Origin of the sequence: Cognatishimia coralii, assembly GCF_037478305.1 — a bacterium.
In the GTDB taxonomy this organism is placed as follows: Bacteria; Pseudomonadota; Alphaproteobacteria; order Rhodobacterales; family Rhodobacteraceae; genus Cognatishimia; species Cognatishimia coralii.
In genome coordinates this window covers 169,708-285,050 of record NZ_JBBGAZ010000003.1, presented here as the reverse complement: position 1 = coordinate 285,050, position 115,343 = coordinate 169,708, and the positions used below count along the sequence as shown (strand labels likewise).

Here is a 115,343-nt window from a genome sequence, read left to right as displayed (position 1 = left end):
GGTGAGACCTCGACTGACAGCTTTACCTACACCGTGGATGATGGCAACGGCGGCACTTCGACCGAGACGGCAACCATCACCATCACAGGTATTAACGACGCGCCAGCAGCAGCGGCTATCAACGCTGGAACAGTGGACGAGGACGGCGGATCTCAGACGATTGATCTATTGGCGAGTGCGACGGACATCGACGGAGACAACCTGTCTGTGTCTGGCATTAGCGTTGTGGACGACATGGGCGTTGCTCTGAGCTTCACTGACAATGGCGACGGCACGATCTCGATTGATCCGATCCAATATGGCGAGGATCTGGGGCAGGGCGAAAGCCGCGTTGTCACAATCAGCTATGACATTGACGATGGCACAACCACGGTCAGCAATACTGCGACGATGACCGTGACCGGCGTCACCGACAATATCGCGCCAACGGCACAGGATACGGCAGTTGCACCAGAGGGTGCGGGCTTTGTCTTTGATGAAAACCCAGTTGTGACGTCGCAACAAGTGTCCACAACAGATCAATATCAGAGTGGATCTTATCAATACGACGCAAACAGTGACTATAATCCATCGGTCATTGCCTTTGGCGACGGGGGGTACGCAGTTGCCTGGCGTGAAATTGACGCCGAATACTCAGGCACAACCAGAACATCGCAAACCGACCAGATTGCCGTACAGATTTACGGCGCAGATGATCAGCCTGTTGGTGCAAAGATGCTGTTTGGAGAAATTGATACCACTTACAGCGGCGACACGGACGTAGACCGAGCCTTTGAGTACAATCCCCGTATGGTCAGCATGTCTGACGGTGGCTTTGCCATGACGTGGGAGGGTGACTACCGGTCCTATACTGGAACGTCACAGACTCAATATGAACGCGATATCTACGTTCAGATCTTTGACGCGAGCGGCGCACCGACCAGCTCTGATCCGATCAAAGTGTCTCAGACCGTGCCGGCTGCAAATGGCAGCACTACGGCTTACGACGCCTTCCAAGATTATCAGCCTGAGATCGCAGCGCTTGCCGACGGTGGCATCGCGGTATCCTGGCGCGGTAACCATTATGATGTCAGTGGCACGACACTCGACAGCCGCTCTTATGAGCAAAACGTTTATGTCCGTGCATTTGACAATGATGGCACGGCGCGCGGCGCAGAAGTCTCTTTGGGGAGCATCGACAGGTCTTACAGCCAGGATAATATCGACCGCCACACGGACTATATCCCAAAAATTGCAGCGTCAGAAGATGGCAGCTTTGCGGTGGTCTGGCAGGGGCAGTACAATAATTACTCCGGCACGACATATGTTGGTTTTTCCAATGACATCTTCCTGCAGCGGTTTGACGCGGACGGTGTTGCGCAGGGCAACTCTGTGCAAGTGTCGCAAACGGAGTCCTACCAAAGCAATGGTCGTACGAATGACGCCTATCGCGACAACACACCGGAAATCGCAGCTCTGGAAAATGGCGGCTACGTTGTCACCTGGAGTGGACGGCACGAGGAATACAATGGCTCGACTTTCGTTTCTTCTGCAGAAAATATCTGGGCGAGAGTCTATGATGCGGATGGTCAACCGGTCACCGGAGAACTGTCCATCGGCGAGGTCGACACCTCTTACAGTCCAGATGATCGCGACCGGGCTTATGACTATAATCCAAAGGTCGCCGGGACCGCGGATGGTGGGTTTGTTGTCACGTGGTATGGAAATTACTTTGCGTATAGCGGAACAACTGCGATTGAATACACCCGCGACATCTATGTGCAAAAGTTTGACGAGAACGGGGACGCTGTCGCGGCCGCACAAAAGATCAGCGAAACAGGCGAGCGCACCACCGGCAGCTACCAGCTCTATGATAGCATCGGGGACAGCGACCCTCAGATCACTGATCTTCTGGGCGGTGGCTTTGTGGTCACATGGTATTCCAATCAGCAAACCTACAACGGGTCCACGTTTGTCGAAAGCCAGCAGGTCGTTCAGGCCCAACGTTTCGACGAAGAAGGCAATGCAGTTGGCGATTTGATTACGCTGGGCAATGTGGTCCAAGACGCGAGTGGCTATGACAGGTCTCAAGACAGTCAGGCGCGCGTCACGGCTTTGAATGACGGTGGGTTTGCCATCACTTGGTACAACTACACGAACTACTACACCTCTTCCGGAAGCTACACGGGCAATAGCACTGACGTGTACGTGGCAGCGGTTCACGCAAGCGGCGGTGGCACAGAGCTGACTGATCCGGTCGAGGTCGACGTCGCCAATCTGATTGATGATGCTGATATTCCCGATGGCGACCAGTTGACGGTCACGGTGGCGACCGGGTCCAACGGCTCGACTGCGACGGTGAATGGCACGGTGATTTCCCTGCTTCCAAACGCGGCCTATTATGCGGCGCTGGGCAAGGATGAGACCGAGGACGAGACCTTCACCTATACGGTCACGGATCTGGCCGGAGCTCAGGCGACAGCGACCATCACGCTGACGGTCACCGGTAACAACGACAAACCCGAAGCCAATGCCATTTCTGGTGCTGCGGACGAAGACGGCCCTGCGACAACGTTGACAGCAGACTTCACGGACGTCGACACCAACGACACCCATACCTATTCGGTGAATACTGCCGATACTCTGGGCGTTGTGACCAACAATGGCGATGGCACCTTCGACTATGATCCGAACGGCGCATTCGAGGCTCTGGCCGTTGGTGAGACCACAACCGATACCTTCAAATACACGGTGCGGGATGCTGCCGGTAAATCATCGACGGCAACGGCCACAGTGACGATCACGGGCGAAAACGATGCGCCGACGGCACAGGCGGCCGCGATATCGAACGGGTATGTCTATGCCGAAGTTCCGGAAACCAACCAGCAACAGGTGTCGGTCACTGATCCATACACCAGCGGATCGCGCACCTATGATGCGAACTACGATAGAGAGCAGCAGGTCGTTGCCTTTGGTGACGGAGGCTATGCGGTCGCATGGAGGCAACAGGACGGAACCTATTCTGGAAGCACGCAGGTGTCGCGAGAAGACCAGATCGCGGTTCAGATCTATGATGCGGAGCACAATCCGGTCGGAGGTATCCAAACCTTTGGCGAGGTCGACCAAAGCAATATCTACGACGACTTAGATCGCTCTTATGATTATCGCCCAATGCTGACAGAAATGCCGGACGGCGGGTTTGCGATGGTTTGGTACGGGGATTACCGGTCCTACACGGGCACAACCACAACACGCTATGAACGTGATATCTTTGTGCAAGTGTTTGATGCCACTGGTGATCCAACAAGCACGGATCCAATTCAGGTCAGCCAAACCGTCCACGCGACAAATGGCTCGATCACGCAGTTTGATGCCTTCCAGGATTACAATCCAACCATCGGAGGCCTTGCTGACGGCGGCGTGGCGATCACCTGGCAATCGCAGGAATATGCCTTGAGCGGCACGTCAGTCATCACCACGTCACGTGACCAGCAGATCAAAGTTCAAACCTTTGACGCAGATGGCACCGCACGCGGCAGTGCGGTGGAGCTTGGAAGCGATGATCGGTCGTATAGCGGCGACAATGTTGACCGTCACTTCGAGTATGAACCTCGTATCGCGACCTCGGACGACGGCGGTTTTGCGGTGGTCTGGCACGGCAGTTATTCTAACTACAGTGGCACAACTTACGTGGGCCAATCCCAAGACGTCTTTATCCAGTTGTTCAACGCTGACGGAACTGTTCAAGGCGCGACCCAGCAAGTAACTCAGACCGTGAACTATACCTCTGGCAGTTCCACGCGAGACGCGCATCGTGACTATAATCCAGAAGTCACAGCACTTTCGGATGGTGGCTATGCCGTTGTCTGGTACGGTGAGCACAGCACCTACAGCGGGTCCACAAGAACCTCTTCAGAAAACAATGTCTACGTGCGAGTCTATGATGGCAATGGGCAAGCCGTGAACCAAGCGGTTTCGCTTGGATCGGTGGACACGTCTTATTCGACTGACACCTATGATCGCCACTATGATCAGGCGCCTAATATCACGGCGACTGAGGACGGAGGCTTTGTTGTTGTATGGCAGGGCGATTACTACGACTACAGCGGCACGACGCAGACCGGCTATGACTCCGATATCTGGGTGCAGCGCTTTGATGCGGATGGCGCACAAGTTGGCGCGAGTGAGAAGCTGAGTCAGACCGTTTACCGAACAAGCGGGTCGTCAGAATATGACGAGTTCCGCGATTACAATCCGGTTGTCACAAACCTCGAAGGAGGGGGCTATGTCGTCGTTTGGCAAAGCAACCAACGGACTTACAGTGGGTCTACCTTTGTCAGCAGCGAGCAGCTCATCCAGGCGCAGCTGTTTAACGCAGAGGGTGAACGTGTTGGCGATGTGATCGACTTTGGGACCGTTGATCAAGACAGCTCTGGCAATGACCGCTCGTCGGAGTCTTCACCCGAGGTTGCGGCGCTGTCAGGCGGTGGTTTCGCAATCACCTGGTATAACAACACCCAGAACTACAGCAGTTCGGGATCATATCTTGGGAACTCCACAGATGTGATGGTTGGTGCTGTTCAGCCGATTGGAAATGGCACGTTGGCTGACGGCGTTGTTGTTGATGTGGCCGACAAGATCGACGATGTAGACCTGCCAGGTGGCGACACCCTGACGGTCACTGTCGACGCGGTTGGGTCCAATGGATCCACGGCGACGGTCAATGGTACAGAGATCACCATTTCTCCGAACCTGACGCTTTACGCGCCGCTGGCCAAAGGCGAAACGGCTGAAGAGACCTTTACCTACACCGTGACAGATGCCTCCGGAGCGCAAGCCTCCGCGACGCTCACTTTCACCGCACGCGGCGAAAACGATGCGCCGGTTGTTGAGAGCGTGACCTACAGCGCGCTCGACAGTGGTACCATCGCATTCTCGGATGTGGACAATGGCGACACCCATACGGTCGCTGCCACGGATGCGACGATCACGGGGGATGCTTCTGCGCTGGCGGGTATCGATGTCTTTGACTTCATCTCATTTGATGCTGTCGATCAGGCCGGAGACACAGTGGACTGGACCATCAATGTTCCAAGCGCTGCGCAGTCTGCCGTTGCGGCCGCATTGGCTGACGGAGAAACTCTGACAATTGACTATACGGTTGGGGTCTCTGACGAAGAGGAAGACCTAGCTCAGACAACCGTATCCATAACTTTGGATGGGGACGGGTTCCTTATTTAAACCTGCTCGGTTTGGGTAGGAGCGTATGAAGAAACGGCGGCTTCGAAGTCTATTCGGCGCCGCCGTTTGCTAAATCAAAATCAGATGAATGATGGATCAGAGTATCGCCAAAGATGTGGAACAAATCCTCGGCGGATCGCGTTGAGCCAAAGGTTGCCGCGTGGGCTTCAAGCCTTGCAAGGTTCATCCTCTGCAAACCTTTGTCCGTCGCCAGGAATTGGGAATAGATGGCTGAGTAGGGAACAAAAGTGGCCAGCATTGGCGTAAACTTGTAACTCATTTGGCCTCAAAACCTATCAGAAAATTCGATCTAATTTCCTGCGGGCACATTCTTTGTCTCTGCACAGATGCTGTGCACGGGCACTCGTGCTTCGAGCTTGCGTTAAAGCGGGATGCATTTCACTCTGTGAAGGACACTTGTTGAAATCGACCAAGAGGCATCGCGTGGGAAACCGAACCGAAGACATATCCACTCAAGAGGATCAAACCGATGCCAAGTCGCGGCGTGCGAGTGGAGAGTTTGTTCGTGGGGTGAGTGGATTTCGCCACGCCATCGGTGATCCCGAATTTCCGCCCGAACCCGGGCGATATCACCTCTTCGTGGCGCTCAATTGCCCGTGGTGTCATCGGGTTACGTTGACACGAGGTGTGTTGGGTCTTGCTGAAGCGATCACAATGGACGTCGCCTTCCCAAACCGAACCACCGAGGACGATCCGGTGGGGCCAAACCTTTGGGAGTTTTCACCCGGCCGGAAAGCGACTTTGACAGGCAGTGAGTTGGCTGAATGCACGCTTGATACAGGAACAGGTCAAACCTATCGGCTGGCGAAGCAGATTTATCAGGCGGAAGGGTCTGACGAGCAATCGGTGCCCATTCTCTATGACAAAGTCACGCATAGGATCGTGAATAACGAGAGTGCCGAAATTATTCGAATGCTGGATGAACACGCGCTGGCGCTGGGCAGTACGCACTCGTTTGACCAGTTCCCGAACTTGCGTCCAGAAGGGGTGATCGCAGAAATCGATGCGCTGAATGAGAATATCTATGTTGCGATCAACAACGGCGCCTATAAAGCAGGGTTTTCCTCGGATCAGTCGGTATATACGCAGGCGTATGTTTCGTATTTTGAAACGCTCTCAAAGCTTGATGAGATATTGTCGGATGGGCGAAGTTTTCTCACCGGCGAGGCCTTCACCGAAGCGGACTTGCGTTTGTTCCCAACTCTCTATCGGCATGACCCGGTTTACTACCTGCGCATGAAACTGAACGGAGCACGGATACTGGATTACCCAAATTTGTGGCGTTGGCTGTGCCGTGTTTATGCTCTTCCAGGTGTCGCCGAAAGCGGGTCTTTGTTGCATTGCCGTCAAGGCTATTTCGGGCGCTCCTGGAACGGGGTTGTGCCTTTGGGACCGTTTCACCCGATGCCCTATCCCGAAGCCTATGAACATCCAGAATTGGCGGCCAAATAGCGGGTTTTACACCTCAATCGCCCAAGTTTGCGGTTAACGTTCTTTAACTAAATAGTAGTTAAAAGCGGTATATCACCACCGGTTGAGTGTTGTATGATGTAGCGTAGAGTTAACCAGTGTCATGTTTGGACAAACAGAGGTGACAAGCGCAAAACGCTGAAGCGGGCGCGCAAAAGGGATCGGGCAGGATCTCGCCAGTGACGGCGGCCTCTTAACGGGTAAGCAGGGCAAAAGCCCCAAGCGCATGAGGGTCCGATGGCGAACTATATCGTAACCGAGGCAAACTGGAACGATCCGAATTTCTGGCAGACAATAACCTCGTCGGGATCAGGGGACACGCTTGATTTCAGCGCGCTGCCTGACAGCTACTCTGTCAATATTTATGCGAGCCATGGCTACCTCTCGATATCCGATGGCACCTCATCTTATTTCGTCGGCGAGGATAGCACAGGCGCCGGCGTGAATGTGCGTCTCGACCCTGCAGTGGATTTGTCGGGTTTTGGCAGCATCACGGCCCATGGCGGATCGAGCTCTGCCTTCGGAGATTCTGCCAACGAAAATTTCATTCTTGGAGATGGCAACGATACATCAGCTGGTGGTGATGGCGCGGACACTATTGACGGCGGCGGCGGCGACGACCGCATCGAGGGGCAAGGCGGCGATGACAGTATCATAGGCGGCCTCGGCAATGACTCTCTCTTTGGTCAAGCCGGAGCCGATACGATCGATGCGGGCGAGGGCAACGACTATGTCGAATCTGGCTCGGACAACGACTCCGTTATCGGCGGTGCGGGGGCAGACACCATTTGGGCGTCATCGGGCGACGACACGATCCAGGGTGGCGAGGGCGCTGACGTTATCTATGGCGAAGGTGGCTCTGACTCTGTGGATGGCGGCGGCGGCGACGATAGGATCGCAACCCATGAAGGCATGGACACGGTCGACGGCGGCCTCGGGGATGATTGGATCGATGCGGGCAGCGACGCGGATCGCGTTTACGGCGGCCTTGGCAACGATACGATTTCCGCGGGCGGAGGGGACGATTTTGTCGAAGGTAACGAAGGGGCTGACAGCATTTCCGCAGGCAGCGGTCACGACACCGTTTATGGCGGCGCGGACAACGACACCGTCGATGGATCCAGCGGCAATGATCTGATCTTTGGCGAGGGTGGCCATGACTCGCTCTTGGGCGGCGACGGAAACGACGAGCTTTACGGAAACGACGGCAACGACGTGCTGGACGGCGGCATCGGCAGCGATACGCTGCGTGGTGGCGCGGGTGACGACACGGTGTTGGGCGGTGAGGGCGACGACTTCCTCGCGGGCAACAGCGGCGCGGATTATCTGGATGGTGGGGCCGGAGCAGACACGATCTGGGGCGGCGGAACGGCTGACACGATCCTTGGCGGCGACGGCGCAGATCAGATCTATGCGCAAGACGGAGCGGACAGCATCGTTTCCGGTGCCGACAATGATCGCGTCGAGGCTGGCTCAGGCAACGATACAGTCACGGCAGGCACGGGTGATGACACAGTTTTTGGCGGCGCGGGCGAGGACTCGATCACCGGGGATGACGGCGCGGACCGCATATTCGCCGGGGATGACAACGACACCGTTGATGCCGGCGATGGAGACGACGCTGTTTATGCCGAAGCCGGAGACGACGTCGTCTTTGGCGGGGTTGGTGCGGACACGATCTTTGGTCAGGACGGGGCAGACACGGTTGACGGAGGCCTCGGGGATGATCGCATCCTTGGTGGCGCCGGAGCGGATTCCCTGAGTGGCGGCGATGGCGCGGACACCGTCTTTGGCGAACTTGGCGACGATATTGTGTCTGGCGGTCTCGGCAACGATCTCGTGGATGGCAACGGCGGAAATGACACCGTTTTGGGTGGCGAGGGTGACGACACTCTGTATGGGGCCTTCGGCGATGACCTTCTTGAGGGCGGCACAGGTGCCGACTGGATGGAGGGCAGCGAGGGCTTTGACACGCTGATTGGCGGCGATGGGAATGATACGCTGGAGGGGCGTCAGGACGACGACTTGCTTCAGGGTGGCGCAGGCGATGACAGCTTTGTTCTGACCGACACCAACTATGATGGCATCGATACGATCGACATTGGCGATGATACAATCGTCGGGGGAACCGGCATTGATGTGATCGATGCCTCTGGTGTCCAAAACAATGGTGTCGATGTGACGTTTACCGGCGACGGTGCGGGCACTCTGACGGATGGAATTGATACGGTCGACTTCTCTGAAATCGAAGGGCTGACCCTTACTGACAATGCGGACACCATTGATGCATCTGCCGCGTCGAGCGGGCTGGCACTCGAAGCGGGGGCGGGCGACGACAGCATCACTGGCGGATCAGGCAGCGACACCATCACGACGGGCACAGGATCGGATGTGATCGATATGAACCCCGCTGCTGGGGCCGATGTCATTACCGACTTTACGCTAGACGACGGCAGCGGCGCGCCATTTGACGTCTTTGACGTTCAGGACCTCGAAGACGCAGACGGCAACCAGATCAGCACCAAGGACGTATCCGTCTCGGACGACGGAAACGGCAACGCGCTTTTAACGTTCCCAGATGGCTCCTCGGTTGTCTTGCAGGGTGTCACGCCAGAGCAAATGGACAAGAGCGGCCTGATGGCAGCTGGAATTCCCTGCTTTGTGGCGGGGACCATGATCGAGACGAGCGAAGGACCGAAGGCCGTCGAATTGCTGCGCATCGGCGATCTGGTGCGCACAATGGACAACGGTTTTCAGCCTGTGCGCTGGGTGGGCTTGAGGCATATTCTGACCGAAGAACTAGAACTCGCGCCAGAGCTGAAGCCGATCCTGATCCCCGCAGGCGCTTTAGGCAACGAGGCCGATCTTCGCGTGTCGCCACAGCATGGGGTGAAAGTCTCGGATCAACTGGTCAGAGCCAAGCATCTCGTTGAAGAGGCCGGGCCAGAGTTTGCTTTTGTCGAGGATGATGTAGTTTCCGTGACTTACGCACATTTCCTGTGTGATCGACATGAAATTGTCTTTGCCGAGGGCATTGCGACGGAAACCATGTATCCAGGAGCAGGCGCGATTGCGGCAATCGGGGCAGAGGCGGTCTCGGAAATCGTGGCGGTTTTCCCAGAATTGGAGCCGTATTTTTCGGGTGCATCCAATCTCGGCGAAGTTTTTGGTGAGCGAGTTCGACCTTTGGCAAAGCGCAGCACTTTGCGTGGCAAAACCGCCGATGAAACTTTGCGTCAGTGTCTGGGTTTGACGGCCTGATAGAAACGGCTCTTAGCTACTAATCGCACGTGCGGCCTGTTTTAGCGATGTCACGGAACGGGACACGAGCGAGTCATTGAATCGGCTCAACATGCCGAAGACGCTGACGGTCATTGCAAGCTTGCCATCGTGACCAAAAACAGGAACGGCAACTGCCCCTAGGTCGGGTTCATTGTCACCTTGGTTTTGCGCGAACCCTTGGGATTTGATCTTAGCCAGCTCGTCGTCGAGGTCGCTTGACGTGCCTTTCAGCCAATGGGCGCGATCCGCTTTCGACATATGCGTCAGCCACAAGCGCCCGTGCGCGGTCACATCTATTGGCAGGACTGTCCCGATATCTGTTTTGACCGAAATTGGCTGATCAGAGACTGCAACGGCGATGCAGGTCGGCCCCCGGCGCCCCAAACGGCAGACCATGACGGATTCGCGAATCTCTCGCGCGACCTCGTTGATAATGGGCTGCACTTTGGTCGAGATCGGGTTGACCGATTCTGCCAGTCGGCCCAGTTCTTCGATGGTTCCGCCAAGTGCGAAATAGCCGCGCCGATAGCTGACCAGGACGCCAATCGACTCCAGCGTCAGCAAAAACCGATGCGCCGTCGCGACATTTGTTCCAAGCTCAGAGGCCACTGAATTTGCAGTGATTTCGGGCCGGTCTTTGGAAAACAGTCCCAGGATGGAAAAGGCCTTCAGGACCGATCCGTTTAATGGCGTGCTCATCTCTGTGACCCTCTCTCTTTGGCTTCATACAACGGGCTTCAAAGTTTGTCCCGACAATCATCGCTTGACGAAAGCACAAAAACTCAATTAATGATATATCAATCTCACAAAATGAGATTAGGAGGAAAAATGACCAAAGTTCTTAATGTGGATCACCTGATTGACGGTGAATCGGTTGCGTCTGAGTCGGGATCGACTTTCGAGCGCAGGTCTCCGGTGACCGGAGAGGTCGTGACCATCGCGGCTGCGGGGAAAGCTGGCGATGTCGATCGCGCGGTTATGGCCGCGGATGCCGCGTTTGAGACTTGGTCAGTGACTGGTCCAAATACGCGCCGGTCGATTTTGAACGCCTGCGCGGATGCGCTTGAGGCACGCTCGAGTGATATTGCGGCCCTTGGCGCTGCAGAGACGGGCGGCACTGCGGGCTGGATTGGATTCAACGTCATGCTGGCCTCCCGCATTATGCGCGAAGCCGCTGCGATGACGACCCAGATCAAAGGCGAGATTATTCCGTCGGACAAACCGGGCTGCCTCTCGATGGCGATCCGTGAACCGATTGGTGTGCTTGTGGGCATGGCCCCTTGGAATGCGCCGGTTATTCTGGGTGTGCGTTGTTTCGCCATGGCGATTGCCTGCGGCAATACAGTCGTGATGAAAGCGTCCGAGAAATGCCCGGGCCTGCATCGTTTGATCGGCGATGCAATGGTGGAAGGGGGGCTGCCCAAGGGTGTGCTCAATATCATCTCTCACGCAGCAGAAGACGGTCCAGAGGTCGTGAACGCTCTGATCGATCATCCGCTGACACGTCGGATCAACTTTACGGGCTCTACCCGCGTGGGTCAGATCATTGCGGAACGTGCGGCGAAACATCTGAAGCCTTGCCTGCTGGAACTGGGTGGCAAAGCGCCGCTGATTGTTCTGGACGATGCCGACATTGGCGGCGCTGTGAACGCGGCCAACTTTGGGGCCTTCATGAACCAGGGTCAGATCTGCATGTCGACCGAGAAAGTCGTTCTGGTACCTGAAATCGCCGAGGAATTTGTTGCCGCTTTCAAAGCGAAAGCAGAGAGCATGGTTGTGGGTGACCCGACTGAACAAGTCCACATTGCTTCGGTCGTCGATATCGATACCATTCATCATGTGAAGTCATTGATTGAAGATGCAGTTTCCAAAGGCGCAACCGTTGTTACCGGTGGAGTGCCAGAGAGCGGCTCGATCATGGCGCCAACCATCGTGGACGGTGTGACACCCGAGATGGATATCTACGCGGCAGAGAGCTTTGGTCCAGTGACCACGGTTATCCGCGCGAAAGACACCCAAGACGCAATCCGGATTGCCAATGACACAGAATACGGCCTGACCGCGGCAGTGCATGGCCGCAACACCCGTCGTGCCTTTAACATTGCCCGTCAGCTGAAAACCGGGATCGCGCATGTGAACGGCCCGACTGTTGCGGATGAAGCGCAGATGCCATTCGGTGGCGTGAAGGCGTCTGGCTATGGCCGCTTTGGTGGTACCGCAGGGATCGATGCCTTCACCGAGTTGCGCTGGATCACAATCGAAGACGCTGATCAACACTACCCAATTTGAGGTCCATTATGGCGAAGGACATGACAAAAGAGACAGTCACCGCAGGTGGCGCGATCTTCGGCAAGATGAAGGCCTTGGGGATTGAGTATGTGTTTACCAACTCCGGCACCGACTTCCCGCCGATCATCGAGGGTCTGATCGAAGCCAACCAAAAAGGCATCGATCTGCCGACCCCGATCACTGTCCCGCATGAGATGGTGGCCGTCGGTATGGCGCATGGCTACTACCAGATCTCTGGCAAAATCCAGGCCGTGATGCTGCACACCAATGTGGGTCTGTCCAACGGCGCAACCGGCGTGATCAATGCGTCCTGCGATCATATTCCGATGCTGTTGATGTCTGGCCGCACGCCCGTGATGGAGAAAGACCGCTTTGGCGCACGCACTGTGCCGATCGGCTGGGGTCAGGAAATGTATGACCAGACCGCGCTAGTGCGGGAAGTCGCGAAGTGGGAATATGAACTGAAGTTCCCAGAGCAAATCTCTGACCTCTTTGACCGCGGTTGGGCGATCTCGAATTCGACGCCCAAAGGCCCGATCTATATGAGTCTCCCGCGTGAGGTGCTGTGTGAGCAGACGCCACCGGATGGGCTGGATCAGCCGTCTATCATGGCCCCTGTGATCGCAGCACCGGATCGCGCGTCTCTGGCGCGTGCCGCTGAACTGCTGGCAGGCGCGAAAAATCCGCTGATCATCAGTCAGCGCGGCGCTGGCACCCAAGAAGGGTTCGACGCCCTCAGCGACTTTGTCACCGACTGGGCGCTGCCGTTGAACCACTATTGGGCGAACCAGATCTCTATTCCACTGGACCACCCGATGCAGACCGGCTGGGCGCCCGAAGCGCTATTGGCTGAGGCAGATGTGGTGCTGGTGATCAACAGCCTCGCACCTTGGTTCCCTGACAAGGTCACCCTGCGCGATGATGTCAAAGTGATCCAAATGGGACCGGATCCTTTGTTCACAGGTACGCCTGTGCGCAACTTCAAGGCGGACGTTACCGTCGTAGGTGAAACCGCCGATACGATCTTTGCCTTGGCCGAGGCGATGAAAGACCTGCCGCGCGACGAAGCCGCATTGGATGAACGTCGCAAGAAAATCGCGGCGATCAGCAAAGCGCGTCAGGGCATGGTTTTTGAAGAGGCACGCAAGGGCGAGCGCGGCCCGATGACCAAAGAATGGGTCAGCCTATGTCTGGGTCAGGCCATCCGCGCCTCTGGCAAAAAGGCGAGTGTCTATCACGAGCTCGGCTGCCCGCTGGAGCCTCTGAACCTGAACCAACACCAAGGCTATTTCCAGGAGCCGCATTCTGGGGGGCTGGGCTGGGGTGTACCGGCCGCAATTGGTGCGCAGCTGGCGGATCGGGACCGTCTGGTTTTTGCCACCGTGGGTGACGGCAGCTACATGTTCGCCAATCCTACAGTGTGTCACCAAGTGCTTGAGGCACTTGAGCTGCCCTTGATCATTCTGGTGCTGAATAATGAGGAATGGGGTGCGGTGCGTCACTCTGTTCAAGTGCTCTACAAAGGCGGTCTTGCGGCGAAATCCAACGAGGTTCCGCTGACGTCGCTCAAGCCAAGCCCTGACTTTACCCAAACCGCAAGCGCCAGCCGCGCTTACACCGAAACAGTCACCACCGGCTCTGAGTTGCCGGCGGCTCTGGAACGGGCCATCAAAGTCGCCACCGAGGAAAAGCGACAGGTCCTGTTCAACATCGCAATCGAACCCACTGCGGTTCACTAGCTTAGACTTTGAGTGGAGGAGTTAATCCAATGTCTATTTTCATGAAAACCCTCGCAGGTGCAGCAGCCCTTGCGACTTTTGCAGTCACTGCACAGGCAGATGAGTTGAAGCTGGCGCACTTCGCGTCGCCAAAGTATCACCTGCATAATGAGATGTTCCTGCCACTGGCCGAGCAGATTTCTGCAGCGACCGGCGGCGAGACAACCATCCGCGTCTATCCGGGCGGCGAATTGGGCGCTGGTCCAGTTAAGCAGTACGACCGCGCCATCGACGGTGTTGCGGACATCGTATACGCGCTGCCTGGCTACACTGCGTCCCAGTTCAAACAAACTCTGATGGCTGAACTCCCTGGCATGGTCACCGGTTTTGACACCCCAACCCAAGCGGTTTGGGAAAACATCGACATGCTGGACAAAGAATTCCGCCGCACCAAGCTGCTGGGTCTTTGGAACTCTCAAGAAGCAGCTCTGCTGATGGCAGAAAAGCCAGTGAACTCCTTGTCTGATCTGGCAGGTCTGAAAATCCGCGTTCCGTCCAAGAACACCGGTCGTGTGATTGAAGCATGGGGTGCAACCCCGGTCTCCATGCCAATCACGCAGGTTTACACTTCTATGGAAACCGGCGTGATCGACGGCGTTCTGGTGGACACTTCTGTTCTGCACAGCTTCAAGCTGGGTGAAGTTACTAAATATGTGACCACCGGCATGAATGCGACCAACTCTATGTTCATGCTCGTGATGAACCGCGACAGCTGGAACGATCTGGACGCGGACACCCAAGCGAAACTCGAGGGCATGACCGGCGCAGCAATGTCTGAAGGTGGCCGTGTCACCATGGACAACGCCGCGACCAAAGCTCTGGCAGCTTGGAAAGACGCTGGTGGCGAAGTGATCACCCTTTCTGCAGATGCCGCAGCGGAATTCAACTCAGCCTCCTCCGTACTAGCCGGTGAAGTGACCGCAGAACTGGAAGCAGACGGCATCAACGCAGCCGCCTGGTCCGCAGCTCTGAAGAAGTAAGACATATGTCGGCTTCCGAACAACTCGGCGCTCAAGGGGGAACCCTTGAGCGCGTTTTCCGCTTCGCGGCCCTGCTTGGCGGCATCGTGCTCTTTGCGATCATGATCCTTGTCTCGGTGGCCGTGTTCTTTCGCTATGTTCTCAACCAGCCGATCTTGGGCAACCAGGAGCTGGTCGAGATTGGAATGGCCGTCGTTGTTATGCTGGCCATCCCCTATACGTCCCTCAAAGGGCAACACATTCGGGTTGATATCTTCGACAATATGCTCGGCGACGCAGGCCGTTTCTTTTGTGATCTCGTGTCGCGCAGCATCGGTGTCTTTGTTCTTTACCTCCTGGTGCAAAAAGCCTGGGACAAGGCCCTAGATGCCTATGAGTACGAAGACGTCACCAATATGATCGAGATCCCGGTCTGGATTGCCTACGGCGCGATCACGGCGGGCATGGGGCTGTTTGCCTGTGTCTTGGTCCTTAAGATCATTTCTCAAATTCGCCATGGAGTTCGTGGATATGAGTGAGACTTTAATTGGCGTCCTCGGCATTGCGGCCCTTTTTGTCGGGCTGTTGATCCGCCTTCCGGTCGGCATGGCGCTTTTGGCCATCGGTATGGGCGGGATCTGGGTCATGGACGGCTCGCGTGCAGCGATCGCGACCATGTCCTCAGAAACCTATTCTTCCGTAACCTCCTACGGCCTGTCGGTCATTCCACTGTTCGTTCTGATGGGCAATGTGGCTGGGGCTGCAGGCTATTCGCAGCGCCTTTATGAGGCCGCACACGCTTGGGTCGGACGCTTCCGCGGCGGGCTCGCGTCCTCGACCGTCATGGGCTGCGCAGCTTTTGCGGCGGTCAGTGGCTCTTCCGTTGCGACGGCTGTGACCATCGGCAAGGTGGCTCTGCCAGAAATGAAGCGGTTCAACTATTCTGACGGTCTGGCAACTGGCTCTGTGGCCGCAGGTGGTACGTTGGGGATCCTGATCCCGCCGTCCACGGGCTTTGTGCTTTATGCGATCCTGACAGAGGAAAGTATCGGCAAGCTCTTCATCGCGGGCATCGTCCCGGGTCTGCTGTTGTCGGCGCTTTTTGTTCTGGTGATCATCGGCATCACGCTCTTTAAGCCAGATGAAGGCCCCGCGGGTCCGATCACATCAATGGCCGAAAAGCTGGGCGCATCTGTCAGCGCGCTGCCGCTGATCTCGGTGATCCTGGTGTCTATCGGCGGCATCTATCTTGGTGTCTTTACGCCTGTAGAAGCCGCGGGCGTGGGGGCCTTCATGGTGACTGTGCTGGCCTTGGTCACGGGCAAGCTGAAATTCGGGCACTTCCCCGACATTCTGATCGAGACCGTGACGATGACGGCGATGCTCTATTTGATCATCATCGGCGCGCATGTCTTTGGCCCGTTCTTGGCGCTGACCCATATCCCTGAAACGCTGGCCAATGGGCTTGAGTCTTTGGGTCTGGGCAAATACGGCACGCTGCTGCTGATCCTGATCGCCTATATCATCCTTGGTATGTTCTTTGATGGTCTGGCGATGTTGGTTGTGACGCTTCCGGTGGTCTTCCCGATCATCACGGGCTTGGGTTTTGACCCAATCTGGTTTGGCGTGATCGCAGTGATCGTGATCGAGATGGGTCTCATCACACCGCCTGTTGGCATCAACGTCTTTGTGGTGAAAGGCGTCGCCGCAGACGTTCCGATGTCCACGATTTTCCGCGGGGTTTTCCCGTTCTGGTTGGCCATGGCTGCTTGCTTGCTGCTGTTGGTGCTCTTTCCTCAGATTGCTCTCTTCCTTCCCGAGCAAATGAAATAGACCCAACGGCATTTTGTCGTTGCCAACGCTAAAGGGCCGCTCTGCAACGAGCGGCCCTTTTTCTGTCAGTATTTATGAACTCGAGGCGGGCCTAAGTGGTTCGTCGTTCAGGAAATTTAGAAGGTTCGCCATTCCGGGCGACAAGGTGATGACATCCGCGACGGTTGTTGGATCCAACGTCTGAAAAAACGCTTCTTGCGCGTTTTGGAGCGCCACGGACAGCCCGCAAGACGGAGACAAGCGGCACGAGCCGCCATCCGCGCCCAGACATTCCACCATGGGCTTGTCTTCTTCGAGCTGGCGCAACAGGGCCCCAAGGCTGATCTGGGAGGGCTCTTTGGACAGGCGCAAACCGCCGCCACGCCCGCGCAAGGATTCGGCATAGCCTTCGGACACAAGCCAGCCAGTGACCTTAGCCATGTGGTTATACTTTGCGTCATGGATCTCGGCGATCTGACGCGTGGACATCAAACGATCCGGGGAGGCGGCGAGGTGAACGATCACCCGAAGCGCGTAATCTGAAAACTTTGAAAGCTGCATGAGCTAAACCTAGGTCAAATTAATCCGCATTCCAAGTGCAAATTTAAATTGACATTAAAAATACCAATTATATGAAAGAGGCCTGCTCACACTTATGAAAGAGGGGGCCATGCAAGCCACTATTTTACTAATCACGCTGCTGGTGATGATGGGGACTTTAGCCATTATCTTGCGTGCTGTTCTCGCCGTCGATGGGCCAGCGCCATCGCCAAATGTTAATCAAACCCGCGTCAAATTCCTTTGGGGCATGGTCATTGTGGGGGTGGTGGTCTCGATCGCGTCCTTGCGTGAATGGCCACACTCTGCGCCCGGCGCAGACGCAATGGTCGTCAATATTACCTCGGGCCAATGGTGGTGGGACACCGACACCACAGAAATCCCATTGGGCCAGCAAGTCGAGTTCCGCGTCACCTCTGAGGACGTGAACCACGGCCTCGGCATCTACAACGATGAAATGCGCCTCTTGGTGCAGGTTCAGGCGATGCCGAATTACACCAACTCGATTGTCTACACGTTCGATGAGCCGGGCACCTATCAGATCCTCTGCATGGAGTTCTGCGGCATCGCGCACCACGACATGACCTATGAATTTGACGTAGTGGAGGCCAGCTCATGAGCGATGCAGTGACTGAACCTGTAGCGCGTCCAGAAAGCGAAGGGGTCATCAAGCTGACCATGCTTTTGGGCGGTGTCGTGTTCCTTTTGATGATGATCTTTGGTCTGATCATGCGCGCGGCGCAGGGCGATCTGATCTATCTGGATCCGACGATCTTTTACCAACTCCTGACGGCTCATGGGGCCGGCATGGTCGGATCGGCGGCCCTCTCGGGCGCTGCGATCCTGTGGTATTTCACCGCGCGCCACGTGCCTTTACGCACTGGCATCTATATCGCCTTCTTGGGTCTGTTCCTTTTGGGCGTTGTTCTGATCCTCGGGTCGATCTTTATCGGAGGATATGGCGGCGCCTGGACCTTCCTTTACCCGCTGCCCGCCTTGTCTGGTGGCGCATGGGAAGCAGGTGCGGCCGTGGCCTTTATCCTGGGCTATCTCTTTATCGGCGTGGGTTTCCTGCTCTACTACCTAGAGCTCGGCATCCAGATCATCACCCGTTACGGAGGCCTCTTGCGCGGCCTTGGCTGGACCTACCTCTTTGGCGGCTCGGATGAGGACGTGCCTCCTCCGACCATCATCGCGGCTTCGTCTGTTCTGGTGTTCAACACCATCGGCATCGTCTTTGGCGCGGCGGTGATTGCGGCAAGCATCATCAACCTCTTGTTCCCAGGTTTTGAGGTCGATCCGCTGATTGCAAAGAACGCGATCTATTTCTTTGGTCACGTCTTTATCAACGCCACCATTTATATGGCTGTCACGGCGGTTTACGAGCTGCTGCCCGACTACACAGGCCGCAAATGGAAGACCACACGTCTGTTCGTAGGCGCTTGGTTCGCGGTCGTTGTCTTTGTGCAGGCGGTTTATTTCCACCACACGCTGCAAGACGTGAATATGCCGGCCTGGACGATGGCTGTTGGCCAGATCATCTCGTATTCTTCCGGTGTGCCTTTGATGGGCGTCACGGTCTTCTCGCTGGCGGTCTATATCAAGGGCTCTGGCCTGAAATGGGACCTTCCGATTGCGCTCTTAGTGCTGGGTACCGTGGGCTGGGGCATCGGCGTTATTCCGGCGATCATCGACGGCATGGTGGCGGTCAATAAGATCCTTCACAACACCATGTGGGTGCCGGGTCACTTCCACACCTATCTGTTGCTGGGTGAGGTCGCGATGGCCTTTGGCTTTGCCGCTTGGCTGGTCAAAGACAAGACCAAAGAGGCGATGTCTGGTCTCGATAAGCTCTTGCTGCGCGCCTACATCGGCGGCGGTGCAGGTTTTGTCCTGATGTTCCTCTGGTCTGGTGCAGCCTCGATCCCACGTCGCTGGGCGGTGCACTATGAGTACTGGCAACTGCAAAGCCAGCTCGCGAGCCTCTTTGCGCTGGTCGTTGTTCTGGCAACCCTCGGGCTGGTGATCAGCTATGCCCGCGGCCTCTTGCGGCGCAACTGATGCGGAGCGTCCTATATACTCTCGGTGCAGCCCTTCTGGGCTGCGCCTCGCTCTGGCAGGCGACCGACGGGTTGCGCGCTTTCACGGCCGAAGGCGCGCGGCGTGTGTCTGTTGCGCGAGACCCGCGCCCTGTGCCTGCGGTGCCCGTGCAAACCATGCAGGGCGATTGGGTCACCATCGCTGAAAACGGTCCGGCCCTTGTCGAATTTATCTACACCACCTGTCCGACCCTTTGTCAGATCTCGGGCGGAGACTTTGCCGAACTGCGCGACCAACTGGTCGGCGCGGGTTTGGACATACCCATGTATTCCCTGAGCTTCGATCCCGAGAATGACGATCTTGAGGCTCTGCTAAACTATGCCGACCTTCATTCCGCCACCGGAGACCCGTGGACCGCAGCGCGTCCGCGCGCAGAGGACCTGAAGGTGCTGTTGCGCACCTTTGATGTCACCGTCATCCCCGACAATTGGGGCGGCTATGAGCACAATGTTGCGGTGCTCTATGTCAACGCCGAGGGCAAATTCGCGGGCGCTTTTGACACCCGCGCCTTTGATCAAATCCAATCCGTAGTCGAAAGTGGCGCGTCATGATGCGCTGGGGTTTATCAGGGGCCGCTTTTGCCTTGGCCTGTGGTGCGCAGTTTTGGGTGGCGGCGGATCCGGTCATTCACATGCTGGTGCAAATTCCTTTGCTTGCGATTTGTGGTTGGCTTTTGCCTCTGGCGCGGTGGGAGCTGCCGAAAGAGGTCGTCAGAGCCGTGCTGATCCTAGCGCTGGTTGTCGGCGCGATCTGGATGCTGCCGCGCTCGCTGGATGCAGCCCTGATCACATGGCAAGGCCATATCGCGAAATTCGCGACGATCCCGCTTTTGTTCGGCCTACCTCTCGCGCTGGTCTGGAGACATCTTGGATCGCTCCTCAAGGGTTTCCTAAAGTGCCAATCGGTGTCGATGCTCCTGTTTTTGGGGTTCCTCTATACGCACGCGCCGGTGCGCCTCTGTAATTCATATCTTGTCGACGATCAGGTCCGCCTCGGACATGGCTTTGCGCTTGTTGCGTTCGCCCTTGTGATCCTTTGGCTCATCCCAGTCTTCGCAAGCCCGTCACACCGCGAAACGAAAGGTAAGTTTCATGAGTTTTCTCACATCCGTCACTAATTTCGCCAATACGGCCGTTGCAAAGCGAGACCATTTGGCGAGCGACCCACTGGGCTTTTTTGTCCTTGCTATTATGGCGGGGGCCTATGTTGGCCTTGGCATTCTGTTGATTTTTTCGGTCGGGCAGGGCGTGGATCCCGGTATTCGCCCCGTCGTCATGGGCGCGAGTTTTGGCATCGCGCTGATCCTTGTGATCTTTGCGGGATCCGAGCTTTATACCGGTCATACGATGTATATGACCATGGGGCTGATGACGGGGCGCACCGGCGTGTCTGACCTCTTGCGCTGCTGGCTGACATCTTGGGGCGGCAATCTCGTAGGGGCTGCGTTCCTCGCCATCCTATTTGTCTATGGCGGCGGAGGCATCGTGCTGGGCGCTGAAGACAGCCTGTTGCACAAGGTGGCGGCCAAAAAGATGAATGGCGACGGGATGCATCTGTTCCTGAACGGCATCCTCTGCAACTGGCTGGTGTGCCTCGCGATCTGGACGGGATCTCGCGTGCAAAACGAAATGGCGCGGGTCGCGATCATCTGGTTCTGCCTCTATGCCTTTATCGCGGCGGGCTTTGAGCATTCAGTGGCCAACATGACCGTCTTTTCTGTATCGCTCTTGTCAGAGCACTCCGACAAAATCTCGCTTATGGGCGCGCTGCGTAATCTGGCCTATGTGTCGGCGGGCAATGCCGTGGCAGGTGCTGGGATCATGGGGCTCGGCTATTGGGTCGCCGCAGGACGACCCAAGGGCGAAGCCGCTTAAGTCAAATGGCTTGCGCCCGTTCATCGCGAGGCGCAAGCAACCGAGACCCTGCCGCGAGCAGCAGGAAGAACTTCGCAATCTCTGCGACAACAAAGATCAAATGCAGGTGGCTTTCCTCGGGGGTGCCGCCTGCGACCATCAGATCTGACCGCGCCTGCAACGCTGGCTGCCAGATCCCTTGCTGAACCGCCAGTAGGACAAGCGCCACAAACAGGGTCCAACTCGGCCGTTGTCGCGCGACGATGAGGGCCAAAACCAAACCCACTGCAATTGCGATCTCGGCAATCCCCAACCAGGCGAACTGCGCGCGTCCAACCTGCAAAAGCTCGACAGTCGTCAGGCTTTGCACCTGAAACTTCGCAGGGGCCGTAATGATATTGCCACCCAGAGAAACCCCAGCCCACAAAATCGTCAGGGCAGGAGTGAGGGTCGAGGAACGGAGCATTCTAGAGCCTTTCTTTTGTGTGAAATACTCCTATGCGACAAAATATGCATTGTAAATACTGATTATGGGGCGTAGACCAAAGAGGTAACAGCAAAGGAGTGATTCATGCTTCGTTTTCCACTTATCGCCGCCGCTGCTCTGGCGGTCGGAACTATGGCGCAGGCAGAGGGCGATGCGGCCCTTGGTGAGAAGGTTTTTAAGAAATGCGCGGCCTGCCACAGCGCTGATCCAGAAAAGCGCAAGCCCGGTCCGCATCTGCAGGCTATCTCTGGTCGTGCGGCGGGGGCGGTTGAAGGGTTCCGCTATTCGTCAGCCATGGCTGACTCGGGCCTCGTTTGGGACGACGAGACGCTTCGCGCGTTTCTGGCAAACCCCAAGGGCGTGGTAAAACGCACCAAAATGTCCTTCCCGGGTCTGAAGAAAGATGAGGACTTGGACAACATCGTCGCCTATCTGAAGGGGCTCTAAATTGGGCATTCAAAAATTCCCCATCACCGAAGAACAAATCGACACTTTGGTCGCGGAATTTTATGCGCGCGTGCGCAGGGATCCGGACATTGGGCCGGTCTTCCTGCGTGCCATCGGCACAGACGGTGAAATCTGGCGCCATCACGAGGCGAAAATTGCGTCTTTTTGGCGCAATGCAATGGGGATAGATCGCAGTTTCTCGGGCAATCCTATGCTTAAGCATCTGGCCAACAACGATATTTTGCCAGAGCAGTTTCCGATCTGGCTTGGCATCTTTGAACAGGCCGCGCACGACGTTTTACCTGAGTCAACAGCTCTAAGCATTGTCGCCCTTGCAAACCGCATTGGCGAAAGCCTGCAATTCGGCCTGGTGCAATTCAGAAAACCTCAGGACGGTCCGCCTTCTTTAACTCCGGCGGTGTGACCCAGGGTCTAATTCAAAAATACAATGGTGGTGTCATGGAACTGACCGAACATCTTAGAAAACCGGCACGTCACATAGACGAGCCGTCCGGCATCGTCGTGTTGCGCTGGCTTGAGGCTGGCTGGGCCGATTTTCGAGCGCATTTTGCGCGCTCGATCCTGACTGGGCTTGCGCTTGCCGTCATTGGCTGGGGCATCGCCTTGGGCCTTGGTGCGATCGGGCAGGGGTGGATGATCCTGCCGGTGATTGCAGGGGCGATGATGCTGGGGCCAATGGCGACGGTGGGCCTTTATCGTGTCAGCCGCCGTCGCGCGGGACTTGGCTGCGGGGGTATCGCTGCGCCAGGTCAGATCTTTCTGGTGAGCGTCGTGATGATGGTGCTGGCTCTGGCCTGGATCCGGTCAGCGACCTTGCTGTTCGCCGTCTTTTTCGGCCTGCGACCCTTTGCAGGCTTCGCCGAGACCCTCATGACCATGTTCACAACGCCTGCTGGCATTGGCCTGTTCCTGGTGGGATCTGCCGTCGGAGGCCTCTTCGCAGCGTTGGGCTTCGCCGTCGCCGCCTTTTCCTTTCCAATGCTCGTGCATCGCGACATCGACGGCTTCTCGGCCATGGCGCTGAGTTTCAACGCCTCGACCCAGAATTTCCGCCTCTCTGTGATGTGGGGCGCTTTGGTGACCGCCTTGATTGGCATCAGCCTCGCCACCGGCCTCATCGCTTTGATCCCGATCTTCCCTCTCTTGGGCTATGCCACCTGGCACGCCTATGCAGACCTCTTTGAAAGCTGATCTCATGACTGACTTCCCTCAGACCCTGACCAAATATTCTGAATCCCCTGAGTTCACTCAAGACACGATCCCCGAGGCCCTGCGCCGTGATCACAACACCAAAGCCGGCGTTTGGGGCAAGATCATCGTGGCCGAAGGAGAGCTTCTGTACATGCGCGAGGACTTGCCTGCGCTGGTCGTCACCGCGACCAAGCCTGCCACGATTTACCCGGCAGAGCCGCATTCCGTGGCACCACGCGGCAATGTGCGATTCAAAGTTGAATTCTATCGCGACGACGCGGACGGGAGCCTGCAATGACACGTATCGTCGAACAATATTTCCTGCTGGCTGCAACCTTCATCATCCTGGCGCTGGGCGTCTCGATCTTGGGGTTTGGCCGTGAGGGTGCCTATATTTTCCATGGCTGGCTGATTGCTTTGGCCGCGGGCTGGGCGCTGATGTGGCAGTTGAACAAGGTCACGGATCCCGAGCCAGAGATCCCCTTGGAATACAAAGATGACGTCATCAAATGGGGCGTTCTGGCCTGTTTCGCATGGGGCGTGATTGGCTTCACGGTCGGCGATATCCTTGCTTGGCAGCTGGCCATTCCAAGCCTCAACGGCGATATGTCCTGGTCCAACTTCGGCCGCATCCGTCCGATACACACGACTGCAGTGATCTTTGGCTTTGGCGGCAACGCGCTGATTGCGACGTCCTTCTATGTGGTGCAACGTACCTCACGCGCACGGCTCGCCAGTGAGACCCTGCCGTGGCTGGTTTTCGGAGGCTACAACCTCTTTGTTTTGCTCGCGGTCACTGGCTATCCCTTTGGCATCACCCAATCCAAAGAATATGCCGAGCCTGAATGGTATGCCGACCTCGTGCTGCTCTTTGCCTGGGTGGCTTACCTCTACCTCTATCTGAAGACGCTGGCCCGCCGTGCAGAGCCGCATATCTATGTGGCGAACTGGTACTACCTCGGCTTTATCGTCGTCATTGCGATGCTGCATGTGGTGAACAACCTCGCCGTGCCTGTGTCTATCGACGTGCCGAAATCCTACCCGCTTTTCGCGGGCGTTCAGGACGCGATGACCCAATGGTGGTACGGCCACAACGCGGTTGGTTTCCTTCTGACTGCAGGCTTTCTGGGTATGATGTATTACTTCCTGCCCAAGGCCGCAGGACGTCCGATCTATAGCTATCGCATGTCCATTCTGGGCTTCTGGGGGATCACCTTCCTTTACCTCTGGGCGGGCTCTCACCACCTACATTACACGGCGCTGCCTGATTGAGTGCAGTATCTTGGCATGACCATGTCGATCATCCTCTTGGTGCCAAGTTGGGGATCCGTGTTCAACGGTCTGCTGACGTTGAATGGCGCGTGGGACAAAGTCCGCACGGATCCGGCGATCCGCTTCATGATGGTGGCGATGCTGTTTTACGGTCTGGCGACCTTTGAAGGCTCTTTCCTCGCGATCCGCCCTGTGAACACGCTCAGCCACTATACCGACTGGACTGTCGGCCACGTGCATGCGGGCGCGCTCGGCTGGGTGGCCTTCATCACCTTTGGCGCGATGTACAAGATGGTGCCTTGGATCTGGAAACGCGACGGCGTCTATTCCCTGCGCCTTGAGGCCTGGCATTTCTGGCTCGCTCTGGGCGGCACGCTGATCTACGTCGCGGCGATGTGGAACAGCGGCATCACGCAATCGCTGATGTGGCAGACCTATGAGCCATCCGGCGCCTTCACCTATGCCTTTATCGACACTGTCGAGGCGATGATCCCCTACTACTGGATGCGTGCGATCGGCGGCTTCCTCTACCTCTTGGGTGCGCTCATCGGCTCTTACAATATCTACATGACCGTGCGCGGTGCCCGCCTGCCTGACGAAGGCGCGGACGCCAAACCACTGGCCGTTGCGGCGGAGTAACTTTGATGGAACACGCAAAACTAGAACGCAACGGGATCGCCTTTGCTCTCGCCATTCTTGGGGTGGCCTCGCTGGGGGGACTCTTTGAAATCGCGCCTTTGTTCACGATTGAGAACACAGTCGAAGAGGTCGAGGGCATGCGCCCCTATACGCCACTCGAATTGGCAGGACGGGACATCTATGTGCGCGAGGGCTGCTATGCCTGCCACAGCCAGATGATCCGGACCCTGCGCTCGGATGTGGACCGTTATGGGCATTTCAGTCTGGCGGCGGAGTCGATGTATGACCACCCGCATCAGTGGGGGTCTAAACGTACCGGGCCGGATCTGGCGCGGGTCGGGAATAAATATTCCGACACATGGCATGTGGCCCATCTGGAAGCGCCGCGCGAAGTTGTCGAAGGCTCTGTGATGCCGGGCTATCCGTTCCTCTCGGACACCCGACTGAACACCAAGTATCTCTCGGGCAGCCTGGCCGCTCTGGCCGCAGCAGGCGTGCCATATACGGACGAGCAAATCGAATGGGCAGCACGGGATGCGGAACGTCAGGCCGACCCGGAAGCGGAATATGAGTTCGAACTCTATGACCTCTATGGCGAAAACCTCGCCGTGCGCGATTTTGACGGCAATCCCGATGAGGTCACAGAGATGGACGCCATCGTCGCCTACCTCCAGATGCTCGGCACTTTGGTGGATTTTGACAGCATTGACCAAGAGGAGATCGCGCGATGAGCTCTGAAATCCACGACACGGTGCTGGTCTTTTCCAAGACCTGGGGCGCTGTTTACCTCTTTGTTGTGTTCATTCTGGCGGCCCTTTGGACCTATTGGCCGTCCCGACGCAAAATGTACGACCACGCGGCGCAAAGCCCCCTTGGCGACGAGGATATCCGCCAATGAAACCTGAATTTGATGAAGTCAGCGGTCAGGAAACAACTGGCCATGAATGGAACGGTATCAAAGAACTGAACACGCCGATGCCATGGGCGTTTCGGATCTGGCTCTGGGCCTCGATTACGGTGGCGGCCCTTTTGTGGGTGCTGTACCCGTCGTTTCCTTCGACCAGTGATTACCTGAAAGGCACAATCGGCTATTCCTCGCGCGAGGCCGTGAACGTAGCCGTTGCCGAAGGCGAGGCCAAGCGCGCCGAGGCCTACGCCGTGTTCACCGAAACCGATCTGGACACTTTGGCCGAAGACCCAACCCTGCAGGCCAAATTCGAAGACGATATCGCCGTGCTTTACCGCGACAACTGCGCGGTCTGCCATGGGCGTGACCTTGAAGGGCAAACCAACTTCCCGAACCTGGTGGACGACCACTGGCTTTGGTCCGGCTGGCCTGAAGAGATCGAATATACGCTGCAGGTGGGCATTAACTCGAGCCACGAAGACACGCGTTTCGCCGAGATGCCGGCCTTTGGTCGTGACGACATGCTGCCGGATGAAGAGATCAGCGACATCGTTGAATATGTGCTTAGCATCTCGGGCCAAGAGCATGACGACGAGGCCGCGTTGCGCGGGGACGAGCTGTTTCTGGACAATTGCTCGGGCTGTCACGCCGAAGGCGGGGTCGGGGGCTTTGAAACCGGCGCGCCGAGCCTTGTGGACGATCAATGGATCTATGGCGGCAGCCGCGATCAGATCGCCGAGACACTGGAGAACGGCCGCGCGGGTGTGATGCCTGCCTGGTCCGGTCGCCTCAGCGAAACCGAGATCCGTCAGCTGACGCTCTACCTTATCTGGCAAGGACGGGAGCATGGCGACAGCTGAGCGAGAACGCAAAAGCGCAAGGTTCTACTGGATCCTGATCGCGGGGCTGCTTGTGGGCTACATCGCGATCAAATCCCACCATATTGCGCTGGCGATTGAGGTCTATCAGGGCCAACCCCTGACCGAGGACACATCGGGGGCTGCGAAATGAGCACCGCAAGCGAAACCTTTGCCTTGCCCGACGTGCGCTGCGCGGGCTGTGTTTTGAAAATCGAACGCAGCCTCGCGGGTCTCCCCGGCGTCGAACTGGCACGGGGCAATGCCACCCAGAAACGCATGCGTGTGGTTTGGGATGAGGCGGTGCAATCGTTGGACTCGGTGCGCGCGGCCATTCTGGGTCTGGGCTATCAGGCAGAACAGATCGCGGTTGAGGCTCCGGTTGATACCGGGCCCGCCCTCTTGCCGCGTCTTGGCGTGGCGGCGGTGGGCATGATGAATATCATGGCCTTTTCCATGTCCGTCTGGTTTGGTGCTGCGACCGATATGGGGCCAAGTACGATGCAATATATGCATTGGCTTTCGGCTGCGATTGCGGTGCCTGTGGCGCTTTATTCCGGCTCGATATTCCATGGCCCCGCGCTGCGTGCGTTGCGCCAAGGGCATATGACGATGGACACGCCGATCTCGTTGGCGATCCTCGCGACGCTCATAGCGTCGCTGGTCGAAACCGTCCGAGGCGCAGAGCATGTCTATTTCGATGCTGTGATCGCGCTGATATTTTTCTTGCTGATTGGTCGAGTTTTAGAGCGCCTGATGCATGAAAAATCCGGCGACGCCGCCGCAAACCTGCGCGGTCTGATGGACGTGCGCGCGACGCGTCTGGAACATGACGGCACGCAGACCGTTCTGGCCGCCTCCGAGCTTATTGTGGGCGACATGGTGCTCGTAAAATCCGGAGAGCGCTTGCCCGCCGACGGCACGCTCTTGTCGGACCTCGTGCATGTCGATGAAAGCGTTCTGACTGGTGAGACCAAGCCGCGAGCGGCCGCGAAGGGCGCGGGGTTGGCGGCCGGAGCGATTGTTCTGGATGGGCCTGTTGAGGTCCGCGTCACTCATGTCGGAGAGGCGTCGGAAATTGGCCAACTGGCACAAATGGCCGAAGAGGTTACCGCCCACAAAGGCCGCCTGCAACGGATGTCTGACCACTTCGCGCGCGGCTATATTCCGTTGGTTCTGGGCGGAGGATCCTTGGGCTTTCTCATGTGGTTCTTTGCCTTTGGCGCGAGCTTTGCGGACTCTCTCATGATCGCCGTCGCGGTCTTGATTGTGACCTGCCCTTGTGCGGCGGGGCTCGCAACGCCTGCGGTCACATCGCGTGCCATGAACCTTGCGCTGAAGGCGGGGATCGTTGTGAAATCTGGGGCCGCTTTGGAGCAGCTCGGCGACATTGATCAGGTCTTTATCGACAAGACCGGGACAGCGTCCTTGCCACAACTGACCCCTGCGGCCTCGCTCAGCGTTGAGGTCCTCGGAGCGGCTCGGGCGCTTGCTGCTGCCAGCGCCCATCCGCTGGCGCGCGCCCTTGATGATGGCTCTGTGGCTGCGGTGAGCAATGCCAAGGAAGTTGCCGGGCAAGGCATCGAAGGCCCTGACGGCGCGCGGCTGGGGAGTGCTGCTTTTGTAGGTAAGCCAAAGGACACAAGCGCCTCACTATTTTACCGCGATGAAAATGGCGTGGTTACTCCGATCACCTTCGAAGAACATGCGCGCGCGGGTCTGTCCGAGTTCTTAAGCAGTGTGAAAGATGTCGCCCGCCCTGTCACGCTGTTGTCCGGTGACAGCGCAACGGCAGTTGAACGCTTTGCCAAAAGCGCGGGCATTGCAGATTGGCTCGGACGTCAAACTCCTGCTGACAAACTCAACATCCTCAAGGCCGCGCAGGCCGAAGGCAACAGCGTCATGATGATCGGCGATGGGATCAACGATACTGTCGCGCTCAGCGCCGCCGATGTCTCGGTCAGCTTCGCCGAAGCCACGCAGATCGCGCAGACCTCTGCTGATATCGTGCTCACCCAACCGGATCTGCGGCGCGTGTCTCAGGCGATGGCCTTGTCGCGTCGTGCGCGCCGTCTGATCCACCAAAATTTGACGTTCTCGACCCTCTACAATGTTTTGACCGTGCCACTTGCTCTAGCTGGTCTTTTGTCCCCGGCCTTGGCGGCCCTGCTGATGTCGGCCTCATCCATCGTCGTCATGGCGAATGGATATCGATTGCGAGGTGTAAAATGAATGCAATTATCTTCTTGATCCCGATCTCTCTGATGCTTGCGGGTGTTGCGCTGATCGCCTTTCTCTGGACGCTCCGTACGCGTCAGTACGGAGACCCCGAGGGCGACAGCCACCGCATCCTCTTGGCCGAAGACGCGCCGCTGACCATCAAACCCGTGCCGCGGTAGGGAATGCCGAAATCTTGTGATGGAACCGCCGCTTTCCGATTGGGGTAGCGGCGGTTTTCTATTTTGGGTTGTGGACAGCGAGTCCAGCCTTGGATAGACATGAGGAAAGACCTTTAAGTAACGATTTGTTTGTTAAGGAATATTACCGCGTGTTTGATCAGACGCAGACCGCCAGTGATCGGGCTCCGAAGATCACCGTTGTCACAACGATGAAGGACGAAGGTCCTTATATTCTGGACTGGATCGCACATTACCGCAGCCTTGGCGTCACGGATTTTGTGGTCTTCACTAATGATTGCTCTGACCCGACCGATCATATTCTTCGCTGTTTGAACCGGCTTGGCTGCGTGCACCATCGCTTTAATCGCGTGATGCGGCGGGGGCCGCACAAGAGTGCTCTGATGTGGGCGCAATATGAACCCGCCGTGCGCGAGGCCGATTGGGTGATGGTCATCGATGTGGACGAATATCTACAGATCGACGTCGGGGATGGGACACTACCGGGTTTGATCAGCATGTACCCCGAGGTCGATGCGATTTCCTTTGTCTGGCGCGTCTTTGGCAATGCGGGTGTTCAAGAGATCACCGATACCCCTGTGCCGCTCCAGTTCACAAAGGCCATTGCCTATGAGGGCGCGGCCACCGAGAACCGGTTCTTCAAAACGCTGCATCGCAATTCACCAAAATTCGCCCGACTTGGCGTGCATCGCCCGTTTCTGGCCGATGGCCCGAAGGGCATCAATTGGATCCTGCCCGATGGTACGTCTTTGACCGAAGAAGAGATCGAAAAGGCGCTCTTTGCTGTGGGGAACTATGGCTACGCGGGCGCGCAACTGAACCACTATGCGCTGCGGTCTTTGGATGGTTTCTTGGTCAAAAAGCTGCGGGGCAGGGCCAACCACCACACGAAAACCATCGAGGACGGCTATTGGCGGCGCTTTGATCATAGCGTCGAGGAGGGTCTTTCCTTGGCCGAAAACTTCGATGCCGCGATGCAGATCCGAGAACGGTTCCTACGGATCGAGGATATCCGCAAATGGCATGAAGAGGCGCTTGAGTGGCATCGGAAGCGAGCGCGGCAGGCGCGGAGGGATCCGGATATCCTCGCGATGCTCGATAAGTTGCAACAAGAACAGACCGCATAGAAAAACCCCGCCGGAACTGGCGGGGTTTTGCTTTGTTGTAAGGCGCTATTAGACGGTGCCGCCGAGGCTGCCCTCTAGCGCGACCATTTCCTGACCGCCGGCCATCATGTCCTGCAGCTCTTCCGGCGTGACCTCTCCGCGCTTCGCAGTCCCCAGTGTCTTGCCGCGGTTCAGCACCGTAAAGCGATCCCCAACGGCCAGCGCATGGCGCACGTTGTGGGTGATAAAGACCACGCCGATCCCTTGTTTGCGCACCTTGTCGATGGTGGCCAGAACATTGGCCGTTTGACGTACACCAAGGGCCGAGGTCGGCTCGTCCAGGATCAGGATCTTCGCGCCGAAATGCACCGCGCGGGCAATCGCTACGGTCTGACGTTCACCGCCCGACAGAGTGCCGACCGCCTGATCCGGGCCACGTAGGTTGATGCCCATCTTGCGCATCTCTTCCATGGTCACGCGGTTGGCGTATTCATGGTCAAAGAACTTCATCGGCCCGAACTTTTTGATCGGTTCATTGCCCATGAAAAAGTTCCGGCTAACCGACATCAGAGGGATCATCGCCAGATGCTGGTGCACCGTCGCGATACCCGCTGAAATCGCGTCCCGCGGATCGTTGAAATGCATTGGCGCACCCTCAAAGGTGATCTCGCCTTTGGTGGGCTGATGCACGCCGGACATGGTTTTGATGAAGGTCGATTTGCCAGCGCCGTTGTCGCCAAGCAAACAGTGACATTCACCGGGAAAGACATTCACAGAGACGCCCGCAAGCGCGATGACCGAGCCGAAGTGCTTCTCGATATTGGTCATCTCGATGATAGGTTTCACGTCAGACATATCAGCGCTCCCCCGTGATGATGCGGCGGATGTAGGTGTTCAGGATCACCGCGCCCAAGAGGATCACGCCGAGGAACACTCGGAACAGAGAGCTTTCGACGCCTGCAAAGAACAGACCCTGCTGCACGACGCCAAAAATCAAAGCCCCAAGGGCAGCGCCGATCACAGAGCCATAGCCGCCCGTCAAAAGCGCGCCGCCGATGACCACGGCGATGATGGCCTCAAATTCCTTGAGCAGACCACGGTCAGCACCTGCAGAGCCGAACTCCATCACCTGGCAGGTCGCAAAGACCGTCGCGCAGAAGGCAGAGAACATGAACATCGAGATCTTGACGCGGTTCACCGGCACACCAGAGTTCCGTGACGCCTCAGCGTCGCCACCAGATGCAAAGATCCAGTTGCCGAATTGGGTGCGGGTCAGCAGGATATGACCGACGATGACGAGGCCGATGGCCCAAACGATCAACATTGGGATGCCGTCCACAACCGGCTGTCCCGCACGTGTGCCACGCTCAAAGGTGGCAATGATGCCCATATCGCCAAACCACTGGAACAATCCCGTCAGGATCTTGCCCCCAAAGACCGCGCCCAGCCAGTCGCCTTCGGCTGCGTCTTTGATACCGCCAATGATAGTTTTGCGCTCGATGACTTGCGGCAAAAAGATGGTGAAGCCACGCAGGATAAAGAGGAAGGCCAATGTCACGATAAAGCTCGGCAGACCTGTGCGCACAACGATAAAGCCGTTCAACCAGCCGATCGCCATTGCCATAATGAAGGTCACGATGATGGCCATCCAAATCGGCCAGGCGAGGGTCACGCCAAAGATCGCGATCATCATGCCGGAAAAACCGATCATAGAACCAACCGAAAGGTCGAACTCTCCGGCGATCATCAAGAGGCAGGCGCCCACGGCGATGATCATGAATTGGGCGGAAACGACGCTCCAGTTCATCACGCCTTGCGCGTTGAACATGCCGCTGTCGCTGGCGAAGATAAAGAAGAGGACAAAGACGATGATGGTGCCACAGATGCCGCCCAATTCGGGTCGGATCAGGGCCTGGCGCATACGAGATTGCTGCTTGATGCGCTCATCAACGCCCGAGGTATTTGCGTCGGACATGGAAGGCTCCACGAGTTACTGATGTAGGGGATTGTACAAAAAATAAGGGCGGCAGAAACCGCCGCCCTTGGTTTTAGGGGTCTTAGCGGAATTCACCGGCATACTTTTCAACCAGGGTCAGGCCGTCCGCGGTGACGAAGCCAGGACCAGAGTTGATGTTGTTGCCTGGCAGAACGCCGTAGCGGTGGTAGTTGGTCAGAACAACAACCGGCAGGTAAGCCTGCAGGAATGGCTGCTGGTCGATACCCCAGTTGATGACGCCCGCTTTCAGGCCTTTGACGATCTCTTCGCCAAGGTCAAAGGTGCCGAAATAAATGTCACCCGCCATGCCGTTTTCGTCCAGAGCCAACAGAGTTGGGTCTGCAGAGGTTGGGCCGAGGGTCAGAACAGCGTCAGTGTCTGGGTTTGCGTTCAGGTAGGCCAGAACACGGTTTTTGATTTCTGCAGGGTCTTGACCGGAGTCAATCATCTGGCTGCCCAGCTCAATGCCCAGACCATCTGCGAAACCTTGGCAACGCTCAGTCGAGGACGGCGAGCTGATGTAGTGGTTCACACAGAGGAAGCTGCCCACACCGTCGCCTTTGGCGCGGATACCGGCTGCGAGGCCTGCGTCATATTCTGGCTGACCGACATACATCAGGGCACCAACTTCGCGTGCCTGCTCTGGTGTACCAGAGTTCATGATGATCACGTCGATGCCGCTGTCCACAGCCGCTTTGATCGGACCGGACAGAACGTCATAGTCAGACAGGGTAGTGATGATGCCGTTCGGGCCGCTCGCTGCTGCCTGCTCGATGATACGCGCCATGTCCGCAAGGTCACCGGTTGGTGGGTTGCGATACTCGACTTCGACGCCCATTTGGTCGCCCGCCAGCGCGATGCCGTTCTTGATTGTGTTCCACCAGCTGTCGCTGTCAGGGGCGTGGCTGACCAGAATATATTTCTCGCCATCTGCAGCCGCAGAAGTTGCGGCCATCAGAGGTGCAGCAACGACTGCTGCAGCCAAGACCAGTTTCTTGGTGAATGATGTCATGTGATCCTCCCAGATTTCACACTCGTAAATTTTACGAGCAATTTTCACATTGCTCCGACTCAACTTAACCACATTCGCTCCGTTTTTGCAACCGGTTGCAAAAAGCTAATTTTGGTATTTACTGCTGCAGCCAATGTAAAAAAGGTTTAGAAGGTCCTAAAAGAAGTCCAAGGAAGTCGAAAATGCCCGTCACATTGAAAGAGGTTGCAGAGCGCGCGGGGGTGTCGCGGTCTGCGGTGTCTCGGACGTTTACCGATGGGGCGTCGGTTTCTGAAAAGATGCGGAGCAAGGTCGAAAAGGCTGCGCGCGAGCTTGGGTATAGTCCGAATGCTTTGGCCTCGTCGCTGACCACGGGACGGACGAAATTGATTGGTCTGGTGTCCAATAACTTCCACAACCCGATCTTTCTGGAGGTCTTTGATCTTTTCACCCGTGGCTTGCAGGAGCGTGGCTTGCGGCCTTTGCTTGTCAATCTGACCGAAGAGCGTGATCCCGAGAATTCGGTGCGTATGTTGCGGCAATATTCCGTTGATGGCGTGGTCGTGGCCTCCTCGACTCTGCCGCCAGAATTCGCCTTGGCCTTTCGAGATGCCGGCGTGCCGGTGGTACATTCTTTTGGGCGTGCATCCTCGTCACCCAAGGTGCATGTGGTTGGCATCGACAACGTCGAGACGGGTCGCATGGCGGCGCGTGCGCTGATGGCGCGGGGGTATAAACATGTTGCCTTCTTGGGTGGTCCACGGGATGCGACCTCGACCCAAGACCGTCATAAAGGATTTGTCGAAGAAATGGCTCTGCACCCTGATGTGCGGCTGACGGAAAGCTTCGCCAAGGCCTATTCCCACGAGGCCGGGCGCAAAGAAATGCTGCGTTTATTGGACGACCAGCCTGCAGAAGGGTATTTCTGTGGCGATGACGTTCTGTCCATTGGCGTTCTCTCAGCGATCAAAGATAAGGGCCTGTCCTGTCCAGACGACATCGGCATCATAGGCCTCAATGATATGGAAATGTCGCGCTGGGAAAACATTGATCTGACCACGATCCACCAACCGATCAAACAGATCGTGAATTCCTCGATCGAGCTGATGGTTGCCATGTTGGATGAGCCGGATCGCTATCCCGAGGCCCGGATCTTTCCATGTTCGGTGGTGGAACGGGGAACCCTGCCAGAGCTCCCCGCATAAGATCTATCGGAAAATAGACGGCCGCGCATCAAGCCACGCGCCACCTGCTTTGGCGGACTCTACGGCTGTGTGAACAGCGGCCATCGAGCGTACGCCATCGGCTGCTCCAGGCAGCCCGTCCCGTGTCTCGCCTTTGATCGCATCCGCCAAATCGCAATAGATATTGGCAACTGCCAGAGGGAAACCTTCTGGGTGTGCAATTGCCACGCGGCTCAGGCGCTGGGCGTCTTCATAAAGGCCACCTTCGCCTTTCTCGATGATCTGCGTGCGGCCACCAACGGGCGTGTAGATCAGTTGGTTCGGCTGTTCCGAGGCCCATCTCAAGCCACCGGTTTCCCCAAAGACCTGAATGTCGAATCCATGCTGACGTCCAATCGCCACAGAAGACGTCCAAAGCCGCCCAACTGTGCCGCCTTGCATGCGGAAATTCACCATCGCGTCGTCTTCCAGCTCTCGACTTGGGATGGTCGAGGCGAAATCAGCGGAAAGCGTTTCCACCTCGTCATCGCTAATGAAGCTCGCCATATGCAAAGCGTGGATGCCGCAATCTGCGAATTGGCCTGACACGCCCGCCATCGCCGGATCATAACGCCATCGGACCCGCGGGTTGTCCGCGTCGGTGGCGTCGCCATGGTGACCGTGGCTGAAGTTTGTCACCACAAGGCGCACCTTTCCGATCTCTCCCGCACGGACCATGGCGCGGGCTTGGCGCACCATCGGGTAGGCCGAGTAGCAGTAATTGACTGCGCAGATTTTCCCCGATTTTTCAGCGACTTTGACGATTTCCTCGCCTTCTTCGACGGTCATGGTCATCGGCTTTTCGCAAAGCACGTTAAAGCCTGCTTCAAGGAATGACTTAGTGATTTCAAAATGCGTTGCATTCGGCGTCGCCACGGTTACCAGATCAATCCGGTCGTCGCGATTTTTCTCGCCCGCCAGCATTTCCGTCCAATCGCCATATGCGCGATCCGCCGCGATCCCAAGACGTTGGGCATACTCACGCCCCACGTCAGGACGGTGATCCAACGCGCCCGCTGTGAACTCAAAATGCCCGTCCGCAAGCGCGCCGAGGCGGTGCGCTGGTCCAATCTGGCTGCCTTCGCCGCCACCGATCATACCCCATTTCAGCTTTGTCATTTCTCGGGCCTTTCTTAGTTAAACCCAATGGATTCAAGATACTCGCGGTTCGCGCGCGCGTCATCAATCGGCGAGACATCCAGCGTCGGGTCGCAATCCTGCTCGACCGTGCACCAGCCCTCAAAGCCTGCGTCCAAAAGGATCTGACGGACGGTTGGGAAATCCACATCTCCGTCGCCGAGATTGCAGAAAATGCCCTGACCGCAGGCGTCATAAAAGCCCGTGCGATTGGCGATCACATCGGCTTTTACCTTGGGGTCAATGTCTTTGAAGTGCATGTAAGAGATACGATCCACATAACGCTTCATAAACGCAACGGGATCAAAGCCCGCGTAAGAATGGTGGCCCGTGTCAAAGCAGATCTTAAGGATCTTTTCGTCGACCTCATTCAGAAGACGTTCCAGTTCTGGTTCGAAATCCATGAACCCTGCCGCATGGGCGTGAATGCCGACGGTCAGTCCGTATTCCTCGGCTCCAATCCGCGCGGTCTCGGCGATGCGGTCGCGATAGGCGGTCCATTCGGCCTTATCCATCTGCTCGGCCTCACTGGCGCGGCCCGCGGTCGGCGCCCGACGCTCGGAAATCGAGTCAATCAGTACCAGATGTTGCGCGCCATGGGCTTTCAAAGCCTTCGCCGTGCGGTGGGTCGCGTCCAGCACATCGTCCCACATGGCCGGGTCGTGATAGGCGCGGAACACAACGCCGCCGATCAATTCCAGATCATGTTCGGCCAAGGCGTCAGCCAGTATCGCAGGGTCCTCGGGCATATAGCCAACAGGGCCAAGTTCGATGCCTTTATAGCCTGCATCCGCGCAGTCTTTCAGCACCGACCGCCATGCAGGGTTGCGCGGATCATCCGCAAATTCGACGCCCCAGGAGCAGGGGGCATTGCCAATTCTGATTGTCATTGGTCTTGGTCTCCGAAACTTAGAAGTCGTTGATATTTTGCCATGTTTCCGTGTCCGCCGAGGCCAAAGTCGCGGCAATTACACGGTTCACGTCATGTCCGTCTTTAAAGGTGGGCCAGATGGCCTCGCCTGTCTCAATCGCGCGCAGGAAATCGCGCGCTTCGATGATGATCTGGTCCTGATAGCCCGTGCCATGGCCCGGACCTTGGCAGAAGGGCAGGTAGTCTGGATGTGCAGGCCCCGTTAGGATCTTGCGGAACCCGCGTTGGGATTCGTGGTCCGTAATTTTATAAAGCCACAGGGCGTTTTGATCCTCTTGATCAAAACGGATCGCGCCTGCGGTGCCTGTGATTTCATAGGCATAGCCCATCTTGCGCCCCGTCGCGATGCGACTGAAATACATGGCGCCCATCGCGCCGTTTTCAAAGCGACACATCAACTGGGCGTGATCGTCGTTGTCGACCTCTCCGCCAGGCCGTTCCTTGTGAACGGTTTCATAAGTGCCCATGACGCGGGCAATCGGACCCATCAGAGCCAGTGCCGCATTCACCATATGCGGCGCGAGATCTCCGAGCGTGCCGTTCGCCATGCCAGAGGTGCGCCAACTCGCGGGCGTGCGCGGGTCGGCATAGAAGTCTTCGGTATGTTCACCGCGAAACCAGGTGATGTCACCGATTTCGCCATCCGCGATCAGCTGGCGCGCATATTGGCTGGCAGGGGTGCGGATATAATTAAAGCCAACCATATTTGGAACGCCTGAGGCCTCTGCAGCCGCAACCATCGCCGCGCTGTCTTCCATCGAAGCCCCCAGAGGTTTTTCACATAGAACAGGTTTTCCCAAAGCAAAAGCCGCCTCGGCAATGCGCCGGTGCGTTTCCTGAGGAGAGGCGATCACGATGGCCCCGACACGTGGATCCTCGACCAGAGTGCGCCAGTCATCCGTGGCGCGCGCAAAGCCGTACGCCACGCGATAGCGTTCCGCAGAATCAGGCGAGGAGGCGCAGACCATCTCGAGTCGCGGACGCAGCTTGGTGTTGAACACAGCGCCAACCGAGGCCATCGCCACAGCATGCGCCTTGCCCATATAGCCACCACCAATGATGCCAATGCCGATTTCCAAGTCTGTTCTCCTCCCCGTTTGAAATTCAATTTGCAACCGGTTGCAAAATTAGTATCCTGAGAATCAACGACTCGCAAGCTGCATTCGACATCGCGTCGAATTTTCCCAGGGAGGGGACAGGCAGACATGACTAAGACGAACGATACTGTTCGGTTGACGACCGCTCAGGCGATCATCCGGTGGTTATCCAATCAATACATCGAGATAGATGGTGAAGAGCTGCGCCTGTGCGGAGGTGGCTTTGGGATCTTTGGCCACGGCAATGTGACCTGTCTGGGCGAGGCCCTGAACGGTGTGAAGGAAGAACTGCCGCTTTATCGCGGGCAGAACGAACAAAGCATGGGATTCGCGGCTGCAGGCTATGCAAAGACATGGCTGCGGCAGCGTTTCATGTTCTGTACGGCCTCTGCGGGGCCGGGCACTGCGAACCTTTTGACGTCGGCTGCTTTGGCGCATGCAAACCGTCTGCCAATGCTTTTGCTCTGCGGCGATACTTTCCTGACGCGTCTGCCCGATCCGGTGTTGCAGCAGCTTGAAAACTATAATGACCCGACCTTTGGTGTTAATGATGCCTTCAAACCGGTGACCCGTTTCTGGGACCGCATCACCCACCCTGCGCAGGTCATTCAGTCCCTTCCATCTGCGATTGCGACCATGCTTGACCCGGCCGATTGCGGTCCTGCCTTCCTTGGGCTGCCGCAGGACGTGCAAGGGTGGACCTATGACTACCCGACCGTGTTCTTTGAAAAGAAGGTGCATCGCATTCGCCGTCAGGCGCCTGATACGGCAGAGATCGCCGACGCCGTTGCCTGTCTGTCACAAGCCAAGCGCCCAATGATCATCGCAGGCGGCGGGGTGCAATACTCGCGCGCCGTTACAGAGCTAACGGCTTTTGCCGAGAAGCATCAGATCCCTGTTGTAGAAACCATCGCCGGTCGCGCCAACCTCTTGGCAACGCATCCTTTGAATATCGGTCCGATTGGCGTGACCGGCTCGGACTCCGCGAATGCGATTGCCGAAAAAGCGGATGTGATCTTGGCGGTCGGAACGCGGCTTCAGGATTTTACAACTGGCTCATGGACCGCCTTTGCCAAAGACGCGCAATTCGTGTCTTTGAACGCGGCGCGTCACGATGCGGCCAAACATATGTCTTTGACCGTTGTCGGGGATGCGAAGTTGGGCTTAACCGCCCTCAGCGACGCTTTGGACTACACTGCACCCTCTGATTGGGTCGCTTTGGCGCAGGATGAACGCAAGTCTTGGGACGCCTATGTGGCCGATAACGTCTCTTTCGGCAATCGCCCCAATTCATACGCCCAAGCCATCGGGGTCGTGAATGATCTCGTTGATCCGCGCGACCGCGTCGTCGCTGCTGCCGGAGGCCTGCCCGCCGAAGTCACCGCCAACTGGCGCACGCTTGATATCGGAACAGTGGACGTCGAATTCGGCTTCTCCTGCATGGGCTACGAAATCGCGGGGGCCTGGGGCGCTCGGATTGCTCAGGCGCAGCGAGAACCTGAACGGGACACCATCACCTTCTGTGGCGACGGGTCCTATATGTTGATGAACTCGGACATTTATTCGTCTGTCCTGTCGAACAAAAAGATGATCGTTCTTGTGCTCGACAACGGAGGTTTCGCCGTCATCAACAAATTGCAAAACAACACTGGCAACGAGAGCTTCAACAACCTCTTGGCCGACTGCCCGACGATCTCTGAGCCCTTCGCGGTGGACTTCACCGCCCACGCCGCGTCCATGGGCGCGACGTCCGAACGTGTCGCAAACCCCGCGGAATTGGCCGAAGCGTTCAAGCGCGCGCAAGCGAGCGATAAGACCTATGTGATTGTCATGGATGTGGACCCTTACGAGGGCTGGACCACCGAAGGCCACACATGGTGGGAAGTCGGCACGCCTCATATCACCGAGGACGAGAATGTGCGCGCAGCCCATCTGGATTGGGAATCCACTCGCGAAAAACAACGGCGGGGCGTGTGATGGTTCTGGACGGGATCGCAAAACGCAACTTTCTGGTGGTTGGCCGGGTCGGCATGGACCTCTGGCCCGATCCACCAGGTACGCGCACCAAAGACGCGACGGATTTGAAGGTCGGCATGGGCGGAAGCTCTGCCAATATTGCAGCGGGTTTGGTCAAATTCGGCTGCAAGGCCGCTTTGGTCACCTGCGTGTCTGACGATGCGGTGGGTTGGTACTGTGAGGGGCAGTTGGATCACTATGGGATCGACCGCAGCCATGTTAAACGGATCAAAGGCGAGGAACGGACCTCGCTCGCGGTCTATGAAACGCGGATCGAAGAGCATCAGAGCGTGATCTACCGCAACAACGCCGCTGATTTTCGCATGTCCATCGAGGATGTCGAAGCCGTGGATTATTCTCAGTATGGCGCGCTGATCACCGCCGGCACGGTCTTTGCGGCCGAGCCCTCGCGGTCCGCCGCCTTCCGTGCCTTTGAACTGGCGAAAGAGGCCGGTCTTCCAATCATTTTCGACGTGGATTATCGCCCATATTCCTGGCCGTCTCCAGAGGTCGCCGAAGAGGTTCTCTCACGTGCAGGCAATCTGTCTGACGTCATCGTCGCCAATGACGAAGAGTTCGGCTTTATGGCAGGCGGCATCGAAAAAGGCCTCGCCAAGGCCCGGTCTCTGGCTGAAAGCTCGGCAACCATCGTGGTCTATAAAAAAGGCCCTCATGGAGCGGTGACATTTGCCGAGGACCAAGAGCTGATTACAGGAATATTCCCTGTCGACGCCGTCAAACCGACTGGCGCAGGCGACAGTTTCATGGCGGGCTTCCTCGCCTCACTTTCCGAAGGCCGTCCCATGAAAGACGCCGTTTTGCGCGGCTCGGCCTGTGCGTCCATCGTTGTGTCGCAGCCTGGCTGCGCGCCTGCGATGCCCAATGGCGACCAGCTTGACGCCTTCCTCAAATCCCATCCCGGCCCCACGACGTGCTGAAAGGACGAACCCATGCATATCGCCCCATATGATAACGAAAACAAACCGATCGTGGATGTCGAAGACGGCTTTGTACCGCTGAATTATTTCAACATCGTCAAGCTCAAGAAGGGCGAGACCTTTGAATACGCCACTCCGGGCTACGAGACCTGTGTTGTGCCCGGCACTGGCACGGTTGATGTGGATGTCGACGGCGCAAAATATCCCGCGCTGGGCAACCGTACGGTCGATGTCTGGGACGGAGAACCTGAGGGCGTCTATGTCCCCGTTGGCGCAAAGGTGCGGATCACCTGCGTGACGGAGGAGACCGAAACCTTCATCGCGGGCGCGAAATACGACAAGGTTCTGGAACCCTTTGACGTGCGCGCCGCAGATCTCGATGTGGTGCAATATGGTTCTGACGACACCAAAACACACCGCAAGATCAAACATATCCTTGGGGCCAATCATCACGACAAGGTGGGCCGCCTCTTGGTGAGCGAACTTTACACTGTGGGTGAGGGCGGCTGGTCTGGGTTTCCTCCTCATAAACACGATACAGACCGGCTGCCTGACGAAACCCGTCATGACGAAACCTATAACTATCGGTTCAAGCCAAACTACGGCACAGGCGTTCAGATCATCCAGCAAGAGGGCGACGCCATGGGTGACGCGCATCACATCGTGGATGGCTCCACGATTTGTCTGCGTTCGGGCTATCACCCCTGCGTAGCGATGCCGGGCTATCAGATGTATTACTTCACCATTCTGGGCGGCCTCAGCCAACGCAGCCTGAAGCAGTATTTCCAGCCGCAGCACGCGGAACAGCTGCACACGATCCCGGGCATTATGGATATGGTGGCCAAGTTCAAATGACGCTCGCAACATTATCAGAAGTGCTTCAGCCCGCGCTGAAGCAGGGATACGCTGTGGCTGGTCTTGTGACACTCGGTTGGGAAGAAATGCGCGCCTATGTTGCGGCGGCAGAGGCCGAAGAGGTCTCGGTGATCTTGCAGGCAGGGCCAAGTTGTCGCGCGCACACGCCTTTGCCGGTGCTGGGCAAAATGTTCCGGCAACTGGCCGAGAATGCCTCGGTTCCGGTCGTGGCGCATTTGGACCATGGCTACACATTTGAGGAATGCAAAGAGGCCTTGGACAGCGGGTTTACCTCACTGATGTTTGACGGCTCTCGCAAGCCCTTGGCGCAGAATATCGAAGAGACGGCTCGGATTGCCGAAATGGCCCATGCGGCGGGGATCTCCTGTGAGGGCGAGATCGGGTTCGTTGGCTACTCCGGCGGCGAAAATTCAGCGGGGACGGATCCAGAGGAGGCCGCAAAGTTTGCGCGGGAGTCGGGCGTTGACGCAATGGCGATCTCTGTTGGCAATGTGCATCTGCAACAGGACAAAGAGGGTGGATTGGACGAGCCTCGCATCCGCGCGATTGAGGCTGTGACTGAGGTGCCATTGGTTATCCATGGCGGCTCTGGCGTGCCGGTTGCGCAACGCACCGCTTTGGCGCGCGGCTCGAAAATCTGTAAGTTCAATATCGGAACAGAGCTGCGCATGGCGTTTGGTCACGCCCTGAGGGACTCGGTCAACAAGGATGAAAACAGGTTTGACCGCGTCCAGATCCTGCAGGAAACGCATGATCCTGTGTTTGACGCCACACGTCGCGTCCTTCGCGCATTCAAAGGGGCAGAATGATGCTGAATATTGGTCTTTTGGGATGTGGCCGCATCGGTCAGGTCCACGCGAAATCCGTGGCCCATATTGAGGGCGTTCGGGTCTCGGCAGTTGCTGATGCTTTCGCCGCCCCCGCCGAGGCTTTGGCCGCGCAAACAGGGGCTCAGGTGCTAGACTCAATGGCCCTGATCGAAAGCGCGGATTTGGATGCGGTTGTGATCGGCACCCCGACAGATACGCACTACGATCTAATCCATGCCGCCGCCGCTAACGGCAAAGCGATCTTTTGCGAGAAGCCGGTCGACATGTCCGCGGATCGCATTCGCGAATGTATGACAGCCGTCGATAAGGCGGGCGTCCCGTTCCTCACGGCCTTCAACCGCCGCTTTGACCCGAATTTCGCCAACGTCCAATCTCGCATCGCAAGTGGCGAAATCGGAGACGTCGAGATCGTCACGATCCTGTCCCGCGACCCGTCTCCGCCCCCCGTGAGCTACATCAAAAGTTCGGGCGGGCTGTTTCGCGACATGATGATCCACGATCTGGATATGGCGCGCTTCCTGTTGGGCGAAGAGCCGGTGTCGGTCTATGCGGTCGGCGCGTCTCTGGTGGATCCCGAAATTGGCAAAGCAGGAGACGTGGACACAGCCGCCGTCACCCTGACGACTGCCAGCGGCAAAATCTGTCAGATCAGCAATTCCCGTCGCGCAAGCTATGGCTATGACCAGCGCATCGAGGTGCATGGATCGGCCGGCATGTTGCGCGCTGAGAATATGCTGGAAAACACCGTAGAGGTCGCGACCGCGAATGGGTTCCGTGCGGCCCCTGCGCAGCATTTCTTCCTTGAGCGCTACGCCGAGGCCTATCGCCGCGAGATGGCGCATTTTGTAGATGCGGTGCGCGACGGAACGCCTATCAGCCCAACTATTGAGGATGGCTTGCGCGCGCAGGTCTTGGCAGATGCTGCTGCAGAGTCTCTGGAGGCAAAACAACCGGTCTCTCTCTCCTAAGTCCGGCACAGGTAAACACCTACAAGGGCGTAGTTCCCCCTACGCCCTTTTGCATGTGAAAATTCTTCTTGGCACGAATCCTTTTCACGCCTAAACGGCGCCATCCGGTGGACAGCCGGTAATCGTCTGTTAGCTTACGCCTTTTGGGGGATCAGTGATTGAACACGCCGAAGACCGCGCCACATAGTGTTTATGGGATCGATAAATGGGGCAAAGACCTCATCGTCGTGACGGACAAAGGTGAAGTCGGCCTCAAGAACCCTCTCAATCCCAAAGCGCCTGCGGTCAGCCTTCCTGACATCCTTTCCGACCTCGAAGACCGCGGCATCCAGTCGCCCATGGTCCTGCGTGTTTCGTCCTATTTGGAAAGCGAAATCAAACACATAAACGAGTGTTTTGCGGAGGCGATCACACGGGTCGGTTATAGTGGTGTCTATCGCGGCGTCTTTCCGATCAAAGTGAACCAACAGGCGCAGGTCGTCGACCGCATCGTTCAATTCGGCAAGCCTTATAACTATGGCCTCGAAGCAGGCTCCAAGCCGGAACTTGTGATCGCCTTGGCCCATCGCCTCGCTTGGGACGCGCTGATCGTCTGCAACGGCGTCAAAGACCCAGAGTTCATCAGCCTCGCCATCCTGTCACGCAAGATCGGCTTTAACACCGTGATCGTGCTGGAAAGCCCCAAAGAGGTCGACACGGTCATCGAGGTCTACAAAGAACTCGGTGTCGAGCCGCTCTTGGGCGTGCGTGTGAAGCTGACCAACCAGATCACCGGCAAATGGGAAGAAAGCTCGGGCGACCGCTCGACCTTTGGTATGAACACAGACCAATTGGTCTCGGTCATCGACAAGCTGCGTGATGCGGGGCTTTTGCATTGCCTCAAGCTGCAGCACAGCCATCTGGGCAGCCAGGTGCCAGATGTGAACGACGTACGCCGCGCGGTATCCGAGGCCTGCCGCTACTATACGGAACTCACGCGCGAAGGCGTGCCTCTGACCCACCTCGATCTGGGCGGCGGTCTGGGCGTGGACTACACCGGCGAGAAATCGGCCACCGAGAACTCGATCAACTACACGATGCGCGAATATTGCACCAATGTGGTTGAGACGGTGAAATACGCCATGGACGCAGCCGAGATCGACCATCCGACGCTGGTGACCGAAAGTGGACGCGCAGTCGTCGCGACCTCGTCGATGCTCTTGTTCAACGTGCTTGAGGCGACGCTCTACGACGCGCCAACCGCGCCCAAACCAGAGCCAGACGATCACCACCTGATCACCGACCTGCTTGCCATCAGCGAATATGTCACTGCAGATCGCCTGCAAGAATGCTGGAACGACGCGAGCTTTTACCGCAACGAGATGCGCGCGCTCTTCCACCGAGGTTATGTATCTTTACGCGAAATGGCGCGGGCGGAGCGGATCTATTTGCACATCATGGCGCGCATCAAACACCACGCGGCCTTTGATGATATCTCTGTGCCAGAAGACCAGATGATCCGCCTGAGCGACATCTATCACTGCAACTTCTCGCTGTTCCAATCGCTGCCGGATGTCTGGGCGATTGACCAGTTGCACCCGATGCTGCCTTTGCAGATGCTCGACCAGGCGCCGGATCGCTATGCGGTTTTGTCTGACATCACCTGCGACAGCGACGGCAAGATCGACAAGTTCATCCTCGAAGACGGCGTCGCCCGCGCGCTGCCAGTCCATACGCTGCCCGAAGACAAACCCTACTATATGGGTGTTTTCTTCGTCGGCGCGTATCAGGAAACGCTCGGCGATTTGCACAACCTGTTTGGCGACACCAATGTGGTGACGATTGAGCTGCGCGAGGACGGCGGCTTTGACCTCTTGCACGAACAAGAGGGCGACACGATTTCCGAAGTCATGTCCTATGTGGAATTCGACCCACAAGACTGCGTCGCCGAATTCCGCAAAATGGTGGACGAAGCGATTTCGTCCGGCGCGCTGAAATCCAAAGAACGCAAAATCCTGATGAGCGCTTACCGCGACAGCATCAACGGCTATACTTATTACGAATGACCTCAAACGCAGGAGTAGGGATCATGGGCAAAACACTGGTTGTCGGGGCAGGGGGCGTTTCCCACGCTGCCGTGCATAAGATGGCGATGAACAGCGATATCTTTACCGAGATCACGCTGGCGAGCCGGACGAAATCCAAATGCGATGCGATTGCCGCCTCGGTCAAGGAACGCACTGGCGTCACGATCAAAACCGCAGCGCTGGATGCCATGGATGTCGCGGCAACCGTGGCCTTGATCAAAGAAACAGGTGCCGAAATCCTCGTGAACCTCGCGCTGCCCTACCAGGACCTCGTCCTGATGGACGCCTGCCTTGAAGCAGGTTGCCACTATCTGGACACGGCAAACTACGAACCCGAAGACGTCGCCAAGTTCGAATACCACTGGCAATGGGCCTATCAGGACAAATTCAAAGAGGCGGGTCTGACCGCGATCCTCGGCTCTGGCTTTGATCCGGGCGTGACGTCTGTATTTGCCACTTGGCTCAAGAAACACAAGCTCGACACCATCCGCCAGATCGACATTCTGGACGCCAATGGCGGCGACAACGGCCAGGCTTTTGCCACCAACTTCAACCCGGAAATCAACCTGCGCGAAGTGCTCGCGGAAGTGCGCCACTGGGAAGGTGGAGACTGGCAAACCAGCGAGGCCATGTCCACAAAGGTCGAGTTCGACTTCCCGGGGATTGGCAACAAAAACATGTACTTGATGTATCATGAGGAACTGGAGTCGCTTTCCACCCACTTCCCCGAAATCGAACGCGCGCGGTTCTGGATGACCTTCGGCGATGCCTACATCATGCACGCCAAAGTGCTGCAGAACGTCGGCATGACCCGTATCGATCCGGTGGTGCATGACGGTCATGAAATCATCCCGATCCAGTTCCTGAAAACGCTCTTGCCCGATCCCGGCGATCTGGGCGCGCTGACCAAAGGCAAAGCCTGCATTGGCGATATCGCGACAGGTCAAGCCAAAGACGGCTCGGGCGAGAAGACCTTCTACATCTACAACATCTGCGACCACGAAGAATGCTACGCCGAAGTCGGCTCGCAAGCGGTCAGCTACACCACCGGCGTGCCTGCCATGATCGGCGCTGCACAGCTCCTCAAAGGCAACTGGAAAGAGCCAGGTGTCTGGAATATGGAGCAACTCGATCCAGATGACTTCATGGACATGCTCAATACCCACGGCCTGCCATGGCAGGTCCACGAACTCGACGGCCCGGTCGACTTCTAAAAACCTCCAAGCCTCCAGCCTCCATTTTCTCTTGCCAGAAATATCCCGGGGGTCTTGGGGGCTGGCCCCCAGCGAAGCCAGAAACGAGGCCCAAATGCCCGAGATGATGACCACCCAAGCCGGCGATCCGGGCGCGTTTCGCGACTTTGACCTTAGCCGCGTGCCGAGCCCCTGTTTCGTGGTGGACGAGGCCGCGATTGAAGCCAATCTCAAGGTCCTGCGCCACGTGGCAGATGCCTCGGGCGCAAAGGTGCTCGCCGCGCTCAAAGCCTTTTCAATGTTCTCGACCGCACCCTTGGTCAGCAAATACCTCGACGGCACCTGTGCGTCAGGCATCTATGAGGCGCGCTTGGGCCGTGAAGAATACGGCGGCGAGGTCGCGACATTCTGTGCAGGCTACAAGGACAGCGATATCGACGAGATCATTGCGCTGTCGGACCATGTGATCTTCAACTCTCCTGGCCAAAAAGACCGCTTTCTCGCGAAGTGCCACGCGGCAGGCGTTCAGGTTGGCCTCCGCATCAATCCTGAATACTCGGTCGGAGAGGTCGCCAAATACGACCCAGCCGCCCCTTGCTCGCGTCTGGGCACGCCCATCAGTCAATTGACGCCGGAGGTGCTCGAAGGCGTCGACGGGCTGCATATGCATGTGCTCTGCGAACAGGGCGTCGATCCTCTGCTGCATGTCTGGTCGTCCGTGGAATTCAAGCTGATCCCGTATTTTAAACAATTGAAATGGATCAACTTCGGCGGCGGGCATCATATCACCCGCGCGGACTACAATCACGACGTCTTGATCCATCTCCTGAAAGACATCCGTCAGAAATACGAAGTCGACGTGATGATCGAGCCCGGAGAGGCCGTGGCCTTGGATGCAGGCATCTTGGTGGGCGAAATCCTTGATACGTTCACCAACGGCATGGACATCGCCATCACGGATATTTCGGCCACCTGCCACATGCCCGACGTGATCGAAGCCCCCTATCGCCCCGCCATGCTAGGAGAGGTCGAAGACGGAAGTACCTATCGTCTAGGCGGGCCCTCTTGCCTCGCGGGCGATGTCATCGGCGACTATACATGGCCGGCTCAGGTAAAGATTGGCCAGCGGTTCGCGTTTCTGGATCAGGCGCATTATTCGATGGTGAAAACCAATACATTCAACGGCGTGCCTCTGCCTGCGATTGCACTGTGGAACAGCACCACCGATGATCTTCGTATGATACGCGAGTTTTCCTATTCTGACTTCAAGGGCCGTCTCTGATGAGCGTATTTCTCGACAGCGAACTGACACCTGATGAGCGCAACGAAGACGCACGTTTCCATGTCATTCCAGTCCCGCTTGAACGGACGGTTTCCTACGGATCTGGCACCGCCAAAGGCCCCGCAGCCATCATCGAGGCGTCAAACGAGCTCGAGCGCATTACCAACGGTCGCGAGCCCTGCGCCGCCGGTATTTTCACGCAGGAACCGCTGGACTGTACAGGCGATTTGCCAGATGTGATGGAGCGCCTCGCCGCACGCACCGCGCGCGTCGTGGCCGAAGGACGTATTCCCGTGACATTGGGCGGCGAACACTCGCTGAGCTTCGGCGCTGTGATGGGCGTGGCACGCGCGCTGGGCCAGCCGGTTGGGGTGGTGCAGATCGACGCCCATGCTGATTTGCGGGTGGCGTATCAGGGCAACAAACACTCCCATGCTTCTGTCATGCACCTCTTGAGCGAAGAGGGCATTTGTCTCGCGCAATTCGGGGTCCGCGCGCTGTGTCAGCAGGAAATGGACAGCCGCGACGCTAATGGTGTCTTTTACAAAGATGCCGAGGAGTTGGTCGTTGGCAATCTCTTTGAGGTCGATCTGCCAGATGATTTTCCTAAGCTGGTCTATGTCAGCTTTGACGTTGATGGGCTGGATCCTAGCTTGATGCCCGCGACCGGGACGCCAGTGCCCGGAGGGCTTGGGTATTATCAATCGCTTAGGTTGGTAGAGCATGCCCTCAAGGGGCGTAGATGTGTTGGGCTAGATGTCGTGGAACTGGCCCCGGATGGCAATGCCGCTTGGGATTTCACCGCCGCGCAAATTGTCTATCGGTTGATGGCAGCCTGTATAGCGGCTTAGGGGCTCTGCCCCTCGGCCACAGGCCTTCACCCCGGAGTATTTCGCGCAAGATGAATGACGTCGCCGTTTTGCGTTTTTGTGGTGAGGGAGGATGGTGCCGCAGGGGAGGATTGAACTCCCGACCTCACCCTTACCAAGGGTGCGCTCTACCACTGAGCTACTGCGGCCTAAGCCATGGTGCATCTGCTGTCAGAGTGTCACCGTGGCGCGGTGATTAGACTCAAATTCTAACCCGCGCAAGGGCATCTAGCATGTTTTTTTCACCTCATGTATTGAAAGCGCATGGACAATAAGAAAACCTCATCTGGCAAGGCTGCTAAGGCACAAACGCGCGAGGACCGCCTAAAGGCCGCGCTTAAGGCAAATATGGGCCGTCGCAAGGCGCAGGCCAAAGCGCGTTCGGCCAGTATGGATGAAGCAAAAACAGCAGAAAATAACGAGGGGTAGGGTAGATGGATTCAATACTAGTGACCGGTGGTGGCCCATTGTCGGGAGAAATTCCTATCGCAGGGGCCAAGAACACCTGCCTTAAACTTATGTGTGCGTCGATTCTGTCCGAAGAACCACTGACCCTGACCAATGTCCCGCGCCTGTCTGATGTGGCGACGCTTTCGGCCTTGCTAGAAAGCCTTGGTGTTGAGATCGGGCGGTTGGATTCTGGTGGGACTTTGGCTTTGTCCGCCTCCAAACTGACCTCACATATGGCGCATTATGATATGGTGCGGAAGCTGCGTGCGTCGTTCAACGTGCTCGGGCCTCTGATTGGCCGGACCGGAGAGGCGGTGGTCTCACTGCCCGGCGGCTGTGCCATTGGGGCGCGGGCGGTTGATTTCCACCTGACCGGCCTGGAAAAGCTTGGCGCAAAGGTAGAGTTGAAAGACGGCTACGTTCATGCGGTAGGGGATCTGAAAGGCGCTGAGGTTGAGTTTCCTTTCCCTTCCGTTGGAGCCACTGAAAACATCATGTGCGCCGCCGTTCTGGCCAAGGGCACGACCGTCATCAAGAATGCAGCGCGCGAGCCGGATACCAAAGCGCTGGCGGATTGTCTGATTGCCATGGGCGCAGACATCGAGGGGGCTGGCACGGACACCATGGTTGTGCGGGGCGTAGACGGTTTGCATGGCACGACCCATCGTGTGATCACCGACCGAATTGAGTTGGGCACATATATGACTGCTCCGGGTATTGCGGGTGGCGAAGTGGAATGCATTGGCGGGCGTCGTGAGCTGCTGTCGGCATTCTGCGACAAGATGGAAGAAGCAGGCCTTGAGATCACCGAGACAGACCGGGGTTTGAAGGTGCGCCATCCGGGCGGGCGTCTGAAAGCTGTCAATGTGGCCACCGCGCCGTTCCCGGGTTTCCCGACGGATTTGCAAGCGCAATTCATGGCGATGATGTGCTTTGCCGAGGGCACGTCGGTGCTGGAAGAAACCATCTTTGAAAACCGCTTTATGCACGCACCGGAATTGATCCGGATGGGGGCCAATATCGAGGTCTCTGGTGGTACGGCCACGGTGCACGGAGTTGAGAAAATGAAAGGCGCACCGGTGATGGCAACAGATCTGCGCGCCTCGGTCTCTTTGATCCTTGCGGGGCTTGTGGCCGAAGGTCAGACGACTGTGAACCGTGTTTATCATCTGGACCGCGGGTACGAAAACCTCGTGCAAAAGCTCTCGGCAGTTGGTGCGAAAGTGGAGCGGGTAGAGGGCGTATGAGCGAAGACGCACGGTTTGAAGACGGGCGCGAGGTGCCTCTGAACCTTGGGGCTTTGGATGGCGAAGACCTCAAGGTGCTGTCCGCCTTGACGCAGGATGCGGTTTTCCCCGTAACCGAGATGACATGGCGCGCCAAAGAGCGCCGCTTTGCGATTTTGCTCAATCGGTTCCGCTGGGAAGACGCCGAAAACGCGCGCACGCGTGGGAGAGATGTCGAGCGGGTGCAAAGCCTCCTTGTTATCGAGAATGTTACCAAAGTCGCAAGTCAGGGCGTTGATCGTTCAGACACCGATGTGATTCTGGCGCTTTTGTCGATTGAAACCGATGACGCAACTGAAGAGCTCACTCTGACCTTGGCGGGTGACGGTGCCATTCGACTCTCTGTGGACGCGCTGGAAGTGTCCTTGAAAGATGTGACACGCCCTTACCTCGCCCCTTCAAAAAAGACGCCGGATCACGGGACGTGAAGTGCCGCGGGTTGGCTGATCCTGCGCCAAATTCACGCCTATAGCCGCGCGTGACTTGAGCCTTGCGCGCACTGCCGCTAAGAGCAGCGCAAAGGAGAGCCCGATGCCTCAGTTTCTGAACGCGCAAGATGCAGATTTCGAAAGCCGTTTTACCGCCCTTCTGAGCGCAAAGCGCGAGGATAGCCCTGACGTTGACGCGGTCGTCGCGGGGATTATCGCCGATGTTCAGACGCGCGGAGACGCCGCCGTCATCGAGCTGACCTCGAAATTCGATCGTTTGGATCTGACGCCGGAAACGCTTCGGTTTTCTGAGGAAGAGATCGATGCTCTTTGCGCGCAAGTAACACCTGACGAACGCGCGGCCCTGGAATTGGCGGCTGCACGCATTCGGGCCTATCACGCGCGTCAAATGCCTCAGGATGAAAGCTGGACGGACGATAGCGGCGCTACTTTGGGCTGGCGCTGGACTGCGGTTTCGGCGGCGGGTCTTTATGTGCCGGGGGGATTGGCGAGCTATCCGTCCTCGGTTCTGATGAATGCGATCCCGGCGAAAGTGGCGGGCGTGGGCCGTCTTGCGATTGTTGTGCCGACACCGGACGGAGAAGCGAACCCTCTTGTGCTGCTGGCTGCACGACTCGCGGGCGTAGATGAGGTTTACCGTATCGGCGGTGCGCAGGCTGTGGCAGCTTTGGCTTATGGTACGGACACCATCGCGCCGGTGGACAAAATCACAGGGCCGGGCAATGCTTTTGTGGCCGCAGCCAAGCGCCGTGTGTTTGGCAAAGTCGGGATCGATATGATTGCGGGCCCGTCGGAAATTCTTGTGATTGCAGATAAAGACAACAATCCCGATTGGATCGCGCTGGATTTGCTTAGTCAGGCAGAGCATGACGAAAGCGCGCAATCTATCCTGATCACGGATGATGCAGCCTTTGGTCGGGCGGTGTCTAATGCGGTGGAGGCGCGTCTTGAAACGCTTGAACGGCGCGCGATTGCAGGCGCAAGTTGGCGTGACTTTGGGGCCGTGATCACCGTGCCGGATTTAGACACAGCCGCAAAATTGTCGGATCGGATTGCGCCCGAGCACCTAGAGCTTTGTGTCGCCGACCCGGATACCTTGTCCGAAAAGATCACCCATGCGGGTGCGATTTTCCTTGGGCAATTCACGCCAGAAGCCATCGGAGACTATGTCGGTGGGCCAAATCACGTGCTGCCGACTGCGAGGTCGGCGCGGTTTAGTTCCGGCTTGTCGGTGATGGATTTCCTCAAGCGCACCACCCTGTCCAAGATGACACCAGAGGGCTTGCGCGCCATTGGGCCCGCCGCGGAAACCCTTGCGCAGAGCGAAAGTCTGGAGGCACATGGCCTGTCTGTAACAGCCCGCTTGGATGCGTTGAACAAGTAAACGGATATTGTTTGCCAAGAGGACGTCGGGCCCTTTGCTTTGCCTCGCTCCCTCAAGCTCAACGACGTGCGTTCCAGAGCATCCCCTGTTTACCCATTAGATCCGGCTGAAACCGATCTTGGCAAAGGTCCTCTTGGCACGGCCATCGGCGTCCCCGCCTGTACCGCTCTATGGTTATGCCTGTGAGCCCCTAACAAAGGGTTAATGAAACGCATAAAATTGTACGGCCTAGTAGTGGGCGGTATAGCCGCCGTCGACCGCAATGATCTGGCCGGTCAGATAGGATGCTGCGGGCGAGGCCAGCATCAGAACCACAGGTGCGAGTTCCTCGGGCTCTCCCCAGCGCCCTAGTGCACTTGCCGCCTTTAATTTTTCCGCGAGTGCCGGATCGGTGCTTGCAGCGGCATTTGGCGCGGTCTTGAAAAAACCCGGCGCGACCGCATTGACGTTGATGCCATGGGGGCCGAGCTCTGCAGCCAGTGCCTTGGTCATGCCGTTGATGCCGCCTTTGGCCGTCGTATAAAGCGCGTCACCTGATTGAGCGATGAGACCCGCAATTGACGATATGTTAACGATACGGCCATAGCCTTTGGCCCGCATCTGTTTGGCCGCAGCTTGTGCCAGTTGAAACGGCGTCACCAGATCCACGTCAAGCAGCCGTTGGATATCGTCTTTCGTAAATTGGTCCAGCGTGCGGCGATCACGAAGTCCGACGTTGTTGATCAGAATGTCCAGCCCGCCCTCGGCGACCATCTGCGCCATGAACGCATCGCGCGCTGTTTCATCGGCAACGTCGAATACAGCGGGACACGCGTTCTCTCCAATCTCTGCAACAGCTTCGGCAACGGAACCTGCATTTCGGCCATTGACCCAAACCTCGGCGCCCGATTTCGCCAAAAGGGATGCGATCGAAAAGCCAAGCCCCGAGCTGCTGCCTGTCACCAGTGCCCGTTGCCCATTCAGAGAAAATACGTCCAAATCTGCCATGTCGTTGCCGTTCCCTACGTAACACGGGTGATCTTGCCCGAAAAACTACCTGCGCCGCAATGCAGCATTGCTTGAGCTCTCGCGTCAAGCTATGCCTGTTGCGAGAAAAAGAGTAGATATCCGCTATGAGCCGTATCAGCCGTATTGAAATCGACGATCGCAACTTGCCTCCGCCCACGCCGGAAATCGAACAAGAGCGCCGTGTCGCCATGTTTGATCTGATCGAAGACAACACCTTTGCCTTGCCAAGCCGCGATGACCGCACCGTGCCCGACGGCCCCTATGCGGTCGAGTTGGCCATTCGCGACAAACGTCTGGTTTTTGACATCGAAACCGAAGGAGGCGACAAAGCCGCCGAGTTCCATCTGTCGCTGTCGCCGTTCCGTCAGGTGGTCAAGGACTATTGGCAGATCTGCGAAAGCTATTTTGATGCTGTGAAAAACATGCCGCCCAGCCAGATCGAAACCATCGATATGGCGCGCCGCGGCATCCACAACGAAGGGGCCCGGATCTTGGCCGAGCGTTTGGAGAACAAGGCGGATGTTGATAATGACACGGCCCGCCGCCTGTTTACCTTGATTTGCGTGTTGCACTTCGGCGGCTAGGGCATGACGCAAGAGCTCCCTCAATCGGTTCTGTTTTGCTGCGACCACAATGCGGTCCGCTCGCCGATGGCTGAGGGAATTATGAAGCAGCTGTTTGGCATGGAAACCTATGTGCAATCGGCGGGCTTGAAGAATGATCTTGAGATCGACGGTTTTGCGATCACGGTCTGCCGTGAAATTGATGTCGAACTTGCGCGTCATCAATCCCGGTCATTCGAAGAGATGGAGCAATTTGGCGACCAGCTCTCAAGCTTTGACATGATCATCGCTCTAAGCCCCGCAAGCTATGCGCGTGCTAAAGAGCTAACCAAGCTGTTTCATTTGGATGTTCTGTTCTGGGACACCAGCGACCCGACCTCGACCGGGGAAACGCGGGAAAGCAAACTGGACGCCTATCGCAAGACCCGCGACGAAATCATTGCGCAGCTCAAAGCGCAATGGGGCAGTGCCTGAACCACTGCTTGATCGGAGGGCTGATGCTGACCACTCGTGTGCTTGATCGCGCTGAATTCGATGCGGCTTTGGAGGAAATTGCGCAGCTTCGGATCACGGTTTTTCGCGACTGGCCTTATCTGTATGACGGCTCTCTAGCCTATGAGCGAGACTACCTTAGTGTGTATCGCGACAGTGCGAAGTCTGTTGTGGTGGGTGCTTTCGATGGGTCGCGTTTGGTAGGCGTGTCGACCGGAACGCCTATGCAAGATCATTCCGATGATTTTGGCGCGGCGTTCGAAGGTCAGTATATTGCCCTGGAACACATGTTTTACTGTGCTGAGTCCGTCCTTTTGCCACAATATCGCGGACATGGGCTGGGGCATAAGTTCTTTGACCATCGCGAAGCACACGCGCGGTCTTTAGGGTTCAAAACCATCTGCTTTTGCGCAGTGCAACGCCCCGAGAATCATCCACTTCGCCCGAAAGGCTATCGTCCGCTTGATGCGTTTTGGCGTGGTCGGGGGTATCGACCTATGGATGACGTGCAGGCGTCATTCAATTGGAAGGACGTTGATCAGTTGCAAGAAACTGAGAAGCGGCTGCAATTTTGGGTGCGCTCCCTTTAGGGTTGTGTCGAGTTACCCTTGGCTTGAATATTTTAACAATTGAATTAACGTCACGTTTTGGAAGGTCATGTTTTCTGGTCTTTCGAATTGCTGAAGTTCACATTCAAATAGTAGTATGTAAAGAGTACGCCTAAGGCCTCTTTCCGGGAAAGATCCTGAGATACGCGGCTAAAAGGCTTTAATCGGGGATGAACTATGACTGTGACTGTTGTCGCACTTGTGAGTGTTAATGAAGACGAACCCTTCGCTTTGGGAGAGTATTTCCGGATCACCGGCCCATTGCTGGAACGTGCGGGTGCTGAAATCGTCAAACGCTTTACGGTGAATGAGGTTGTGGTGGGCCATCGGCCTGCCAAGACCGTGATGATTGTGAAATATCCTGACCGCGCTGCGGTCGAAAGCGTGTTTGGCAGCCCGGAATACCAAAGCGTCAAAAAGATCAGAGATCAGGCGTTTTCTGAGTATCACGTTTCGATTGCTTCGGATGAGGATAGCGAAGCCGAAGAAGTCGCGGCCATCGACACAGCTTAAAGCATTTTGCGAGGCCTTGAGTTTACGGATGACCCAATCGCTTGCGCCAACTAGTCTTAGCGCAACGGGTTAAGGAATAAGACGTGACAAAAATCGCAACGGCGGCCTATCCAATCGATTGGCTCGAGAGGTGGTCTCAGTTTGAAGAAAAGCTGAGCAGTTGGGTCTATGAGGCCACTGGTGCTGGCAGTCGGTTGCTGGTCTTTCCGGAATATGGTGCCATGGAGCTGGCGTCTTTGGCGGGTAAAGAGGTGGCCGCTGACTTGCAGGGATCCTTGCGGGCGGTAGCAGAGCGTATCGACGATGTGGATCAATTGCACGCAAGGTTAGCGCAAGAAACTGGCAGCTATATTCTGGCAGCGTCCGCGCCTGTCTTGGGACAGGGCGCTCGCCCTGTAAACCAAAGCAGGTTCTTTGCTCCAAGTGGCGCGATGGTTGCTCAAGACAAGCAGATCATGACGCGCTTTGAACGCGAAGACTGGGGCATTCAATCAGGCGATCCGTTGCAAGTGATCGAGACGGATTTCGGCACTATCGGGATCCTGATCTGCTATGACAGCGAGTTTCCCTTGCTTGGGCGCGCCTTGTCTGAGTGTGATGTGATCTTGGTGCCGTCTTGCACGGATGCCCTCTCGGGATATTGGCGTGTGCGTATAGGCGCGATGTCCCGCGCGCTTGAGCAGCAATGCGTGACGGTGATGGCCTCAACTGTGGGCGATGCTGCCTGGACACCCTCTGTAGATGCCAACGTTGGGGCAGGGGGCGTTTTTTGCCCGCCCGACAAGGGTTTGCCGGACACAGGCGTGATCGCAGAAGGCCAATTGAACCAGCCCGGTTGGACCTATGCCGAGGTCGACCTTGCCCAGATCGCCGAGGTGCGTCGGGATGGGCGCGTTCTGAATCGCAAGCACTGGCAAGAGCAGATTCCGCGCGACAGCATGGCGATTACTCGGCAATTGCGCTAGATTCCCCTTGTAAACATGTAAATTTGCGCCCATTTAGGGGCCGCCCACGCATGGTGGGTGTTTATCAATGGAGAGACCATGGCCAAGGAAGAATTGCTCGAATTTCCCGGTGTCGTAAAGGAACTCCTGCCAAATGCGACGTTTCGGGTCGAGCTGGAAAACGGCCATGAGATCATCGCACATACGGCAGGCAAAATGCGCAAGAACCGCATCCGTGTTCTTGCGGGCGACAAAGTTCAGGTGGAAATGACCCCCTATGATCTGACCAAGGGCCGGATCAACTATCGCTTTAAATAAGCCAAACTTGCTGGAGTCCGTGGTATGCGTTTGATCCTCGGATCCGGCAGCCCGCGCCGCCGTGAATTGCTGGCGCAGATCGGGGTGACGCCGGACGACATTCGGCCGCCCGATATTGATGAAACGCCTTTTAAGGGCGAGCTTCCCAAACCCTATTGCAGTCGGATTGCGCGCGAGAAAGCGCTTGCCACAGAGGCGGGCGACGGTGACATCGTGCTTTGTGCGGATACAACAGTCGCGTTGGGGCGTCGCATTCTGGGCAAACCCGAGGATGCAGGCCAAGCTGCGGAATTTCTGATCTCGCTTGGCGGGCGTCGCCATAGGATCATCACCTCTGTTGTGGTGCGTAAGGGCTCGGATGTCTGGCAGCGCGATGTTGTGAGCGAGGCCAAAATGAAGCGCCTCTCCGACGATGAGCTCAACGCCTATCTCGCCTCAGGCGACTGGCAGGGCAAAGCCGGAGGCTATGCGATTCAGGGTCCAGCAGGGGCTTTCATTCCATGGATTTCCGGATCCTTTACCGGCATCGTCGGTCTGCCTTTGGCCGAAACCGCAGCGCTTTTGCAGGCGGCGGGTTACCCACTTTATAAGGACACGCCATGAAGGGCCGTCAGATCATCCTTGACCACCTCGACGGGCGCGAAGCCGCCGCCCTCATGGTCAATGGCAAGCTGCATGATTTCCTGATCGACGGAGACGCCCCGCGCCCCGGTACGATCTATCGAGCGGTGGCCGACCGCCCCGTGAAAGGGCAGGGCGGAATGTTCTTGAAAACGCCCGATGGCAATGTCTTCCTGCGTCAGGTCAAAGGCCTCTCGCAAGGCCAGAGCCTGCTTGTGCAGGTCACAGGTTATGCCGAGGACGGCAAAGCCATTCCGGTGACCCAAAAGCTCTTGTTCAAAAGTCGCTATGCGATTGTCACGCCTGGGGCTCCGGGGGTGAATGTCAGCCGTTCTATTCGCGACGATGACCTACGTGACACGCTCAAGGGCATCGCCCATAGCGTGCTGGAGGATGACGCCCAAGGCCTGATCCTGCGTTCCAGTTGCACCGAGGAAGAGAGCGACGCGATCGCTGAGGATATCGCCGAAATGCAAGTCATGGCGCGCAATGTTCTGGCCGATGCCGAAGGCCCTGCCGAAAAGCTCACAGACGGCGACGGCCCACATGTCACCGCGTGGCGGGAATGGACCGAACCCGCAGATGTCGTGACTGAAGAGGGGTCCTTTGATGCTCTGGGTGTGCTCGACGCACTCGAAGATCTGCAATCCCCGCGCGTCCCTCTCGGCAATGGCGCTTTCATGTTTGTGGAACCGACCCGCGCCCTTGTGGCCGTCGACGTCAACACCGGCACCGATACGTCGCCTGCGGCGACCCTCAGGGCCAATATTGCCGCTGCCAAAGACCTTCCACGCCAACTCCGCCTGCGCGGGTTAGGCGGCCAGATCACACTCGACCTCGCCCCTATGCCCAAAAAGGACCGTCGCGCCTTTGAAACCTCGCTCCGTGCGGCTTTCAAAGCCGATCAGATCGAAACCATTCTCGCTGGCTGGACACCTTTGGGGCATTTCGAACTGCAACGCAAACGCGAACGCCTCCCGCTTGCGGAGTTGCTCGCATGACTTGCCCAATCTGCCAAAAGCCCACGGAAAAACCCTATCGCCCCTTTTGCTCCAAGCGCTGTGCGGACATCGACTTGGCCAAATGGCTGAATGAAGACTATGCCGTGCCAGCCCGCGAGGAGGACCCGTTTTCCGAAGATGCCGAGGCACAATCTAACCCCTCAGATCGCTTGCACTAATTTTTTTAAATTAGCCTCTGGACAGCCCCCGCCCCCTGTCATAGAACGCCGAAACCCGAACAGAGATGTTCACCCGTGCCCGGGTAGCTCAGGGGTAGAGCAGTGGATTGAAAATCCTCGTGTCGGTGGTTCGATTCCGCCCCCGGGCACCATTTCCAAATAAACGAAAGTCATTGATCGACACCCAAGTGGTATGCCGCATGCACCAAAGCAATGGCGGCCCAAAGCTAGGGTCGAATTAAGCTTAGCAAATGTCTTTGGCCGATCCTACCGCATGCGGTGAACATGCACAGCACAGGCTGCGTGGCGCACAACTTTTGCTGCTGTAGAACCCATGAGGAAATCACTCACGCCCGGTTTGTGGGATCCGATCACGATACAATCAAACTGCCCGCTATCGGCATACTCGATGATCGAACGATAGGCGTGGCCGTTTATGACTTCTGCCTTCACGCCCTCCAGATCCTGTGTTTTTTGTTTCAACAACTTCTCAGCGGCATCGAGACCATATTCAATTGCGTCCTCGCGCAAATAGGTGCTGACGGTGCCGCGCGGGATTTCATAGACATGAAGGGCCGTAATTTCACCGCCCTCCGACAACAACGCTTGAGCGGCTCCCAAAGTTTGTGGGGAAATGCCGTGGTCCAGTGCCAAAGGTACGAGTATCTTTTTATACATCCGTTGCCCTTTCTATTTGATGAACGAAAACTCCGCTGGCTTAGCCCTCAGCGCTAAGATCAAAGTTCTCGGTTGGGAAGTATTTCGCCAGTCGCACGTCTGCGGCCAAGGCATGGCCCTCCATGCCTTCCAGCCGTGAAATTCTCGCTGTGGCTTGGGCGACTTGCTTGGCACCTTCGCGGGTAGCGCGTTGCCAGGTGACGATCTTCATGAATTTGTGCACGCTTAGGCCACCCGTATAGCTGGCCGCACCTGAAGTTGGCAGCACGTGGTTCGTGCCAGCCGCTTTGTCACCGTAGGATACGGTGGTTTCTTCGCCCAAGAACAAAGACCCATAGCAGCTCAGCCGCTCTAGCCACCAATCCAGGTCCGCGGCCTGCACGGTGAGGTGCTCTGGCGCATAATCGTCAGAGGTGGCGGCCATTTCTTCGCGGTCGTCACACACGATGACTTCTGCGTAGTCGCGCCACGCAGCTTCAGCGTTTTCGCGGTTTAGTTCTGGCAGTTTGGCAATCAGGTCAGGCACCCGGGCCAAGACGTCTTCGGCCAGGGGCTGATGGTCGGTGACCAGCCAAACCGGAGAGTTATAGCCATGCTCTGCCTGACTGACCAAATCGGTCGCGACGATATGAGGGTCTGCGTCTTTGTCCGCAAGAATAAGGCTGTCCGTAGGCCCTGCGATCATGTCGATGCCAACGCGACCATAGAGTGTGCGTTTGGCCTCTGCTACAAACTGATTGCCGGGCCCGACGATGATATTGGCTGTGGGCTGTCCAAAGAGACCGAAGGCCATAGAGGCCACGCCCTGAACGCCTCCGATAGCCATGATTTTATCCGCGCCACAGACATGGGCAGCATAGACAATCGCGGGATAGAGTCCGACACCGGGTTGAGGGGCAGAACATACGGTAATGTGCTCGCAGCCCGCCACTTTGGCTGTGGTCACAGTCATGATGGCACTGGCGATGTGACGATAGCGACCTGCAGGCACGTAACAGCCTGCCGCTGCCACTGGAATCGCCTTTTGACCAGCTATGAAGCCTGGGTTCACCTCGTACTCTACGTCAGACACCGTGCCCTTTTGCACTTCGGCAAAACGGCGGATGTTGTCGCGGGCAAAGAGGATATCTTCTTTCAGCTTCTCAGGCACAAGCGCACTTGCGGCCTCGATTTCCTCGGGCGTCAGCTGCACATTGCCATCGTATTTGTCGAACTTCTTTGCGTACTCCAGCGCAGCTTCTTCGCCGCGTTCTTCGATGTCCGCAAGGATGCCTGCAACGATGGCCGTCGTCTCGCCTGCGTCAGAACGCGAGGTCAGAGCGGCCTTTTTCAGATAGTTTCGTGCCATAGGCCCGTCCTTTTCTTGGCGAAAGCTTAGGCTTCCCGTTTGTTGTGAATAATAGAGGCGTAAAAGGCCAAGCCGATCAGGCCGATGCCGACGCCTCCGGTGATGAGTTCATGCACATGGGTCAGCGATTGCAGGAACATCACAATCGACAGTGCAAAGATGGAATAGAAGGCGCCGTGCTCGAGATACCGGAACTCGGCCAGCGTGCCGCGTTCCACCAGCATGATGGTCATAGAGCGAACATACATCGCGCCAATGCCCAGACCGATGGCGATCAAGAGGATATTGGCGGTCAGAGCAAAGGCCCCGATGACCCCGTCAAACGAGAAGCTTGCGTCCAAGACCTCGAGATAAAGGAAAGCGCCCAGCCCGCCTTTGGCCCCGATCTCTGCGGTCTTGCCCGCGATATTGTCGAGGTAGGTGCCCAGACCGTCGACCAGAGTAAACACCAACAGGCCCATGACCGCAGAGGTCAGGAAGGGCGCAATTTTATAGTCCGGCAGGTATTGCGCGATGACCAGAACGATCACCAAAACCAAGGCGATCTCAAACCCTCTGATCGAGCCCCATTTGCGCAGTTGGCGTTCGACGCTTTTGACCCAATCCACCGACTTGTCTTCATCAATGAAGAACTTGAGCGCCACCATCATCAGGAAGGTGCCGCCAAAGGCAGAGATCGGCCCATGGGCTTTGCCAATGATCCGCGAATATTCATCCGGATCCGCGAGCGCGAGGTGCATAGCCGCAAAAGGATTGATCCAGGCAAAGATTGCGACAATTGCCAGCGGAAAGACGATCCGCATACCAAAGACCGCAATCAAAATCCCCCAGGTCAGAAACCGTCTTTGCCAGACTGGCGTCATCTCTTCGAGCTTGTTGGCATTGACGATCGCATTGTCAAACGACAACGCGATCTCCAGTGCCGCCAGAACCGCCCCCACAAAGAGGAAGGACATGATGCCCCGCATGTCTCCCTCGGTGGCAAAACCGAGCCACCCAGAGAGCCCCAGACCGATCACCGTCACGATGAGCGGCCATTTGAGGTAGGACACAGTGCTGCGTTGTGCGCTCATGTCTTAATTCCCCGACATGACTTCTGGGAGCCAGAGCACGAGCTGCGGGAAGAGGAACAGCAGGATCAGACCAAAGAGCTGCACCAACATGAACTGCATCATGCCCAGATAGATGTCCTTAAGATCCCAGTTCGGCACAACGCCCTTCAGGAAGTAGGCCGAGAGGGCCACGGGCGGCGAAAGCCAGGCGGTTTGCAAGTTCACCGCAACCAGGATCCCGAACCAGACCATCATGTCATAGCGATCCAGTCCATAGACATCGAGCGCCTCAACGGTAGGCAACAGGATCGGGACAACGATCAGAACGATCGGCACCCACTCCAGCGGCCAACCCAGAAGGAAGATCAGCGCCATCACGAGGATCAGGATCAGATAGGGTGACATATCCAGACCCAGCAGGAGTTCTGTCATCATCTTAGGTGTTCCAAGAGCCGAGAACTGCGCGCCAAAGAAGTTGGACGCGGCCACAAGGAACATGATCAGAACCGTGATCTCGAGCGCTTTGATCAGGCTATCAAAGAAGCTTGGGATCGTGAACTTGCGATAGCCAATCGACAGAAGGATCGCACCGAACGCGCCCATCGCCGCCGCTTCTGCAGGGGTTGCGAGGCCCAAGAGGATCGAACCCAAAGCAAAGGAGATCAGGATGGTGGGTGGCATAAGGCCTGCAAAGAACTCATCCCAAAGATCCGAGAAGTAGAAGGACTCATCGGCTTCGCGGCTGTAGATCGGACGCCCCAAGATCGCCAGGAGCACGGTGAAGGCTCCGAAGATCGTGGACCAGATCGGCAGTTCGCCGCCCGCCATATTCGCGGTGATCATATAGAGATGGAAGATGACCGCGATTGGCACGACGATGCGTAGCACGTTCAGGCGACGGTAGGCTGCGTAAGCGACTGCCAGCACAATCGCCAGAACGATCAAGCCTGCGAAGGGCACGGTGCCAGCAAAGGCGCCACCAAGGCTCAGACCAAAGACGCGGCAAACAGTCAGAACACCCAGACAGATCAGGGCAACTTCTGCGCCATAGAACTTTGACGTCTCTGGTTGGTCTTCGTCGGCCAAAATCGGGCCGAGTTCAGGGTTCAACCAGCAGCGCCCCAATGTGTAGAGCAGATAGAGCGACGCCAACAACGCGCCCGGAATGAACGCACCCCGGAACAGGTCGAGCGTCGAGACCTCAAGCACGGGCCCCATAACGATCAGCATGATCGACGGTGGGATCAGAATGCCAAGCGTACCACCGGCTGTGATCGTACCGGCGGCAAGCTGAACGTTATAGCCAGACCGGCTCATCGTTGCGCCCGCCATGATGCCCAAGAGCGTCACCGACGCGCCCACAATACCAGTGGCCGCCGCAAAGATCGTCGAAACGATCAGAACCGCAATGAACAAGGCACCGCGTACCCGCGCCATGATCATCTGGATCGAGGCAAAGAGCCGCTCCATCAGGCCAGCAGCCTCCATGACGATCCCCATGAGGACGAACAGCGGCACCGCCATCAGCTGGTCATTCAGCATGGTGGAGTTGGTGTTCAGCGTCATCAGCAGGGTGGTGAGCTTAAAGTTCGCGCCCCAGATGCCGAAAACAAAGGCCAAGAAGATCAGCGTGAAGGAAATCGGGAAGCCGATGAAGATCACGAAGAGCATCGCGAAGAGCATGATCAGACCGATGGTCGGTTTATCGAGTTCAGGACGTGCACTCATCAGATCCGTGAACCATTCGCCACCCGGCACCAGTTGTGGCGCAAAGATTGCGAGGATCAGCCATGCCAGTGCAATCACATAGACGGGTAGGGCGCGGACAAACAGCTTCTCGCGCTCTTTGCCCATCTTATGGAAGGCTCGGAAAATCTCGGGAATACCCTGCAGCATCAAGAGGAAGCCACCGACCGGCATCGCGGTCCGTGCCGGCCACAGTAGCGGGCCCCAAGCACTGTCGATCGCCATGGTCTCGCCCGTAGAATAGGCAAGCCACCAGAATTGGCTGGCAACGATGGTGAAGAAAATCATCGAAGGCATGAAGAACAAGAGGTACAGCAAGGCATCCACTGTCGCCTGCGTCTTGCTCGACCAGTTCCTGTAAAGGAAATCGGCGCGAATGTGCACGCCGCGCATCAGGCCATAGCCCGCGGCGGCCATAAAGAGCACGCCCGCAATCATCCGGCTGGTGTCATAGACCCACAGCGTTGGCCCTAAACCCAAAGAACGGGCAAGGTCTTCGAAACCGGCATCCTGCAGGATCGCAAAGGAGTTCCGGGAAATAACCTCATAAACCACCACAACAATCAGCGGCACCATCAGCAGCGCGATGATCTGACCAGCGCGATAGTTGATGACGTCAATGGCCGCCGTAATCGGGCGCTGCCAGGCCGACATGTCCTCGGGCGTTTCTCCCGGAGCTTCAGCGCGTCGTTCGGCAATCAGCTCGTCAGCAATTTCCAGATCTTCTGGATTTGGTTCGTCAGCCATGTGGTTCCCTCCCCAAGCCGTGGATTTGCCCACGGCATTCTTTTGGCCAAAACGCCCCCAAGAGGCGCTTTGAGCAAAAGAACAGCCGGGCCCCGAAAGGCCCGGCCAATGTGATTATTTCAGAGTGTCCGCGAAGGCACGGCCAAGACCTGCGTTCGAGGTCTGAGCACCGGCCCAGAATGGAACAGCCACTTCAGCAAAGGCACGCTGGGATGCCCAAACTTCTGCGAAGAAGTCGTTCTCATCCGCTGCAGCCTGCAGTGCTTTCGCTGCTGCTGCAGAATACTCGGTGAAGTAATCCGCTGGAGTATCCTCAAGGATAACACCGTGGTTGTCTGTCAGGTCTTTCAGAGCCTTACCGTTTTCAAGAATACGGTAGGACATGGACTTGGACAGAGATGCGTTTGCCGCAACTTCCAGAGCTTTCTTCTCAACGTCAGACAGGGAGTCATAGAAGTCGCCGTTCACATACATGTCGGCGTTCACAACAACCTGGTGCAGACCTTGCAGATAGTAGTGCTTCAGCACTTTCTGGAAGCCAAACACGGAGTCAGGCTTCGGGCAGCACCATTCTGCTGCGTCGATTGTGCCTTTTTCCAGCGCTGGCAGGATGTCACCGCCGCCCATTGCGACTGCAGGAACACCGATGTCAGCATAAGCAGCGCCAACCATGCCTGGAGGGGCACGGAACCGCATCTGACGGAAGTCATCCATGGATTTGATCGGCTCTGGGAACCAACCCAGTGCTTCTGGGCCAACTGGCTGCAGCATGAAGCCTTTGACGTTTACGCCCATTTCATCCCACAGACGATCATACAGCTCTTTACCGCCGCCATACTGGAACCAGCTCAGGAATGCGATGTTGTCCATGCCGACGCCGGCACCCGCAACAGGCGCACCAAAGAGGTTCGCAGCAACGTGCTTACCACCCCAGTAGTGGGTCCATGCAAAGCCACCTTCGACCAGGCCCGCGTCAACCGCGTCCATGATGTCACGTGGGCCAACGACCGCACCTGCTGGCAGTACTTCGATGGTCAGGGAACCACCTGTCAGAGCAGCAACGTCTTTGCCGAATTCGTTCAGCATAAAGACTTCGTCTGCAGTGTTAGGCAAAACCGACTGGATGCGCAGAACCTTTTCCGCCATCGCCGAGGTCGCCATAAGCGCCAATGTTGCGGCACCTGCCGCTACATGTCTTAGTTTGAACATTTATTGTCCTCCCATTTAAAAACCTTCGTCGTTCTTTTTGGTCCCGAGGCTGAAGGCATTGCCTCAGAGTTTGTTGGGGTCTGAAGTGACCCGAAATCCGTGCCGGAAACCGACAAGAATAGCGCGGCGCACATCATGCTCTCGCATCCTCCAATACGAGATCGGCGGCTTTCTCGCCGATCATGATGCACGGTGCATTTGTGTTTCCACTGACGATGGTCGGCATGATCGACGCGTCTGCAACGCGCAGACCTTCGATGCCTTTGACCTTAAGGCGAGGGTCGACGACGGCTTTGTCGTCGATGCCCATCTTGCAGGTGCCAGTGGGGTGATAGATCGTCACGGCCGTACGGCGTGCCCAATCCAATGTTCCTTCAAAATCATCAAACGCCACATCTTTACCCGGCGCGTGCTCTTCCGAGATATGCGCCTTGAGGGGGGCAGTGTTTGAGATCTTGCGAGCAATCTGGATGCCTTTGACGATAGTTTTGCAGTCAAGGTCCGTCGCCAGATAGTTCGGATGAATCTCCGGATGATCATCCATGCTCGCCGAGCGGATTTTCAGATGTCCGGCACTTTCCGGGCGCAACTGCAGAACCGAAGCCGTAAAGGCCGAGAATTTATGCGGGCCATCCGCCGGTTTATCCGCGCTCCATGGTTGGATGTGGAACTGAATATCTGGAGTCTCTAAATGCTCTTCGGTCTTGAGGAACCCGGTGCCAAGGCTTGCGGCCATGGTCATTGGGCCGCGCTGTGTCAGCGCATATTGCATCGCGATCAAACCCTGTTTGAAGACGTTGCTGGCCTCAGTGTTGATCGTGCTGAGATCGGTTTTATATACAGGACGCGCTTGCAGGTGATCCTGCAGGTTTTTCCCCACGCCGCTCAGCGCAGTTTTGACTTCGATACCATGTGGCTTAAGCTCTTCAGGGTCTCCGACGCCCGATAGCATCAGGATCTGAGGTGAACCAATTGCGCCAGCGCTTAGGATCACCTCGCAGCGGGCAGAGATGGTTTGCATTTCGCCGCCGAGCCGCACGCGGATACCAATGGCGCGGCCGTCTTGGATCAGGACTTTCTCTGTCTGCGCGCCCGTGATGATGGTCAGGTTAGGACGGTCTTTTGCGGGTCGCAGATAGGCTACCGCAGACGAACACCGACGTCCGCCCTTCATGGTCAGTTGGAAATACCCGACACCCTCTTGGTCTTCGCCATTGTAATCTGGCGTACGCTTGTACCCCGCAGCCACAGCCGCATCGAGCCACTTGTCGACGACCTCGCGCGTCAGCCGCGAGTCCTGAACCGACAGAGGACCATCAGAGCCGCGCACATCGTTGGAATGTTCGCCATGCCAGGTCTCGGCACGCATAAAGAGCGGCTTCACACTGTCCCAGGACCAACCGGTGCAGCCAAGCTGTGCCCAGTGATCATAGTCCTGAGGTTGTCCGCGAACATAGAGCAATCCGTTGATGGAGCTTGACCCGCCCAGAACCCGACCTCGCGGCCATGCAATCGCGCGACCCGCGATCCCTGCGTCGCTTTCGGTGACATAGCGCCAATCCGTATTCGGGTTACCCATCGTGCGGAAATACCCGACCGGAATATGGATCCACGGATTGCGATCAGGTGGTCCTGCCTCGACAAGCGCAACGCTGTAGCGTCCGTCCTCTGACAGACGGTTCGCGAGCGCACATCCGGCAGAGCCGGCACCAACAACTACGAAGTCAAACTTCATTTACCACCTAAATATCAAAAATTGAGACTTTTAATCTCGATTTTGGTAAAAAAGCACGGTATCGTGATTCGCGGAAATTGCACTAACTTTTTTTCGGAGACATTCGATTTGTCGGAGAGCGACCGTATCCCAACCAACCTCAGAACCCTGTTGATCCTTGAGATATTGGGCAAAAGCGATCGGGCGATGTCGGCCACTGAGATCAATGATCAACTTGGGCTGCCCAAGCAAACGGTCCACAGACTATGCGCGACACTGGAAGAAAACGGGTTCCTCACGCGCCCGGGCAATGCCAAGAAGTACCAAGTGGCACGGCGGTTGCGAGACCTTGGGTCTGGGCTCTTGCACAATTCCAGAGATCACATTGCGCGTCACCAGATCCTCAAGGAAGTGGCCGCTCAGGTGGGCGAAACTGTGAACTACGCCGCGCCGGGTAATTCCGGAATGCATTATCTGGATCGTGTCGAAACAGATTGGCCATTTCGTATCCAGCTTCCGATCGGTACGAGTGTTCCGTTTCATTGCACCGCAAGTGGCAAGACGTTTCTGGCCAGTCTGACACCGAAAAACCGCGAAGCGATAATATCGTCTCTGGATCTCAAACAGATGACGCATAAGACCCACAGCGATCCTGATGTGTTGCTGGCCGAGTTGCGCAAGATCCGCAAACAGGGGTACGCGCTGGACGAAGAGGAATTTATGGACGGCATGATAGCCATTGCCGTTCCAGTCGTTGATCCGCAGGGACGCTTTGTGGCCGCGGTCGCGTACCATGGCCCAACGCAGCGCATGACTTTGAACGAAGCCGTCGAGCGCAAAGATCTCTTACTTGTCGCCGCAGAGAAACTCAGCACTGTCCTGTTTCAAGTTGACTGAGCAGTCTTACGATGTTTCCTGAACGTCGAAAGATTGGCGTCTGGTTGTCTTGAGGTTTTTGTAAGAACGACTTGATGGGCCGCCAGCTGTCTCGGAGGCGATGAATGGAATTGTTGCAAAACACGTTGCGTGGCGGTGGCAAGATCGCGGAAAACGCGCCGTTTCCTTCTGTGGATGAAACGCGGGTCGAGGTTCTCCTGCGCCATTTCGACGGCGATGTCACAACGCCATTGGTGGATGCGAATAGATTGGCCTCGGTTGGCGCGTTTTGGGTCAAGGACGAACGAAGCCGCATGGGGTTGGGCTCTTTCAAAGCGCTCGGCGCGGCCTATGTGATCGCGCGTCAGGCGTCTGACCTCAACAAGGCTCCCGATGCCGACACGTTGAAGGGGCGCACCTATGTGACCGCGAGTGCTGGCAATCATGGAATTAGCGTTGCGAGTGGCGCGCGCATGTTCGGTGCAGAGGCTGTCGTCTATATCGCCGAAACAGTGCCCGCTGCGTTTGAAGAACGACTTAAAGGCTTTGGCGCCAGCGTGATACGCGAAGGTGCTGATTATGCCGCATCTATGCAAGCTGCGGCTCAGGCAGCAGAGGCGCAGGGCTGGATCCTGTTGTCTGACAGCTCTTGGGAAGGCTATGTCGAGCTGCCGTACATCTTGATGGAAGGCTATCTACAGATGGCCCATGAGGTGGTGTCTCAATGCGTTGAAGTGCCCACGCATGTTTTCCTTCAGGCCGGCGTGGGCGGCATGGCCGGAGCGGTCGCGGCCTATATCCGCAAGGTCTGGGGCGACGAGCCGCGGATCATAGTCGTTGAACCAGAGGCCGCGCCTGCTTTGCTGGCCAGCGTGCGTTCGGGCACTTGTGTTTTTGCAGATGGGCCGGACAGCATCATGGGGCGTTTGGATTGCAAAGAGCCTTCTTTGATTGCTCTAAATGGCCTTGCCCGCGACGCAGATGATTTCCTGACGATCAGCGACGATGACGTAAGGCAACGCCTTCCGCAGATGGCGGCCTCGGATCTTGCCACGACTGCATCGGGAGGGGCGGGCATAGCCGCTGCGATGATGCCAGAGGTGCAAGAGGCTTTGGGCATTGGACCCAGATCTCGCATTCTTTGTTTTCTGTCTGAAATTCCTGAATAGAGGTCAAAAGCTATGCGCCGTTTTCGGGCGATAGGCGTTGGGTTCGCCCGAAGATGCACTGCAACGGTTTGGACATCGTACTAATACTATGGGGCTATGCGTCGTTCCGCGTAGCAATTAAACGACCCCCGAACTGTTGACCTTTTGGTCGAGTCGGGCTTAAGGCGAGCGCACACAGCTCTCCACGTCCCCAAAAAGTAGAGGTAAGCCTTATGCGGCCAAGCCTATCTAGCCTATTTCCAGCGCGTCTTTGGATGAACAAAGTCTCGCCGGATAGCCTGAGAGCTGATCTTTTCGCTGGATTTTCCAATGCGGCCATCGTCGTGCCGCAAGGCGTGGCATTCGCAACGATTGCAGGGCTGCCGCCTGAGTACGGGCTGTACACAGCGATGATTACCGCTGTTGTCGCTGCCCTTTGGGGCTCGTCCATGGTGATGATTTCCGGCCCGACGACGGCGATCTCTGCGCTATTGTTTGCAACCCTGCAAGACCTCGCGGTGCCGGGATCCGCGGAATTCATCCAATTGGCACTGTTGCTCACCGTGATGGTAGGCGTCTTTCAGATGCTGGCGGGGATCGCACGACTCGGAGGGCTTGTATCCTTCGTCTCTCATTCTGTCATGACCGCATTCACCGCAGCAGCAGCTGTTTTGATCGGTGTCAGCCAGTTGGCGGGTGCACTTGGCTTACACGTGGAAGGTGGCGGCAATGTTCTGGAACGTCTGATCCGCGTCGGAGAAGCCATTTCTGAAACCAATATGTCTTCGACCATTGTGGCGGCGGTGTCTCTGATTTCCGTCGTGATCTTGCAGACCTATGCTAAACGTTCGCCGGGCTTTCTGATCGCGTTGATCCTGGGGGCGGCTGTCGCATATGCCATGGGAGGCGCTGAGGCCGGTATTGCCATGGTTGGCGAATTGCCCTCGGCCTTCCCAATCTTCGCGCCACCGACAGAAAACCTGAACAAACTGGCGGACTTGGCGCCGGCGGCTTCTGCCATCGCACTCGTTGGCCTGCTCGAAGCCATCTCGATCGGCCGCGCTTTTGCGGTGCGTCGACACGAGAAATTTGACGCGAACCAAGAAATGATCGGGCAGGGCCTGTCCAACACCGTAGGCGGTTTCTTTCAGTGCTATGCGGGGTCTGGCTCGTTCACACGCTCTGGCGTCAACGCCGAGGGTGGCGCGCAAACGCCACTGGCGGGTGTTTTTGCCAGCATGTTCCTTGCCCTGATCCTTTTGCTCTTTGCCCCGTTGATCAAGTTCATCCCGGTTCCGGCCATGGCAGGTCTGATCCTCTTTGTGGCCTGGCGTTTGATTGACCGCAAAGAGTTGCATCACGTGATTACAACCAGCCGCCCCGAGACAGTCATTCTGGTTTTAACCCTTGGCGCTGGGCTGTTCATCGAGCTGGATTTCGCGATCTATGTCGGCGTGATCGCATCCTTTGCGGTGTTCATCTACGAAAGCTCTCACCCGTCTATTGTCGTCAGCGCACCTGCAGTAACCAAATCAGGACGCCGCAAATTCCGCAACGCAGACACTCATAAGATCCCAGAATGCCCTCAAATCGTATCAATCCGCATTGATGGTCCTTTGTATTTCGGATCTGTCGACCACGTCGAAGAAGAATGGGACAAATTCCGTGCGGCGCGTCCTAACCAGACGCATGTGATATTCTACCTCAAGGGTTTTGGTAAAATCGACTTGGCCGGCGCTGACTTCTTGATCCGCCATATCCGCGAAATTCGCGCGGCCGGTGGTAGTTTCCGCATTGTTGCGCTCTTCCCGCCGTTGCTGCAGAGTTTGCGGCGCTTCCATGTGATCGAAGAGATCGGCGAAGACCACCTACATATTTCAAAGGGTGAAGCCTTGGATGCCGCGACCAAAGAGTTGAACAACGACATCTGCGCGAACTGCAAGAAACGCGTGTTCACGGAATGCGCGGATTTGCCCGGCGGCAACAAAGCCTAGAAGCGCGATCACTCAGCGCGCAGGAATATCTGTAAGTCCGCGACATTGGTGCCCGTCGCTCCGGTGATCAATAGATCGCCGGATGCCCCAAGCGCTTTATAGCTGTCGTTTTGGTCCAGAAAGTCTGACAAAGACAGATCTTGTTCTGCCAAACGTGCGAGCGTTTGGTCGTCCACGACTCCTCCTGCGGCATCGGTCGGGCCATCCCGTCCGTCTGTGCCGCCGCTCAGAAACACCCATGAACCGGGCATGCCCCTGCGTTCGGCCTCTTGCGCGACGCGTAACGCAAGCTCTTGGTTCCGGCCGCCTCGGCCTGACCCTTTCAAAACCACGGTGGTCTCTCCACCAAAGGCCAAGGCTTTGCCCGCGGGCAGTGTCAGAGCTTCGCTGACGATGCGCTCTGCGGCGTCCTGGACATCACCTTCAAGCGGGCTTGGGCTGATGTCTGCGTTGAGTGCAGCGGCCATAGCCGACAGGGAGAGGCCGTTTGACCCGATCAAATGCGCTTCGGGTTCCGGTTGATCTTTTGGTGGTTTTGGCGTCAAAAGTGCATCCTGCACAGAGGATGGACATTGCTCCCACACCCCAGCTGACTGCAAAACCTCGCGAGCGTCATCGGAGGTGCCTGCTCGGCTCAGCGTAGGGCCGCTGCCAACGAGTCGCATGTCATCGCCCAAAACATCGGAAAGAACAAAACTGATCACGCGGGCCGGAGCCGCTGTTGCTAAAAGCCCGCCGCCTTTGGTGCGGGACAGGGATTGGCGGACGATGTTCATGCTGCCAATGTCCAAGCCTGATCCGAGCAGAAGTTCATTGACCTTTATCTTGTCAGCGAGGCTCACGCCATCAATCGGGGCTGGCAGCAATGCTGACGCACCACCTGACACCAGCGCAAGGATGACATCGCCGTCTTTGGCGTCGCGAAGCATATCCTCTGCGCACAGAGCAGCCTCAGCCCCTTTTGCGTCTGGAACAGGATGGGCCGCGCCCAAGATCTCGATCCCGTCGCATTGAGTATCGTTTTCATAGTTCGTGATCGCCAATACACGGCGCGGCTCAAAGGGTCCCAATGCCTCAAGGGCGGCTTGCGCCATACCTACTGCTGCTTTGCCAAACGCAAGGATATAGAGATCCCCAGCAACCTGATTTGGGTCGAAATGCGCGTGTATAGCCGCCAATGTCGCCCTCTTTGGGTCTGCTGCCTGAACGCCCCGCTGAAACGCGAATTCAGCCTGTTCGCGCAGCGCTGCGCGTGGATTGTAATTCATGGCGGCCTCCCTTTTTCGTATGCGTAAGCGCTTTGTCGAACATACGCAACACAGAGCCTTGCACCATATGCAAATCGAACTTGCACCAAGCAAAACAGGTTGTGACTTGGCCATTTGCCGGCGTCAGCCTAATACTGCATCACTTGTCAACGAACTGAGTCCCCCATGGCCCCTTTGCCTATTGACGAAAGCAGCAGCATCGCTCCCGTTTTGTTCCTTGCAGAGACAAGCGAACCGGCTGTTCTTGCCGTTATCACGGACATTGAAGGTCCGTCCTATCGTCCCTTGGGTGCGATGATGGCCTTGACGGCCTCTGTCTCGCGTGTCGGATCGCTGTCGTCCGGCTGTGTCGAGGCAGATATCGCCTTGCACGCTGAGCGCGCGCTTGAAGCAAACACGTCCAAAGTGGTTAGATACGGGCGTGGATCGCCCTTCGTAGATATTCAGCTGCCCTGTGGCGGGGGGTTGGAAATCACGCTGATCCCAAACCCTGACCGCAGCGTTTTGCAAACCGTCGCTGAGCGTTTCGCCGATCGTCAGCCCTGCTCCTTGTCGTTTGACCTGGGAAGCCGTGACATTTCTGTAGGTCCGGCCCAAGACACGGGAATTAACAGTGGAAGGTTTCACATTCGCCTTGATCCGGAAATCTACTTTTACGTCTTCGGGAAAGGCCCAGAGGCCGTCACTTTTGCCGCGCTTGTTCAATCTGCCGGGTTCCCCAATGTCCTTTGTTCTCCGGATCATGAAACCCTCGAAGCAGCTGCAAACGGTGGAAGTGAAACGCGTCATTTAACCTCTGCCCGGTTCCCAGCTGATTTTGCCCCTGACGCACGATCTGCTGTGGTGTTGTTTTTCCACGATCACGACTGGGAGCCAGAAATCTTAAAAGGCGCGCTTGCATCCAAAGCCTTTTATATCGGGGCGCAAGGCAGCAAACGTTCGGCCGCAGCACGTCGCGCTCAGTTGACGGCTTTGGGTACAGCAGAGAGCGACCTAGAGCGGCTGCGAGGGCCGATCGGGCTTATCCCATCCGCGCGAGATGCCCGCAAATTAGCGGTTAGCGTGTTGGCCGAGGTGATGAACGAAGGCTGATCTGTCGCTTTTGAACCTAAATTTGAGGCGCAAACGGATTGCCGCGCGTGTCAAAGAATGGTTGCCTTGTCTCAACTAGGGAAGGGTGCGGCAATGGATTTACCAAAAACGATGCGGGCGATGGTCACAATGGGCCATGGGGATTTGGATCAAATGGTCTGGCACGAGAACTGGCCCCGCCCGGATCCGGGCCCTGGCGAAGTCTTGCTGCGCGTGCGCGCTTGCGGGTTGAACAACACTGACGTGAATACGCGGTCTGGATGGTATTCCAAAACAGTTGAATCCGGGACAACCGGAGGCGCATTGGATGCGGCTTCCGAGGATGCAACATGGGGCGGGGCTGCCGTGACATTCCCGCGGATCCAGGGGGCCGATGTATGCGGCGAAATCGTCATGGTCGGCGAAGGTGTCGCAGCATCGCGCGTCGGAGAACGCGTTATTACGGACAATTGGCTGCGCGACAAAAACGATCCGCTGAACAAGTCCAAAACGGGGTACTACGGGTCCGAGCGCGACGGCGGGTTTGCCGAATATACAGTTCTTCCGGCGGAAAACGTGATTGCTGTAAACTCTGATTACACAGACGCGGAACTCGCCACGTTTTCCTGCTCATACTCTACTGCCGAGGGCATGCTTACCCGGGCCAAGGTGGCGGGTGACGACACTGTTTTGGTGCCAGGCGCGTCTGGCGGGGTCGGCGGTGCGGTGGTTCAGTTGGCCAAACGACGAGGCGCGCGCGTCATTGCGCTGGCTTCAGAAGCCAAACACGCGGAAGTATCCGAACTTGGGGCGGATGTCGTGCTCCCGCGTGCGCCTTCGAATTTGAAGCAGCTTCTGCAATCCGAGTCTATCACGGTTCTGGCTGATGTGGTCGGTGGGGACAATTGGCCAGTTTGGATAGACCTGCTTGAACGCGACGGGCGCTATACGTGTTCTGGTGCCATTGCCGGTCCGATGGTGTCTTTTGACCTGCGGACGTTCTATCTGCGCGATTTGACGTTTACCGGATCGACCGTGATCGATCCTGAAGTCATGCCCAATCTGGTCCGCTACATCGAAAGCAAGCAGATCAAGCCCGTTTTGGCGGCAACTTATGACCTAAAAGACCTCCACGAGGCGCAGCGGGCGTTTATCGCCAAACAGCATACTGGAAATATCGTGGTTACCCCATGACGCTAGTGTCTTGGCTCAAAGGCGCTTGCCTTCACTAACGCTGGCAAAACGCGTTCCTCACGCATCGCTCGGGCCTGAGCCATCAAAGTGGTCACTATGGGCGCATTATCAAGAACGAGGACATTGGCGAGGGTTTTCCAGAAGAATTCCTTTGCCGTCACAGATACCTTATGGACACGCACATTCACAGCGCTCGAATTGGCGACGATCTGTCGGCTGTAGGGTGACGCCGCCAAGGTCTGGGTCGCGGCGATTGTCAGGTTTGCCCTGACTAAAAACCGCCCTTGATCCTCGCGCGAAATGCCTCTGATTTCGGCCTGCAGATCGTTCACCAGTGCAGGGAGGCCAATCGTTTCCACTGAGATTCGATCACCGACCTGAAAGAGTGCGATATCGGCGTCCTTTACTGGTATCTCCACCGCATATCCGGTCTCTTGCTGAGGCAGAAGCGAAAACACTTCGACCCCCGTGGGCAGGGCATTGCCTTTCGGAGGGCGCCTCACCCGAACAATTTTACCAGAGTAGGGCGCTTGTACGCGCGGTGTGTCAATGAGGGCCTCAAGGGTTGCGATACGCTTGTGCCTCTCGCGAAGGGCCTTTTGTACAGAGGCGGTGAGTTCTGATCGCCTTGCGGCAAGGTCGTTCAATGCACGCTTGTGTTTTACCTCTGCCAAGTCCCGAGCATTTTCTAATGACGCTTTTGTCAGAGACAATGCCAGTATCCGGTCCAACATCGCGTGAGTTTTTGCGACGTCGCTGTTGCGCCGATGAGCGGCTGTTGCTTCGGTAAGATATGTCGCGACTAGGTCAATTTCTTTCTGAGACTTGGAGTTCTCCGCGGCGAAAAGGGCGATAAGATTCTGATGTTCTTGACGAATATCCTGGCAATCGCGCGGTTCTTTCGCAGCCGGTGTTGGCAAGGCAGGTTTTTCACCTTCAACTGGGGCATCAATGCTGCATCTTAAAGTCTGCTGGTCCGTGAGATTAAGTTCTTTCAGTTCAGCCAGCGCGGAGGTCATCGCCGCTACATCAAACGTCAACAATGTTTGACCGTGTCGCACAGTTTCTCCATTCGTGACGAGCAAGTCTTCGACAACGACATCCGCGGGAACGTGAATCTGCACAGGCTGAATTTGGCTCGCCATTTTACCACTAAACAACCGGCTAGACGAAACCGTCGACTGGCTCATAGCACTTGCGGCCAAAGTCCCAATACCCGCCAGGCATATTCCCATAGCAAACAGCCAGAAAACCGCTCGAAAAGGAATTCGTCCTCGGGGGACCTGCTGGTATGGCCTACGGATTGGGCTTCGCGCCATCTTTGGCTCCGGCTTTTACGCGACGCGGATCAAAGGTCTTTATTTTGACCTCCAAAACACGATGGTCGATATTGCTGCTCTTTTCCACTTCGATGCTGCTTTGAAAAATCGATGCCAGCGGCAGGATGTCCTTAGATATTGTGCTCTCTTTGGCCGCCTGGCGCGCGCGCTCGAACTGCGCGCTTGTTATAGGAGCGTCTTGATCCTCCATGCGCAGCACGCAATGTCCTTCGAAGTGTTTGAACGAAAAGGTGATGAGACCCGGCCAACCTGGATCCGCTGTTTTGCAAGAATAGGTCAACATGTCGGTGGCCACAGTCGTCACGCGCCGTTTGTTGGCCTCTTCGGGGCCACGCCGGAAATGGGAATGGATCCAGCGCGTTAGATTTTCCTCTGTATCAAGTTGCCGTGCGCCGATGAAACGTGACCAGCCGGTCGAGATCCGGTCGCGCACCAACTCTGCTGGCCCTTGATCAATAATGCGCCCGTATTGCATCACTACCAATCGGTCGCAGGTCTCAAGCAGGGCTCTATTGTCTGTGGCCATGACCACTGACCTGCCGAGTTTGACTTCTTGTTTGACTCGCTCGACCACACCGGCAATTTGCTTTTCCGTCAGCCCGTCTTCGGGGCGATCAAACAAGTATAGTTCGGGGCTTATGAGAAATGCGCGGGCAAAAGCCAAAGCCTGTGCCTGCGAACGAGGCAGATGTGTCGCATCAGAGCTGTCACAAATTGAATCTACAATTTCGCTAGAGAAAACCAAACGCTCCAAGAGTGCTTTGCCGCGACGCAGGGAATCTTCGCTGTCGTAACAAGACAAGTTCGCTGCGCCGGAAATAGGCAGTAAAATTGGGTGGTCGGGCAGATAAACAAGGGCAGCATCCCGCGCTTTGGCGCTTCGTAACCAGATATCAGAAGAGTTAAACCGTATCTGGCCTGAAACCTCCATTCCCATGAGCGCGTAGGGATCAGCCAACGATTGTAGTAGTAGGCTTTTGCCTGAACCGCTCTCTCCAATGATCCCCGTGATAGAACCTGGTGGGGCCTCGAAGGTCAGGTTCGACAAAAGCTGAGTTCCCCCGTCTCCTAGAACAGTCAAATTTTTAACGCTTAGGCCGAATTCTTCCTCTTCGGGGTCTTGCAGGTTTCCAATCACCTCGGCGGGCTCAAGCACCTTTGTGGGAATGTTTGAGAAAGTCCGTGTGAAAAAGCGAAGGGCGTTTTCAACGCTCCAAACGGATGCAAGAACCAGCGGATACAGGGCCACCTCATTCAGGATGTTTTCGGCAATTAGATAGCTGCCGAGCGCGAAGGCAAATGTCACTGCTATGCCCAGTGTGGCGATATTTATGGGCGTCGCCATCGCGTGCTGGTCGGGTGCCGCGCTAGCTAGCTTCACCCCTATGCGATCCCGACCGGACAAGAGAGAGACTGCCTCGCCTGGAAGAATTTCCCAAAAAGGTTCCATACGGGCCAGCCGTGACACCAAGATATGGGCCAGGAGCCCAACAGTGCAGCCTACAAGAATTGCGCCTCCGGCAAGGGGATGAACGACGCAGAGCGCGAGAAAGATGACACCGCTCAAGCCGGCCGAAATTCTGTCCGCGTGCTCTTCTCGCAGGTTTCGATAGCCCGATAGCGCGCGGGTGTGCGCGAAGTTTACGACCACGAGGCAGAGCATGAAAACGGCGCCAATACCTGTCAGAATTGGGGCCATGCCAACTTCGCCTTGTTGCACGACAGTGGTGACAAAAAACACCGCCAACAAAGCTAGTGCGTAGCAACAAACCTGATGCGCAATCGTGAAAAGAGCCCCCAATGTAAATGCCCATGGGGGAAATGATCTGTCGCTTACTTTCAAAGGGACGAGGTCATCTTTTGAAATGACCTCGCCCTTTTCTTCTACCCCTACCTCATCGGTAAGAGCGCGCGAATGCTGCATAGCCACGCTCCTCACTCAACCTTGTGACACAGGCTAAGTCAGTAAGATTAACAATTACTTTTCAGCGGCCTAGTCGGTGCGGAGCCAAACGCGTTCGGAGTTTGGAAGCTATTTGTTAACGATGTTGTGTTTGTCTGCAGCCTGACGAGCAATAATCAGCATTGGGATGCCAAATGCCGACAGTAATCAAAAAAGAGGCAGGTAAATCTCCCGCAACACGGGGCTTATTTCTGTTTGCAGTCAGCGTAATTTCAGCGGTTGCTGTTTCGTGGTTCGTGGGCACGTCTGCGCGCGCATATTTTTTGTCGAGCCTGGACGATGTCGACCCCATAATTGCTGGTGGCGAATTGGATGATTTGCCAGCTTTGATGCGTGGCAACGTGCCCGCCGTGACCACGAGCGTTTACTATAAAGAGCCGCGCAAAGAAAAACCCCCTCGCATGTGCGAAATGCCAAAAACCTATTTCGATAAGTTGGATCAAGGATACGAGCAAGCCTCAGGATATACACGACGCAATGAATACATCCGAAAATACCGTCCGCGTCGCGGTTTCCTGAACGAGCGAGAGTTACGTGCAGCAAAGGTAGCATGGACTTATTTTGAGCAATTCACCCAGGAAAATACGGGACTGGCAAATTCAGTTGGCAACTACCCGTCAACGACGCTTTGGGATACGGCGTCTTATGTTGCCGGTGCCGTTGCGGCCTATGAGCTTTGTCTGATTGAAAAACCGGAATTTGATCGGCGCATGACGCGGCTTTTCACGACGATCAAAGGGCTTGAGCTGTTTCGCGGTGAAATGCCTAACAAAGTATATCACACCAAATCAGGCATGAAGGTCGACTATACCAACAAAGCCGGCGAAATCGGATTTTCCGCGCTTGATATTGGCCGAATGTTGGTCTGGATGCGCATCGTTAAAAACCGCTATCCCCACCTTGGAAATACGATTGATAGCGTTCTGCTAAAGTGGGATTTCAAAAACATTATCTCGGAAGAAGGGCTGCTCTTTGGCGCATATGTCGACAAAGAAACGGGCGAAACCGTTTATGCTCAGGAAGGCCGTCTCGGTTACGAGGAATATGCCGCAAAAGGTTTCGCACTTTGGGGGTTTGAACCTGTCCTGGCACATCGGGCAGAGCCGTTTCTGACGGCATCGATCTTTGGGATCCAAGTTCCCTATGATGGAAGGGACCCGCGTATTTTTCATAGTCAAAACTATGTCGTGACAGAGTCTTACCTGCAGGACGGTCTCGAGCTAGGCTTTGACTTGCCTCATGACGACAGCTCTCCGGATTGGATCAGCTCAGATGGATGGCGCGCCGAGTTCGCTGACCGTGTCTATGAGGTTCAGGAAAACCGTTGGCGTCGTACGGGATTCATGACCGCGCGATCAGAACACAACGTGAAGGGGCCACCCTACTTCACCTATGACACCATTTTTTCTGACGGCTACCCTTGGAATACAGTTACGCCGCGAGGTGACTATGTCCCTGATCATGCGGCGGTTGCTGCTAAGGCGGCTCTCGGGCTCTGGGCGCTTTGGGACACAGAGTATACCGACGTTTTATATGAGGCGATTATCGAGCTCTACGACCCAGAAAAAGGCATGTTCGAGGGCCTGTACGAACGAGGGCAAGGGCGTGTTGAAATTTTCACAGCGAACAACAATGGCATCATCCTTACGTCCCTATTGCACAAGGTGCAGGGGAAAATTCTGACCGGTTATCATGGGGATACCGAAGTTTGGTACACAGCCTTTCGCGACCAGGACGTACGCGAGCGTCGCAAATACCCTGATCCACCACAGCGGGATGACTGGCTTCCAGCGCTTAGGCACTCCATTCAAATAGAGGAAGACTTCTAATGGCAAATAACTATGTGAAATCCCTGCTAATTGGGTCGGTGTGCCTCTATTTGGGCTTCTCCTCGCCAGTATGGGCGCAGCAGTCGGCAGTGGATGATGCCGACAGCTTTACGTCTGAAAACGCGATCTTGGACACCTCAATTTTATTCGCAATTGGCGCGCGCGAAGCTCGACAAGAACTGCGAGGGTCATTTGGCTGGCCAACCTTTCAGGAAGGTTTGGTCGAGGGTGTGTATTTCAGATTTGATCCAGACGGTTATGCAAGATTTTCGCCGTCTCCGCGTTTGGACACAGATGTGTTCGAAGTCATCTGCCGACCGCGGACATATACATGTATGGGGCGGAAAAACGGTCTTGCAGTCGCTTTGACATCGCGTGGATCCTTACAGCTTCGAATGGAAAATGTTCTCGAAACCGATCAGTTCTTCGTTTCTGACGGTGTAAGCGAGCTGCCTCTTCCTCAGAATATTTTGCAACCTTTGGATCCAAGGCTAGAGTTGCTGCTTTCTTCGGGTGGCGAACTTGTTGTAAAGCGTCGCGAAGCAGAAGCTGAGCAAGTTTCTCTCGTTGGTTTTGCCGCCGTCGCAGCATACTTACGTTGGATTTCAGCGCGTCAGGACTACGTTGTTTTGCCACGAGGTTGGCCCGTTCCAAATTCGGACACCGCAGTGGTAGCCATAGGTCTAACGCAAGCTGCAAGTTGGCAGTCACCAATGCCGCAGCCCTTAATTCCTCAGGCAGTTCAGCAGGGGTTAGACCCAAGCAATCAGTCGCAAATAACAGAAATTGCAGAAACGTCGAAAGAGGCCTTCGAGCTTTTGAAGGAAATCGCAGACCCAAGACCAGTTCGCTTGGCGCCAAACTCTTCGGCCCCTCAAGCCGAGACGCTTTTGCTTCTAACAGAGCTAAAGATGTCTATCGACACGCTTGCATCGCAGTTGCATTCATTTGCGTTTTGCTCGGCACCCAAATCGGCTGAAGTCGCCACATCAATGCTCATGCCGGATCACCAAAAAACGGTCTCGAATGAGATCACTATGGATGCCGTCGGTATGGGGGCACAAGGTGATGCGTCATTGGCAAAAAGGTTAGAGTTTCTGATCGAAGAAATCGGCCTGCCAGCTGACCTTGCATTGATTGTTGCCCAACAAGGCAAAGTATCCGAGCTTGATGTGGCCGAGGATCAAAGCAATGTCGTTGGGGAAATTTTGAGCGAGCTACGGGCTCAGCTGAAGTCAGAAAATACAAGTGAAAGCAACGAGGTAGAAAGTTCAGACTACAAACTATTGAGCGAGTATTTTAAGTCGGTCAAACAATAGCCATTTTGACTTTCGCCGTTGGTGCAAATGCTTCTGACGCACCAACGACATTGCGTTATGAAAAGACCGCTAGCCGAACGGCCCTTGTGTGGTTGAGGAATTGAGCGCCTATCTATTCATTCCGAGAAAAGGGCCGAAGGCTTTGTAGTGAAGCGCTTCCAATACAATGGCATTGGTGTTTAAGGCATAGACGGAATTTGTGGCACCGCTATCTTCATAAATTCCAGCTTGCCACCCGTCGCCTTCTTCGGGCAGATCTTCAATGTGGCTGCGCATTTCTTTCACATATTCCGTGCCGTAAATTGCATCCCAACCAAAGACAGCTTTTGTGCTAAGCGTTCTCATTTTGTCGTGTCGGTTTCCGGACTCATCAACAACTGCCCATGCTGATCCATTGGAAAAAACAGACGAATAAACGAAACTCGGGTGCTGATCCAAGTGATCCTCGGAAACCATAGTGGGAATGCCACTGCGCTCGAATCTGGCCTGCTGGGCGGCATAGACTTTGTGTGCAAGGATTTCGCCTTCGCGGTTTAGGCCGATCTCGAAGGCTTGAAGTAAGAAAGGTTCACTGAGAATTGGAGTGATCGCTTTGAAGCTCGAAGACCTTCTTTGGTCTCGGGGAATAGCGACGCCTTCAACGTTCACCCACTCTAGATTTCGCGCCGCAGACATGGCGGCTGCTACGTCCAGGCCCCAAAGTGCAGCGGCACGAGCGCCATATTGCTCATATCCCAAGCGACCTTCCTGCAGGAGGATTGTTTTCCCATTTTCGCGTGTGGCCCCCCATAGTTCCCCCTTATTTGCAAATGCCCCCAGATCCCACCTGTTTATGACTCTATCGATCTCTGGAGACAGGCTCGGATTGTGTTTTTCCAATGCGCGAAAGCCTAGAAGCACACGCGCGATATCCAAAGCGGACCAGCCAATTCCTTCCTCAAGAACCACATTTTCGTAATCCGTGATATCAAGGTTTTGAGTGTTGTAGGCCTTGTTGGGAAGCCTATTCTCGAAAAGTTCCATTTTCAAAAAGCTATCGAGAAAGCGCCTCTCGCGTTCGGATGCTTCTTCTCGGGAGATGATCCCAAGCTTTTCCGCCGAGATAAGGGCGAAAATATATGAGCCTTGATCCCAAAGTGTCGTTGAAGAGAAGCCGGCAACTGAATTGACAAAGCCAGTCGTGCTTTGAGTATTCTGCTCAAAAAATTTCCATGCACGCTGTGCGGCAGCGAGATCGTCTGCCGATAAAACACGTGGCGGAAGCGGGGGTAGAAAATCCGCTTCGGTTTCTTGAAAGACTGCGTTCGCGCTTCCCAGAAATTGATTTCCTGCGCTATCAAGCGAGACCGCCAGTACTGCAGCGAACGAAACGCTTGCTAAGAAGGTGAATGCGGATCTCTTTCCAGTGTATCTTATCGTGCTCAATGGGAACTCACCTTTGTTGGAAGCGTTGCGTCGCAGCTGGGATGCTGATGCAAACCCCGACGGTTTTGGCCAAAAGCAAAACATTGCAGCCAATCCAGAACAGATTGATGGCTAGTAAAGAGGCGCTGTGATTCTGCAGACCGAAGTAAAAGGACGCCCAGCCCCAAATTCCTGCAAGCAACAAGATGACGATCATGACCAAATTAGGAGCGGCATAGGCCCATTGAACACTCTGCCCAGGGCGCTTCGGGGTTGGTTTGAACTTTGGCCTTCGTCCACGCGCCACTTGAAAGAAAGCCTTTAACTGAATTTGTAAAGTGCCCATCGCAAGGCAGCGTCCACTGTACGTGTCATATCCCTTCGTTCCAACGGCCAAGGCGAGTTCATTGCAGATCAGGACGGGTAGTAGGTGGGCAAAGAAAGTGAGCGTATATGCGTCAATTGGTGCATGCCCAGTCGTAAGTGAGAACGCCGCGGCAAGGAGTAGAATGGGAAACCAAAAAACTCCTGCGTAGGACCAAAAAGTAGCCAGATAGTGCAGCTTGACCCGCCAAGGCATTCCCTTTTCAAACAGGGGATTGGCTCGCAGCATAATATCGAACGTGCCGCCCGAATATTTATGCTTTTGCGCCGCCCAAGCCTCAACAGACCAAGGGGATAACATCCTCGCTTCGACCCTTGGGTGATAAACGGACTTCCATCGCTTGTTGTGTAGTTGAATAGACGTGAAAATATCTTCTGAAACATGAAACTTGAACGGTTGCTGCTCGGTTGGCCGGGCAGAGCCTTCTATTTCATTCAAGCAATTATCGAACAATGCTTCACGTCGATGGATTGAGCCTGCGCCGCAGCAAAAAGATGCGCCATTACGATTGCGTCTTCGCAAAATAACATCAAAAAATACTGAAGGATCCGACTTGAAAGGGTCTTGGCCGATACGTTCACTGCCCAGGATTCTACGCAGAGTCCAATCCAGCCAGGTAATTCTGAAGCCAACTGTCCTTTGTATAAAGCTGTCCCAACTTTCGCCTTCAGGAATATCAAAGAACCAATGTGGGGTCTGCACCCATGCTATCTTGGGATCCTGAAAGTACCCGAGTGTATTCTTAAGCACATTGGGAAAAAGCTGCGTGTCTGCATCGCAAATCAGAATGAAGTCACCGCGGGTTTTATACAAAGCATTTGCCAGATTGCCTGCCTTGAATCCGCGATTGGATTGCCGCGCGAAATAACCAATTTTTTTTGATTTCGCGAGGTGTCGAACATCTTTACGATCTCCATCATCAAGCAACCAAACGCGCGCTTTTGTGCCATGTGGCAATTCTACGGCGAGTGCTGCATCGATGGTGGGTGTCAAGATTTCGAGGTCTTCGTCCAATGTGGCGATGAAGATGTCGACGTCGCAGTTTGCACGGCCCTGAAAGGGTAAACCGACGTTCACTGGAGTGTCACCTTCGTCCCAAATATCAAAGAAGAAGATGCAAGTGCCCAGAAATGTTGCGGTTTCTGCGAGAGCAACGACGACAGAGAAAACAATGGCGTCTGGATTGAGGGCGTCGGTCCAACGCCAATAGAGGTACCATGCACCGAAAAACACCGTCATGCCGGCGAGAAAGTGCCATATTACTCTTTCCCGGTCAGTGAACTCAGGAAATTGAGGGGGTTTGCGCCCCAAAAACTGGGAGAAATATGGAGGCATTGCGGTGTCTGGCATCATGCGGCCCCCAATTTCGCAGAGCTTTTAAGGTGCCGGGAAGTGAAAATAGGGTTTTTGGGGTGTTCCGAAGAAACAAACGACAAAGGCTTGACTTCATGTGCACCAACGAAGCCGTTTCGATATATCTGGTTCGGAAGTGATCGCCGGCCAGCGAGGACGCAACTCTCATCCAGTAAGCTGCGACGTGATACAATGGCGTGAGCCCCAATAACCGAAAAACTCTTGAGTGCGGCCTCAGGCTCGATCGTGGCGTGGTGACCAATGTAGCAAAAGCCGCTCAAGCGGGCCCTGTGAGAGATTTTTGCTCCTTTCCCGCGCCAAACATTGGCCGCTATTTCCTCGCCAACTGGTGGAAGGTCCGTCGTGATTTTTTTGCTGGCGACACGCAAGGCTGAAAAATAGTCATTGAGAGATTTGATGGTTCCAAGTCTGGGGGGCTGCCTGTGGCCGGGTATTTGTACGCTTGTCTCTTTGGCTCTCAAAGGATGGACGTTCGGAATATATTTAACCCGATTTTCAAATTGCTCGGCTGTTAAGATTTGATGGACCGTTCTGCCTTTGTGACATTGCGATTTCACCAGGTCTTTAGTCGCCGATTGAGTTTCCTCCGAAGCCGTGTCTATTTCTTCAATCTGGCGGAATTTCAGCTTCTCCAGACCGTTTACAGAAGAAATCAGAAAGGGCCGATCAGTCGGAAGGTTGTACTGCAAAATGTCGAGGTAGTCATATGCTCCCCGAGGAGCGACGGATTTGTTTTCGTTGGAGCTGGGCAGCGCGTAGGGAGCGAAAAACAGACTAAAGTCATGGTCAATCTTGTCCAATAGCTGCCGAACTCGTGTAAGTTGATCGGAAGGGGCACAGATCAGGGCTTCTTTCATGCCAAAACAGGCGAGATTGGCTAGGAAGTGCTCGACAAGTGGTCGTCCCAAGATGTCGAGTTCTGCAACAGTTGCCGCACCGGTTGCTTTTGAAAGTTCAATGGACGTTTCCGAAAGGTTCAAGATTGCTTTTGTTTCTGACAGGAAATGGCGTTGCAGTAGTTGCGACTTGAGTGCTGCGTCAATCGTTGGGAATATTTGGAGATGCCGGTCTAGGCCAGCGTCTTGGATCAGTTGGGCAATCCGCACATTCATGTTGCAAAAAGCAAAATCCAACTTCGGGTGACGGCCAAGTAGCTCTACCAATGCTCCGATTGAAGACATGTTTGTCGCTCTAACACGCTCAAAATCCAGAATGATTCCTTGCCGTTGAGAGCGTTTAGATTGATCGCACGCCTTATCCAAAAAACGGAGCGCGTCCGGTCTAAGTCGACGTGTTTTAAAGCGAATGATAGTCAGGCCGTCAAAATAGTTTGATGTAGAGATGAGCATCATTCTGGCCTCCGGTTGAAACGTGGCAAAACAAAGAATGCAGGGCGACCTCCAAGGCCAATCGTCCAAGATAGCGATTTGACGCGTGCAAGAAGGGCAACACCTAAAACAGTGGTTGGTAGAGTGAAGCCAATTTTGGCGATAACTTGCCCTGTGGGCGACAGATCTTGACCACGCAGGAAAATCTCAGCGAAGTCCAAAAAGATCGGGTGGCACAGATAGATGCCGAATGCAAATTTCGCGTAGCGTGAGAATATTGGCGTCCAAGACCGATGCCCCAACAGCATGCAGATAAGAAACAGAATTGCAGGCATTGTGAAATCCGCCCAAAAGCCAGGAAGGTAATTGTGACTCCAACGTCCTGTTTCTATAGTTTCCACAGTACCAAGGAACTTGAAGGCGAGAACCAGAAGGGCAAAGTACAGCACGACCGGAATCCAGCTTTCCAGCGACTTGCGTCCGTGTCGTTGCCAAAGCCCCAAGCATGCTGCTGCAGCCATTCCATACCCAATATGCGTGACGATCTTTACCGCGCGTCCAATGGCTAGAATATTTGGGTCGTCCCAAAGCCTTGGGTAGATGAATTGATCGAATTGCCAACGGCTTGTAAGGCAAAGAACCAGGGCAACTCCGCCCAACACAGGAACGTCGATGGCTTTGCGCATCAGTGGGTAAGCGAGCACGACACAGAAAAGCGTCGGAAGAAAATGCATGTGGTATTTAGACGTCCCCAGAAATGCAAAGCTCAGCCAGGTTTTAACCTCTCCCAATGCGGCGAGCTTGCTGTCAAAATACCCAAAGTGCTGAGCTTTGAGTAAGGTGAAAAAAGCATAGAAAACAGTCCAGAACGCAAATGGTATCAAAAGCCTTTCGGCCTGTTCTGCGATCGTGTCCGAATAGTTCCGCTGGCGTTTTTCGAGCGACATCATGAGTAAAAACAGAGAAATAATGATGAACAACTCTGTTCGGGCCGTGTAGGCAAACGTGCGCAGAACAAGGGGCGCAATGCGGTCCCGCACTTCGTAGTCTGCCCAAGCGCCACCGTTTTGATCGGCAGTGCAGTGCAGGACCAGCATCGACAAGCCGGCCAACAGGCGCAGGCAGTCAAGCCAAGCCAATCTAGGGGCGCCTGTCACTGTTGGCGCCCCGCATAACGTCGTAGGATCTGTAGGGATTTAGGTTGGTTCATCTGGGTCATTCGCTCAGTTTCATTCCAACTCTGCCTAACCCCATAAGGCTTTCTGGAATGCTAAAAATCCGCAAACAAACGGTAAATTCAGAGATTTTTTCGCAAAGTAGAGATCTGTAAATTTCTAATTATTTTCAATGTGTTGTTTACACTCTCATTAATGCGCTCGCGCTATTCAAGGGTGGAAAGGACTTGATTGCCATGCGTTTAATTCTGTTTTTGACTGCTTTTTTCGTAAGCCTGTCTTCGGCAACCTCGGCGGTCGGGTTAACGGTGCAAGAATGTCGGGATATTAAAGATGTTTACGGATGGGCTCCTGACGGGTGTCAAAGTCTGACGCTTGTAGCCACTAAGCCGCAGTCCCAATCGATGACCAAACCGGCTGAGGTGCAAGCTACTGTACCTTCCGCGCAGCAAGTTGAGGATCACATCTTCTTTCCTGCGGGTGGCACAAACCTTGATCGCAAAGCACTGCGTCAGATCGAGCTTTTGACTCAATTGCTAAATGGCGAGGTCTTGGGCAAGGCTTGCATCGCGTTGATTGGGCACTCCGACACGAGCGGCGGCGAAGTTGCCAACATGCAAGTGGCTCAGGCACGCGCAGACGCGGTAGGAGTCGCAATGCGTCAACGGCTTACCAATCCCCTTAAAGTCGAAAAGGTCCTTGCCGCTGGCGAGAGCCTACCGTTGGAAAATCTATCACCTCGTAGCCGTTGGCAGCGTCGGGTTGAAATTCGGGCAAGGACCTGTGAGGTGTCCATGTAATTCCGGCCGTTTCGGGCATGGGTGGTGGTTTTCGCCAAGCCAAAGTGAAGCCGCAACAAAGTTTCACTTGAAATCGCAACAGTGCTGTGCATGTTAGCGCTATCACAATCGAGTCGGGCGGCGTGTGCTGCCTGAGACCCGTTTGGTAGGGCGCATTCCCGGAGGGGCAGCATGGTTGCAAGAGTAATTCCCGTCAGCAAGTTTGACCTCGTCCTATTCGGAGCGACAGGTGATCTGGCGCGGCGCAAAATTTGGCCTGGGTTGTTTCATCGGTTTGTTGCTGGTCAGTTTGACAGTGACAGCCGCATACTGGGTGTGTCCCGCTCTGAACTGACAAACGACGAGTTTCGCGATCGCTTGCGAGAGGCCATTTCGGTAAATGGCGACGACAAAGCGAAGCTCTTGGACCAGTTTTTGTCGCTGGTGTCCTACACGTCGATTGACGCAAAGGGTGAGCGGGGTTGGGATGTTTTGGCCGAGGCCGTACGCACAGACTCGGTGCGTGCCTTCTACCTTTCCGTAGCGCCAAACTTCTTTGGCCCGATTGCGCGCCGTTTGCGCAATTATGGTATTGCGACCGACGAAAGTCGCATCGTCGTTGAAAAACCATTTGGGCATGACCTGGCCTCTGCCAAGGCGCTAAACGCTGAACTCAGAGAGTGTTTCGACGAGCATCAGATCTATCGCATCGACCATTACCTTGGAAAAGAGACCGTTCAAAACCTGATGGCCTTGCGCTTTGCGAACTCTCTATTCGAGCCGCTTTGGAATGCGTCTCATATTGAGCATGTCCAGATCACGGTGTCAGAAAGCCTTTCGGTCGAAGGGCGCGGCGAATATTACGACCAGTCAGGTGCCATGCGGGATATGGTGCAAAACCACCTGATGCAGCTCTTATGTCTGACCGCGATGGAGCCTCCGTCCAAGTTCAAACCGAATGCGGTGCGCGACGAGAAAGTCAAAGTCATCGAAGCCTTGGAGCCTGTGGATGCACGTGACATTGCGCGGGGTCAGTATCGAGCGTCTAAAGAGCACGCGAGCTATCTCGATCACGCGGGCGATCCGAAAAGTCGCACCGAAAGTTTCATCGCGATGAAGGTCAATGTTGCGAACTGGCGCTGGGCTAAGACGCCGTTTTACCTGCGCACGGGCAAATGCCTGCGCGCGCGCACTTCAGAGATCGCCGTCTATTTCCGCAATCCTCCGCATATGATTTTCCCGGGCATCGACACGCCAATGGGCAATATTCTGGTGATCCGACTGCAGCCAGACGAAGGCATGACCTTGCATACGACCATCAAGGATCCGGGGCCCGGAGGCATGCGCCTGACCGAAGCCTCTCTGGATATGACTTTCGCGGACAGCCTGGCCCAAGACGAGATCGTTCAGGATGCCTATGAGCGTCTGATCATGGACGTTATTCGCGGCGATCAGACCCTCTTCATGCGCGGAGACGAAGTCGAGGCCGCCTGGGCCTGGGTCGACCCCATCATCAACGGCTGGAAAGACCGCAACGAAAAACCACAACCCTATGACAGCGGCAGCTCGGGCCCCGAGGATGCGCTGTTGTTGATGCACCGCGACGGGCGCCGCTGGCGTCCGATCGGCGCGTGATTTTGCAAAGAGGAACATAAAATGTCCCTGAATAGCACTCTGAAATCGGTCACAGACCGCATTATCGCCCGCAGCGAAGAGACGCGCGGCACCTATTTGGAACGCATGTCGGCGGCGGCCAGCAAAGGGCCAAGCCGCGCGCATCTCTCTTGCAGCGGACAGGCTCATGCCTATGCGGGCGCGGGGCAAGACCAAGAGGCTTTGGCGACGAAATCTGCAGGCAATCTGGGGATCGTGACGTCTTACAATGACATGCTGTCAGCCCACCAACCGTTTGAGCGCTATCCCGGCCTGATCCGCGACGCTGCGCGCGAAACCGGCGGTACGGCGCAGGTCGCTGGCGGCGTTCCGGCGATGTGTGACGGCGTGACTCAGGGCGAAGCGGGGATGGAGCTTAGCCTGTTTTCACGCGACGTGATCGCTATGGCGACAGGGGTGGCCCTGTCTCACAACACCTATGACGCCGCAGTATACCTTGGCGTTTGCGACAAGATCGTCCCGGGCTTGGTGATCGGCGCGCAGGCCTTCGGGCATTTGCCGGGGGTGTTCATTCCGGCAGGCCCCATGACCTCTGGCATTGCCAATGACGACAAAGCCAAGGTGCGTCAGGAGTTCGCCAAAGGTGAATGTGGGCGGGATAAATTGATGGCGTCCGAAATGGCCGCCTATCACGGGCCGGGCACCTGCACCTTCTATGGCACCGCCAACACCAACCAGATGTTGATGGAGTTCATGGGACTGCATCTTCCGGGCACCAGTTTTGTGACGCCGAATACAGAATTGCGCGATGCATTGACTACAGAAAGCGCGCGTCGGGCATTGTCGCTAAGTGCACTGGGCAACAACTATACGCCGGTTTGCGAAGTTCTCGACGAGAAGGCCTTTGCTAACGGCATCGTCGGCCTCATGGCAACCGGAGGCTCCACGAACCTATTGATCCACTTGCTTGCTATGGCGCGGGCAGGGGGCATTATTCTGGATTGGCAGGACTTTGCGGATCTTTCCGAAGTCGTTCCCCTCTTGGCGCGGGTTTACCCGAATGGTCTGGCGGACGTGAACCACTTCCACGCGGCAGGCGGTCTGGGCTTTTTGATCGGAGAGCTGCTTGCAGGAGGCCTACTGCATCCGGACACCAAAACCGTCGCGGGCGAGGGGCTGGAGCACTACACCTCCGAGCCGTTCCTCTCAGACGACGGCCTGACCTGGCGCAAAGGCACGGCGACCTCGCTTAACGAAGGGATCGTGCGCCCGCTGGCCACACCTTTCCAAGAGAACGGCGGGCTGTCGCATTTGACCGGCAACCTTGGCACCGCGGTTATGAAGATCTCTGCCGTAGCGCCTGAGCATCGCGTGACAGAAGCGCCCGTGCGTGTGTTCCACGATCAGGACGACGTCAAAGCCGCCTTCAAAGCGGGCGAGTTGACCGAAGACGTCATAATCGTGGTGCGATTCCAAGGGCCGAAAGCCAACGGAATGCCTGAACTTCACAGCCTGACGCCATTGATGGCGATCATGCAGGGGCGTGGCCAAAAGGTTGCTTTGGTCACAGACGGCCGCATGTCTGGCGCGTCGGGCAAAGTACCAGCCGCGATCCACGTCAGCCCTGAAGCCTTGGACCAAGGTCCGATCGCTTATTTGCAGGATGGCGATATCCTGCGGGTTGACGCCGTGACCGGAGACCTTGAAATCCTCACCGAAGGCGTGCTGGATCGCACGCCTGCTACGGCTGACCTCTCTGCCAATCAGGCAGGTGTAGGTCGCGAATTGTTCACAGCGTTCCGCGCCTCGGTTGGCTCTGCCGACACCGGCGCTTCAGTTTTCGGAGTTTAACCCATGTCGATCACCCCCCAAGAGGCCAGCCTGAAAGCTCGCGAAATCTGTGAGCTCGCGCCGATTGTCCCTGTTTTGGTTGTGCACGAGGTGGCCCATGCGCGCCCTTTGGCTGAGGCTCTGGTTGCAGGCGGATTGCCTGCATTGGAAGTGACATTGCGTACGCCCGCGGCCTTGGACGTGATCTCAGAAATGGCGCAAGTAGAAGGCGGCGTTGTAGGTGCAGGCACCTTGCTGACGCCTGACGACGTCAAAGCCGCCAAGGATGCAGGCGCGCAGTTTGGCGTGTCACCGGGCGCAACGGACAAATTGCTCGATGCCGCAGAAGCTGAAGGTCTGCCCATTCTCGCCGGTGCGGCGACTGCCAGCGAAGCGATGGCACTGCTGGAACGCGGCTATTCCATGCTGAAGTTCTTCCCAGCCGAAGCCAGCGGTGGCGCACCCGCACTGAAGTCTTTGGCCAGCCCGCTGCCTCAGATTTCCTTCTGCCCAACCGGCGGCGTGAGCCCGTCCAATGCGGAAAGCTATCTGTCGCTGCCAAATGTGGTCTGCGCAGGCGGCAGCTGGGTTGCGCCGAACGACCTGGTCAAAGCAGGGGATTGGGCCGGGATCGAAGCCCTTGCACGCGAGGCCAGCCAGTTGCCTCGCTAAGCAAGGCTTCGTTGGTTAGAAACCTTTTTTGTCGCACAAATCTTGCGTTGATCTCGCAAGAATTTGTCCCATATCGCTTGCAAATCCTGCCTGATAGTGGCACGCGATTGGACCAACCTGAAACGAGACCCAAAGAGTAGCGATATGCCTGATCTACGTTCCAAGACCACAACCTTTGGCCGCCGCATGGCCGCCGCCCGCGCGCTGTGGCGTGCAACCGGTATGCAAGATGGTGACTTTGGAAAGCCGATTGTGGCGATTGTGAACTCTTTCACAGAATTCGTCCCGGGCCACGTCCATCTCAAAGACCTCGGCCAGTTGGTTGCGCGCGAAGTCGAAAAGGCCGGCGGTGTTGCCAAGGAAATGAACACCATCGCGGTCGATGACGGTATCGCCATGGGCCATGACGGCATGCTCTATTCCTTGCCGTCCCGCGAAGTCATCGCGGACTCGGTGGAGTATATGGCCAACGCCCATTGTGCGGACGCACTGGTTTGCATCTCGAACTGTGACAAGATCACGCCGGGCATGCTGATGGCGACGATGCGCCTGAACATCCCGACGATCTTTGTCTCGGGCGGCCCGATGGAAGCGGGTAAGACCATTCTGTCCGATGGTGAGCTGAAAACTGACCTCGTGACTGCTATCGTTGGTGCTGCTGACGACAATCGCTCTGATGATGACGTTGCCAAGCTGGAACGCTCGTCTTGCCCAACCTGTGGCTCTTGCTCGGGTATGTTTACCGCGAACTCGATGAACTGTCTGGCCGAAGCGCTGGGTATGGCGCTTCCGGGCAACGGCTCTTTGCTGGCGACCCACTCCAAGCGTGAGGCTTTGTTTAAGGAAGCCGGCCACAAGATCGTCGAACTGTGCGAGCGTTGGTACAAACATGACGACGCATCGGCGCTGCCTCGCGGCATCGCGACCTTTGATGCCTTTGAAAACGCCATGGCGCTGGATGTGGCGATGGGGGGCTCGACCAACACGGTTCTGCACCTCTTGGCGATTGCGCATGAGGCCGAAGTGGACTTCACCATGGCCGACATGGACCGCATCAGCCGCGAAATTCCGCATCTTTGTAAGGTCGCGCCGTCGCATCCGGATTACTACATGGAAGACGTGCACCGCGCAGGCGGCATCGCACGGATCCTTGGCGCGCTGGACCGTGAGGGCAAGATCCACCGTCACTGCTCCACCGTGCACTCCAAAGACATCGGTGAGTTCATCGATAAATGGGACATCCTGCGTGACACCGCGGGCAATGAGGCGCATGACCTCTACATCGCGGCCCCCGGCGGTGTGCGCACGACGCAAGCATTCAGCCAGTCGCGCATGTATACCGAGCTGGATACCGACACGGTCGATGGCTGCGTGCGTGACTTTGAACATGCTTACAGCGAGCAGGGCGGCCTTTGCGTGTTGTTCGGCAACTTGGCTGAGCAGGGCTGTATCGTAAAAACCGCGGGCGTCATCGAGTCCATGTATGAATACGAAGGCACAGCTAAGGTCTTTGAGTCCCAAGACGATGCGATGCACGGCATTCTGCGTGGCGAAGTTCAGCCGCATTCCGTGGTTGTGATCCGTTATGAGGGTCCAAAGGGCGGGCCGGGCATGCAGGAAATGCTCTATCCAACCGCTTACCTGAAATCCAAAGGTCTGGACAAAACCTGTGCGCTCTTCACCGATGGCCGTTTCTCTGGCGGTTCAGCGGGTCTGTCGATCGGTCACGCCTCGCCAGAAGCTGCCGAAAAGGGCCTGATTGCGCTGGTCGAAGATGGCGACAAGATCGAGATCTCGATCTCCAAGCGCAGCATCAACCTGATGGTCAGCGACGAGGAACTTGAACGTCGCCGTGCTGCACACCCGCAAGCGGACAAGGCAGTTTGGAAAGCCGAGGGCCGTCCTCGCGCCGTGTCCAAGGCGCTGAAGGCCTATGCGGCACATGTTGCGAATGCCTCGCTGGGCGCGATCCGCGTGGTGGATGAGGACTGATCCTCGTCAAGCAGCGGCAAGACACAAAAAAGGGCGCTGAGGCGCCCTTATTTTTTGGCCAATGTTGGTTGGCTTAGAAAGACATATAAGGCGCGAAAGCTTTGCGCACTTGGTCTTTGCGGTTCAATCCGCGTTGTGCCAGTTCTTCGTCAGTCAGGTTCAGGTGAAACCGCTCTGCGCGATAGTCTGCAACTGCTTCGCCATGCGCGATGATCGCGTTGCCAAGTGCTACAAACGGCGCGGCCAGAGTGCCGAGAAGTGTGGTCTGAGGACGAGCTGCTACGTCGATATTTGCCATGGGACAAACTCCTTAAAGTTCAATGTCCCTCCCTGCCGCTCAATCTAGTCGCGCGTCTGTGGCACGACCACACACATTCCGGCATAGCGCGCATTCTGATTTTGCATAGGTCGCTGCCTGCTTTTTGGGCATTGGCCTATCACCGTGGCAATTTACGAACGAAGAGCTTTTTCAACGCAAAGATTGCCATTTCGTATCGTGGCGCGCATTTTCCGCGCAACCTCGAATCATATGTGCCCAAGGAGCCCTCATGAGCTTTGATCGTTCCATCAAGATCGCCCCAAGTATCCTATCCGCTGATTTCGCCAATTTCGGCGCGGAAATCGAAGCCGTTGAGGCGCAGGGTGCGGATTGGATCCACGTTGATGTGATGGACGGGCATTTCGTGCCGAACCTGACCTTTGGTCCGCCGCTTTGCGCTGCGATCCGCAAGCACATCAACACGGTCATGGATGTGCATCTGATGATCTCTCCGGTGGATCCTTATATTCAGGCTTTCGCGGATGCTGGTGCGGATGTCTTGACCGCGCATCTTGAGGCAGGCCCGCATATTCACCGCACGCTACAGGCGATCCGCGGGGCAGGGTGCAAAGCAGGGCTCGCGTTGAACCCGGGCACTGGGGTTGAGGACATCGACTATCTTTTGAATATGGTCGACCTGATCTGTGTGATGACCGTAAACCCCGGATTTGGTGGGCAAAAGTTCATTCACAGCCAGATCGATAAGGTCAAGAAATTGCGCGCCATGATTGGGGATCGTCCGATCCATATCGAAATCGATGGCGGCATCACGCCGGAAACCGCACCTTTGATGGCCGCTGCGGGAGCCGATGTTCTCGTGGCCGGGTCTGCGGTCTTCAAAGGTGGATCTGTTCAAAATCCGGCGCCCTATGGCGAGAATATCCGCGCGATTAAGGCGTCTGTTGCCTCGTAACTGAGCTGTCGGGAAAGACATTCTGACAAAAAATACAAAAAATGTCTAAAAAGTCTTGATTCTGGCTTTCCGCCGTGTATGTAGGATGTACGCGCGGCGCAGAGCTGAGTGATCGCAAGCGTCCGCGCAGCCTGATCAAAACAAAGGAATTCGAGATGTATGAGGTAGATACCTCCAAGCCGGTCATGGTGACTGGCGCTACAGGATTTGTGGCTGGATGGTTGGTCAAAGGCTTGCTGGAAAGCGGCGCTACGATCCACGCGCCTGTACGTAATCCGGACAATATCGACAAGCTGGCAAGCCTGAACAAAATTGCCGAGCGGACATCCGGCCAAATCAAGCTTTTCAAAGCAGACCTGATGACACCCGGATCCTATGCCGAGGCGATGGCCGGTTGTGGTGTCGTATTTCACACGGCATCCCCGTTCACGACGGCTGTCAAAGATCCTCAGAAAGAGTTGATCGAGCCAGCTGTCGAAGGCACGCGCAACGTTCTGAACACAGCGAATGCGACCGAAAGCGTGACGCGCGTGGTGGTCACGAGCTCTTGCGCCGCGATCTATACCGACGCCGCAGATTGTGCCGCCGCCCCGGGGGGTGTGTTGACAGAAGCCGTTTGGAACGAGACCGCATCGCTGGACTATCAGCCGTATTCCTATTCCAAGACACTGGCCGAAAAAGCCGCCTGGGAAATCGCGGACGCGCAATCGCGCTGGAAGCTGGTCACTGTCAATCCATGCTTGGTGATGGGCCCCGCGATCGGCGGCGTGCCGACCTCTGAGAGCTTCAACATCATGAAGCAAGTGGGCGAGGGCGCCTTCAAACGCGGTGCGCCCCGTTTGGGAACCGGCATCGTGGATGTGCGCGATCTGGCCCAGGCGCATATGGCTGCGGGATTTGTGCCGTCGGCAGAAGGGCGTCACATTATTGCAGGTCACAACACCGACCTCTTTGAAGTGTTGTCTCAACTCAAAGATCGTTTTGGTGCAAGCTATGCGATCCCTAAGTCGACGCTGCCGAAATGGCTGGTTTGGCTGGCGGGCCCGTCGGTGGGGATGGACCGCAAGTTCGTCTCGCGGAACGTCAACGTGCGTTGGGAGGCGGACAATTCCAAAAGCAAGGCCGCTTTGGGCATGACCTATCGCTCTTTGAAAGAGACGATGGAGGATATGTTCCAGCAGATGATCGACGCAGGCGCAATCAAAGCTGCCTAAAACAGGAACGCCGCGCTCTTTGTTGGGCGCGGCGTTTTTCTATATAAAATATAAGGTTAGTCGCGAATTTCGTCTTCGCCAACGCCCCAGATGTTGTGTTTGCGCACCCAGCCTTTGTAGCCGCCTGCCGCAATCCGGCACCAATCTTCTCCGCATTTCTGCAACTGCGCCACAACGCCCAATTCCAATTGCGCCACCATCGCGGTGTCAGGTTCGGCGCGCATATTCAGCGGCAGCATATCGGCCGTAACAATCACCGTACGGCTGCCAGAAAGCAGCGAGTAATGCACCCAGCCGCCAGCCCCGTCGATGTCCTGCACGCGACGCCAGTGTCCGTGCTCTGCGGTGACAACCAGCGGCATATTCCGGCGCTTGAAGATCCAATCGATGCGGTGGGTCAAGGATGGCCCCCGGCGCACGTTGGCCTTCGTTGCTTTCAATGAAACATAGCGCGGCAAAGGTAGATTTGTGACCGGGCCACGGCGGTATTCATGGTCGTCGTCATCAGCCAGTGCTGGCGCAATCGCCAAGCCCATAGCCAAAGCCACTGCGCAAAGTCCCGATACCAGGTGCCGCCCGTAGGTTCTCATCGCGGAATACATCCGTCTGCTCATAAAATTGCGCGAGGGTTCTTGTGCCTCGTCTCTCTGTCAGGCACTGTGCCATCAACGCTCTGATATTGAAAGAATTGAGAAGTCCCGCATGTCAAAGCCGCCCCTGAGTGTTGTCGTTACGCGACGGTTGCCTGAAGAGGTTCAGTCGCGCATGTCGGAGCTTTTCAATGTCACTTTGCGCGAAGACGACAGCCCGATGTCGCGCGAGGAATTGCAAGCCGCGATGCAAACGGCCGACGTGCTGGTGACCACACTGACAGACCGGATCGACGCGCCTTTGATTGCCTCAGCCGGCAGTCAGCTAAAGCTGATCGCCAACTATGGCGCGGGCTTTGATCACATTGAGGTCGAAGAGGCGCATGAGCGTGGGATTATGGTCTCAAACACCCCCGGTGTTGTGACGGAAGACACGGCCGACATGACGATGGCGCTGATTTTGGCCGTGCGTCGCCGTATCCCCGAAGGTCTGGCCGTCATGCAATCCAGCCCCGAGGACTGGGCCGGCTGGTCCCCGAATGCTTTGCTGGGTGGGCGGATCGCGGGGCGCAAGCTGGGTATTTTAGGTATGGGCCGGATCGGTCAGGCCGTTGCACGTCGGGCCAAGGCTTTTGGCATGGAAGTCCATTATCACAACCGCCGCCGCCTGCATCCCGCTATCGAAGAAGAACACGGCGCGACCTATTGGGAGAGCCTTGATCAGATGGTAGCCCGCATGGACGTGCTCTCGATCAACTGCCCCCATACGCCCGCGACCTTCCATCTGATGAACGCGCGGCGTTTGAAGCTGATGAAAGAAGACGCGGTGATCGTGAACACCTCACGCGGCGAAGTGATCGATCAGGCGGCGCTTGCGCGGGCTTTGAAATCGGGCGCCATCGCGGGGGCGGGGCTGGATGTCTATGAAGGCGGCGCGTCCGAATTCGAAGAGCTGCGCACGCTTGAGAATGTAGTCCTGCTTCCGCATATGGGGTCTGCGACGCATGAGGCACGCGTCGAGATGGGGCAGAAAGTCATGTTGAATATCATGACGTTAGACCATGGCAATCGCCCACCGGATCTTGTGATCCCATCGATGCTGTAAGGCTTATTTGTAGACCTGATCCTCGCCGGGGAAGGCGCGGGATTTGACCTCTTCGGCATAGGTTTTCACGGATTTCTCAATCGCCGGACCAAGGTCGCCATAGACTTTCACGAACTTCGGCGTCCATTCGTTCAAGCCCAGCATATCCTCAAGCACAAGGATCTGCCCGTCGCATTCGGCCGAAGCTCCGATCCCAATCGTGGGGATCGCGATCTGTTTGGTGATCTTGGCGGCCAGAGGCTCAACCATCCCTTCCAGAACAACCGCAAAGGCTCCCGCTTCTGCAACTGCGCGCGCGTCTTCTTCGATGGCGGCCCAGCCGTCCTCGTCGCGGCCTTGTGTTTTGAACCCGCCCATGACGTTGCTGGACTGAGGCGTCAGGCCGACATGCGCCATCACCGGAATGCCACGTTCCACGAGGAAATGGATGGTCTCAGCCATGCGTTTGCCGCCTTCAAGCTTTACGGCCCCGCATTGGGTTTCTTTCATGATCTTGGCCGCGTTCCGGAAGGCCACACCGGGGCTTTCCTCATAGGTGCCGAAGGGCATGTCCACGACAATCAAAGCCTGCTGGGTGCCACGCACAACCGCTTTGCCATGCATGATCATCAGATCCAGAGGCACACCCACCGTGCTTTCCATCCCATGCATCACCATGCCAAGGCTGTCGCCCACCAGAATGAAATCCGCGTATTTGTCGACGATGGCCGCCGTATGCGCGTGGTAGGACGTCAGAGAGACAATCGGCTCTCCGCCCTTACGGCCCGCGATCTGAGGAACAGTGGTGCGGCGGATTTTGACTTGTTTGCTCATAGCGTGATCACCCTTTGATCTAGCAAGAGGACGCCGCCGAATTCGACCGACAGCATGATGGCAATGGGGCCAGCATAGCCCGATTGAATGTCATTAAGCGTTTCCGCCTCTACAATGTCCAGCCCACGCAGAGTGGCGCGGGGCTCTGTGGCGATGGTCTGGGAAATCGTCTCGCGCAATGTGTCAGGATCGGAGCTTTTGACCCGCTCAGCCGCGTCCAACGACTGGGACAGGATCAACGCTGCCGCGCGATCCTCAGGCGACAGGCGCACGTTGCGAGACGACATCGCCAGACCATCGGCCTCTCGCACGATAGGTACGCCGACGATCTCAATCGGAAAGGCCAGATCACGGTTCATGCGTCTGATGACCTGCAGCTGTTGGTAATCTTTCTCGCCAAAGCAGGCGATATCGGGCTGTGTGAAATTGAACAGTCGCGCGACGACGGTGGTCACGCCGCGAAAATGTCCCGGGCGCACCTTTCCATGCAGCATGTTCGCCATGCGCGTGGTTTCGACGATGGTCTCGTCGCCTTCGGGGTACACATCCGCCACCTCTGGGATCAGAACCACATCCACTCCGGCGGCCTCAAGCATCGCCAGATCGCGCGCCTCATCACGAGGATAGGCGTCCAGGTCCGCGGCTTCTCCGAATTGCGTGGGGTTGACAAAGATCGTTGTGACCACGCGATCCGCACGTGATTTCGCCTCGGCGACCAAAGCCAAATGCCCCTCGTGCAGAAACCCCATCGTTGGAACAAGTCCAATGGTTTCAGAGGTTTGGCGATACGCCGCCAGCACGTCGCGACATTCTGCGACCGTTCTGCAAACCTGCATGGCACTCCTCCTGACCTGCGGTTCCTCGCGGTGTAACAAATCGCGCTGCGCTGCGGCAAGGGGCTTATCATCGGCACATTGCGTCATCTGCCCCATTCTCGCCTCATTTCTGTGACATCCTAGAGTCGTGTGGGGGCCGAGCAGGCCTAATTATTTCGGAGACGTAATATGAAGCGCTTGCTTCCATTTATAATAGTATGCGTTTCGGTTGTCGTGTTCGCGGCTGTCGGCCCAATGGTCGGAGAGCCTCATGAGCAAGTTGGCATGCTCTATGGTGCCAGCCCTGTGGCCGTAGAACGACTGAACTGATTTTGCGGAATTTGGCCCAAAACAGCCTATAAACCGCCCTTAGGACATCGCATTTCCGCCCTTTTTCGCTGTTACCCATTCCTGTGAGCAGAAGAACAGGAGGGTCGCTCATGTTGCGCCTCGTACTTGCAGGTTTGGGTTCCATCGTCGCCGCTGGCGCCGGTGCTTTTGTGGTTTTCGGGTTTATGTCGTCAAAAGAGCCTGTTGAAGTTGCCTCGCTGGATCCAAGCGCGGGACTGGAAACCGCGCAGGAGCGCTCGGCCCTGTCGCAAGTTGTCGGGATTTTACCTTTTGTTGATAACGAGCCTCCAATAACACGCGGTCGTGCACTGGCGGACCGTGATGCATTGCGTCGTCGTGACCTGACTAGTTTTATGCCCGAAGCGCCGGAGGGTTGGGAGCGTCTTGAATGGCATGCGTTTTTTGCAGGCAAATTCGGGGATCCCGACAGTCTCGAAGATGTGGAAAGTGAGACCACCGTTTATCTGAATAGTGGAAAAGCGATCTACCTTCGCATCGAAAATGCAACGCCAACAGGCCCAATGGTCGCCGATCTCTTGCAGATGCAACGCTATGTTGAAAAAGGCGGCGATCTGAGTGACTTAGAAGCTTATCGCCCAACGGTAGAACATACCGTTGAAGCGGTGCGTGCCACTGCAGATGGCTGGTCTTTGGGCCCTAAAAAGAAATTCGGTCACTTCAATATCGTCAAGGGCGTGTCGTTCATCATCGGCAAGGACACGAGCAAACCCACGGATTTTCCAAACATGCGCTACTATCACGGTGCACTGGGGGGCGGCGTTGTGATCAAACTGCGTTCTGAGGCTCCGACCGCCGACGTGATGGCTGTTTTGGAGGGCATCGATTTCGACAGCCTGAACCAATTGCAAGAGGTGCCCAACCCGCTGGTCGGCGAAGGCCTGCCAGAGTTCGTTATCGAAACGCCCGAGCAATGGCTGCACAACCGTGGCTTCAAGCTGCGCAAGGTTGAGCGTGTCATCCCGGTCAAGGAAGAGCCAGTTGAAGAAGAGCTGGCCGAGGCTGATCTGGAAGCGGGCGACAAGGACGCAGACAAAGGCGAAAAAGACGCCAAGAAAAAAGACAAGAAGGGGCATTAATCCCCCTTTCCATACACCCCAGAACGGGTTTTCGGCGCGGCTCTTTTGCAAGGGTCGCGCCTTTTTCTTGGGGCTTCGACAGCGAAAGTCGCATTTAGCCTACAAGGCGTCGGATGGATTTGACGTTTTGGGGTCTTTTCGGCTGATATGCTGCCCAAGTCTTTTTAAGGAGTCGCCCGAGATGAAAACCCAAGTAAAAGCGCTTGTTGTTGGCGGTGGTGCGGTCGGTACATCGATTGCCTATCACTTGGCTAAAGCCGGCTGGGATGATGTGATGCTGATTGAGCGCGACGAGCTGACGTCCGGCTCTACATGGCACGCAGCGGGTCTCTTGCCTCTGTTCAACATGTCCTACGCGACCACCCACATCCACAAATACTCGGTGGATTTCTACAAAACGCTTGAGGAAGAAACCGGCCTGAACGCGGGTTTCGCCGTTGTCGGCAACCTGCGTATGGCGCAGACCCAAGAGCGGATGGATGAGTATATGCTCTATGCCTCTACCGCCGAGACCTGCGATGTGGCCTATGAATGGCTGACCCCAGAACAGATCAAAGAGCGTTGGCCGCTGATCGAAACCGGCGACCTAAAGGGCGCGATCTATCACACTGAGGACGGCTATATTAACCCAGCCGACGTGACCCAAGCGATGGCCAAAGGCGCGCGTCAACGTGGGGTCGAGATCGTGCGCAAGCTGCAGGCCGATGCGTTCCACTGGACCGGCACCCATTGGGAAGTCACCTGCACCAAGATGATCGAAAAGGGCGGCAACCTCGTTGAGTCAGACGAGCAGGTCGTGATCACTGCGGAACACGTCGTGACCGCGTCCGGCAACCACGCACAACGCACCGCCAAGATGCTGGGCATCAAGATGCCAGCGATCCCGGTCGAGCACACCTTCATCGTCATGGACAAAGATCCAGAGCTGGTAAAGTGGCGCGAGGCGGGCAACCCAGAGCACCCCGTTGTGCGTGACGCTGACAATGAATCCTATGCCCGCGAAGAACGCGGCGGCTGGATCCTTGGCATTTATGAGCACGGCGCGCCTGCGCGGTTTGAACACGGGGTGCCGGATAGCTTCCGCGCGGATCTCTTCCCGCTGGATATCGACCGGATCGCGGATCAGTACATGGCGATGGCCGAGCGCGTTCCGTCCTGTGCAGAAAGCGGCCTGAAAGACGATTTCAACGGACCGATCTGCTACACGCCAGACGGCAACCCACTGGTTGGCCCGGCTCCTGGTCTGCGCAATATGTGGCTGGCCGAAGGCTTTAGCTTTGGCATCACCGCAGCAGGCGGCACCGGCTATTACTTGGCGCAGATGATGGTCGATGGCGAAGCCGAAATCGACATGGCGTCGCTTGATCCTAAGCGTTACTCTTCCAACTGGATGACCACCGAGTTCGCAGCCCGCAAGAACGAAGAATGCTATGAGCACGTCTACATCCTGCACCACCCGGATGAAGAACGCGAAGCCTGCCGTCCGCTGCGCACAGCCCCTGCCTATGACCGTCAAAAGGCCCGCGGTGCGCAATTTGGCTGGGTGAATGGCTGGGAACGTCCGAACTATTTCGGCCCGCTTGATGCGCCAGAGACTTTCGACAAAGAAAGCCGCTCCTTCCGTCGCGGCGGCTGGTGGCAGCACGCGGTCGAAGAGGCAAAAGCGATCCGTGAAGGCGTTGGCCTGATTGACGCAACCGCCTTTACCAAACATGTGGTTAAGGGCCCCGGTGCCACGCAGTTCCTGGATTGGTTCACCTGCAACAAGCTGCCAAAGGTTGGCCGTATCAACCTGACCTACGCCCTGACATCGGCTGGTACGACCCGCACCGAATACACCATCGTGCGCAACGGCGAGAACAACTACTACCTCGTTTCTGCTGGTGCCTGGACGGAATATGACGCTGACTTCCTGCGCAAGGCGGCCGAAGATAAGATGGAAGAATTCGGCTATATCGAAATTCAGGACGTGACCACTCAATGGGGCGTCTTCGCGATTGCCGGTCCGAAATCCCGCGATGTTCTGAAAGAGGTCATCGTCGATGCCGATCCGGCGACCGCGCTGTCGAACAAACGCTTCCCATGGCTGTCGGCGCGTCAGATCGAACTGGGCATGTGTCCTGTAAATGCGATCCGCGTGGCCTATACCGGCGAGCTGGGCTGGGAGCTGCATCACCCGATCGAAATGCAGAACTACCTCTTTGATCTACTTGAGAAAGCGGGCGAGAAGCACGGCATGAAACTGGTCGGTGCGCGGGCGCAGAACTGGCTGCGTCAGGAGAAGTCCTATCGCGCCTTTGGCACCGAACTGGGCCGCGACGCGACGCCAGCCGAAGCCGATTTGCCACGGTTTATTGACCTGTCCAAAGACTTCCACGGCAAGGACAAGATGGTTGAAACCGGAGTGCGCGTGAAATGCTGCACGCTCTTGATCGATGGGCCTGAGGATGCGGATCCTTGGGGTCGCGAGGCGCTCTATACGCTGGAAGGTCAGCGTGTGGGTCGTTTGACCTCGGGCGGCTATTCGGTGGCTTTTGAGAAGTCCATCGGCATGGGCTATCTGCCGCCAGAGCTGGCGGTTGAGGGCACCAAGCTGCAGGTCAAAATCCAAGACAAGCTTTGGGATGCGGTTGTCACCTGCGACAGCCCTTATGATCCAAAGAACGAAACCATCCGCAAGGACGGCTAAGTGAAACGGGGCTTCGGCCCCGTTTTTCTTTGGGGCGTTGTCCCGCGCCCTGGCGGGCTCTCCCCAGGATATTTGGGGCAAGAGAAATTAGGGTTTCGCGAAGGTGAAGGCGAGATTGTTCGCGGGCATTTCGGTTTTGCGATAGAGCGTGAGGCCAGCGTCTTGGGCCGTGGCTTCCAGCCAGCCATCATCCTTGTAGCCGATCTCTGGATCTTGAGTTCTGAGCGAGGCGTGGAAGTTGGCATCACCTTCAGAGGTGAGCACTCCGCTCCGCATGAAGGGGCCATAGATCATGAACCGCCCTTTGGGGCTGAGCGCTTGGGCGGCCTCTGTCAAAATGTTCTGGGCCTCTGGCGCGGAAATCAGATGCAAGAGGTTTGACAGCAGCATCAAATCATAGCGCTTGGTCGCGCCCCAGCCTGAGGCGGTGGCATCAAGTTCTATTGCTGGGGACAGATTGCTCAGAGCGGCTTGTGTGACATACGCATCTATGCTGGCGATGCGGTCGTCGTCGATCTCACTGGGCTGCCAGAGGATGTCGGGATGGGCCTGCGCATGAGCGACAATATGTTGACCCGTACCGCTGGCGATTTCTAGCGCCTTACCGTGAGGTGGCGCGATCTGCGCAAGCTCTGATGCGATGGGAGCGAGGTTGCGCGCGGCTGAGGGGGCGAACAACTGTGCGCCTTCGTTGGCTTCGACAAAGCTCGCGCCTTCCGGGGTTTTGCGCCTCATCGGCCAAACCGCGCGGGGGTGACGGCGGCGGTGATTTCCGCGACATCGGACGCGCGGCCTGCGATGAGGTCGGCAGCATATTGCGAATAGGCAGGCGCGCTTTGGATGCCCGATCCGCCTTGGCCCGCCATCCAGAAAAAGCTGCTGTCCTCGGGCGATGGCCCGATTACCAGATTCTTGTCTGGCGCAAAGCTACGCAACCCCGCCCACGTATTTTCAACACGCGTGACTTCTTCGGTCACAAAGGGCTGGTAACGCGCGATGCCTTCGGCCAGAACCATATCGTCTGCCCATGCATCATGCGGCACCTGCGGGTCTTCGTCGGCCGGAGACACCAACAGCTTGCCCGCGTCAGGTTTCGCGTACCATTTCTCGTAGACATCCATCAGCATGGGCCACCCCGAGACATCATGGCCCCTGGGTGCTGGAATACGCGCCATGGAGCGGCGTTTGGGCGTTATCCCGATGGGGCTCAGACCGGCAAGTTTGGCGATGTCATCCGCCCAAGCCCCAGCAGAATTGATCAGAGTTTTGGCCTCAAAATCCCCGTGTTGCGTTATGACCCGCCAGCCCGACGACAGGCGTTCTATGGATTGCACGCGATGGTCTGTCAGGATTTGACCGCCTTGTGCTCGCGTCATTTTGGCAAAGATCTGCAGCATACGGTCTGTGTCGATATCCATGGCTTCTGTGGACAGGCCGACAAAACCTATATGATCGGGGTTTAGGATAGGAACAATGCTCTGAGCCTCATCCAACGTTAGACTGCTGCACCCAAATGTTGCGCAGGCTGTTTTAAACCCATCGTGATCGTCTTTCGGTGCAAGCACCATAAATCCGCGCGGCGACAGCAAGTCGTGCTCGTCAAAGAATGCGCGGCCTGCAAGGTTCAGAACAACGGTGGCTGGTTCTCCGTATTGCGCCTCATAGAGGGCCGCCGAGCGTCCCGAGGCGTGATACCCGAGCGCAGGTTCCATTTCGAGCACGACGGTGCTGCCTAAAGGGGCGAGTCGCGCCGCGGTAGAGGCGCCAGCCATACCGCCACCTATGATCAGAAAGTCGATCATTCGGCTTCCTCAAGCCGGTCTGTTGCCGGTGCAGGCCGTTGGGAGAGCGCTTCGATTTCAGCATAAAGCTCGGGCGACATGTTGATCTCTGTGGCCGCGAGGCTGGGGCGCAACTGCGCAAGGCTTCGTGCCGACAGGATCGGATGAGGGCTCGCTGGATGCGCAGCGGCCCAGGCCACGGCCAAAGACGCTGGGCTTACATTTTTTGCATCCGCGAGGTCTGCGAGCTGTGCCGCGCAATCACGCATCCAATCCTGCCCATAGCGCGCATTGTAGCGATCATCCTCTGACAGACGGCCAGTGCCGCCTCTTGCATATTTTCCGGTCAGCAAGCCACCGCCCAACGGAGAATAGGGGGTCAAAGTTATGTCCTGATCCTGGGCCATCGGGAAGATTTCGACCTCTGCCTGACGTTTCACAAGGTTGTACATAGGTTGCAGGATATCGATGGACAGATCGAAGTTTTGGGCGATCTGAACGGCTTTCATCACCTGCCAGGCTGCAAAGTTCGACAGCCCGACATAGCGGATTTTGCCCTCAGCCTTCAGCGTTGCAAAGGTGTCGAGGGTTTCCTTGAGCTCTGTGGCCGGGTCGAAGCGATGCAGATAAAGGATATCGACCATATCCATGCCAAGCCGTTGGCGGCTGATGTCGAACTGGGCCAGCATGTTGTCGCGGCCGGCTCCGCCTGTGTACCCCACCTTCGTTGCGATGATCAGACTGTCGCGGTTTTTGGCAGCGAACTCTCCCAAGAGCGTCTCGGACGCCCCTTCGGTATAGACATAGGCGGTGTCAAAATGGGTGATGCCTGCTTCAATTGAGGCCTCAAACATGGCCTGGCTCTCGGATCTGTCGGCCCGATCCCCAAATTGCATTGTGCCGTAGGTGAATTTTGAAATGGCTGTGCCGTCAGGCGCGGTGATGCTCATGAGTTTTCGCTTTGTGGTCAGTTAGAGGGATGCTGCTAAATTGCACTCTGCGCCGCAAGCCAATTCGCGACCTCAATAGTTTTTTCCGAGGCGCGTTCGGGCGCGTAAAGGACAAAGAACCCATGGTTTGTCTGACGCGTATCCTGCCAAATCACCTGTAGGTTTCCTGCTGCAATGGCATCCTTTGCCAATAGCTTTGGAGCTAGTGCGATGCCTTGCCCATTGATCGCCGCATCAATGGCAAGCGCGGTTTGATTAACGTTAAGTGTGGCCTTTGGTGACGGCAGGTTTAGGTCAGCACAGAGTCTCTCCCAGTGACTGTGGCTGTCTTGAATGAGGTGGTGCTGAAGCAGATCCGAGAGTGTCAGCGCGCCATCGACAAAACGCGGGCTTGCAACAGCAACATAGGAAATGTCACTCAGTTTCATCACTGAGATATCTTTGATCTGAGGGTGGGGGCCCTGTCGGATGACAAGATCCACATCCCCGCGCATGAGGTCTGCTTTTTGTTCTGAAGCATGAATCTTGATGTCAACTTTAGGCATAATTTCAATGAGGTGAGGTAGCCGTGGCATTAGCCATTTTGAGGCAAGTGAGGGTGTGACCGACAGGGTGATCGCGGTTGCTTCGGTAAGTTTCTCGGTCGCTTCCATTACGATCTGCAAGGCGCGGCTGACCTCGGTGTGATACTGGCGGCCCGCATCGGTCAAGTCGAGCCCTCGCGGCAACCGCCGAAACAGAGCTCTGCCAAGGCGTGCTTCAAGCGCACGTATCTGTTGGGCCACAGCGCCTTGGGTCAGATGCAGCTCGTCTGCGGCGCGCCTGAAATTCAAGTGGCGGGCAGAGGCATCGAACATGCGCAGAGCGTTTAGGTTCAGGTTTTTCATCACAGCCAATAGTTTTTCTACAGGATGGGGCGAGAAAGGATCATTCGTCAATATGTCCTTCTACGGCTAGAATCTGGCCAAACCATAGGAGACTGAGATGACCAAAGTGGCAATGATCACCGCTGGTGGCAGCGGCATGGGGGCAGATGCGGCGCGGCGACTTAAGGCGGATGGGTTTGAGGTGGCGATCCTCAGTTCGTCGGGCAAGGGCGAGGCCCTGGCGCAGGAGATGGGCGGTGTGGGCGTCACAGGCTCTAATCTAGAGCAAGCCGACCTACAGCTGCTGGTAAACTCGGCGATGGAAAAATGGGGTCGGATCGATGTGCTGGTGAACTCTGCGGGTCATGGGCCGAAGGGCGATATCCTAGAGATCTCGGATGAGGATTGGCACAAGGGAATGGAGTACTACCTGATGAATGTGATCCGCCCCGCGCGTTTGGTGGCGCCCATTATGGCCAAGCAAGGCGGTGGATCGATCATCAATATCTCGACCTTTGCGGCCTTTGAGCCTGATCCATTGTTCCCGACGTCTGGCGTGTTTCGGGCTGGGCTCGCGAGCTTTGCCAAGCTCTTTGCGGATAAGATGGCCGCGGACAATGTGCGTATGAACAACGTGTTGCCGGGCTTTATCGACAGCCTGCCCGAGACCGAAGACCGCAAGGCACGCATTCCGTTGGGACGCTATGGACGGGCCGAGGAAGTGTCTTCGATGATCAGCTATCTGGCGGGAGAGGGCACCTATGTTACGGGGCAGAACTTCCGCATTGATGGTGGGCTGACCGCGTCGGTCTAAGTGGGGGCCAGCCCCCATGCCCCCGGGATATTTGGGGCAAGAGAAAAAGCAAAAGGCCCGCCGGACGTGGCGGGCCTTTCTATGTTCAGCGATGCGTCCGATTAGTTCGGGATCTCGCCTACGATGCCTTCAACATAGAAGGACATGCCTGCCAGCGTGCCGTCATCTGCGGTCTCGCCTTCGGCCAGCCAAGCAGAGCCGTCCTGTTTGTTGATTGGGCCGGTGAAGGCGTGGTAGCTGCCGTTGCCCAAAGCTTCGACCATCGCCAGTGCTTCGGCTTTCACGTCCGCTGGAACCGCGTCAGAGATCTCGCCGATCTCAACCATGCCGGTAGAGATGCCGTCCCAAGTGTTCACGGTTTCCCATGTGCCATCCATGACCGCCTGAGTACGTGCAACATAGTAAGGCGCCCAGTTGTCGATGATGGAGGATACGCGTGGCATAGGGCCGTATTCCGCCATGTCAGACGCTTGACCGAAGGTGATCACGCCGCCCGCTTCCTGAGCCGCTGCCTGTGGTGCAGTGGAGTCGGTGTGCTGCAGGATCACGTCCGCACCTTGCTCGATCAGAGCTTTGGCCGCGTCGGCTTCTTTGGCGGGATCAAACCATGTGTAAACCCAGATGATTTTGAACTCGACGTCAGGGTTCACTTTTTTCGCGTGGATGTAGGCAGAGTTGATGCCACGGATAACTTCTGGGATCGGGAAAGAGGCGATGTAACCAATGGTGTTGGATTTGGTCATCTTGCCCGCGATATGGCCCTGAACCGCGCGGCCTTCGTAGAAGCGTGCGGAGTAGACGGACACGTTTTCAGCGGTCTTATAGCCGGTTGCGTGCTCGAATTTCACGTTCGGGAATTTCTTAGCGACGTTGTTGGTTGGGTCCATGTAGCCGAAAGAGGTGGTGAAGATCAGGTCCGCACCCTGCAGCGCCATCTGAGTGATCGCGCGCTCGGCGTCCGCACCTTCAGGCACGTTTTCCTGATAGAAGGTTTCGACTTTGTCGCCGAAGGCTTCTTCGACCGCAAGACGACCTTGGTCGTGCTCGTAGGTCCAGCCGCCGTCGCCCACTGGGCCAACGTAGATGAAGCCGACTTTGGTGGTGTCAGCGGCAGCTGCTGACGCCAGGCCAAGGGCCACGGCCGCAGAGGCCAGAAGTTTAGTGAATTTCATGAGGTATACCCCCCTCTGTTGGTTGTGTATTGGCCCCGAGCCTTAGTTCGAGGCATGGAAAGATCGACCGAGCGAGGCGGGGGCTCCGCTCTTGTCGGCCGAGAGAATGACAAGCACCAGAATGGTGATCAGGTACGGTGACATTGCCAGATATTCTACAGGGATCGCAATGCCTGCGGCCTGTAGGTTGAGCTGTAAAACGTTAATACCGCCAAAAAGATAAGCACCCAGCAGGACGCGCCAGGGTTTCCAACTGGCAAAAACCACAAGGGCCAATGCGATCCAGCCGATTCCCGCCGTCATGCCTTCGGTCCATTGTGGCACGCGGATAAGGCTGATGTAAGCGCCTCCAAGCCCCGCGCAGGCGCCGCCGAACATGATCGCGAGGATGCGTACGCGGATGACGTGATAGCCAAGCGCATGAGCCGCGTCATGGTTCTCGCCAACGGCACGCAGGATCAGGCCGACGCGGGTGTATTTCAAGAGGGCCCAAACGGCGGCGGTGAGCAGGATGCCAAGGTATAAGAGCGGGTCATGGGCAAAGAAGATCGGCCCAAAGAAGGGCATGTCCGACAGGCCTGGAATATCAAGGCGTGGCATCGAGGGTGGTTTGATACCGATGTAATTTTGACCCATGAGGGCCGAGAGGCCGAGACCAAAGAGCGTCAGGGCCAAGCCCGAAGCGACTTGGTTTGCCAGCGCGAATTGGGTGAGGAAGGCGAAAAGCGTGGACAGCAACGCGCCGCCCACCATGGCTGCAAGGACGCCCATGAAGGGTGATCCGGTTTCAACCGTCACGGCAAACCCGCAGATCGCGCCGACGATCATCATGCCTTCGACGCCGAGGTTCAGGACGCCGGCTTTCTCGACGACGAGTTCTCCGATAGCGGCCAGCAAGAGCGGCGTGGCGGCGACCATCAAAGACGCAATAAGAAGCGCGGGGCTGATTGCAGAAAGATCCATCAGGCGGCTCCTTTGACGGCGAATTTGATGCGGAAGTTGGTGAGCAGGTCGAGCGCAAGCAGGAAGAACAAGAGCATACCCTGGAAGACCTGAATGGCTGCCGAGGGCAGGCCAAGCGTGAGCTGGGCGAGCTCTCCGCCAATGTAAGTCAGTGCCATCAAGAGGCCAGCGAGCAAGATGCCGATGGGGTGCAGACGGCCTAGGAAGGCGACGATGATCGCGGTGAAGCCATAGCCGACGTTAAAGTCGATGCTGATTTGGCCAGAGGGGCCAGAGACCTCAAACAGGCCCGCAAGCCCTGCGAGCGCGCCGGATGCACACATGCAAAAGATCACCAGACGGGTAGGATTGACGCCGCCAAAGCGCGCGGCCTTGGGGGCCTCGCCGGTGAGTTTGATGTTGAACCCCATGATGTGGCGACTGAGCAGCACATAGGCAAAGATCACCGCGATGAAGGCCGCAGCGATGCCCCAGTGCAGGCCGATCCCTTCGTTGATCCAGCTGGAGGCGCTTGGGTAGTCATTCAGGTTGCGTGAGCCTGGAAAACCGAAACCTTCGGGGTTTTTCAATAATCCTAAGGCCATAGAGGCCAAGAGTTGCTCAGCCACATAGACCAGCATCAAGGAAACAAGGATCTCGTTGGTGCCGAATTTCACTTTCAGCAGCGCAGGGATCAGCGCCCAGAGCATGCCGCCTATCGCACCGCAGATCACCATGAATGGAAAGATAAAGATGCTTTCGATCGGATAGAACGCAAGGCCTGCGCCCGCGCCACAGATTGCGCCTACGATATATTGGCCTTCTGCGCCAATGTTCCAGATACCCGCCCGAAAGCCCAGCGACAGGCCAATCGCGATCAGGATCAGCGGACCTCCTTTGACCAGAAGTTGCGGGCGGGAATAGCTTGCGAAATCTCCGAAGAGAGGATCGTAGAAAATCGTGCGAATGGCCTCGAACGGGTTCTTGCCAAGCGCGCCAAACAAAAGGCCGCCGACGATCATCGTGATGATCACCGCGAGGACAGGCGTGAACAGCGACCAGAATTGGCTCGGCTGCGGGCGTTTTTCGAGCGTGATCATGCGGAGGCCTCCTCACTCAGATGCGCGACTTCCATGCCATGCGCGCCGCCCATCATCAGGCCGATTTCGTCAATGCTCAGGCCCGCCGTCGGGCGCAACTCGCTGAGGCGGCCTTCGTTCAGGGCTCCGAAGCGGTCCGAAATTTCCATCAACTCATCCAAATCTTGGCTGATCACGACGATGGCCGCACCTTTAGCCGCCAGGTCCATCAGGCTTTGGCGGATCGCGGCTGCTGCGGCCGCATCCACGCCCCAAGTGGGTTGGTTTACGATCAGAACTTCCGGATCTTGCAAGATCTCGCGGCCGATCACGAATTTTTGCAGGTTACCGCCGGACAATGCGCGTGCGGCGCGGTCAGATCCCGGCGTGCGCACGTCAAATTTCGCGATGATGTCTTCGGCAAAGGCTTTTGCGCCAGCCCAATTTACAAACCCATTGCTGGTCAGATCTTTTCGAATTGCACCGGTGAGTAAAGCGTTTTCAACAAGGCTCATCGCAGGGGCGGCCGCATGGCCAAGCCGTTCTTCAGGGGCGGCCAAAGTGCCGATCTCGCGGCGCTGGTTCGGGCCCAGATGCCCAACGCCACTACCTTTGATCTTTACCGTATCCGTCGTGCTGAGCGCTTCGCCAGAGAGCGCGGCCAGCAACTCATCTTGCCCATTACCGGCAACGCCGCCAAGACCGAGGATCTCGCCGGATTTCACCGAAAAACTGATATCTTTCAGCGATGTGCCAAACTCGCTCGCCGAGGTCATCGACAGCGCGGACACCTCCAAAACGACCGCGCCACCATCCTTGGCTTTGCGCGTGGGCGTCTGCAACGTATCGCCGACCATCATCTCGGCCATATCCCGTGCCGAGGTCTCGGCAGGCACGCATTCGCCCACGTTTTTACCCAATCGCAGGATCGTCGCATGGTCACAGAGCGCGCGGATCTCTTCGAGCTTGTGGCTGATATAAAGGATCGAAGTGCCTTCGGATTTCAGCTTCCGCAGGGTCTCAAACAAAATTTCGACCTCTTGTGGGGTCAGCACAGAGGTCGGTTCATCCATAATCAACAATTTCGGGTCTTGCAGCAGGCAGCGAATGATTTCGACCCGCTGCCGCTCGCCTGCTGACAGATCGCCGACGGTGCGATAGGGATCAAGTGGCAGGCCATAGGTTTCAGAGACCTCTTTGATCCGCCCCGCCAGATCGCGCATGGGCGGAGGGTTCTCCATCCCCAAGGCGACGTTTTCGGCAACATTCAGAGCTTCAAACAGCGAGAAATGTTGGAACACCATCGCGACGCCTGTGGCCCGCGCAACCCGAGGCTCGGCGGGGGCAAAATCCTCACCGCGCCAGGTCATGGTACCACTGTCTGGCTTCACCAAACCATAGATCATCTTCACCAGCGTGGATTTCCCCGCGCCGTTTTCGCCGAGCAATGCGTGAACTTCGCCCTCTTTGATGTCAAAGGACACAGAGTCATTGGCGATCACGCCGGGATAGGCTTTGGTCAGCCCTTCTATGGACAGCAGAGTCCCTGTCATGCGGTCTGGTCCTTTCGGGCCTTCTTGTTTTTCAGATCATGCAATAGCGCCCCAGCGACGCCGATGGCAATTGCTTGTGGTTGTTTTCCCAACGTCGGATCGCCAATCGGGCAAGTGATGCGGGAAATTTGGTCAGGGGCGTGGCCCAGATCGTTTAGGCGGTTCTTAAACCGCGCCCATTTGGTTTTGGACCCGATGAGCCCTGTGAAGGCAAAGCTATGGGACAGCAGCTGATGGCACAGCTCCAGATCCAGCGCGTGCGAATAGGTCAGGATCAGGTGCTGGGCGTCGCTTGGCGCATAGGGCACCAAGTTCGCAGGGTTATCCGCTGTCAGTTTGGTGACCCCTTCTGGGATCACTTCGGGAAAGCGCGCCTCAGAGGTGTCGATCCACGTGATGTCAAACTCTGTCAGCCCAGCAAGCGTCTGGACCATCGCGCGCCCAACGTGACCTGCGCCCCAAAACCAAAGTGGCACGGCGCGCGCGCGAAGCGGTTCTATGAACCAGCCGTCCTGTAGCTGTGGCCTAACCGCAAGGCCTTGATTGCGGGCAAGGGTTTCTGCCCGCTTCAGGCTCAATGGCATGGCGCTGTCACCGGCGACCTGCCGTGCAAAGCTCTGTTTCTCGTCAAGGTGCTCAAGATCGCCCGCCGTGAAGATTTCGCTGACAAGGCTCACCGACCCGCCGCAACACTGTCCCAGCGCAGGGCCAAGCGGATGGCGCGAGAGTTCGGCTGTTGTTTGGCGTCCTAACATCGCGCGCGCAGATTTGGTGGCCTCGAACTCCAATGTGCCGCCGCCGATGGTGCCGGACTGACCGGTTTGCCAAACCAACATAGAGGCTCCGACTTCGCGCGGCACCGACCCCGCAATCTCTGCCACGACAACCCGCGCGACAGGTCCATGCGCGGCGATGGCGTCTTTCAACCGCGCCAGATCAAACATCGCGCACCCTTTGGGTCGCCATATAGACTCGCTCCGCCGTCGCCGGGGCATCCAGATCCGGATAGCTTGAACCACAGGCTTCAACCGCGTCCGACAAGGCCATCAAAGCGGAGATCCCCAACATGAACGGAGGCTCGCCCACCGCTTTAGAGCGATAGATCGTGTCCTCTGCATTCTCGTTTTCATAAAGCGCCACGTTGAACACATCAGGCCGATCTGAGCAGGCCGGGATCTTATAGGTACTGGGCGCATGGGTGCGCAGATTGCCGTTGTCGTCCCAGACCAGTTCTTCGGTCGTGAGCCAGCCTGCGCCTTGTACATAAGCGCCTTCGACCTGACCAATGTCCAACGCTGGATTCAGAGAGCTACCGGCGTCATGCAAAAGGTCGGCACGAAGAATGCGGTTTTCTCCGGTCAACGTGTCGATGACAACTTCGGTGACTGCGGCGCCGTAGGCAAAATAGTAGAACGGACGGCCCTGACCTTTGATACGGTCCCACGCCAGATCCGGTGTTTTGTAAAACCCAGTTGATGAAAGGCTCACGCGCGCCTCATAACAGGCCTTCGCAACCTCGGCAAAACTCTTGCGGTTGCCAGCGACGTCCACATGCCCATCGGCAAACCGCACATCCGCCAAAGCACATTGATGCTGCTCTGCTAGATGCTGCGCCATACGATCCCGTATGGTGTCGCAGGCAATCTTAACGGCCATGCCATTGAGGTCACTTCCCGAGCTGGCCGCCGTTGCCGAGGTATTCGGCACCTTGCCCGTATCCGTCGCCGTGATCTTCACGAACTCCAACGGAACACCAAACCGAGACGCCGCCACCTGCGCCACTTTCTGGTTCAGACCTTGCCCCATCTCGGTGCCGCCATGGTTCATCTGGATCGAACCATCCTGATAGACATGGACCAAAGCCCCAGCCTGGTTCAGATGCGTCAGAGTAAAAGAAATCCCAAACTTCACAGGCGTTAGCGCGATGCCCTTTTTCAGGATCGGATTGGCGTCATTCCACTCCCGAACCGCAGCACGTCGCGCTTTGTAGTCCGAGGTCTCTTCGAGTTGTGAGACCAAATCATGCAGCACGAAATCCGTCACCGCTTGTCCATAGGGCGTCGTATTTCTCTTGCCAGAAATATCCTCGGGGGGAGGGGCGACGGCGTCGCTCCGGGGGGCAGACAGCCCCCGATTTGCGTCCTCATAGAAATTCACGCGCCGAACCTCGAGGGGATCTTTGCCCAAGGCATGCGCCACATGGTCCATCACGCGCTCGATCCCCAGCATACCCTGAGGCCCACCGAACCCGCGATAGGCGGTGGCCGACTGCATATTTGTCTTTAGCCGATGACTCTCGATGCGGATATTGTCCAG

The 115,343-nt window shown here is 56.5% G+C and carries 104 protein-coding genes, 2 tRNA genes and 1 pseudogene (2 of these 107 only partly in view); 68 read left to right on the top strand and 39 right to left on the bottom strand.

Translation table 11 applies throughout. From position 1 onward, the window contains the following. Positions 1 to 5,220, top strand: partial view of a cadherin-like domain-containing protein gene (locus WG622_RS08810; protein WP_339403259.1) — the 3' portion only. 291 nt of this gene lie to the left of the window's left edge; 5,220 of the gene's 5,511 nt are visible here — the last part of the coding sequence; its start codon lies beyond the left edge, outside the window; it ends in the stop codon at positions 5,218 to 5,220. Between the two features lie 49 nt (positions 5,221 to 5,269). Here WG622_RS08810 and WG622_RS08805 read toward each other — a convergent pair whose 3' ends face one another. Further along, a complete protein-coding gene (locus WG622_RS08805) occupies positions 5,270 to 5,500 on the bottom strand; it encodes a hypothetical protein (protein ID WP_339403258.1) in 231 nt (76 codons plus the stop codon). A gap of 164 nt (positions 5,501 to 5,664) precedes the next feature. Between WG622_RS08805 and WG622_RS08800 the strand changes: the two genes are divergently transcribed. Next, positions 5,665 to 6,693, top strand: a complete 1,029-nt coding sequence (locus WG622_RS08800; protein WP_339403257.1) for a glutathione S-transferase C-terminal domain-containing protein — start codon at positions 5,665 to 5,667, stop codon at positions 6,691 to 6,693. Between the two features lie 255 nt (positions 6,694 to 6,948). After that, positions 6,949 to 9,972 (top strand): Hint domain-containing protein, encoded by a 3,024-nt coding sequence (locus WG622_RS08795; protein ID WP_339403256.1) that lies wholly within the window; start codon positions 6,949 to 6,951, stop codon positions 9,970 to 9,972. Positions 9,973 to 9,984: 12 nt separating this feature from the next. On the opposite strand, the gene WG622_RS08790 is transcribed toward WG622_RS08795, so the two are convergent. Beyond that, the gene (locus tag WG622_RS08790) at positions 9,985 to 10,692 is read right to left on the bottom strand and encodes an IclR family transcriptional regulator (protein ID WP_339403255.1); all 708 of its coding nucleotides are present in this window, start codon (positions 10,690 to 10,692) and stop codon (positions 9,985 to 9,987) included. Positions 10,693 to 10,821: 129 nt separating this feature from the next. On the opposite strand from WG622_RS08790, the gene WG622_RS08785 reads away from it, so the two are divergent. From WG622_RS08785 to WG622_RS08765, 5 genes are read left to right on the top strand one after another with little or no spacing between them, the layout of a single operon-like run. Next, positions 10,822 to 12,282 (top strand): aldehyde dehydrogenase, encoded by a 1,461-nt coding sequence (locus WG622_RS08785; RefSeq protein WP_339403254.1) that lies wholly within the window; start codon positions 10,822 to 10,824, stop codon positions 12,280 to 12,282. A 20-nt stretch (positions 12,283 to 12,302) separates the two neighbouring features. Further along, complete coding sequence (locus WG622_RS08780) at positions 12,303 to 14,021, top strand: thiamine pyrophosphate-requiring protein (RefSeq protein ID WP_339403253.1); 1,719 nt, start codon at positions 12,303 to 12,305, stop codon at positions 14,019 to 14,021. Between the two features lie 29 nt (positions 14,022 to 14,050). Further along, positions 14,051 to 15,040 (top strand): TRAP transporter substrate-binding protein, encoded by a 990-nt coding sequence (locus WG622_RS08775; protein ID WP_339403252.1) that lies wholly within the window; start codon positions 14,051 to 14,053, stop codon positions 15,038 to 15,040. Between the two features lie 5 nt (positions 15,041 to 15,045). Continuing rightward, the gene (locus tag WG622_RS08770; protein ID WP_339403251.1) at positions 15,046 to 15,558 is read left to right on the top strand and encodes a TRAP transporter small permease; all 513 of its coding nucleotides are present in this window, start codon (positions 15,046 to 15,048) and stop codon (positions 15,556 to 15,558) included. Beyond that, complete coding sequence (locus tag WG622_RS08765; RefSeq protein ID WP_339403250.1) at positions 15,551 to 16,852, top strand: TRAP transporter large permease; 1,302 nt, start codon at positions 15,551 to 15,553, stop codon at positions 16,850 to 16,852. The genes WG622_RS08770 and WG622_RS08765 overlap by 8 nt, the downstream gene beginning before the upstream one ends. A 72-nt stretch (positions 16,853 to 16,924) precedes the next feature. Here WG622_RS08765 and WG622_RS08760 read toward each other — a convergent pair whose 3' ends face one another. Then, entirely contained in the window at positions 16,925 to 17,392 is a 468-nt protein-coding gene (locus WG622_RS08760; protein ID WP_339403249.1) for an RrF2 family transcriptional regulator, read from the bottom strand. Positions 17,393 to 17,501: 109 nt separating this feature from the next. Between WG622_RS08760 and WG622_RS08755 the strand changes: the two genes are divergently transcribed. The 5 genes from WG622_RS08755 to WG622_RS08735 are packed head-to-tail and all read left to right on the top strand — an operon-like array spanning position 17,502 to position 21,363. After that, entirely contained in the window at positions 17,502 to 18,008 is a 507-nt protein-coding gene (locus WG622_RS08755; RefSeq protein ID WP_339403248.1) for a cupredoxin domain-containing protein, read from the top strand. Then, positions 18,005 to 19,450 (top strand): cbb3-type cytochrome c oxidase subunit I, encoded by a 1,446-nt coding sequence (locus WG622_RS08750; RefSeq protein WP_339403247.1) that lies wholly within the window; start codon positions 18,005 to 18,007, stop codon positions 19,448 to 19,450. The genes WG622_RS08755 and WG622_RS08750 overlap by 4 nt, the downstream gene beginning before the upstream one ends. Further along, positions 19,450 to 20,040, top strand: a complete 591-nt coding sequence (locus WG622_RS08745; RefSeq protein ID WP_339403246.1) for an SCO family protein — start codon at positions 19,450 to 19,452, stop codon at positions 20,038 to 20,040. The genes WG622_RS08750 and WG622_RS08745 overlap by 1 nt, the downstream gene beginning before the upstream one ends. Beyond that, positions 20,037 to 20,606 carry a hypothetical protein gene (locus WG622_RS08740; RefSeq protein WP_339403245.1) on the top strand — a complete coding sequence of 190 codons (570 nt, stop codon included), beginning with the start codon at positions 20,037 to 20,039 and terminating at the stop codon, positions 20,604 to 20,606. Before WG622_RS08745 ends, WG622_RS08740 begins: the two co-directional genes overlap by 4 nt. Further along, positions 20,581 to 21,363, top strand: coding sequence for a formate/nitrite transporter family protein (locus WG622_RS08735; RefSeq protein WP_339403244.1), 783 nt, complete (start codon positions 20,581 to 20,583; stop codon positions 21,361 to 21,363). The genes WG622_RS08740 and WG622_RS08735 overlap by 26 nt, the downstream gene beginning before the upstream one ends. A gap of 1 nt (position 21,364) precedes the next feature. Here WG622_RS08735 and WG622_RS08730 read toward each other — a convergent pair whose 3' ends face one another. Next, positions 21,365 to 21,808, bottom strand: a complete 444-nt coding sequence (locus WG622_RS08730) for a hypothetical protein (RefSeq protein ID WP_339403243.1) — start codon at positions 21,806 to 21,808, stop codon at positions 21,365 to 21,367. A gap of 105 nt (positions 21,809 to 21,913) precedes the next feature. Here WG622_RS08730 and WG622_RS08725 point away from each other — a divergent pair, with 105 nt between their 5' ends. From WG622_RS08725 to WG622_RS08670, 12 genes and pseudogenes are all read left to right on the top strand, one after another. After that, positions 21,914 to 22,276, top strand: a complete 363-nt coding sequence (locus WG622_RS08725) for a c-type cytochrome (RefSeq protein ID WP_339403241.1) — start codon at positions 21,914 to 21,916, stop codon at positions 22,274 to 22,276. A 1-nt stretch (position 22,277) separates the two neighbouring features. After that, the gene (locus WG622_RS08720; protein WP_339403240.1) at positions 22,278 to 22,700 is read left to right on the top strand and encodes a group III truncated hemoglobin; all 423 of its coding nucleotides are present in this window, start codon (positions 22,278 to 22,280) and stop codon (positions 22,698 to 22,700) included. 35 nt (positions 22,701 to 22,735) lie between these two features. Further along, positions 22,736 to 23,488, top strand: a complete 753-nt coding sequence (locus WG622_RS08715) for a DUF2189 domain-containing protein (protein WP_339403239.1) — start codon at positions 22,736 to 22,738, stop codon at positions 23,486 to 23,488. 4 nt (positions 23,489 to 23,492) lie between these two features. Further along, complete coding sequence (locus WG622_RS08710) at positions 23,493 to 23,786, top strand: TehB family protein (RefSeq protein WP_339403238.1); 294 nt, start codon at positions 23,493 to 23,495, stop codon at positions 23,784 to 23,786. Then, positions 23,783 to 25,399: pseudogene (gene ccoN / locus WG622_RS08705) on the top strand (cytochrome-c oxidase, cbb3-type subunit I). The gene WG622_RS08710 and the pseudogene ccoN overlap by 4 nt, the downstream one beginning before the upstream one ends. 5 nt (positions 25,400 to 25,404) lie before the next feature. Then, the gene (gene ccoO, locus WG622_RS08700) at positions 25,405 to 26,130 is read left to right on the top strand and encodes a cytochrome-c oxidase, cbb3-type subunit II (RefSeq protein ID WP_339403237.1); all 726 of its coding nucleotides are present in this window, start codon (positions 25,405 to 25,407) and stop codon (positions 26,128 to 26,130) included. Beyond that, positions 26,127 to 26,297, top strand: a complete 171-nt coding sequence (locus WG622_RS08695) for a cbb3-type cytochrome oxidase subunit 3 (protein ID WP_339403236.1) — start codon at positions 26,127 to 26,129, stop codon at positions 26,295 to 26,297. Before ccoO ends, WG622_RS08695 begins: the two co-directional genes overlap by 4 nt. Further along, entirely contained in the window at positions 26,294 to 27,166 is an 873-nt protein-coding gene (ccoP, locus tag WG622_RS08690) for a cytochrome-c oxidase, cbb3-type subunit III (protein ID WP_339403235.1), read from the top strand. Before WG622_RS08695 ends, ccoP begins: the two co-directional genes overlap by 4 nt. Further along, positions 27,153 to 27,317 (top strand): hypothetical protein, encoded by a 165-nt coding sequence (locus WG622_RS08685; protein WP_303963920.1) that lies wholly within the window; start codon positions 27,153 to 27,155, stop codon positions 27,315 to 27,317. Before ccoP ends, WG622_RS08685 begins: the two co-directional genes overlap by 14 nt. Further along, a complete protein-coding gene (locus WG622_RS08680) occupies positions 27,314 to 29,395 on the top strand; it encodes a heavy metal translocating P-type ATPase (RefSeq protein ID WP_339403234.1) in 2,082 nt (693 codons plus the stop codon). The genes WG622_RS08685 and WG622_RS08680 overlap by 4 nt, the downstream gene beginning before the upstream one ends. Then, the gene (ccoS, locus tag WG622_RS08675; RefSeq protein WP_339403233.1) at positions 29,392 to 29,562 is read left to right on the top strand and encodes a cbb3-type cytochrome oxidase assembly protein CcoS; all 171 of its coding nucleotides are present in this window, start codon (positions 29,392 to 29,394) and stop codon (positions 29,560 to 29,562) included. Before WG622_RS08680 ends, ccoS begins: the two co-directional genes overlap by 4 nt. A gap of 149 nt (positions 29,563 to 29,711) precedes the next feature. Continuing rightward, positions 29,712 to 30,707 (top strand): glycosyltransferase family 2 protein, encoded by a 996-nt coding sequence (locus tag WG622_RS08670; protein ID WP_339403232.1) that lies wholly within the window; start codon positions 29,712 to 29,714, stop codon positions 30,705 to 30,707. A gap of 48 nt (positions 30,708 to 30,755) precedes the next feature. Here the strand turns inward: WG622_RS08670 and WG622_RS08665 are convergent, their stop codons facing one another. From WG622_RS08665 to WG622_RS08655, 3 genes are all read right to left on the bottom strand, one after another. Continuing rightward, positions 30,756 to 31,541 carry an ATP-binding cassette domain-containing protein gene (locus WG622_RS08665; RefSeq protein WP_339403231.1) on the bottom strand — a complete coding sequence of 262 codons (786 nt, stop codon included), beginning with the start codon at positions 31,539 to 31,541 and terminating at the stop codon, positions 30,756 to 30,758. 1 nt (position 31,542) lies between these two features. Further along, on the bottom strand, positions 31,543 to 32,661 hold the full coding sequence (locus WG622_RS08660; RefSeq protein ID WP_339403230.1) for an ABC transporter permease: 1,119 nt from the start codon (positions 32,659 to 32,661) through the stop codon (positions 31,543 to 31,545). A gap of 82 nt (positions 32,662 to 32,743) precedes the next feature. Next, complete coding sequence (locus WG622_RS08655; protein ID WP_339403229.1) at positions 32,744 to 33,694, bottom strand: sugar ABC transporter substrate-binding protein; 951 nt, start codon at positions 33,692 to 33,694, stop codon at positions 32,744 to 32,746. A 182-nt stretch (positions 33,695 to 33,876) separates the two neighbouring features. On the opposite strand from WG622_RS08655, the gene WG622_RS08650 reads away from it, so the two are divergent. Further along, positions 33,877 to 34,878 carry a LacI family DNA-binding transcriptional regulator gene (locus tag WG622_RS08650; RefSeq protein WP_339403228.1) on the top strand — a complete coding sequence of 334 codons (1,002 nt, stop codon included), beginning with the start codon at positions 33,877 to 33,879 and terminating at the stop codon, positions 34,876 to 34,878. Positions 34,879 to 34,881: 3 nt separating this feature from the next. Here the strand turns inward: WG622_RS08650 and WG622_RS08645 are convergent, their stop codons facing one another. The 3 genes from WG622_RS08645 to WG622_RS08635 are packed head-to-tail and all read right to left on the bottom strand — an operon-like array spanning position 34,882 to position 38,007. After that, positions 34,882 to 36,015, bottom strand: coding sequence for a Gfo/Idh/MocA family protein (locus tag WG622_RS08645; RefSeq protein ID WP_339403227.1), 1,134 nt, complete (start codon positions 36,013 to 36,015; stop codon positions 34,882 to 34,884). A 14-nt stretch (positions 36,016 to 36,029) separates the two neighbouring features. Next, positions 36,030 to 36,923, bottom strand: coding sequence for a TIM barrel protein (locus tag WG622_RS08640; RefSeq protein ID WP_339403226.1), 894 nt, complete (start codon positions 36,921 to 36,923; stop codon positions 36,030 to 36,032). Between the two features lie 19 nt (positions 36,924 to 36,942). Beyond that, complete coding sequence (locus WG622_RS08635; RefSeq protein WP_339403266.1) at positions 36,943 to 38,007, bottom strand: Gfo/Idh/MocA family protein; 1,065 nt, start codon at positions 38,005 to 38,007, stop codon at positions 36,943 to 36,945. 162 nt (positions 38,008 to 38,169) lie between these two features. On the opposite strand from WG622_RS08635, the gene iolD reads away from it, so the two are divergent. The 9 genes from iolD to speB all read left to right on the top strand — a co-directional run bounded on the left by iolD (position 38,170) and on the right by speB (position 49,081). After that, complete coding sequence (gene iolD, locus WG622_RS08630; RefSeq protein ID WP_339403225.1) at positions 38,170 to 40,038, top strand: 3D-(3,5/4)-trihydroxycyclohexane-1,2-dione acylhydrolase (decyclizing); 1,869 nt, start codon at positions 38,170 to 38,172, stop codon at positions 40,036 to 40,038. Continuing rightward, complete coding sequence (gene iolC, locus WG622_RS08625) at positions 40,038 to 41,015, top strand: 5-dehydro-2-deoxygluconokinase (protein WP_339403224.1); 978 nt, start codon at positions 40,038 to 40,040, stop codon at positions 41,013 to 41,015. The genes iolD and iolC overlap by 1 nt, the downstream gene beginning before the upstream one ends. 12 nt (positions 41,016 to 41,027) lie before the next feature. Next, a complete protein-coding gene (locus WG622_RS08620) occupies positions 41,028 to 41,870 on the top strand; it encodes a 5-deoxy-glucuronate isomerase (RefSeq protein ID WP_339403223.1) in 843 nt (280 codons plus the stop codon). Continuing rightward, positions 41,867 to 42,700 (top strand): class II fructose-bisphosphate aldolase, encoded by an 834-nt coding sequence (locus tag WG622_RS08615; RefSeq protein WP_339403222.1) that lies wholly within the window; start codon positions 41,867 to 41,869, stop codon positions 42,698 to 42,700. The genes WG622_RS08620 and WG622_RS08615 overlap by 4 nt, the downstream gene beginning before the upstream one ends. Continuing rightward, positions 42,700 to 43,689 carry an inositol 2-dehydrogenase gene (gene iolG / locus WG622_RS08610; protein WP_339403265.1) on the top strand — a complete coding sequence of 330 codons (990 nt, stop codon included), beginning with the start codon at positions 42,700 to 42,702 and terminating at the stop codon, positions 43,687 to 43,689. Before WG622_RS08615 ends, iolG begins: the two co-directional genes overlap by 1 nt. Positions 43,690 to 43,847: 158 nt before the next feature. After that, positions 43,848 to 45,734, top strand: coding sequence for a biosynthetic arginine decarboxylase (gene speA, locus WG622_RS08605; protein WP_339403221.1), 1,887 nt, complete (start codon positions 43,848 to 43,850; stop codon positions 45,732 to 45,734). A gap of 23 nt (positions 45,735 to 45,757) precedes the next feature. After that, on the top strand, positions 45,758 to 46,969 hold the full coding sequence (locus tag WG622_RS08600; protein WP_339403220.1) for a saccharopine dehydrogenase family protein: 1,212 nt from the start codon (positions 45,758 to 45,760) through the stop codon (positions 46,967 to 46,969). Positions 46,970 to 47,063: 94 nt separating this feature from the next. Further along, positions 47,064 to 48,230, top strand: a complete 1,167-nt coding sequence (nspC, locus tag WG622_RS08595) for a carboxynorspermidine decarboxylase (RefSeq protein WP_339403219.1) — start codon at positions 47,064 to 47,066, stop codon at positions 48,228 to 48,230. Beyond that, positions 48,230 to 49,081: an agmatinase gene (speB, locus tag WG622_RS08590; RefSeq protein ID WP_339403218.1), complete on the top strand. Its 852-nt coding sequence runs from the start codon at positions 48,230 to 48,232 to the stop codon at positions 49,079 to 49,081. Before nspC ends, speB begins: the two co-directional genes overlap by 1 nt. A 92-nt stretch (positions 49,082 to 49,173) precedes the next feature. On the opposite strand, the gene WG622_RS08585 is transcribed toward speB, so the two are convergent. After that, a tRNA-Thr gene (locus tag WG622_RS08585) sits at positions 49,174 to 49,248 on the bottom strand. A gap of 115 nt (positions 49,249 to 49,363) precedes the next feature. Between WG622_RS08585 and WG622_RS08580 the strand changes: the two genes are divergently transcribed. The 4 genes from WG622_RS08580 (at position 49,364) to hisD (WG622_RS08565) (ending at position 52,668) form a co-directional block, all read left to right on the top strand. Further along, complete coding sequence (locus WG622_RS08580) at positions 49,364 to 49,528, top strand: hypothetical protein (RefSeq protein WP_339403217.1); 165 nt, start codon at positions 49,364 to 49,366, stop codon at positions 49,526 to 49,528. A 5-nt stretch (positions 49,529 to 49,533) separates the two neighbouring features. Beyond that, complete coding sequence (murA, locus tag WG622_RS08575; RefSeq protein WP_339403216.1) at positions 49,534 to 50,796, top strand: UDP-N-acetylglucosamine 1-carboxyvinyltransferase; 1,263 nt, start codon at positions 49,534 to 49,536, stop codon at positions 50,794 to 50,796. Next, positions 50,793 to 51,263 (top strand): DUF2948 family protein, encoded by a 471-nt coding sequence (locus WG622_RS08570; protein ID WP_339403215.1) that lies wholly within the window; start codon positions 50,793 to 50,795, stop codon positions 51,261 to 51,263. The genes murA and WG622_RS08570 overlap by 4 nt, the downstream gene beginning before the upstream one ends. Before the next feature lie 103 nt (positions 51,264 to 51,366). Next, entirely contained in the window at positions 51,367 to 52,668 is a 1,302-nt protein-coding gene (gene hisD / locus WG622_RS08565; RefSeq protein ID WP_339403214.1) for a histidinol dehydrogenase, read from the top strand. A gap of 228 nt (positions 52,669 to 52,896) precedes the next feature. On the opposite strand, the gene WG622_RS08560 is transcribed toward hisD (WG622_RS08565), so the two are convergent. Further along, positions 52,897 to 53,655, bottom strand: coding sequence for an SDR family oxidoreductase (locus WG622_RS08560; RefSeq protein ID WP_339403213.1), 759 nt, complete (start codon positions 53,653 to 53,655; stop codon positions 52,897 to 52,899). A 125-nt stretch (positions 53,656 to 53,780) separates the two neighbouring features. Here WG622_RS08560 and WG622_RS08555 point away from each other — a divergent pair, with 125 nt between their 5' ends. The 10 genes from WG622_RS08555 (at position 53,781) to WG622_RS08510 (ending at position 59,067) form a co-directional block, all read left to right on the top strand. Beyond that, positions 53,781 to 54,260, top strand: a complete 480-nt coding sequence (locus tag WG622_RS08555; protein WP_339403212.1) for a UPF0262 family protein — start codon at positions 53,781 to 53,783, stop codon at positions 54,258 to 54,260. 3 nt (positions 54,261 to 54,263) lie between these two features. After that, complete coding sequence (locus tag WG622_RS08550) at positions 54,264 to 54,713, top strand: arsenate-mycothiol transferase ArsC (RefSeq protein ID WP_339403211.1); 450 nt, start codon at positions 54,264 to 54,266, stop codon at positions 54,711 to 54,713. Between the two features lie 23 nt (positions 54,714 to 54,736). Next, a complete protein-coding gene (locus WG622_RS08545) occupies positions 54,737 to 55,321 on the top strand; it encodes a GNAT family N-acetyltransferase (protein ID WP_339403210.1) in 585 nt (194 codons plus the stop codon). Positions 55,322 to 55,516: 195 nt separating this feature from the next. Beyond that, positions 55,517 to 55,852, top strand: a complete 336-nt coding sequence (locus WG622_RS08540) for a DUF1330 domain-containing protein (RefSeq protein WP_209355512.1) — start codon at positions 55,517 to 55,519, stop codon at positions 55,850 to 55,852. An 83-nt stretch (positions 55,853 to 55,935) separates the two neighbouring features. Then, entirely contained in the window at positions 55,936 to 56,817 is an 882-nt protein-coding gene (locus WG622_RS08535) for a carbon-nitrogen hydrolase family protein (RefSeq protein WP_339403209.1), read from the top strand. 78 nt (positions 56,818 to 56,895) lie between these two features. Next, positions 56,896 to 57,114 (top strand): translation initiation factor IF-1, encoded by a 219-nt coding sequence (gene infA / locus WG622_RS08530; RefSeq protein ID WP_007205486.1) that lies wholly within the window; start codon positions 56,896 to 56,898, stop codon positions 57,112 to 57,114. A 24-nt stretch (positions 57,115 to 57,138) separates the two neighbouring features. Next, positions 57,139 to 57,717, top strand: a complete 579-nt coding sequence (locus tag WG622_RS08525) for a Maf family protein (RefSeq protein WP_339403205.1) — start codon at positions 57,139 to 57,141, stop codon at positions 57,715 to 57,717. After that, positions 57,714 to 58,736, top strand: a complete 1,023-nt coding sequence (locus tag WG622_RS08520) for a ribonuclease E/G (RefSeq protein WP_339403204.1) — start codon at positions 57,714 to 57,716, stop codon at positions 58,734 to 58,736. Before WG622_RS08525 ends, WG622_RS08520 begins: the two co-directional genes overlap by 4 nt. Then, positions 58,733 to 58,915 (top strand): DNA gyrase inhibitor YacG, encoded by a 183-nt coding sequence (locus WG622_RS08515; RefSeq protein WP_339403203.1) that lies wholly within the window; start codon positions 58,733 to 58,735, stop codon positions 58,913 to 58,915. The genes WG622_RS08520 and WG622_RS08515 overlap by 4 nt, the downstream gene beginning before the upstream one ends. 77 nt (positions 58,916 to 58,992) lie before the next feature. Continuing rightward, positions 58,993 to 59,067: transfer RNA gene (locus tag WG622_RS08510), tRNA-Phe, on the top strand. 115 nt (positions 59,068 to 59,182) lie between these two features. Here the strand turns inward: WG622_RS08510 and WG622_RS08505 are convergent. The 6 genes from WG622_RS08505 to WG622_RS08480 all read right to left on the bottom strand — a co-directional run bounded on the left by WG622_RS08505 (position 59,183) and on the right by WG622_RS08480 (position 67,430). Further along, a complete protein-coding gene (locus WG622_RS08505) occupies positions 59,183 to 59,593 on the bottom strand; it encodes a universal stress protein (protein WP_339403202.1) in 411 nt (136 codons plus the stop codon). Between the two features lie 40 nt (positions 59,594 to 59,633). Continuing rightward, on the bottom strand, positions 59,634 to 60,941 hold the full coding sequence (gene hisD, locus WG622_RS08500; protein WP_339403201.1) for a histidinol dehydrogenase: 1,308 nt from the start codon (positions 60,939 to 60,941) through the stop codon (positions 59,634 to 59,636). Between the two features lie 26 nt (positions 60,942 to 60,967). Next, positions 60,968 to 62,014, bottom strand: a complete 1,047-nt coding sequence (locus WG622_RS08495) for a DUF475 domain-containing protein (protein WP_339403200.1) — start codon at positions 62,012 to 62,014, stop codon at positions 60,968 to 60,970. A 3-nt stretch (positions 62,015 to 62,017) separates the two neighbouring features. Beyond that, positions 62,018 to 64,486 carry a TRAP transporter large permease subunit gene (locus WG622_RS08490; RefSeq protein ID WP_339403198.1) on the bottom strand — a complete coding sequence of 823 codons (2,469 nt, stop codon included), beginning with the start codon at positions 64,484 to 64,486 and terminating at the stop codon, positions 62,018 to 62,020. A gap of 114 nt (positions 64,487 to 64,600) precedes the next feature. Then, the gene (locus tag WG622_RS08485) at positions 64,601 to 65,695 is read right to left on the bottom strand and encodes a TRAP transporter substrate-binding protein (protein ID WP_209355538.1); all 1,095 of its coding nucleotides are present in this window, start codon (positions 65,693 to 65,695) and stop codon (positions 64,601 to 64,603) included. Between the two features lie 133 nt (positions 65,696 to 65,828). Next, the gene (locus tag WG622_RS08480) at positions 65,829 to 67,430 is read right to left on the bottom strand and encodes a GMC family oxidoreductase (protein ID WP_339403197.1); all 1,602 of its coding nucleotides are present in this window, start codon (positions 67,428 to 67,430) and stop codon (positions 65,829 to 65,831) included. Positions 67,431 to 67,538: 108 nt separating this feature from the next. Here WG622_RS08480 and WG622_RS08475 point away from each other — a divergent pair, with 108 nt between their 5' ends. The 3 genes from WG622_RS08475 to WG622_RS08465 all read left to right on the top strand — a co-directional run bounded on the left by WG622_RS08475 (position 67,539) and on the right by WG622_RS08465 (position 71,427). Continuing rightward, a complete protein-coding gene (locus WG622_RS08475; protein ID WP_209355540.1) occupies positions 67,539 to 68,306 on the top strand; it encodes an IclR family transcriptional regulator in 768 nt (255 codons plus the stop codon). Positions 68,307 to 68,410: 104 nt separating this feature from the next. Next, complete coding sequence (locus WG622_RS08470; protein WP_339403196.1) at positions 68,411 to 69,454, top strand: pyridoxal-phosphate dependent enzyme; 1,044 nt, start codon at positions 68,411 to 68,413, stop codon at positions 69,452 to 69,454. A 254-nt stretch (positions 69,455 to 69,708) separates the two neighbouring features. Beyond that, complete coding sequence (locus WG622_RS08465; RefSeq protein WP_339403195.1) at positions 69,709 to 71,427, top strand: SulP family inorganic anion transporter; 1,719 nt, start codon at positions 69,709 to 69,711, stop codon at positions 71,425 to 71,427. Between the two features lie 8 nt (positions 71,428 to 71,435). Here the strand turns inward: WG622_RS08465 and WG622_RS08460 are convergent, their stop codons facing one another. Beyond that, positions 71,436 to 72,695, bottom strand: coding sequence for a glycerate kinase type-2 family protein (locus WG622_RS08460; protein WP_339403194.1), 1,260 nt, complete (start codon positions 72,693 to 72,695; stop codon positions 71,436 to 71,438). Between the two features lie 165 nt (positions 72,696 to 72,860). Between WG622_RS08460 and WG622_RS08455 the strand changes: the two genes are divergently transcribed. Next, complete coding sequence (locus WG622_RS08455) at positions 72,861 to 73,787, top strand: XdhC family protein (protein WP_339403193.1); 927 nt, start codon at positions 72,861 to 72,863, stop codon at positions 73,785 to 73,787. Positions 73,788 to 73,880: 93 nt separating this feature from the next. Then, the gene (locus WG622_RS08450; protein ID WP_339403192.1) at positions 73,881 to 74,960 is read left to right on the top strand and encodes an alcohol dehydrogenase family protein; all 1,080 of its coding nucleotides are present in this window, start codon (positions 73,881 to 73,883) and stop codon (positions 74,958 to 74,960) included. A 2-nt stretch (positions 74,961 to 74,962) separates the two neighbouring features. Here the strand turns inward: WG622_RS08450 and WG622_RS08445 are convergent, their stop codons facing one another. Both WG622_RS08445 and WG622_RS08440 read right to left on the bottom strand, forming a co-directional pair. Next, positions 74,963 to 76,150 carry an HlyD family secretion protein gene (locus WG622_RS08445; protein WP_339403191.1) on the bottom strand — a complete coding sequence of 396 codons (1,188 nt, stop codon included), beginning with the start codon at positions 76,148 to 76,150 and terminating at the stop codon, positions 74,963 to 74,965. 106 nt (positions 76,151 to 76,256) lie between these two features. Then, positions 76,257 to 78,224: an ATP-binding cassette domain-containing protein gene (locus tag WG622_RS08440; protein ID WP_339403190.1), complete on the bottom strand. Its 1,968-nt coding sequence runs from the start codon at positions 78,222 to 78,224 to the stop codon at positions 76,257 to 76,259. 173 nt (positions 78,225 to 78,397) lie between these two features. Between WG622_RS08440 and WG622_RS08435 the strand changes: the two genes are divergently transcribed. Continuing rightward, on the top strand, positions 78,398 to 80,092 hold the full coding sequence (locus WG622_RS08435) for a DUF3131 domain-containing protein (RefSeq protein WP_339403189.1): 1,695 nt from the start codon (positions 78,398 to 78,400) through the stop codon (positions 80,090 to 80,092). After that, positions 80,092 to 81,411, top strand: a complete 1,320-nt coding sequence (locus WG622_RS08430; protein WP_339403188.1) for a hypothetical protein — start codon at positions 80,092 to 80,094, stop codon at positions 81,409 to 81,411. The genes WG622_RS08435 and WG622_RS08430 overlap by 1 nt, the downstream gene beginning before the upstream one ends. Positions 81,412 to 81,519: 108 nt before the next feature. On the opposite strand, the gene WG622_RS08425 is transcribed toward WG622_RS08430, so the two are convergent. From WG622_RS08425 to WG622_RS08410, 4 genes are read right to left on the bottom strand one after another with little or no spacing between them, the layout of a single operon-like run. After that, a complete protein-coding gene (locus WG622_RS08425; protein WP_339403187.1) occupies positions 81,520 to 82,836 on the bottom strand; it encodes a DUF3131 domain-containing protein in 1,317 nt (438 codons plus the stop codon). A 7-nt stretch (positions 82,837 to 82,843) separates the two neighbouring features. Further along, positions 82,844 to 84,553: a glycosyltransferase family 2 protein gene (locus WG622_RS08420; protein WP_339403186.1), complete on the bottom strand. Its 1,710-nt coding sequence runs from the start codon at positions 84,551 to 84,553 to the stop codon at positions 82,844 to 82,846. Further along, entirely contained in the window at positions 84,550 to 85,926 is a 1,377-nt protein-coding gene (locus tag WG622_RS08415) for an STAS domain-containing protein (protein WP_339403185.1), read from the bottom strand. Before WG622_RS08415 ends, WG622_RS08420 begins: the two co-directional genes overlap by 4 nt. Beyond that, entirely contained in the window at positions 85,923 to 87,059 is a 1,137-nt protein-coding gene (locus WG622_RS08410) for an acyltransferase (protein ID WP_339403184.1), read from the bottom strand. The genes WG622_RS08415 and WG622_RS08410 overlap by 4 nt, the downstream gene beginning before the upstream one ends. Before the next feature lie 254 nt (positions 87,060 to 87,313). On the opposite strand from WG622_RS08410, the gene WG622_RS08405 reads away from it, so the two are divergent. The 5 genes from WG622_RS08405 (at position 87,314) to ilvD (ending at position 93,964) form a co-directional block, all read left to right on the top strand. Further along, a complete protein-coding gene (locus tag WG622_RS08405) occupies positions 87,314 to 87,877 on the top strand; it encodes an OmpA family protein (protein WP_339403264.1) in 564 nt (187 codons plus the stop codon). A 171-nt stretch (positions 87,878 to 88,048) separates the two neighbouring features. Continuing rightward, entirely contained in the window at positions 88,049 to 89,491 is a 1,443-nt protein-coding gene (gene zwf, locus WG622_RS08400; protein WP_339403183.1) for a glucose-6-phosphate dehydrogenase, read from the top strand. 21 nt (positions 89,492 to 89,512) lie between these two features. Next, positions 89,513 to 91,321: a phosphogluconate dehydratase gene (edd, locus tag WG622_RS08395; protein ID WP_339403182.1), complete on the top strand. Its 1,809-nt coding sequence runs from the start codon at positions 89,513 to 89,515 to the stop codon at positions 91,319 to 91,321. A 3-nt stretch (positions 91,322 to 91,324) separates the two neighbouring features. After that, positions 91,325 to 91,972 carry a bifunctional 4-hydroxy-2-oxoglutarate aldolase/2-dehydro-3-deoxy-phosphogluconate aldolase gene (gene eda / locus WG622_RS08390; protein ID WP_339403181.1) on the top strand — a complete coding sequence of 216 codons (648 nt, stop codon included), beginning with the start codon at positions 91,325 to 91,327 and terminating at the stop codon, positions 91,970 to 91,972. A 144-nt stretch (positions 91,973 to 92,116) separates the two neighbouring features. After that, positions 92,117 to 93,964, top strand: a complete 1,848-nt coding sequence (gene ilvD, locus WG622_RS08385) for a dihydroxy-acid dehydratase (RefSeq protein ID WP_339403180.1) — start codon at positions 92,117 to 92,119, stop codon at positions 93,962 to 93,964. A gap of 73 nt (positions 93,965 to 94,037) precedes the next feature. Here the strand turns inward: ilvD and WG622_RS08380 are convergent, their stop codons facing one another. Beyond that, a complete protein-coding gene (locus WG622_RS08380) occupies positions 94,038 to 94,262 on the bottom strand; it encodes a DUF1127 domain-containing protein (protein ID WP_339403179.1) in 225 nt (74 codons plus the stop codon). A gap of 250 nt (positions 94,263 to 94,512) precedes the next feature. Between WG622_RS08380 and rpe the strand changes: the two genes are divergently transcribed. Both rpe and WG622_RS08370 read left to right on the top strand, forming a co-directional pair. Further along, positions 94,513 to 95,196: a ribulose-phosphate 3-epimerase gene (gene rpe, locus WG622_RS08375; RefSeq protein WP_339403178.1), complete on the top strand. Its 684-nt coding sequence runs from the start codon at positions 94,513 to 94,515 to the stop codon at positions 95,194 to 95,196. Between the two features lie 155 nt (positions 95,197 to 95,351). Then, positions 95,352 to 96,410, top strand: coding sequence for an NAD-dependent epimerase/dehydratase family protein (locus WG622_RS08370; protein ID WP_339403176.1), 1,059 nt, complete (start codon positions 95,352 to 95,354; stop codon positions 96,408 to 96,410). Between the two features lie 56 nt (positions 96,411 to 96,466). On the opposite strand, the gene WG622_RS08365 is transcribed toward WG622_RS08370, so the two are convergent. After that, a complete protein-coding gene (locus tag WG622_RS08365) occupies positions 96,467 to 97,024 on the bottom strand; it encodes an SH3 domain-containing protein (RefSeq protein ID WP_438839162.1) in 558 nt (185 codons plus the stop codon). 88 nt (positions 97,025 to 97,112) lie between these two features. On the opposite strand from WG622_RS08365, the gene WG622_RS08360 reads away from it, so the two are divergent. Further along, positions 97,113 to 98,105 (top strand): 2-hydroxyacid dehydrogenase, encoded by a 993-nt coding sequence (locus WG622_RS08360; protein ID WP_339403175.1) that lies wholly within the window; start codon positions 97,113 to 97,115, stop codon positions 98,103 to 98,105. A gap of 3 nt (positions 98,106 to 98,108) precedes the next feature. Here WG622_RS08360 and panB read toward each other — a convergent pair whose 3' ends face one another. Both panB and panC read right to left on the bottom strand, forming a co-directional pair. Beyond that, the gene (gene panB / locus WG622_RS08355) at positions 98,109 to 98,918 is read right to left on the bottom strand and encodes a 3-methyl-2-oxobutanoate hydroxymethyltransferase (protein ID WP_339403174.1); all 810 of its coding nucleotides are present in this window, start codon (positions 98,916 to 98,918) and stop codon (positions 98,109 to 98,111) included. Next, a complete protein-coding gene (panC, locus tag WG622_RS08350; RefSeq protein ID WP_339403173.1) occupies positions 98,915 to 99,754 on the bottom strand; it encodes a pantoate--beta-alanine ligase in 840 nt (279 codons plus the stop codon). Before panC ends, panB begins: the two co-directional genes overlap by 4 nt. A 168-nt stretch (positions 99,755 to 99,922) precedes the next feature. Here panC and WG622_RS08345 point away from each other — a divergent pair, with 168 nt between their 5' ends. The 3 genes from WG622_RS08345 (at position 99,923) to WG622_RS08335 (ending at position 103,870) form a co-directional block, all read left to right on the top strand. Beyond that, positions 99,923 to 100,063 (top strand): hypothetical protein, encoded by a 141-nt coding sequence (locus WG622_RS08345; RefSeq protein WP_339403172.1) that lies wholly within the window; start codon positions 99,923 to 99,925, stop codon positions 100,061 to 100,063. Between the two features lie 110 nt (positions 100,064 to 100,173). Next, positions 100,174 to 101,181 carry a hypothetical protein gene (locus WG622_RS08340; RefSeq protein WP_339403171.1) on the top strand — a complete coding sequence of 336 codons (1,008 nt, stop codon included), beginning with the start codon at positions 100,174 to 100,176 and terminating at the stop codon, positions 101,179 to 101,181. Between the two features lie 181 nt (positions 101,182 to 101,362). Continuing rightward, positions 101,363 to 103,870, top strand: a complete 2,508-nt coding sequence (locus WG622_RS08335) for a GcvT family protein (RefSeq protein ID WP_339403170.1) — start codon at positions 101,363 to 101,365, stop codon at positions 103,868 to 103,870. Between the two features lie 87 nt (positions 103,871 to 103,957). Here the strand turns inward: WG622_RS08335 and WG622_RS08330 are convergent, their stop codons facing one another. From WG622_RS08330 to WG622_RS08315, 4 genes are read right to left on the bottom strand one after another with little or no spacing between them, the layout of a single operon-like run. Further along, entirely contained in the window at positions 103,958 to 104,605 is a 648-nt protein-coding gene (locus WG622_RS08330) for a DUF938 domain-containing protein (RefSeq protein ID WP_339403169.1), read from the bottom strand. Further along, complete coding sequence (locus WG622_RS08325) at positions 104,602 to 105,672, bottom strand: NAD(P)/FAD-dependent oxidoreductase (protein WP_339403168.1); 1,071 nt, start codon at positions 105,670 to 105,672, stop codon at positions 104,602 to 104,604. Before WG622_RS08325 ends, WG622_RS08330 begins: the two co-directional genes overlap by 4 nt. Continuing rightward, positions 105,669 to 106,601 (bottom strand): aldo/keto reductase, encoded by a 933-nt coding sequence (locus WG622_RS08320; RefSeq protein WP_339403167.1) that lies wholly within the window; start codon positions 106,599 to 106,601, stop codon positions 105,669 to 105,671. Before WG622_RS08320 ends, WG622_RS08325 begins: the two co-directional genes overlap by 4 nt. 35 nt (positions 106,602 to 106,636) lie before the next feature. Continuing rightward, positions 106,637 to 107,539, bottom strand: a complete 903-nt coding sequence (locus tag WG622_RS08315; RefSeq protein WP_339403166.1) for a LysR substrate-binding domain-containing protein — start codon at positions 107,537 to 107,539, stop codon at positions 106,637 to 106,639. Positions 107,540 to 107,585: 46 nt separating this feature from the next. Here WG622_RS08315 and WG622_RS08310 point away from each other — a divergent pair, with 46 nt between their 5' ends. Beyond that, positions 107,586 to 108,281 carry an SDR family oxidoreductase gene (locus WG622_RS08310; RefSeq protein WP_339403165.1) on the top strand — a complete coding sequence of 232 codons (696 nt, stop codon included), beginning with the start codon at positions 107,586 to 107,588 and terminating at the stop codon, positions 108,279 to 108,281. 101 nt (positions 108,282 to 108,382) lie between these two features. Here WG622_RS08310 and WG622_RS08305 read toward each other — a convergent pair whose 3' ends face one another. The 6 genes in view from WG622_RS08305 to xdhB are tightly spaced (at most 42 nt apart) and all read right to left on the bottom strand, a layout consistent with a single transcriptional unit that may run on beyond the window. Then, a complete protein-coding gene (locus tag WG622_RS08305) occupies positions 108,383 to 109,453 on the bottom strand; it encodes a BMP family ABC transporter substrate-binding protein (RefSeq protein ID WP_339403164.1) in 1,071 nt (356 codons plus the stop codon). Positions 109,454 to 109,495: 42 nt separating this feature from the next. Next, positions 109,496 to 110,416, bottom strand: coding sequence for an ABC transporter permease (locus tag WG622_RS08300; RefSeq protein WP_339403163.1), 921 nt, complete (start codon positions 110,414 to 110,416; stop codon positions 109,496 to 109,498). Then, a complete protein-coding gene (locus tag WG622_RS08295; RefSeq protein WP_339403162.1) occupies positions 110,416 to 111,495 on the bottom strand; it encodes an ABC transporter permease in 1,080 nt (359 codons plus the stop codon). The genes WG622_RS08300 and WG622_RS08295 overlap by 1 nt, the downstream gene beginning before the upstream one ends. Continuing rightward, on the bottom strand, positions 111,492 to 113,027 hold the full coding sequence (locus WG622_RS08290) for an ABC transporter ATP-binding protein (protein WP_339403161.1): 1,536 nt from the start codon (positions 113,025 to 113,027) through the stop codon (positions 111,492 to 111,494). Before WG622_RS08290 ends, WG622_RS08295 begins: the two co-directional genes overlap by 4 nt. Beyond that, positions 113,024 to 113,971 carry a xanthine dehydrogenase accessory protein XdhC gene (xdhC, locus tag WG622_RS08285; protein ID WP_339403160.1) on the bottom strand — a complete coding sequence of 316 codons (948 nt, stop codon included), beginning with the start codon at positions 113,969 to 113,971 and terminating at the stop codon, positions 113,024 to 113,026. Before xdhC ends, WG622_RS08290 begins: the two co-directional genes overlap by 4 nt. Beyond that, a protein-coding gene (gene xdhB / locus WG622_RS08280; protein ID WP_339403159.1) for a xanthine dehydrogenase molybdopterin binding subunit crosses the window boundary here: on the bottom strand, positions 113,964 to 115,343 show its 3' portion. It continues 963 nt past the right edge of the window; only the last 1,380 of its 2,343 coding nucleotides appear in the window; the start codon falls outside the window, past its right edge; it ends in the stop codon at positions 113,964 to 113,966. The genes xdhC and xdhB overlap by 8 nt, the downstream gene beginning before the upstream one ends.

Coding starts and splice junctions, on each gene's coding strand:
- ilvD (WP_339403180.1), top strand. CDS start 92,117: ATGCCTGATCTACGTTCCAAGACCACAACCTTTGGCCGCCGCATGGCC.
- WG622_RS08540 (WP_209355512.1), top strand. CDS start 55,517: ATGACTGTGACTGTTGTCGCACTTGTGAGTGTTAATGAAGACGAACCC.
- iolG (WP_339403265.1), top strand. CDS start 42,700: ATGCTGAATATTGGTCTTTTGGGATGTGGCCGCATCGGTCAGGTCCAC.
- WG622_RS08650 (WP_339403228.1), top strand. CDS start 33,877: ATGCCCGTCACATTGAAAGAGGTTGCAGAGCGCGCGGGGGTGTCGCGG.
- zwf (WP_339403183.1), top strand. CDS start 88,049: ATGGTTGCAAGAGTAATTCCCGTCAGCAAGTTTGACCTCGTCCTATTC.
- WG622_RS08555 (WP_339403212.1), top strand. CDS start 53,781: ATGAGCCGTATCAGCCGTATTGAAATCGACGATCGCAACTTGCCTCCG.
- WG622_RS08715 (WP_339403239.1), top strand. CDS start 22,736: ATGGAACTGACCGAACATCTTAGAAAACCGGCACGTCACATAGACGAG.
- hisD (WP_339403201.1), bottom strand. CDS start 60,941: ATGGCACGAAACTATCTGAAAAAGGCCGCTCTGACCTCGCGTTCTGAC.
- WG622_RS08645 (WP_339403227.1), bottom strand. CDS start 36,015: ATGACAAAGCTGAAATGGGGTATGATCGGTGGCGGCGAAGGCAGCCAG.
- WG622_RS08305 (WP_339403164.1), bottom strand. CDS start 109,453: ATGAAATTCACTAAACTTCTGGCCTCTGCGGCCGTGGCCCTTGGCCTG.
- WG622_RS08680 (WP_339403234.1), top strand. CDS start 27,314: ATGAGCACCGCAAGCGAAACCTTTGCCTTGCCCGACGTGCGCTGCGCG.
- WG622_RS08430 (WP_339403188.1), top strand. CDS start 80,092: ATGGCAAATAACTATGTGAAATCCCTGCTAATTGGGTCGGTGTGCCTC.
- WG622_RS08490 (WP_339403198.1), bottom strand. CDS start 64,486: ATGGCTGACGAACCAAATCCAGAAGATCTGGAAATTGCTGACGAGCTG.
- WG622_RS08750 (WP_339403247.1), top strand. CDS start 18,005: ATGAGCGATGCAGTGACTGAACCTGTAGCGCGTCCAGAAAGCGAAGGG.
- WG622_RS08480 (WP_339403197.1), bottom strand. CDS start 67,430: ATGAAGTTTGACTTCGTAGTTGTTGGTGCCGGCTCTGCCGGATGTGCG.
- WG622_RS08560 (WP_339403213.1), bottom strand. CDS start 53,655: ATGGCAGATTTGGACGTATTTTCTCTGAATGGGCAACGGGCACTGGTG.
- panB (WP_339403174.1), bottom strand. CDS start 98,918: ATGAGCAAACAAGTCAAAATCCGCCGCACCACTGTTCCTCAGATCGCG.
- WG622_RS08445 (WP_339403191.1), bottom strand. CDS start 76,150: ATGAGCCAGTCGACGGTTTCGTCTAGCCGGTTGTTTAGTGGTAAAATG.
- WG622_RS08780 (WP_339403253.1), top strand. CDS start 12,303: ATGACAAAAGAGACAGTCACCGCAGGTGGCGCGATCTTCGGCAAGATG.
- edd (WP_339403182.1), top strand. CDS start 89,513: ATGTCCCTGAATAGCACTCTGAAATCGGTCACAGACCGCATTATCGCC.
- panC (WP_339403173.1), bottom strand. CDS start 99,754: ATGCAGGTTTGCAGAACGGTCGCAGAATGTCGCGACGTGCTGGCGGCG.
- WG622_RS08325 (WP_339403168.1), bottom strand. CDS start 105,672: ATGATCGACTTTCTGATCATAGGTGGCGGTATGGCTGGCGCCTCTACC.
- ccoO (WP_339403237.1), top strand. CDS start 25,405: ATGGAACACGCAAAACTAGAACGCAACGGGATCGCCTTTGCTCTCGCC.
- WG622_RS08450 (WP_339403192.1), top strand. CDS start 73,881: ATGGATTTACCAAAAACGATGCGGGCGATGGTCACAATGGGCCATGGG.
- WG622_RS08735 (WP_339403244.1), top strand. CDS start 20,581: ATGAGTTTTCTCACATCCGTCACTAATTTCGCCAATACGGCCGTTGCA.
- WG622_RS08405 (WP_339403264.1), top strand. CDS start 87,314: ATGCGTTTAATTCTGTTTTTGACTGCTTTTTTCGTAAGCCTGTCTTCG.
- WG622_RS08545 (WP_339403210.1), top strand. CDS start 54,737: ATGCTGACCACTCGTGTGCTTGATCGCGCTGAATTCGATGCGGCTTTG.
- WG622_RS08795 (WP_339403256.1), top strand. CDS start 6,949: ATGGCGAACTATATCGTAACCGAGGCAAACTGGAACGATCCGAATTTC.
- WG622_RS08730 (WP_339403243.1), bottom strand. CDS start 21,808: ATGCTCCGTTCCTCGACCCTCACTCCTGCCCTGACGATTTTGTGGGCT.
- WG622_RS08790 (WP_339403255.1), bottom strand. CDS start 10,692: ATGAGCACGCCATTAAACGGATCGGTCCTGAAGGCCTTTTCCATCCTG.
- infA (WP_007205486.1), top strand. CDS start 56,896: ATGGCCAAGGAAGAATTGCTCGAATTTCCCGGTGTCGTAAAGGAACTC.
- WG622_RS08760 (WP_339403249.1), bottom strand. CDS start 17,392: ATGCAGCTTTCAAAGTTTTCAGATTACGCGCTTCGGGTGATCGTTCAC.
- WG622_RS08295 (WP_339403162.1), bottom strand. CDS start 111,495: ATGATCACGCTCGAAAAACGCCCGCAGCCGAGCCAATTCTGGTCGCTG.
- WG622_RS08340 (WP_339403171.1), top strand. CDS start 100,174: ATGTTGCGCCTCGTACTTGCAGGTTTGGGTTCCATCGTCGCCGCTGGC.
- WG622_RS08770 (WP_339403251.1), top strand. CDS start 15,046: ATGTCGGCTTCCGAACAACTCGGCGCTCAAGGGGGAACCCTTGAGCGC.
- WG622_RS08655 (WP_339403229.1), bottom strand. CDS start 33,694: ATGACATCATTCACCAAGAAACTGGTCTTGGCTGCAGCAGTCGTTGCT.
- WG622_RS08435 (WP_339403189.1), top strand. CDS start 78,398: ATGCCGACAGTAATCAAAAAAGAGGCAGGTAAATCTCCCGCAACACGG.
- WG622_RS08725 (WP_339403241.1), top strand. CDS start 21,914: ATGCTTCGTTTTCCACTTATCGCCGCCGCTGCTCTGGCGGTCGGAACT.
- speB (WP_339403218.1), top strand. CDS start 48,230: ATGAGCGTATTTCTCGACAGCGAACTGACACCTGATGAGCGCAACGAA.
- WG622_RS08310 (WP_339403165.1), top strand. CDS start 107,586: ATGACCAAAGTGGCAATGATCACCGCTGGTGGCAGCGGCATGGGGGCA.
- WG622_RS08570 (WP_339403215.1), top strand. CDS start 50,793: ATGAGCGAAGACGCACGGTTTGAAGACGGGCGCGAGGTGCCTCTGAAC.
- WG622_RS08420 (WP_339403186.1), bottom strand. CDS start 84,553: ATGATGCCAGACACCGCAATGCCTCCATATTTCTCCCAGTTTTTGGGG.
- WG622_RS08330 (WP_339403169.1), bottom strand. CDS start 104,605: ATGAGGCGCAAAACCCCGGAAGGCGCGAGCTTTGTCGAAGCCAACGAA.
- WG622_RS08505 (WP_339403202.1), bottom strand. CDS start 59,593: ATGTATAAAAAGATACTCGTACCTTTGGCACTGGACCACGGCATTTCC.
- nspC (WP_339403219.1), top strand. CDS start 47,064: ATGCCCGAGATGATGACCACCCAAGCCGGCGATCCGGGCGCGTTTCGC.
- WG622_RS08345 (WP_339403172.1), top strand. CDS start 99,923: ATGAAGCGCTTGCTTCCATTTATAATAGTATGCGTTTCGGTTGTCGTG.
- WG622_RS08695 (WP_339403236.1), top strand. CDS start 26,127: ATGAGCTCTGAAATCCACGACACGGTGCTGGTCTTTTCCAAGACCTGG.
- WG622_RS08495 (WP_339403200.1), bottom strand. CDS start 62,014: ATGAGCGCACAACGCAGCACTGTGTCCTACCTCAAATGGCCGCTCATC.
- WG622_RS08415 (WP_339403185.1), bottom strand. CDS start 85,926: ATGATGCTCATCTCTACATCAAACTATTTTGACGGCCTGACTATCATT.
- WG622_RS08320 (WP_339403167.1), bottom strand. CDS start 106,601: ATGAGCATCACCGCGCCTGACGGCACAGCCATTTCAAAATTCACCTAC.
- WG622_RS08660 (WP_339403230.1), bottom strand. CDS start 32,661: ATGTCCGACGCAAATACCTCGGGCGTTGATGAGCGCATCAAGCAGCAA.
- xdhC (WP_339403160.1), bottom strand. CDS start 113,971: ATGTTTGATCTGGCGCGGTTGAAAGACGCCATCGCCGCGCATGGACCT.
- WG622_RS08580 (WP_339403217.1), top strand. CDS start 49,364: ATGGACAATAAGAAAACCTCATCTGGCAAGGCTGCTAAGGCACAAACG.
- WG622_RS08300 (WP_339403163.1), bottom strand. CDS start 110,416: ATGGATCTTTCTGCAATCAGCCCCGCGCTTCTTATTGCGTCTTTGATG.
- WG622_RS08710 (WP_339403238.1), top strand. CDS start 23,493: ATGACTGACTTCCCTCAGACCCTGACCAAATATTCTGAATCCCCTGAG.
- WG622_RS08665 (WP_339403231.1), bottom strand. CDS start 31,541: ATGTCTGACGTGAAACCTATCATCGAGATGACCAATATCGAGAAGCAC.
- WG622_RS08765 (WP_339403250.1), top strand. CDS start 15,551: ATGAGTGAGACTTTAATTGGCGTCCTCGGCATTGCGGCCCTTTTTGTC.
- rpe (WP_339403178.1), top strand. CDS start 94,513: ATGAGCTTTGATCGTTCCATCAAGATCGCCCCAAGTATCCTATCCGCT.
- eda (WP_339403181.1), top strand. CDS start 91,325: ATGTCGATCACCCCCCAAGAGGCCAGCCTGAAAGCTCGCGAAATCTGT.
- WG622_RS08785 (WP_339403254.1), top strand. CDS start 10,822: ATGACCAAAGTTCTTAATGTGGATCACCTGATTGACGGTGAATCGGTT.
- WG622_RS08620 (WP_339403223.1), top strand. CDS start 41,028: ATGCATATCGCCCCATATGATAACGAAAACAAACCGATCGTGGATGTC.
- WG622_RS08755 (WP_339403248.1), top strand. CDS start 17,502: ATGCAAGCCACTATTTTACTAATCACGCTGCTGGTGATGATGGGGACT.
- WG622_RS08460 (WP_339403194.1), bottom strand. CDS start 72,695: ATGAATTACAATCCACGCGCAGCGCTGCGCGAACAGGCTGAATTCGCG.
- WG622_RS08520 (WP_339403204.1), top strand. CDS start 57,714: ATGAAGGGCCGTCAGATCATCCTTGACCACCTCGACGGGCGCGAAGCC.
- WG622_RS08335 (WP_339403170.1), top strand. CDS start 101,363: ATGAAAACCCAAGTAAAAGCGCTTGTTGTTGGCGGTGGTGCGGTCGGT.
- WG622_RS08455 (WP_339403193.1), top strand. CDS start 72,861: ATGGCCCCTTTGCCTATTGACGAAAGCAGCAGCATCGCTCCCGTTTTG.
- iolC (WP_339403224.1), top strand. CDS start 40,038: ATGGTTCTGGACGGGATCGCAAAACGCAACTTTCTGGTGGTTGGCCGG.
- WG622_RS08805 (WP_339403258.1), bottom strand. CDS start 5,500: ATGAGTTACAAGTTTACGCCAATGCTGGCCACTTTTGTTCCCTACTCA.
- WG622_RS08440 (WP_339403190.1), bottom strand. CDS start 78,224: ATGCAGCATTCGCGCGCTCTTACCGATGAGGTAGGGGTAGAAGAAAAG.
- ccoS (WP_339403233.1), top strand. CDS start 29,392: ATGAATGCAATTATCTTCTTGATCCCGATCTCTCTGATGCTTGCGGGT.
- WG622_RS08380 (WP_339403179.1), bottom strand. CDS start 94,262: ATGGCAAATATCGACGTAGCAGCTCGTCCTCAGACCACACTTCTCGGC.
- WG622_RS08615 (WP_339403222.1), top strand. CDS start 41,867: ATGACGCTCGCAACATTATCAGAAGTGCTTCAGCCCGCGCTGAAGCAG.
- ccoP (WP_339403235.1), top strand. CDS start 26,294: ATGAAACCTGAATTTGATGAAGTCAGCGGTCAGGAAACAACTGGCCAT.
- WG622_RS08365 (WP_438839162.1), bottom strand. CDS start 97,024: ATGAGCAGACGGATGTATTCCGCGATGAGAACCTACGGGCGGCACCTG.
- WG622_RS08360 (WP_339403175.1), top strand. CDS start 97,113: ATGTCAAAGCCGCCCCTGAGTGTTGTCGTTACGCGACGGTTGCCTGAA.
- hisD (WP_339403214.1), top strand. CDS start 51,367: ATGCCTCAGTTTCTGAACGCGCAAGATGCAGATTTCGAAAGCCGTTTT.
- WG622_RS08290 (WP_339403161.1), bottom strand. CDS start 113,027: ATGACAGGGACTCTGCTGTCCATAGAAGGGCTGACCAAAGCCTATCCC.
- WG622_RS08550 (WP_339403211.1), top strand. CDS start 54,264: ATGACGCAAGAGCTCCCTCAATCGGTTCTGTTTTGCTGCGACCACAAT.
- WG622_RS08685 (WP_303963920.1), top strand. CDS start 27,153: ATGGCGACAGCTGAGCGAGAACGCAAAAGCGCAAGGTTCTACTGGATC.
- WG622_RS08745 (WP_339403246.1), top strand. CDS start 19,450: ATGCGGAGCGTCCTATATACTCTCGGTGCAGCCCTTCTGGGCTGCGCC.
- WG622_RS08775 (WP_339403252.1), top strand. CDS start 14,051: ATGTCTATTTTCATGAAAACCCTCGCAGGTGCAGCAGCCCTTGCGACT.
- WG622_RS08470 (WP_339403196.1), top strand. CDS start 68,411: ATGGAATTGTTGCAAAACACGTTGCGTGGCGGTGGCAAGATCGCGGAA.
- WG622_RS08640 (WP_339403226.1), bottom strand. CDS start 36,923: ATGACAATCAGAATTGGCAATGCCCCCTGCTCCTGGGGCGTCGAATTT.
- WG622_RS08515 (WP_339403203.1), top strand. CDS start 58,733: ATGACTTGCCCAATCTGCCAAAAGCCCACGGAAAAACCCTATCGCCCC.
- WG622_RS08465 (WP_339403195.1), top strand. CDS start 69,709: ATGAACAAAGTCTCGCCGGATAGCCTGAGAGCTGATCTTTTCGCTGGA.
- iolD (WP_339403225.1), top strand. CDS start 38,170: ATGACTAAGACGAACGATACTGTTCGGTTGACGACCGCTCAGGCGATC.
- WG622_RS08635 (WP_339403266.1), bottom strand. CDS start 38,007: ATGGGCAAGGCGCATGCTGTGGCGATGGCCTCGGTTGGCGCTGTGTTC.
- WG622_RS08740 (WP_339403245.1), top strand. CDS start 20,037: ATGATGCGCTGGGGTTTATCAGGGGCCGCTTTTGCCTTGGCCTGTGGT.
- WG622_RS08485 (WP_209355538.1), bottom strand. CDS start 65,695: ATGTTCAAACTAAGACATGTAGCGGCAGGTGCCGCAACATTGGCGCTT.
- WG622_RS08600 (WP_339403220.1), top strand. CDS start 45,758: ATGGGCAAAACACTGGTTGTCGGGGCAGGGGGCGTTTCCCACGCTGCC.
- WG622_RS08370 (WP_339403176.1), top strand. CDS start 95,352: ATGTATGAGGTAGATACCTCCAAGCCGGTCATGGTGACTGGCGCTACA.
- murA (WP_339403216.1), top strand. CDS start 49,534: ATGGATTCAATACTAGTGACCGGTGGTGGCCCATTGTCGGGAGAAATT.
- WG622_RS08525 (WP_339403205.1), top strand. CDS start 57,139: ATGCGTTTGATCCTCGGATCCGGCAGCCCGCGCCGCCGTGAATTGCTG.